We start from the raw sequence: 114983 nt of genomic DNA on the forward strand, positions 1-114983 counted from the left end.
GACAGACATGACGTCATCCAGCGCTTTCGACGAAGACAGGCACAACCCGTCAGAAAGCGAAGCTCACAAGCTCAAGACCTCAGAAAATATTAACTTCGCGCCTATGGGGCAACGCCCTTGGAAATCTTCGGCGCGGGAAATGCTCCCGCGCCGGTCGTGTTCAGGCGCGGTGCGTCGCCAGGAAACGCACCGCGACCGTCTGGATGCCGAGGTCGCGTACTGCGCCCTCGAAGACCTTGTAATGCGGGGTCGTCAGGTGGGTGTCGAAGGCCGCGCGGTCGGTATAGACCTCGTGCAGGATGACGGTATGCGGCTCGCCGTCGGGCAGCAGGACGTCGAAGGCGTGGCATCCGGCTTCGTCCGCCACCGAGCGTTCGGCGTCATAAGCGCAGAATTCCAGAAATTTCGTGCGATTCTCGTCGGTTGTCGTGAATTCCGCGATGATGGTCAGTGGTGTGGCGTCCATGGGTGCGCGCCTCCTTGTCACATTCTGTCCAGCCGCCGAGGGTAGGGCGCGGAATGCTGTCGATCCAGCCCCGATGGCGGTGTGGGGATGATTGACTTGATTGCGGAACATATGCGAAGCATCGGGTGCTGACGCGGGAGAGACTGGCGAGAGCCAGCGCCGAAGGAGCAACCGCCCCGGAAACTCTCAGGCCAAAGGACCGCCCGGCTTCGACTTCTGGAGAGAGGCGCCTCGCGCGTCCGCCGACGGGATAGCGATCTCAGGCAAACCGACAGAAGGGGCATTCGAATCCGGTTGTGGATTCAGGAGGCTCTGTTCATGTCACGTTGGCCGTTTCCCCTTGTTTTCTCTTCTTCCGCCCTCATGCATGGCGCCGTCGGCGTCCGGAGGGCGGCATGAGCGATTCGCTGCAGCGCACGCCGCTCTATGACCTGCATCTGTCGCTGGGCGGGCGCATGGTCCCGTTCGCGGGCTATGAGATGCCGGTGCAGTACCGCGCCGGCGTGATGGCCGAGCACCAGCATACGCGCAATGCCGCCGGCCTGTTCGACGTCTCCCATATGGGGCAGGCGCATCTGCGTGCGCGCTCGGGGCGGGTCGAGGATGCGGCCCTGGCGCTGGAGCGGCTGGTGCCGGCCGATATCCTGTCGCTGAAGACGGGGCGCCAGCGTTATACGCAGCTGACCGACGGCAAGGGCGGCATCCTGGACGATCTGATGGTCTCGCGGCTGGGTGACACGCTGATCCTGGTGGTCAATGCGGCCTGCAAGGACGCGGATCTGGCGCATATCGCCGCCGCCCTGGGCGAGGATTGTATTGTCGAGCCGCTGCCGGACCGTGCGCTGATCGCGGTGCAGGGGCCGCAGGCCGGGGCCGTGCTGGCCCGTCTGGCGCCCGCATCGGCGGACATGCGCTTTATGGATGTGGCGGAGTTCGAGGTGGCGGGCGTGCCCTGCGTGGCCTCGCGTTCCGGCTATACCGGCGAGGATGGGTTTGAACTCGGCATGGCGGCCGATGGCGCGGTGCGGGTGGCCGAGGCGCTGCTGGCCGAGCCCGAGGTGGCGCCGGCGGGCTTGGGCGCGCGCGACAGCCTGCGTCTGGAAGCCGGGCTGTGCCTGTATGGATCGGATATCGACCGCGAGACGACGCCGATTGAAGGTGCGCTGGAGTGGTCGATCCAGAAAAGCCGCCGCACCGGTGGGGCGCGGGCAGGGGGCTTTCCCGGCGCCGACATTATCCTGGGACAGATCGAGGGTGGCGTGAGCCGCCGCCGTGTCGGCATTGCGGTCGAGGGCCGCGCGCCGGTGCGTGGCGGAGCGCGTCTGTTCGCCGATGATGCGGGCACGAAGCAGGTCGGGCATGTGACCTCCGGCGCGTTCGGCCCGACCTTCGGTGGGCCGGTGGCCATGGGCTATGTCGAGACCGCATTCGCGGCGACGGGCACGCCTTTGTTCGCCGAACTGCGGGGGCGCTACCTGCCGGCCACCGTGGCGGCGCTGCCGTTCGTGGCGCCCGGTTTCAAACGCTGAGCTTCAAACGTTGAATTTCACACGCTGACCTGTTGGGTGGAGAGCGGAACATGACTGTTTATTACACGAAGGAACATGAGTGGCTGCGCGTCGAGGGTGATGTCGCGGTTGTCGGTATCACCGCCCATGCCGCCGAGGAGCTGGGCGAGCTGGTCTTCGTCGAGGCGAAGGACGAGGGCACCGAGGTTGCGCAGGGTGACAGCGCCGCCGTGGTGGAATCGGTCAAGGCTGCGTCGGACATCTATGCGCCTGTGTCGGGCACCGTCGTCGGCTTCAATGCCGCGCTGTCGGACGACCCGTCGCTGGTCAACCGCGATCCGGAAGCCGAGGGCTGGATCCTGAAGCTGCGCATTGCCGATGTCGGGCAGCTTGCCGCACTGCTGGATGCCGACGCCTACGCTGCCCTGATCGCCTGAAAAATCGGTCTGCCGGCGCGTTGACGCGTTTCTTCCGCGCGGCGCGCGCGCTCGGCGGACCGGTTCCCAAAACAAACTCTCAACGCCGTTCCTGTTCCTGTCGCGGAGAATATTGATCGTGACCTCCACTCTTCTCTGGCAGGGCACGCAGCCCGCCGCCGATGCCTTCTGTGCCCGCCATGTGGGGCCGGGGGCACGGGATGTTGCCGCCATGCTGGAGGTGGTGGGCGCGGGCTCGCTGGACGAGCTGATGGAACAGACGGTGCCGGCCTCCATCCGCCTGCGCGGCGAGATGGGGCTGGGGGCGGGCCTGTCCGAGCCCGAGGCTCTGGCGCGCCTGCGCACGGTTGCCAGCCGCAACAAGGTGATGATCTCGCTGATCGGGCAGGGCTATTACGGCACGGTGCTGCCCGGCGTCATTCAGCGCAACGTGCTGGAAAACCCGGCCTGGTACACGGCTTACACCCCCTATCAGCCCGAGATCAGCCAGGGCCGGCTGGAGGCGCTGCTGAATTTCCAGACCATGGTCCGCGACCTGACCGGGCTGGATGTCGCCAATGCCTCGCTGCTGGATGAGGCGACGGCGGCGGCCGAGGCGATGGCCCTGGCGCGCCGGGTGGCGAAGTCGAAGGCCGACGGGTTCTTCGTCGATGCGGACTGCCATCCGCAGACGCTGGCGGTGCTGCGCACGCGCGCCGAGCCGATGGGCTGGCGGATCGTGGTCGGCGACCCCGAGCGTGACCTGGACCCGAATGCGGTCTTCGGCGCCCTGTTCCAGTATCCCGGTTCGTCGGGCCGCGTGCGCGATCCGCGCGCGTGGATCGAGACGCTGCATGGCGCGCATGCCGTGGTGGCGATGGCGGCCGACCCGCTGGCGCTGACGGTGCTGGAATCGCCGGGTGCGCTGGGGGCCGACATCGCGGTGGGTTCGATGCAGCGCTACGGCATGCCGATGGGCGCCGGCGGCCCGCATGCGGCCTACATGGCCGTGCGTGATGCCTACAAGCGCAACATGCCCGGCCGCCTGGTCGGGGTTTCGGTCGACAGCCGGGGCGAGCCTGCCTATCGCCTGGCGTTGCAGACGCGCGAGCAGCATATCAGGCGGGAAAAGGCGACCTCGAACATCTGCACCGCGCAGGTGCTGCCGGCGGTCATTTCCGCGATGTATGCGGTCTATCATGGTCCTGACGGGCTGACGGCGATCGCGCGCCGGGTGCATCGCCTGACGGCGATCCTGGCCGAGGGGCTGCGCGCGCTGTCGGTGCGGGTGGAGACGGATGCGTTCTTCGACACCGTCACCGTTGCGACCGGCGGCATGTCCGTCCTGATCCGCGCCCGTGCCGAGGATGCCGGCATGAACCTGCGCGCGATCGATGAGGATCGTGTCGGGATCAGCCTGGACGAGACCACGACGCCTGAGATCGTGCGTGCCGTGTGGCGCTGCTTCTGCCCCGACGCGCAGCGTCTGGCGGCGATGGAGCAGGCTCTGTCGGTGCCGGACAGCCTGCTGCCGCAGGGCCTGGTGCGGCAGGGCGGTTTCATGACCCATCCGGTCTTCCACGCCCATCGGTCCGAGACCGACATGCTGCGTTATCTGCGCCGCCTGTCGGACCGCGACCTGGCGCTGGATCGCACGATGATCCCGCTGGGATCGTGCACCATGAAGCTGAATGCGACGGTCGAGATGATGCCGGTCACCTGGCCGGAATTCTGCGACATCCATCCGTTTGCGCCGGAAGTGCAGCAGCAGGGCTATGCCGAGCTGTTCCGTGACCTGGAGCGGATGCTGAAGGCCGTCAGCGGCTATGACGCGGTATCGTTGCAGCCCAATTCCGGGGCGCAGGGGGAATATGCCGGGCTGCTGGCCATCCGCGCCTATCACCGGTCGCGCGGCGATGAGGGGCGGGATGTGTGTCTGATCCCGGCCTCGGCCCACGGCACGAACCCGGCTTCGGCCCAGATGGCGGGCATGCGGGTGGTGGTCGTGGCCTGCGACGATCAGGGCAATGTGGATATCGAGGACCTGAAGGCGAAGATCGCACAGAATGCCGGTCGTCTGGCGGCGATCATGATCACTTATCCCTCGACCCATGGCGTGTTCGAGGAATCGGTGGTCGAGATCTGCGATCTGGTGCATGCGGCGGGTGGCCAGGTCTATCTGGACGGCGCGAACATGAACGCGCAGGTCGGGCTGTCGCGCCCGGGTGCGTACGGTGCCGATGTCAGCCATTTCAACCTGCACAAGACCTTCTGCATTCCGCATGGCGGCGGTGGGCCGGGCATGGGGCCGATCGGGGTGGGCGCGCATCTGGCGCCGTTCCTGCCCGGCGTGCCGCAGGAAGGCGGGGTGAACGCGGTTTCGGCCGCGCCGTTCGGCTCGGCGGCGGTACTGCCGATTTCCTGGACCTACATGATGCTGATGGGCGATGCGGGCCTGCGCCGGGCCACCGAGGTCGCGATCCTGAATTCCAACTATATCGCGGCCCGTCTGTCCGGCCATTATCCGGTACTGTATCGCGGGACCAACGGCCGGGTGGCGCATGAATGCATCGTCGACCTGCGCCCGATCCGCGACACGGTGGGGGTGACGGTGGACGATATCGCCAAGCGCCTGATCGACCATGGATTCCACGCGCCGACGGTCAGCTTCCCCGTGGCCGGGACCTTCATGATCGAACCCACCGAGTCCGAGGGGCGGGTGGAGCTGGATCGGTTCTGCGATGCGATGATCGCGATCCGCGACGAGATCCGCGAGATCGAGCAGGGCCGTATCACGGCCGAGCAGAGCCCGCTGCGCCATGCGCCGCATACCGTGCGGGACCTGACCGACCCTGACTGGGATCGGGCCTATGACCGGCGCCTGGGCTGCCTGCCGGGCGATGTGGTGCCGGAATCCAAATACTGGTCGCCGGTCAACCGGCTGGACAATGCTTATGGCGACCGAAACCTGGTCTGCTCCTGCCCCGATATCTCGGTCTATGCCGAGGAGGGCGCGGCCTGACCTGACACGGCGTATCGTCCGCCAGGCGTGTCATGCGTGTGGCGCCGGGCTCGACCCGGTCGCAATGCGGCAGGCGCTGGGGACGACATATCCTGTTTCAAGAGATTGCGACTGACCGCGAATCGTCCTTGGGGCCGGGCCCGGCAGGGCGCATGGTGATGGTGCAACCGGACGAACCCGTCGCGACGCGCGACAAAGAAGAAGGGATGGTCCGGGGGAGGCGCACATGTTCCATCCCGGTGTGGCGGGGCCGAAACGGTCCCTTGCGAGCGGTTCCTGGTACACGATTTCCCTGCTCCACGACGATCCGTCGTGGATCGATGCGCGTGACCGGCTGATGGTCGGGCTGATCTGCTGCGGTCTGCTCGGCGCATTCCTCGTCGATATGGGGGTCCTGTATTTCTCGATGCTCAGACCCTGAGTGTCTGCCCGGACATGCCGGACGGGCGGGCCCGGGCTGTCATCAGCCCGGGGGCAGGTCCTTCAGGCGGCGGGCGGCCTGTTCGATCGAGCGGATGATCTGTTCGGCCAGCTCGCGCACCTTCGGGTCCGCATGCAGGCTCAGACGGTCGGCGGACAGCAGGGCCGGCGACAGCAGGCCGCGTATGTCATGCAGAACCTTGGATCGCGACCCGGAAGCGGGGAGCGAATCGGAGGGGGCGCCCGCAGGCGCGCCGGTGGGGGATGAATCGGGACGATCGTCGTCCGAAATCGGGTCGGGCCCTTGCATGGAGGCTCTTCTCTTGCACGTTGACGCGCGGGGAAACGGGAAGTATAAGGCGCGCCTCAGGTCAGGCGGCCTTCGGGCTGCTCCGGCGCGTCGTGGGATTTAGCCGCGTCGCGTTTATTAATGTCAATCGGGGAGTCGCGTCGTGAAGCGCACGTATCAACCGTCCAAGCTGGTCCGCAAGCGCCGTCACGGCTTCCGCGCCCGTATGGAAACTGTCGGCGGTCGCCGGGTGATCGCCAACCGTCGTTCCAAGGGCCGCAAGCGCCTTTCGGCCTGATCTATCAGGTCTTGTCGCGTTCCGGGCCCCGATCATCGGGATCCGGGTCCGGATATCGCGCATAGGGGGCTGCGAAGAGTGGCCGACCGTTCCGTCCGTCTCAAGAAGCGTGCCGAATTCCTCCGGGTTGCATCCAAGGGGCGCAAGGTGCCGTCTCCTGGGCTGGTGCTTCAGGCATTGGGCCGTGACGATGCCGACCCGGCAAGGGTCGGGTTTACCGTAACGAAGAAAGTCGGCAACGCCGTCATTCGCAATCGCACACGCCGCCGTCTGCGCGAGGCCGTGCGGGTGGTGACGCGTGAGCAGGCGCTGGCGGGGGTCGATCTGGTCGTGATCGGCCGGGACGGGACGCGGGGCCGCGATTTCACGGCCCTGGTCGAGGATCTGCGCCGGGCCCTGCGCAAGGCCGGCGTCCGGGGGGCGGAATGATCCGTCTGGTCCGGACCGCGACGGTCTGGGCTCTGGTCGGGGCGATTCGCGTCTATCAGCGGTTCGTCAGTCCGCTCCTGGGTTCCAATTGTCGTTTCGTGCCCACCTGCAGCGATTATGCGCAGGAAGCGATTCGCCGCCACGGGCCGTTGCATGGCGCAATTCTGGCCGGTTGGCGGATCTTGCGTTGCAATCCGTGGAATATCGGCGGATACGATCCCGTACCCACCCGGGAGCGCGTGCGGGCCTCCTGCTGTTCCTCCCATAGATAACGAGAGTCTGGCCGGTCGCCGATGGATACCAAGCGCTTTATCGTGGCGGTGTTACTCTCCGCCATGGTCCTGGTTGGCTTTGAATATTTCATGCCGAAGCAGACCCATCAGGAGGTCGCGCAGCAGGTTGCGCAGACCAGCCGGCAGACGCCGCCGTCTGATGCGGCACGCCCTGCGGCGCCCGTCGCGGGCGTCAGTTCCCAGCCCGTCTCGGTGCCGTCTCCGCAGGCGGAAACGCGGCTGGAGATCGATGCGCCCGCGGTGCGCGGGTCGATCGACCTGCTGGGCGCGCGGCTGGATGACATGGTGCTGCGCGACTATCACGAGACGGTGGCTGCCGGCAGCCCGCTGGTCCGTATCCTGGAAGCCGCGCACGATCCGCAGCCCAATTACGTCGAGATCGGTTGGATGAACCTGGCCGGCGGCCAGGTGCGCGTGCCCGATGCCAATACGGTATGGAGTGCGGATGCGCCGAAGCTGGCGGCCGACCATCCGGTGACGCTGTCCTGGGACAATGGCGAGGGCGTGACCTTCCAGATCGTCGTGGGCATCGATGCGCATTACATGTTCGCGATCGAGCAGCGGATCGTGAACCATTCGGCGCAGCCGGTGTCGCTCTATCCCTTCGCCCGTGTCAGCCGGGCCTATACGCCCGAGGAAACCGGCGGCTACCTGGTGCATGAGGGGCCGATTTCGGTCATCGACGGGCGGCTGGACGAGAGCAGCTATAAGAGCCTGCGCACCGGGGCCACGCCGCCGGGCAATACGTCCTGGACCAAGGCCGGGCAGGGCGGATGGGCCGGCATTACCGATAAATACTGGCTGACCGCCGTGGTGCCCCAGCAGGGCGCGCCGGTGACGGGCAGCTATGGCTACCAGGCGAATGGCGGGGCGGGGGTCTATCAGGTCGGCTTCATCGCGCAGGTGCCGACCGTGGTGGGTGCGGGGGCGACCGCGTCGACCACGAGCCATGTCTTTGCCGGCGCCAAGGAAGTCAGCCTGCTGGAGCAGTACCAGTCCAGCCTGCATATTCCGGATTTCTGGAAGGCGGTGGATTTCGGCTGGTTCGCCTTCATGACGCGGCCGATCTTCTATGTGCTCGACTGGCTGAACACGCTGCTGGGCAATTTCGGCCTGGCGCTGATGGCCTTTACGCTGCTGGTCAAGGCGCTGTTCTTCCCGTTGGCGACGCGCCAGTTCCGCTCCATGGCGAAGATGCGCAAGCTTCAGCCCAAGGTGCAGGATCTGCGCGAGCGGTACAAGGGCGACCAGATGGCGCTGAACCAGCAGATGATGGCGCTGTACAAGACCGAAGGGGTGAACCCGGCCAGCGGCTGCCTGCCCATGCTGGTGCAGATTCCGGTGTTCTGGAGCCTGTACAAGGATCTGTACATCACCATCGAGATGCGGCATGCGCCGTTCTTCGGCTGGATTCATGATCTGTCCGCTCCGGACCTGACCAATCTGTTCACGCTGTTCGGCCTGATTCCGTGGGACCCGGCCGGGCTGTCGCCCTACCTGCAACTGGGTGTGTGGCCGATCCTGTTCGGGGTGACGATGTTCCTGCAGCAGAAGCTGAACCCGGCGCCGATGGACCCCGCGCAGCAGCGCGTGTTCCAGGTGATGCCGGTGCTGTTCACCTTCTTCATGGCGCGTCAGCCGGCGGGGCTGGTGATCTATTATTGCTGGAACAACCTGCTGACGATGGCGCAGCAGATGGTGATCCAGCGTCGCACGCAGGGCGCGACCAGCCAGGCCGTTCCCGCGCCGGCGGCGGCCAAGCGGAAATAAGGTTGGTCTGATGTCGGAGTTCGTTACCTCGCAGCCTTCGCCCGAGGAAGAGGAGCGCCTGCGCGAAGCGGGCCGGTTGCTGTTCGCCGGACCGTGCGACTTCTTCTTCGGGGCGCAGAAGCTGGAGCAGCTTCCGCCGCCCGGCGCGCCGGAGATTGCCTTTGCCGGCCGGTCGAATGTCGGCAAGTCCAGCCTGATCAATGCGCTGACCGGACGCAAGGCGCTGGCCCGGGCCTCGTCCGAGCCCGGCCGCACCAAGCAGCTCAATTTCTTCGACCTGGGCGGCCGGCTGACGCTGGTGGACATGCCGGGCTATGGCTTTGCCAAGGCCGCGAAGGACGTGAAGGAAGACTGGCAGGGCATGATGTTCGCGTATCTGCGCGGGCGGCCGACCCTGCGGCGCGTCATCCTGCTGCTGGATGCGCGGATCGAGATCAAGGCGTCGGATCGCGAGATCATGAGCCTGCTGGACCGCGCCGCGGTGACGTTCGAGATCGTCCTGACCAAGTGCGATGCGCTTAAGCCTGGCCCGCTGGAGGCCAAGCGGGCCCAGGTGGCCGATCTGGCGCGCCAGCACCCCGCCGCCTATCCGCAGATCCTGCTGACCAGCAGCGAGAATGGGCTTGGCATGCCCGAACTGCGTGCCGGACTGACCAGCCTGGCCCTGCCGCCGGCGGACGAAACGGTTTTATCCTGATCACGAACGAGAGACAGGGCACGACCCGATGAGCCAACCGACAAGCGAGACAACGGGCGATATCGTCCAGACCATGAAGGATGCCCAGGAGCGCGCCGCGGTGCTGGCCCAGGCGCTGCCGTTCCTGCGTCGCTATGCCGGCGATACGATCGTGGTCAAATATGGCGGCCACGCCATGGTCGACGATTCGCTGTCCAACGCGTTCGGGCACGATATCGCGCTATTGAAGCTGGTGGGGGTCAACCCCGTGGTCGTCCATGGCGGCGGGCCGCAGATCAGCGCGATGCTGAACCGGCTGCAGATTCCCTCGACCTTCGTCGACGGGCTGCGGGTCACGGATGCGGCGATGGTCGACGTGATCGAGATGGTGCTGGCGGGCAAGGTCAACAAGCAGGTGGCCGGGCTGATCAATCAGGCCGGGGCGCTGGCCGTGGGCATTTCGGGCAAGGATGGCGGGCTGATTGCCGCGCGCCGCCTGCGCCGGACGGTGCGCGATGCCGACAGCCAGATCGAGCAGGTGCTGGATCTGGGCTTTGTCGGTGAGCCGGTGCGCATCGACCCGCGCGTGCTCTATGCCCTGTCGGGCTCGGGGCTGATCCCGGTCGTGGCCCCCGTCGGCATCGGCGAGAAGGGCGAGACCTACAATATCAATGCCGACACGGCGGCGGGCGCGATTGCCGGTGCCGTGCATGCGACGCGGCTGCTGATGCTGACCGACGTGCCCGGCGTGCTGGACGAAAACGGGGAACTGATCCCGGAACTGACGGCCGAGGAGGCGCGGCGCGGCATCGCCAGCGGCATGATCAGCGGCGGGATGATTCCGAAGGTCGAAACCTGCCTGGAAGCGGTTCGTGCCGGGGCAAAGGCGGCGGTGATCCTGGACGGGCGGGTGCCCCATGCCTGCCTGCTGGAACTGTTTACCGAAGCCGGTCCGGGCACGCTGATTCGCGGCGAATAAGGCGCGTCGGGGGCCCATGGCGATGCATCGCAAGATGCGTTGACAGACGGGGGCTTCCTTCGCATGGTCCCGCCACATGGCGACAACGGGCGCCGGCCGGGCCGGTGCTGACAGAGGATTGCAGGACATGAACGACGAACACGCCCTTCGGACCCATATCGAGGCGGTGTGGGAACGGCGCGATACCCTTTCCTCCGCTACGACCGGTGCCGACCGCGAGGCGGTCGAGCAGGCGCTGGCCGGGCTGGATGCCGGCACGCTGCGCGTTGCCGCACCGTCCGATTCCGGCTGGGTGGTCAATGAATGGCTGAAGAAGGCGGTGCTGCTGTCGTTCCGGCTGAATGACAGCCAGGTCGTGCAGGCGGCCCCGGCGCCGTTCTTCGACAAGGTGCCGCTGAAATTCGCCGACTGGGACCAGGCGCGCTTCGCACAGGCCGGGTTCCGCGCCGTGCCGGGTGCCATCGTCCGGCGTTCGGCCTATGTCGCGCCCGGCGTCGTGCTGATGCCGAGCTTCGTCAATGCCGGCGCGCGCGTCGAGAGCGGCACCATGGTCGATACCTGGGTGACGATCGGAAGCTGCGCGCAGATCGGGCGCAACTGCCATATCAGCGGCGGCGTGGGCATTGGCGGCGTGCTGGAGCCGTTGCAGGCGTCCCCGGTCATTATCGAGGATGATTGCTTCATCGGCGCGCGGTCGGAGGTGGCCGAGGGCGTGATCGTGGAGCGTGGGAGCGTTCTGTCGATGGGCGTGTTCCTGAGTGCGTCGACCAAGATCGTGGACCGTGCGACCGGCGAGGTGTTCGTCGGGCGTGTTCCGGCCTATTCGGTCGTGGTGCCGGGCACGCTGCCGCCGCGCCAGCCGACGGGTGCTGATGGTGCGCCGCTGCCGTCGCTGGCCTGTGCCGTGATCGTCAAGCGTGTCGATGAGCGTACGCGTGCCAAGACCTCGATCAACGAATTGCTGCGCGATTGATCGGCGCGGCGATGGAGCCGGAACTGATCGATGCGCTGTCGCTGGCGCAGGAGCTGATACGCGCGCCGTCCGTCACGCCCGACAGCGGCGGGGCGATCGGCGTTCTGGGCGATGCGCTGCGCCGCCTGGGTTTCGATGTCATCGACCTGCCGTTCGGCGACGGTGCGGAGCGGACGCCCAACCTGTTTGCCCGGCTGGGCATGTCGGGCCCGCATCTGTGCTTCGCCGGCCATACCGACGTAGTGCCGCCGGGCAGCGAGGGATGGACCAGCGGCCCGTTCGACGCCGCCGTGCGGAGCGACGTGCTGTATGGGCGCGGCGCCTGCGACATGAAGGGCGGCATCGCGGCCTTTGTCAGCGCGGTGGCGCGGCATCTGGGGGGCGGCCGCCCGCTGAACGGGTCGATCAGCCTGCTGATTACCGGTGACGAGGAAGGCCCGGCGACCTACGGCACCGTGAAGGTGCTGGAGTGGATGGCGGCGAACGGCCAGATTCCCGATTTCTGCGTCGTCGGTGAGCCGACGAATCCCGACCATATGGGCGATGTCATCAAGGTCGGTCGGCGCGGCAGCCTGAATGCGCGCATCGTCGTCCATGGTGTCCAGGGGCATGTGGCCTATCCCCAGCGGGCCGATAACCCGATCCACCGCCTGATGGCGATCCTGTCGGATCTGACCGCGCACCCGCTGGACAAGGGATCGGAATGGTTCGAGCCGTCGAGCGTGCAGGTGACCAGCGTCGATGTGGGCAATGACGCCACCAACGTCATTCCGGGCCGGGCATCGGCCCGCCTGAACATCCGTTTCAACGACCGGCATACGGGCAAGGATCTGGCACACTGGATCACCGAGACCGTCCGGGCCCGTGCGCCGGGGGCGGAGATCGATATCCGTGTCAGCGGCGAAGCGTTCCTGACTCCGCCGACCTCGCAACTGGGCATGCTGGTCGAGGCCGTGGAGGAGGTGACGGGGCGCCAGCCCCGGCTGGACACGGGCGGCGGCACGTCGGACGCGCGGTTTATCAGCCGCTATTGCCCGGTCGCCGAATTCGGCCTGGTCGGTGCCAGCATGCACAAGGTGAATGAGCATGTCTCGGTCGCCGACCTGCGGGCGCTGACCGATATCTACGCGGCGTTTATCGAAAGGCTGATGGGATGACGCAGGGACGCGGCGCGCCGCCCCGACCGATGCCAGGCTCTCCCGCCGGCATCTTCCGGGGCATGATGCTGCTGGGTCGGGGCCGGCGTGAGGGCATGAGCTGTTTCGGTGTCACGTCTGACGCCGTGCTGACGGCGCTGGCGCCGCGTGTGGCCCTGTGGATGGTCGGCGGGGTGCTGACGGTGGCCCAGGCGCCGACGGCGCTGAGCGGCGCCAAGATCCTGTTCTCGCTCTGTCTGGTGCTGACGCCGGTGGTCCTGACCCATCTGCTGGCGCGCCTGTGGGGGCGTGAGGCCCTGTGGCCGCGCTATATGGCGGCTGCCCTGTGGTGCGACTGGCTGGTGCTGTTCGTGATGCTGGCGGCGGTTGCGGTGGTGGCGACGGTGACGCCGGCCGGGATGAGTCTGCTGCATTCGGCGTTGATCCTGAACGGGATCATATTCGCCTATAATCTCTGGCTGACCTGGTTCGTGGCCCGGGTGGGGCTGGCGCTGGGGGCCGGGCGCGCCTTGCTGCTGCTGCTGGCGATCGCGGCCGCCATCATGGCGCTAAGCGGGATGTCGGCGGTGCTGCCGCCGCATTATTCGCCGTGGCAGGATTTTCTGGCACTGCCCACGGCGCATGGGGACCGATAAGAGGCTTTTGAAACAGCCTCCAGGCCCGTCGGCACGGTTCGACACCATGGTCGAGACGGCGTGGGCGTGATCCGCATTCAGTGAGGCGGGGCGTTCAGGCTGCGGGGCTGAACGGGTTGGGATCGTAGCCGACGCCGGTCAGGTATAGCCCGTCGGGCGGCGCGGTGGGGCCGGCGGCGCGGCGATCGCAGGCGCGCAGGGCCTCGCCGACGCGTTCGGGGGGCCATGTGCCTTCGCCCACCAGTTTCAGCGTGCCGACCATGTTGCGAACCTGATGGTGGAGGAACGAGCGGGCCTCGGCCTCGATCATGATGTCCTCGCCCAGGCGGGTGACGGTCAGCCGGTCCAGTGTGCGCAGGGGGCTTTTCGCCTGGCAGGCGCTGGCGCGGAACGAGGTGAAATCGTGCCGGCCCAGCAGGTGCCGGGCGGCGAGCGCCATGGCATCGGCGTCCAGGGTGCGCTTGACCAGCCAGACGCGGCCTTCGTCCAGGGCCAGGCGGCCACGCCGGTTCACGATCCGGTAGCGATAGGACCGGCGGTTGGCGGAAAAGCGGGCGTTCCATTCCGTATCGACCGGCACGGCCTGCAGGATGGCGACCGGGTGCGGCTTCATGTGGAAGTTCAGGGCGTCGCGGACCGAGGAGGTCGTCAGTCTGGTCTCTGCGGGGAAATCCAGATGGGCCACCTGGCCGGTGGCGTGCACGCCGGCATCGGTGCGGCCGGCGGTGATGCTGGTGACGATGCGGCCCGCGGCCAGCCGGCTGGCGGCCTCTTCGAGCACCTGTTGCACGGACAGGCCGGTGATCTGACGCTGCCAGCCGACGAAGGGCCGGCCGTCATATTCGACGCGGACCGCCCAGCGCGTGATGGTGGGATCGGGCGGGGTCTGGGTGTCGGTGGTCACGAGCCCAGCACCGTCCCGCGCCGCACCGGCTGGCCGCGCAGGAAGGAATCGGCGTCCATCATGCCCCGGCCGGGCCGTTGCAGGCGCGTGATGCGCAATGCGCCCTCGCCGCAGGCCACGGTCAGCGCGTCGTCCAGGATCGTCCCCGGTGCGGCGGTGTGGGGGGGCGGAGCAGGGATGGCACCGCCGATTTTCAGGACCTGGCCGTCCAGGGTGGTGAAGGTGCCGGGCCAGGGGGTGAGGGCACGGATCTGCCGGTCGAGTGCTGCGGCATCGCGGGACCAGTCGATGCGCCCGTCCTCGCGCGTCAGGCGAGCGGCGTAGGTCACGCCCTGTTCGGGCTGTGCCTGGCCGGGGCCGATGGGTTGGCCCAGGGTCGTGACGATCAGGCGGGCCCCCATGGTGGCGAGGGCATCATGCAGCGTGGTGGCGGTGGTGGTTTGTGTCAGCGCGATCTGGTCGGACAGCAGCATGGCGCCGGTATCCAGCCCTTCGTCCATCCGCATGATCGTCACCCCGCTCTCGCTGTCGCCGGCCAGGATCGCGGCCTGGATGGGGGCGGCGCCCCGCCAGCGGGGCAGCAGGCTGGCATGGATGTTGAGGCAGCCCAGGCGAGGGGCATCGAGCATGGCGGCCGGGAGGATCAGCCCGTAGGCGGCGACGACCGCGGCATCCAGATTCAGGGCGCGGAAGAAGGCGTGTTCTTCTTCATTGGTGCGCAGGCGCGCGGGCGTGCGTACCGGCAGGCCGAGGGTTTCGGCGGCCTGGTGGACGGGCGACAGGCGGACCGACTGGCCGCGCCCGGCCGGCCGGGGGGGCTGGCTGTAGACGGCGACGATCTCGTGCCCCGCCGCATGGAGGGCGAGCAGGGCGGGCACCGCGAAATCCGGAGTGCCCATGAAGGCCAGGCGCATGAGGGTCTCCAGCCGGAAGGAAGTCTCGGAGAGGGCTTTGGGTGAGGGCGGCCTGAAACGGCTTTACCGTTTCTGGCGCTGTTCCTTGGCGAGACGCCGCATGATCATGTTGCGTTTCAGGGTGGAGAGGTGGTCGACGAAGAGGATGCCCTCCAGATGGTCGATCTCGTGCTGGATGCAGGTGGCCAGCAGGTCGTCGGCCTCCATTTCCTGCTCGGTGCCGTCCAGCGTGCGGTAGCGGATGCGTACCTGCTGGGGGCGGATCACCTCGGCATACTGGTTGGGCAGCGACAGGCAGCCTTCCTCGCGGGAGACCAGGGTCTCCGATTCCGCGATCACTTCCGGGTTGATCAGGACCAGCGGGTCGCGCTGCCGTTCCTCGCCCAGGTCCACGATGGCGAAGCGCAGGCCCATGCCGACCTGCGGAGCGGCCAGGCCGATGCCCGGCGCCTCGTACATCGCGGCGAACATGCGGGGGAGCGCGTCGCGCAATGTGGGCTCGTCCTCGGGCCGGACCAGGCGGGTCTTCTGGCGCAGGATGGCCTGGGGGGCCACCAGGATCGGCATGGGTGTGGCGGCGGCGATTTCGTCGTGACTGATCATAGGGGCGATGTAGCGATCCTGGCGCGCGCGCGCCAGTGGTTACGCGCGCGTCAAGGGGGAGAGCTGCGCGGGAGTCGGGACGCGGCCTTGCGGAACCGGCCGGGCGTCCCATATCATGACCACGCGGGCGCCGATGACGGGTCCGCGTGATCGTCTCGCTCGGTTGAGGAGGCCTTGATGTCGGGTAGGCTTTTTGGATCCCCCATGTTTCTGGGGTTTGACCATCTGGAACAGATGTTGGAACGCGCGTCGAAGGGGGCTGCCGATGGCTATCCCCCCTATAATATCGAGCAACTGAACGCCACGTCGCTCCGGATTACGCTCGCGGTTGCGGGATTCGTGATGGACGACCTGCAGATCACGCAGGAAGACAATCAGCTTGTCATTCGTGGACGTCAGACCGACGACACGCAGGGGCGGGTTTTCCTGCATCGCGGCATTGCCGCGCGCCAGTTCCAGAAGGCGTTCGTGCTGGCCGAGGGAATCGAGGTCAGCGGGGCATGGCTGGATAATGGGCTGCTGCATATCGACCTGGTGCGGCCGCAGCCGGAAGTGCGCGTGAAGCTGATCGAGATCACGCAGGGGCGTTCCGGCGGAGCAGCGACCGAGATCGACCTTCCCAAGGTTCGTCCCCAGCGCGTCGTGCGGGCGCTCGAGGACGATTGAGTCGGCCTCGGCTTTTACCGTCTATCCTTATCGACATGGCCGTCAGCCCGGACAGGACAGGCGGGCTGGCCAACGGGACGATCGCCGCATGATGGGGGATTGTCCGTATGGAGGATCGGATCATGAGAATTACCACACAGAAAGGCCAGGTCGTCCTTCAGGCCGACCACACGCCGATCGCCGATGTCCGTCATCTGACGGATATCCAGATGCGGGCGCTGGGCGTGTCGCGGGTTGCGTATATCAAGCCCGTGATCATCGAAGGGGAAGATGCGTTCGCCATTCATGCGGCTGACGGCACCCCGATGGCGCTGACCGAGGATCAGGAAACGGCCATCGAGGCGATCCTGCAGCACGAGATGGTGCCTGCCCTGCTGCACTGAACGCAGCCAATATCTACCGCCTGGGTGCGCCGGGACGACAGGGATCGTCCCGGCGGTAAGCGGCCCGGCATTAGCCGGGAGTCGGGTCCAGCCAGCCGATATTGCCGTCCTGCCGGCGGTAGATGACGTTGATCTGCTCGCTGATGCTGTTGCGGAACATCAGCAGGGTGGAGGCCGCGAGATCGAGGCGCATCACGGCCTCGCTGACGCTGAGCGTGGCGATTTCGGCCGTGCGTTCGGCGACGATGGTGGCGTAGGCGTGGGTGATGGCCTCTCGTGCCGCGCCGTTCGGTGCCCGTTCGGTGTCGTCGGCCGGGCGGAGGATGTAGCTGCGCCCCATTTCCGGCGATTTGCGGCGGGGGAGGGTGCGGATATGGTCGTTGACCCGCTCGCGATAGCGGCGGAGGCGCCGGGCCATATGTTCGGCGGCGTCGTCGAACGCGCCATGGGCATCGGTGCCTTCGCCCTCGCCCCGCAAGGTGAGGCCCCGCGCGGCGTGAAGATTGATATCACAGGTAAAGAAGGACCGCGCGCGGCTGAACGTGACCTGAGCTTCCAGGGCGCGATCGAAATATTTGTCGGCAAGGCGATCGAGATGCCCTGTAACCCGGTGTTTCAGGGCGTCGGAGAGGTCGATCTGTTTGCCAGCGACACTGATCTGCATGTGACATCACCCCTTGCATAGAGGAGCGTCCGAAACCGGACGGAACCAAGCCGGCGGTCCATAATGCTCATTCCGCCGGGCGTGGCGTCAGGCCTCGAAAGCCTTTTCCCGTTTTCTCTGCGCCGAATTGGGTATCCTTAGCGCATCCCGGTATTTGGCCACGGTTCGGCGGGAGATGTCTATTCCTTCCTTTATTAATTCGTTCACGATTGCATCGTCGGACAGGATCTGCTGCCTGGATTCATGAGAAATCAGTAGTTTGATGCGGTGACGGACGGCTTCGGCGCTGTGATTGGTGCTGCCGGTGCAGCCGGGAATGGCCGTGGTGAAGAAATATTTCAGCTCGAACAATCCGCGGGGCGTGGCGATATATTTGTTCGCCGTCACCCGGCTGACGGTGCTTTCGTGCAGGCCGACCGCCTCGGCGATGTCGCGCAGCACCAGCGGCCGCAGATGCCCGACGCCGTGGGCCAGGAAACCGCTCTGGCGGCGCATGATGGCAGTGGCGACGCGGATGATCGTCTCGGCCCGCTGCTGGAGCGCGCGGGCCAGCCAGTTGGCGCTGGCCAGGCGCTCGGTCATGAAGGGGCGGTCGGCATCGCGCAGGCGGAGCGTGGTCCCTGTGGTCAGCGCCGAATTCACGATCACCCGTGGCATCGTGTCGGGATTGAGCTCGATGATCCAGTCATGATCCGGGGTGGGCAGCATCAGGACGTCCGGCACGATGATGCAGGGCTCGCCCGCCATCGCATCCAGGGCCGGGCGGGGCGACAGGGCCCGGATTTCGGTGATCATGGCGGCCAGATCGTCCTGGTCGACGCCGCACAGGGTCTGCAGCCGGCGCAGGTCGCGCCGGGCCAGCAGGTCCAGGTGCCGCAGCAGCATGGCCATGGCCGGGTCCAGCCGGTTGCGTTCGCGCAGCTGGGCGGCCAGGCATTCGCCCAGATCGTGGGCGAACAGGCCGGTGGGTTCGAACTGCATCATCGCGAGGCGCACCCGCTCCACCCGGGCGGTGTCGGTGCCCAGCGTGCGGGCGATATCCGGGGACGGCGTAGTCATGCGGCCGTCGGAATCCAGCAGGGTGATCAGGTGGGCGGCGATCCGCCGTTCGCCCGCATCGAAGGGCGACAGCCTGACCTGCTCGGCCAGTCGTTCGTGCAGGGAGGGTGGGGGGCCGGCCATGCCGTCCGGGGGCTCGTGCCGCGTGCCGTCGTGCCGGGTCGGGGCCGGGGAGGGAGCGGGGTGGCGTGGCGCGCCGGATGGTTCGGCGGGCTCCAGCAGGGGATTGCGCTCCATCTCTTGCTCGATCACCGACCAGGCGTCGAGATTGGAGAGTTGCAGTAGCAGGATCGCCTGGCGCAGTTGCGGCGTCATGACCAGGGATTGGGCCTGCCGGAGGGCAAGCTTGGGTCCGATCGTCATGACGGGCGGTCAGAGGGAGAAATTTTCTCCAAGATAGACGCGCCGCACGTCTTCGTTGGCGACGATCTCTTCGGGGCGGCCCTCCATCAGCACCTGGCCGCTATGCATGATATAGGCGCGGTCGATGACTTCCAGCGTCTCGCGGACGTTATGGTCGGTGATCAGCACGCCGATCCCGCGATCCTTGAGGTGGGAGACCAGGTCGCGGATCTCGCCCACCGCGATCGGGTCGATGCCCGCCAGGGGTTCGTCCAGCAGGATGTAATGGGGCTGGCTGGCCAGGGCGCGGGCGATTTCCAGCCGTCGCCGCTCGCCGCCCGACAGGGCCAGGGACGGCGAGCGGCGCAGGTGGGAAATCCCGAATTCGCCCAGCAGGCCGGTCAGCATCTCCTCCCGCCGGTCGGGGTCGGATTCCACGACTTCCAGCGCCGCCATGATGTTCTGTTCGACGTTCAGGCCGCGGAAGATGCTGGCTTCCTGCGGCAGGTAGCCGATGCCCAGCCGGGCGCGCCTGTACATCGGCAGGCGGGTGATGTCGGTGCCGTCCAGGGTGATCGACCCGCTGTCGGGCTGGACCAGCCCCACGATCATGTAGAAGCTGGTGGTCTTGCCCGCGCCGTTGGGGCCCAGAAGGCCGACTGCCTCGCCGCGATTGACCTGGAGCGACACGTTCCGGACTACCGGCCGCTTCTTGTAGGACTTGCCGATCCCGCTGGCGATCAGTCCGCTGAGGGCGCCGCCGGACGCGTGCAGGGCGGCATTCTTCGCCTCGTCGGACAGGGCGTAGGGGATGTCGTTCATGGGTGGGTTCCGGCAGGGGGGGGATTGGCCTCGTTGGGGACGATCAGGCCGCTGACCCGTCCGCCCGGACGTTCGGTCATCGTGGCGATTCCGGTATGCATGTTCACGATTGCCGCGGCTCCGCTGATCTGGTTCTGGCCCCGCGTGATATGCACGTTGCCGACGATCCGCGCGATCCCGGTGTCGGGAACATACACGCCGCGGTCGCCGGTCACGGTTTCGGTCTGCGTGCGGACGAAAACATGGCCGAACGCGTTCACTTTTTCCAGCTTCCCCGAACTGGTCAATGGGTCTCCGCCCTGTCCGGCCGGTTGCGGGGCGGGTTGAGCGGTGGATTTTGCGGCGGGCTGGGTCGGTGCGCTGTATCCGACCAGCACGTCGGCGCGGATCTGCCGCCCGTCATTGGTGGTGACGGTGGCGTCGCCCCTGCCGACCGACATGCGGGTCTGGGAATAATATTCCATTGAATCCCGGGCCGTCAGCACGTCCTGCGGCGTGGTCAGCTTCAGCCCGTTGCCGGTGAGGATCATGACCGCCTGGTCGATGTCGTAGACGGCCTTGTCGCCCCAGGCCTGGTCGGTGTCGGTGAAGATGTGGACGTGGCCCAGCGCGTTCAGGCGATAGACCTCGTTCGCGCCTGATCCCGCCTCCGCACTCTGGGAGCCGTCGGCGGGTGGCGAGGGGGGCGTGGCCGGTGCCGGCGACCCGGCGAGGGCCTTCTTGCGATAGAAGGCGATCAGGCGGTCGCCGGTCACGGTGACGTTGCCCCGGGTGGCCTGCGCCTTGTCATAGGCGGTGACGGTCTGGGTCTTCTGGTCCCAGTCGAACCCGCCGGCCGCCGTGACGCTGATCTGGCCGCCATGCGACAGGTCGATGGGCTGGCCGCGCGCGCCGCCCGGAAGGGACAGGCAGGCCGCGGCGCCGAGGAGCAGGAACGCGGAGGCGGCCTTTGCGGGGGCGGTCATCGACTGGGCTCCGTCTGGGAAGCGTGGGGGGTGGAAGGGTGGCCGGCCGGGCCGGCATGGGCGTCATCGTTCAGGATCAGCCGCCCCGGGCCGCGGAACTGGGCGATCCCCTCATGCTGGGACAGCAGGACACCCTGGGCGTCCAGCACGCCGAACGGACCTTCGGCATGCACCCATTGATCGGAGGCGATGATCCCCTGCCTGAGGTCCATGTCTGCCGTGACCCCGGTGAGGATGACGCCGTCTTCGCGGTAGAGTGCCACGTCCTGCGTCAGGTCCAGCAATTGTTCATGTTGCAGATACACGCCCTGGGCCGCGCTGACCATCATCCAGTCTCCGCCCTGCATCAGCGTGTCGGCGGCCGGCCGGGTGAGATTGATGCGATCCTGGCTGATCTGCTGGGCCTGGTCGGCGGTGATCATGAACGGGCGGTCGTGCTCGTCCAGTCCCCGATAGACGGCGCCGAGCATGTTGCCGCTGGTGACGTGCAGGTTTTCCATCTCGCGCAGGGCCCCGCGCTGCATGTTGATCAGCCGGTCGAGGGCCGGCCACAAAGCGATCGAGCCCAGCAGCAGCAGGGCGGCCGCCGGCAGCGCCCATTTTGCCCAGCGGACCAGGCGCTGGCGGCGGGCGATATCGCCCGGCCGGAGCACCCGGCGGAGGCGGGACGTATCCTGATGCAGCAGCGACCGCTGCCGTGCGACCTGATCGGCGGAGCGGGCGAAATCCTCGCGCCGGGGGGGCTTGTCGCCGCTGGGAGGCTGGCCGCTGCTCATGCCACGCCCGCGCGCAGCAGGTCATGGACATGGAGGATGCCGACGGGAACCCCCTCGCCATCCAGCACGAACAGGCTGGTGATCGGGCGGGCGCGTGCGTTCATCAGCCGCAGCGCCTCCGCCGCCAGCACGTCGGGCCCGGTCGTCAGCGGGGAGGTGTTCATGATGTCGGCCGCGCGGGTGCGGTCCAGGTCGCGGTCCAGGACGCGGCGCAGGTCGCCGTCGGTGATCAGCCCGCACAGCCTTCCGTCGGTGCCGATCACGCCCATGCAGCCGAATGCCTTGCGCGTCATCTCCATGATGACCTGTCGCAGGGAACTGTCCGGCGTGCCCAGCGGCATGACGCCGCCGCGATGCATCAGGTCCGCGACGCGGCGCAGCCGGGTGCCCAGCCGCCCGCCGGGATGGAAGATGCCGAATTCGGTCGCCGAGAATCCGCGCCGTTCCAGCAGGACCACCGCCAGCGCGTCGCCCAGCGCCAGTTGCATCATGGAGGAGGTGGTCGGCGCGAGGCCCATCGGACAGGCCTCGGGCGCATCGGGGATGATCAGGGGGATGTCGGCCGCGCGCGCCAGAGTGGATTCGGCGCGGGTGGTGATGGCCACCAGCAGCAGCCCGTACCGCCGCGCATGGGCCACGATATCGGCCAGTTCCGCCGTTTCGCCTGAATTGGAGAGCGCCAGCACCGCATCGCCCTGCTGGAGCATCCCCAGATCGCCATGAGAGGCCTCAGAGGGATGAACGAAGACCGAGGGCGTGCCCGTCGAGGCCAGGGTGGACTGGATCTTGCGGCCGATCTGCCCGGACTTGCCGATGCCGGTGACGACGACGCGCCCCGTGAGCGCCGAGAAGGCCGCGATCGTGCGCGTGAAGGCTTCGCCGAGGGGTGGGGTGCCGTCACCCGCGCGCGCCGGTGCGCGCAGGGCGGCGGCCATCTGAATCAGCCCGTCGGTCTCGCGCGCCAGCACCCGGCATGCCGCTGCGATATCGGCATCGGTCGGGGGGAAGTCGGAACTGTCACCTGCGGGATGGACGGATTGGGTCATGCCAGCCGTGTATCGCCATGGCGGTGGTCCAGGTCAAACGGAACGATGGACCGCGCGGGGGAGAAGAACATCATGCCCGGTGGGCGAAGAGGTCCGGTTCTTCGTATCCCAGCAGGTCCAGCCGCGCGCGGGCGGGCAGAAAATCGTAGCAGGCCTGGGCCAGTTCGCGCCGTCCCTCACGGTGCAGAAGGGCTTCCAGCTTGGCCCAGAGCGCGTGCAGGTGCAGCACGTCCGACGCGGCATAGGCCTGCTGTTCCGCCGTCAGGTCCGGGGCGCCCCAGTCGGATGTCTGCTGCTGCTTGCTGAGGTCGACCCCCAGCAGTTCGCGGCAGAGCTGGGCCAGTCCATGGCGGTCGGTGAAGGTGCGCACCAGCTTGGAGGCGATCTTGGTGCAGATGACCGGCGCCACGGTGATCCCCAGCGTGTGCTGGAGGATCGCCACGTCGAAGCGCGCGAAATGCATCAGCTTGGTAATGGCGGGATCGGCCATCAGCCGGGCGAGGTTGGGGCTGGGCGTGCCGGGCAGGATCTGCACCAGATGCGCCGAGCCGTCGCCGGCGGAGATCTGCACCAGGCACAGACGGTCACGATGCGGCTTGAGCCCCATGGCCTCGGTATCGACCGCTATGGGGCCGTGGAAGGTGATGTCGGCCGGCAGATCGCCGCGATGCAGGAGGATCGAAGGCGTGGTGGCGATCATGCGTAAGTCCCCGCATTGCAGGCGTGACGACGGAAAATGAAAGAACGGCCCATGATTCCCCACCCGCAACACGCGTGACCGCGCCAACATGCCGTCATGACCGGATGTCGGGGGCGGTGACGGACATATAATATCGGAAGCGCCAATGCGCGAGGGGTGCCGACCAGTCGCCTGAGGCCGCCCATGCGGGCGATGTCTGATACGGCTGAAAAAATGGTGCCCAGAAGAAGACTCGAACTTCCACGACCTTGCGGCCACAGGTACCTGAAACCTGCGCGTCTACCAATTCCGCCATCTGGGCTCAGAAGGCCCCCGTTTCCGGGGTGGTGAGGGGGATTTACTCGGAAACAACAGGGTGGTCAACGGCACCCTTCACATATTCCGCATGGGAAATGACAGGATGTGCAATGCGTAGGAGGCGCCATGCCGAAAAGGCGCTCCGACACTGTCGGGCGCCTACCAGCGAACTGATTTTTCAGCATTTGGGAGAGATGGTGCCCAGAAGAAGACTCGAACTTCCACGACCTTGCGGCCACAGGTACCTGAAACCTGCGCGTCTACCAATTCCGCCATCTGGGCTTAGAAGGCCCCCGTTTCCGGGGTGGTGAGGGGCGTTTACTCTGCCCTTGGGGGGCGGTCAACACGGGCTGGACGATTCGTGTCGTTTTTATTGCATGCGCGGGGCGACGAGGTGTGTCCGGCCGGGCGGGATGGGCGTTGTGCTACACGTGTGAAAAAACAGGATGAGGGGCGGGATTCCGCGCGTGGGCAGGCTCCCTGCGCATGGCGGCCGACCCCATATTCGGGGAATGGACATGACGACGCGAAAAGTGGCGGCGGTAATCGGCGGTTCGGGATTCCTGGGGCGGCATGTGGTCCGGCGCCTGGCGGAGGACGGGTATGTGGTGCGCGTGGCCGCGCGCCGCGCCGATCGGGCGGCGTCGCTGCGCCCGCTGGGCGATGTGGGGCAGATCGTGCCGTTGGGGGCCTCGATTCTGAATCCCGAATCGCTCGTGCCGGTGGTCGAAGGGGCTCGGGTCGTGGTGAACCTGGTCGGCATCCTGGCCGAGCGTGGGCGGGCGACGTTTCAGGCGGTGCATGTTGATGGCGCGGCGGCCGTCGCGCGTCTGGCGGCTTCGGCGGGGGTGGCGCAACTGGTGCATGTCTCGGCCATCGGGGCGTCGCCGGACAGCCGGTCCGCCTATGGCCGCAGCAAGGCGGCCGGGGAGGACGCGGTGCTGCGCGCGATGCCCGAAGCCATGATCGTGCGGCCGTCCATCCTCTTCGGGGCGGAGGATCATTTTACCAACCTGTTCGCCACGCTGGCGCGGTTCAGCCCCATCGTCCCGGTCTATGGCGCGCGGACGCGCCTGCAGCCGGTTTATGTTGCCGATGTGGCCGAGGGAATCCGGCGGCTTCTGGCCGGCGGCGGATATGCGGGGGCGATCTTCGAATTCGGTGGGCCGGCGATTCGGACCATGGAGGAGATCGCGCGCCTGGTCGTGGCAGCGGTGGGGCGCCGCCGGCTGGTGGTTGCGGTACCGCCCGCCCTGGCCTGGTGGCAGGCCATGTGGCTGGAGCGCCTGCCCGGAAAGATGCTGACGCGGGACCAGCTGGCGATGCTGTCGAGCGACAATGTGGCGGCGGATGGGGCGCCGGGCTTGCAGCAGCTGGGTATTCAGCCGGCGTCGTTGGAAATGATTGTTCCATCCTATCTGGGTAGATATAAAATTACATAAACAAGCCAGCTCAACGCATTATATGGTCAATTGGTCCGAAGCGGACCAATGTGACCCAGTGACCCGTTTGCTCTGATGGTTCTCGATTGGCCTTTTTGTCATAAATGGCAGTGATGCTGTCTTTTATGGTAGATATGTCTGTCGTAGGTGTTCCGCCAACAACACGCACCGCAGGTGACGGTCGGGCGTTATCCAGGGGGGACCGATGGTCGAGCACATGCTGAAATTCGTCTCCGTGCCGCAGAGCCAGCCCGACAAGCGGCCGGCCGCGGAGCGGAATGGCGATTTCGACGAGATCTATCGCGCATTCGCAGTGGAAAAGGCGGAACAGCAGGCCAGCCGCTGCTCGCAATGCGGGGTGCCGTTCTGCTCGGTCCATTGCCCGCTGGGCAACAATATCCCCGACTGGCTGAAGATGACGGCCGAGGGGCGGCTGGAGGAAGCGTATGCGCTGTCTTCCGCCACCAACAATTTCCCCGAGATCTGCGGCCGCATCTGTCCCCAGGACCGGTTGTGCGAAGGCAATTGCGTGATCGAGAAGGGGTTCGAGAGCGTCACCATCGGCGCGGTCGAACGCTTCATTACCGATACTGCCTTCGCCAAAGGTTGGGTGGAGCCGATCCGGCCGCCGGTCGAGCGCGAGACCTCGATCGGCATCGTCGGCGCCGGCCCCGGTGGCCTGGCCGCCGCGATGCAGTTCCGCCAGCAGGGTTATCAGGTGCATGTCTATGACCGGTACGACCGGATCGGCGGCCTGATGATCTATGGCATTCCCGGCTTCAAGCTGGAGAAGGACATCGTTGCCCGCCGTCACCTTTATCTGGAGGAATCGGGGGTTCGGTTCCATCTGGGGGTGGACATCACGGATGGCGACGGGGACGGCACGCTCTCTTTCGCGACCCTGCGCGCCCGCCATGATGCGGTGCTGATCGCGACGGGCGTTTACAAGTCGCGCGATATCGGTGGGCCGGGTGCGGGCCTGGGGGGGATCGTCAAGGCGCTGGATTACCTGACGATGTCCAACCGGCTGTCGCTGGGCGACGCGTTTGCCCCGGACGAGAGCGCGGCGCTGAATGCCGCCGGCAAGTCGGTGGTGGTGATCGGCGGTGGCGACACGGCGATGGATTGCGTGCGCACCGCCATTCGCCAGGGTGCGAAATCGGTCAAATGCCTCTATCGCCGCGACCGCGCGAACATGCCCGGCTCGATCCGCGAGGTGAAGAACGCCGAGGAGGAAGGTGTGTCCTTCGTCTGGCTGGCGGCGCCGGAGGCGTTCCTTGGAGATGGCAGCGTCAGCGGCGTGCGCGCCGTGCGCATGAAGCTGGGCATGTCCGATGCCAGCGGCCGCCAGTCGGTCGAGCCGGTCGAGGACAGCGCCTTCGTGCTGGAAGCCGACCTGGTGATCAAGGCGCTGGGCTTCGACCCCGAGCCGCTGCCGACCCTGTGGGGGCAGCCGGACCTGGCTGTGTCGCGCTGGGGCACGCTGCGGGTCGACCATGAGAGCTTCATGACCAGCCTGCCGGGCGTGTTTGCGGCGGGTGATATCGTGCGCGGGGCCAGCCTGGTGGTGTGGGCCATTCGCGATGGACGGGATGCGGCGGCGCAGATGCATCGCTGGCTGGAAAACCGGGCGGCCCAGTGCGCCCAGGCGGCGGAGTGACGGACATGGACCAGTTGACCCAGGATCACGGATCGCGGGATGCCGGCCAGGAGTTCGTGGCCGAGTGGCATGAGAATGCGCAGGCGATTGCCGGGCTGTACGACGCCACGCAGGAGCGCGACGCCTGCGGCGTGGGCCTGATCGCGTCGCTGGACGGACGCAAGCGGCGCGAGGTGGTCAATGCCGGTATCGCCGCCCTGAAGGCCCTGTGGCATCGCGGCGCGGTCGATGCCGACGGCAAGACCGGGGACGGCGCGGGGATTCATCTGGAAATTCCGCAGGATTTCTTTGCCGAGGCGATCCATAGCGGTGGCGAAGGCTGCGTGGACACGCAGATTGCCGTCGGCATGGTTTTCCTGCCCAAGACGGACCTGGCGGCGCAGGAACGCTGCCGCCAGATCATCGAGACGGAGATCCTGGCCTTCGGGTACGGCATCTATGGCTGGCGTCAGGTGCCGATCGACACGTCGTGCATCGGTGAGAAGGCCAATGCCACCCGGCCCGAGATCGAGCAGATCATGATCCGCAACCTGCCGGGGCGGAACGAGGAAGAATTCGAGCGCGACCTGTATGTGATCCGCCGCCGGATCGAGAAGAGTGCCCAGGCCAACTCGCTGGACCTGTATATCTGCTCGATGTCGTGCCGGTCGGTGATCTACAAGGGCATGTTCCTGGCCGAGAACCTGACGGATTTCTATCCCGACCTGCTGGACCCGCGCTTCATCAGCCGCTTTGCGATCTATCACCAGCGCTATTCGACCAACACCTTCCCGACCTGGAAGCTGGCGCAGCCTTTCCGCCGGCTGGCGCATAACGGCGAGATCAACACGATCTCGGGCAACGTCAACTGGATGAAGAGCCACGAGACGCGCCTGGCCGATCCGGGACTGGACCCGGTGATGGAGGATCTGAAGCCGGTGGTGCAGGCCGCGGGGTCCGACACCGCGATGCTGGACAATGTGTTCGAGCTGCTGACCTTTGCCGGGCGCGATGCGCCGATGGTCAAGGCGCTGATGGTACCGGCCAGTGTCGGCGGCAATTCGGGCATGCCGCAGAAGCACCAGGATCTGTACGCCTATTGCAATGCGGTGATGGAGCCGTGGGACGGGCCGGCGGCGCTGTGCGCCACCGATGGGCGCTGGGTGGTGGCCGGGCTGGACCGCAGCGGGTTGCGCCCCCTGCGTTATACCGTGACGGCGGACGGGCTGCTGATCGTGGGCTCGGAAACCGGCATGGTGAAGGTGCCGGAGACCGACATCGTGCGGCGCGGGCGGCTCGGGCCGGGGCAGATGATCGGCCTCGACCTTCAGGAAGCGAAGCTCTACGGCCATGAGGCGCTGCTGGACCTGCTGGCCGGGCGCCGGGATTTCGGCGCCTGGGTGAAGAACATCCAGAAGATCGGCTCGGTGGTGCGGGCCGACGTGCAGGAGCCGGTGCTGTACGGCCGGGATGAGCTGCGCCGCCGGCAGCTGGCGGTCGGTACGACCCTGGAGGAGCTGGAGACCATCCTGCATCCGATGGTCGAGACCGCAGCCGAGGCCATCGGCTCGATGGGTGACGATGCGCCGCTGGCGGTGCTGTCCTCGCGCTATCGGGGGCTGGCGCATTATTTCCGGCAGGCGTTCAGCCAGGTGACCAACCCGCCGATCGACAGTCTGCGCGAGACGCGGGTGATGAGCCTGCTGACCCGCTTGGGCAATCTGGGCAACATCCTGGAGGAAACCGAGGTCCAGTGCGACCTGCTGCAACTGCCCAGCCCGGTGCTGACGACCGGCGAGTTCGAGGCGTTGCGCAGTTTCTGCGGCGACAGCGGCTTCGTGATCGACTGCACCTTCCCGGCGGCGGAAGGCGAGGCGGGGCTGCGCGAGGCGATCGCGCGCATTCGCCGTGAGGCCGAGGACCGGGTGCGCGAGGGCTGCACCCATCTGTTCCTGACCGATCAGGGGCAGTCGGCCGACCGGGCCTATATCCCGATGATCCTGGCCACGGCGGCGGTGCATACGCATCTGGTCCGCCAGTCGCTGCGGACCTTTACCTCGCTGAACGTGCGGTCGGCCGAGGCGCTGGACGTGCATGCCATTGCGGTGACGATCGGGGTCGGGGCGACCAGCATCAACCCGTATCTGGCGCAGGAAAGCATTGCCGACCGGCTGCGGCGCGGCCTGTTCGGCGATATCTCGCTGCGCGAGGCGGTGGAGCGCTATCGCAAGGCGGTGGACAAGGGGCTGCTGAAGGTGATGTCCAAGATGGGCATCTCGATCGTGTCGGCCTATCGCGGCGGGTATAATTTCGAGGCGATCGGGCTGTCGCGGGCGCTGACGGCGGAATTCTTCCCCGGCATGCCCTCGCGCATCTCGGGCATCGGCCTGTCGGGCATCGCGACCAACGTGATGAGCTTCCATCGGACCGCGTGGGACCAGGCGGTGATCGCGCTGCCGGTGGGTGGGCAGTACAAGATGCGTCGTCATGGCGAGGTCCATGCCTTCGACGGCAACCTGATCCATATGCTGCAGACGGCGGTGGCGACCGACAGTTTCACGATCTATCGCCGCTATGCCGATGCGGTGCGGCGCCAGCCGCCGGTGGCGCTGCGCGACCTGCTGGATTTCCGGGGTGGGCGGACGCCGATCCCCGTCGAAGCGGTCGAAAGCATCACGCAGTTGCGCAAGCGGCTGATCGCGCCGGGGATCTCGCTGGGGGCGCTGAGCCCCGAGGCGCATGAGACCCTGTCGATCGCCATGAACCGGATCGGCGCGAAGTCGGATTCGGGCGAGGGGGGCGAGGACCCGTCGCGTGCCAAGCCGCGCCCGAATGGGGACAATGCGTCTTCGGCCATCAAGCAGATCGCCTCGGGCCGTTTTGGCGTGACGGCGCAATATCTGAATGATTGCCGCGAGATCGAGATCAAGATGGCGCAGGGCGCCAAGCCCGGCGAGGGTGGGCAGTTGCCGGGCTTCAAGGTGACGGGGCTGATCGCGAAGCTGCGTCATGCGACGCCGGGCGTGACGCTGATTTCGCCGCCGCCGCATCATGACATCTATTCGATCGAGGACCTGGCGCAGCTTATCTACGACCTGAAGCAGATCAATCCGGAAGCCACGGTGACGGTGAAGCTGGTTGCGCGGTCGGGCATCGGTACCATCGCCGCCGGCGTGGCTAAGGCCAAGGCCGATGCGATCCTGATTTCCGGCCATAGTGGCGGCACCGGCGCCAGCCCGCAGAGTTCGGTCAAATATGCCGGCCTGCCGTGGGAGCTGGGGCTGGCGGAAGCGCATCAGGTGCTGATGCTGAACCGGCTGCGCCACCGGGTGAAGCTGCGCACCGATGGCGGGCTGAAGACCGGGCGCGACGTGGTGATCGCGGCGATGCTGGGGGCCGAGGAATTCGGCATCGGTACCGCCAGCCTGGTCGCCATGGGCTGCATCATGGTGCGGCAGTGCCATTCCAACACCTGCCCGGTCGGGGTCTGCACCCAGGACGAGGCCCTGCGCGCCAAGTTCGAGGGTTCGCCGGAGAAGGTGATCAATCTGTTCTCGTTCATCGCCGAGGATGTGCGCAACATTCTGGCGTCACTCGGATTCTCGTCGCTGAACGAGATTATCGGGCGGACCGACCTGCTGAAGCAGGTGTCGCGCGGTGCCGATTATCTGGACGATCTGGACCTCAATTCGCTTCTGGCACAGGCCGATCCGGGGCCGCATGCCCGCTACTGCACCCGGGAAGGGCGCAATGAGGTGCCCGAGACGCTGGATGCGCAGATGATCGCCGATGCGCGGCCGCTGTTCGACCATGGCGAGAAGATGCAACTGCACTATAACGTGCAGAACACGCATCGGGCGATCGGCACGCGCATTTCCTCGCTGATCGTGCGGCAGTTCGGCATGACCAAGCTGGCGCCGGGGCATCTGACGGTGCGCCTGCGCGGCTCGGCCGGCCAGTCGCTGGGGGCGTTTGCGGTCCAGGGGCTGAAGCTGGAAGTGCTGGGCGACGCCAACGATTATGTCGGCAAGGGCCTGTCGGGGGCGACCATCGTGGTGCGGCAGTCGCCGTCGTCGAACCTGGTGTCGAACGAGAACGCGATCATCGGCAACACCGTGCTGTATGGCGCGACGGCGGGGGCGCTCTATGCCGCCGGCCAGGCGGGCGAGCGCTTTGCGGTGCGCAATTCCGGCGCCACGGCGGTGGTCGAGGGCTGCGGGTCGAACGGTTGCGAATACATGACCGGTGGCACCGTGGTGATCCTGGGTGAGGCGGGCGACAATTTCGGCGCCGGTTTTACCGGGGGCATGGCCTTTGTCTATGACGAGAACGGCACGTTCGAGCAGCGGATCAACCCCGATACATTGCTGTGGAACCGGGTGATCGACCCGAAATGGGAGGGTGTGCTGCGCGGGCTGGTGGAGACCCATGCGCGGGAGACGCACAGCCGCTTTGCCGCGCTTCTGCTGCACAAATGGGAGAATATCCTGCCGCGCTTCTGGCAGTTGGTGCCGCGCGAATATGCAAAGGTGATCGGCTACACCGCCGCGACCGAGGCCGCGCGCAGCGCCTGAAGACGCGTCTTCCATCCTGCCTGCGCCGCCGCGATGGCCCTGTGGGGTCGCGCGGCGGCGCGTTCCGCATTAGATATCAGGGCAGGATCGGCCCTCCGTACGATTGTGCCGGGGGCGTTGAAGGAGTGGCGCGCCGATGCCGAAGCTGAATCTTGCCTCTGGCCCGATGGATCACAGCCCCTTGCGGGCCGCCGATGGGGGCGCGCCGGTGGGCGCGGTCGGGGAGCTGCCGCGCTGGGACCTGCGGGACCTGTATGAAAGCCCCGAATCGGATGCGCTGCGCACCGATCTGGAGCAGGCCGAATCCGACGCCGCCGCCTTTGCCGCCGCCTGGAAGGGGCGGTTGGCCGGGGCTGCGCCCGGCGAGCTGGCCGAGGCGATCGGGGAATATCAGCGGATCGACGAGGTGCTGGGCCGGGCGGCGTCCTACGCGCAATTGCTGTTTGCCGGCGATTCGTCGGATGCCGGGATCGGGCGGTTCTCGCAGTCGATCAACGAGCGGCTGACGGATATTTCCAGCCATCTGCTGTTCTTTACCCTGGAGCTGAACCGGATCGGGGAGGAGGAGCTTTCCGCCCGTCTGGCTGACCCGGCGCTGGCGGTGTGGATGCCGTTCCTGCGTGACCTGCGGGTCTTCCGGCCGCATCAGTTGAGTGACGAGATCGAGCAGGTCCTGCACGAGAAATCGGTGACCGGGGCCTCGGCCTGGAGCCGTCTGTTCGACGAGACGATGGCCGGGCTGCGCATTCCGCTGGATGGGCGGGACCTGACGGTGGGGGAGGCGCTGAACCGCCTGTCGGACCAGGACCGTGCGGTGCGCGAGCGGGCGGCGAAGGCGATCGGCAGCGTGTTTGGCGGCAATATCAAGCTGTTCTCGCTGATCACCAACACGCTGGCCAAGGACAAGGCGATTACCGACTCGCTGCGGCATTATCCGCGCCCGGGGTCCTACCGCAATCGCAGCAACATGGTGGAGGACGAGGTCGTCGACGCGCTGGTGCAGGCGGTGACGGAGGATTATCCGCGCCTGTCGCATCGCTATTACGCGATGAAGGCGCGCTGGCTGGGGCTGGAGAAGCTGGAACATTGGGACCGCAATGCCCCGCTGCCGGCGGCGGACGAGCGGGTCATTCCGTGGGACGAGGCGACGCGGCAGGTGCTGGCGGCCTATGAAGGGTTCGACCCGCGCATGGGCGCGGTGGCGCGGCGGTTCTTCGACAATCCGTGGATCGATGCGCCCCCGGTGCCGGGCAAGGCGTCAGGCGCGTTCGCGCACCCCACCGTACCGTCGGTCCACCCGTATCTGCTGCTGAATTATCATGGTCGCACCCGTGATGTGATGACGCTGGCGCATGAGCTGGGCCACGGGGTGCACCAGGTGCTGGCGGCGCCGCATGGTTATCTGATGTCGGGCACGCCGCTGACTCTGGCCGAGACGGCCAGCGTGTTCGGCGAGATGCTGACCTTCCGCGCGCTGCTGGATGCCGAGACCGATCCGGCGCGGCGGCGGCTGATGCTGGCCGCCAAGGTCGAGGACATGCTGAACACGGTCGTGCGCCAGATCGCGTTCTACCGGTTCGAGACGCTGGTGCATGACGAGCGGAAATCGGGCGAATTGCTGCCCGAGCGGATCGGCGCCATCTGGCGGCAGGTGCAGACGGAAAGCCTGGGGCCGGCCTTCAACTTTACGCCGGATTATGACGTGTACTGGACCTATGTCCCGCATTTCATCCATTCTCCGTTCTATGTCTATGCGTATGCATTCGGGGATTGCCTGGTGAATGCGCTGTATGGCGTGTTCACCTCTGGCCATGCGGGGTTCCAGGACAAATATCTGGACATGCTGCGGGCGGGCGGCACGATGCGGCACCGCGAATTGCTGGCGCCGTTTGGGCTGGACGCGGCCGATCCGGGTTTCTGGCGCAAGGGGCTGGACGTGATCGCCGGATTTATTGACGAACTGGAGCGTGCCTGACGTGGCGGACGAACGGGATCTCGACAATACCGGCATGTTCGGCGAACTGCGCCGGATGGTGCGGACGTCGGGCGCGGTCGGCGGCATCGCCGCGCGCATTGCAGGCCACAAGATGGGGCTGCGTACTGATCACGCCACCCATGCCGGTGACCTGAAATCGGTGCTGGGCGGCCTGAAGGGGCCGCTGATGAAGGGCGCGCAGCTTCTCTCCACCATTCCCGGCGCGCTGCCGGACGAATATGCGGCGGAACTGGCGCAGCTTCAGGCCAATGCGCCGCCGATGGGGTGGAGCTTCGTGCGCCGACGCATGAGCACCGAACTGGGGCGCGACTGGGAGCGGCGCTTCCGCTCGTTCGAGCATGAGGCCGCTGCGGCCGCCAGCCTGGGGCAGGTGCATCGGGCGGTGCTGCCGGACGGGCGCCGGGTGGCGTGCAAGCTGCAATATCCGGACATGCAGGCGACGGTGGATTCCGACCTGCGGCAGTTCCGCATGGCGGTGGGGCTCTATTACCGCATCGACAGCACGATCAAGCAGGATGACGTGCTGGTGGAGCTGACGGCCCGCCTGCAGGAGGAGTTGGACTATCTGCGCGAGGCGGCGAACCTGCGACTGTACAACCTGATGCTGGCTGAGTGCCCGGATGTCAGCGTGCCGATGCCGGTCGAGGATCTGACGACGCGGCGGCTGCTGGTGATGGACTGGCTGGATGGCAGGGGTGTGCAGTCGGTGCTGGATACCGACCCGGCGCAGGAGCAACGCGATTCCATGGCGCGCGCGCTGTTCCATGCCTGGTACGTGCCGCTCTATCGCAACGGCGTGATCCATGGCGACCCGCATATGGGCAATTTCACGGTGCGGTCGGATTATGGGCTGAACCTGCTGGATCTTGGCGCGATCCGCATCTTCCCGGCCCGTTTCGTGCAGGGGATCATCGACCTGTATCGCGCGTTGGAGACCAATGACGAGGATCTGGCCTATCATGCCTATCAGGCCTGGGGCTTTGTGAATATGTCGCGCGAGACCATGCGCGTGCTGAACGAGTGGGCGCGCTTTGTCTACGAACCGCTGATGCAGGACCGCGTGCGCGCGATCCAGGAGAATGACGACCCGCAATATGGCCGGGCGGTGGCCGAGCGGGTGTATGCCGGCCTGAAACAGACTGGGGGTGTGCGGCCGCCGCGTGAGTTCGTGCTGGTGGATCGCTCCGCGATCGGTCTGGGCAGCGTGTTCCTGCGGCTGGGGGCGAAGCTGAACTGGTATCGGCTGTTCCAGGAGCTGATTGCCGATTTCGATGCGGCGAAACTGGCGGCGCGGCAGGAAGAGGTCCTGCGGCAGGCGCGGGTTCCTCCCACGGCCTGAGACGCTTTTTCAACATATCTTAACCCTGCTCGATCGAACATGGCCAAGCCTTCCCTAGGGAGGGCGTGGCCGGCTGTGCCTGGTTTCGCGTCATGCGCGATCGCGGACAATCGGGCAGAGACCTGTTTCCCGAAGCGGTTTGTTTCTCAAAACCATGCGATATCGTGCTATCGTGAAAGCCTCGACGGTCCCGAAAGGGGAGCGGAAAGCGGGATAGGGCGAACCGATCGGGAAGATGCCATGTCCGCCTGCCTCGTTCCGATGGTCGTGGCAGCGAAGCGTGTCCGGCCGGGTGCAATCGGTCCTCTTGATCCTTCTGTTCGAGGTTTGAATGCGACTCGTAGTCATTGTCGATGACCGTTCGACCAATCGGACCATCTTCGCCCGGCTGGCGGTGACCCTCGGGACCGACATTCGGGTTGAAAGCTTCGCGACGCCGCAGGAGGCGCTGGACTGGTTCGGGACATCGCCGGTGCCCGATCTGATCATTACGGACTACAAGATGCCCAGGATGGACGGCGCGGCCTTTACCGCCCGTATCCGCGCGCTTGACTGGGGATATGACGTGCCGATCGTGGTCGTCACGGCCTATGAGGACCGCAATTACCGGATCAGTGCCCTTGATGCCGGCGCGACCGATTTTCTGCTCAGTCCGGTCGATCATACCGAATTCCTGACGCGTGCCCGTAACCTGTTGCAGTTGAGCTGGTACCAGAAGCGGGTGCGTTCGCGCGCCGTGCAACTGGAAGAAGAGCTGATCAGCAGTCGTCAGGCGCATGACGATCTGCTGCGCGGCAGCCGCGACCGGCTGCTGCAGGTGATCGATACTGTTCCCGCCATGATCAGCGCGACGGATATCGACGGAAACTATATCTTTGTTAACAAGTTTCACGAGAGCGTCCTCGGGGGGCAGTCGCGCACGGTCGATGCGGCGTCATTGACGCTGGACCGGCAGGTCCTGGAGGGCGGGGTGCCCACGGCCCGTTACGAGGAAACCATTGTCGATCGGCATGGCGTGACATGGAGCCTCCTGACATCGAAGATTCCGTTTTATGACGATGCGAACGGCAAACATTATGTACTGACCACGTCTCTTGATATAACGGACCGCAAGAAATCCGAAAAGGAGCTGCATAGTCTTGCATATTACGATCAGCTGACGGGCCTTCCCAATCGATCCAATCTTGAAAAACATACGCAGACGCTTTTGCTGCGGGGCGATGATCGGCCGTTTGCTTTTTTTCTTCTGGATCTCGATCGTTTTAAAAGTGTCAACGATACGCAGGGTCATACGGTCGGGGACCAGTTGCTGCGCCAGGTTGCGGTGCGGCTGACATCGATTTTGCCCCGTGCCTGCTTTATCGCCCGTCTGGGTGGTGACGAGTTCGCGATTGTCCACGATATCAGGCGTATGGACGATGCCGGCGAGCTGGCCGAGCAGATTATTGCGATCTTTGCGTGCCCGTTCACGCTGGGCGATCTGGCGGTGAATGTCGGCGTCAGTGTCGGGATCGCATTAAATTCCGACCCGGCCCTCACGTTCGAGACGATGCTGAAACGCGCCGATCTTGCGATGTACCGCGCGAAGAACGAGGGGCGGCATCGATATGCCTTCTTCGAAACGGCGATGGAGCAGGCCGTCTCTGTCGCGGCCGATCTGGAGCAGGCGCTGCGCCAGGCGATCGAGAGTGGTGCGTTCACGCTGCACTATCAGCCCGAGATCGACCTGGCATCCGGTCTGGTGACAGGGGTCGAAGCGTTGATCCGGTGGGTGCGGCCGCAGGGGGAGCTTGTCTATCCTGGCCATTTCCTGCCGCTGGCGGAGGAAACCGGCCTGATCGTGCCGATGACGGTCTGGTCGTTGCGCGAGGCCTGTCGTCAGGGAGCGGCATGGGTGCGGGAGGGCATCCATATCCGTATGGCGGTCAACCTGTCCGGCATGTTGTTCCGTTATCATGATGTCCAGCAGATGGTGCTGGATGCCATCACCGAAAGCGGCCTGGACCCGGGTTTCCTGGAGCTGGAACTGACAGAGACGGCATTGATCGAAAATCCGGAAAAGGCGGGGCGACAACTGGCGGCGTTGCAGCAGATGGGCGTGTCTGTCGCGATCGACGATTTCGGGACCGGCTATGCCTCTCTCGTCTATCTGACCACATTGCCGATCCACAGGCTGAAGATCGACGCGGTCTTCGTCAGGGAAATCGATTCCTCGTCCAGCAGCCAGGCGATCATCAAGGCGATCATTGCCCTGGGCAACAATTTGAATATCCCGGTGATTGCGGAGGGCATTGAACGGGAAGATCAGTTGTACTGGTTGAAGGCGCAGGGATGCCACCAGGCCCAGGGTTTCCTGTTCAGCCGCCCTGTTCCGCCTGACCAGTTCCGTCACTTGCTGCGAAGTGGTGCCTTGAGCGTGTCGGATGGTCTGACCCCATCGGTCGAACGGCCTTCCGGGAATTGAGATATGGTGAATCATATGCTCATTCCCTGGTTGAGGGGTGTCCGGGCCGTCCGGGTTCCGGATACTGAAGGCAGGGTGGGTCGACGTGCGTAACCTGCTGGCGCGCATGCGGCGGGGTGGCGACGGCGAGCATCAGATTGTCCTGAACCGGCTGGTGATCGCCGTCATCATTCTGGTCTATGTCGTCGGACTCTTTCTGGGTGGCGGTTTCGAGGACAGGGATCAGTTTGTCTGGTCGGTTGTATGTGCCGTTCTTTATCTGGCGGGCGGTGTGGCAATTGCCGCCGCCCTGGTTGCGTGGCCGCGTCCCTCTCCGGCGCGGCGGATCGTCCAGATGATATGGGACATCGGTTTTCTGTCGTTTGGCATGTATCTCGACGGGGTTGCGGTTATCCCGTTCTATCCGCTCTATCTGTGGGCCATCCTCGGATACGGGTTTCGTTTCGGCCTGCCTTATATTACGGGCGCCGCCTTTCTGGCCGCCGGCGGGTTCACGCTGGCGGTGCATGCGTTGCCCGTATGGCGGGATGCCGGTCACCTGTTGGCCGGTCTGACGCTTGGTCTGCTGGTTGTCCCGCTTTATTCGGCGTCACTGATCCGATTCCTGTCCAATCTCAGACGACGTGCGGAGGAAGCCAATCAGGCAAAGACGATGTTCCTGGCCAGCGTCAGTCACGAACTGCGCACACCGCTGAATGCCGTGATCGGCATGACGCACCTGCTGAACGACACGGCGCTGGATGCCGAACAGCGCGAGATGCTGCAGACGGTGCGCGTCGCGGGGACCTCGCTTCTGGGGATGGTCGAGGGGTTGCTGGATTTCGCCCGGATCGAGAACGGACGCATGCCGGTACAGGCACAGCCGGTTGACCTGATGGCCCTGCTGAATGCGGTCCGGCGCATTGCGGGGGTGGCGGCGGGGGAAAAGGGCCTGCTTCTGGCCTGTCATGTCACCGCCCGTACGCCGCTATGGCTGATCGGGGATGAAAAGCACCTGCGGGACGTCTTGCTGAACCTGGTCGGTAATGCGGTCAAATTTACCGACAAAGGACATGTGACCATCCGGGTCGATGCCCTGCCCGCCGGAAGCGGTGGGCCGGCCCGTCTGGTAATCGAGGTTGTGGATACCGGTATCGGCATCTCGCAGGCTGCGTTGGAACGGATTTTCGACCCGTTCACCCAGGCGGATGCAACTGTGATCGACCGGTTCGGCGGGTCTGGACTGGGGCTGGCAATCTGCCGCCAGCTGGTCACGCTGATGGGGGGCGAGATCGGAGTCCGTAGCCGGGAGGGGCATGGCAGTACGTTCCGTGTGACCTTGCCGCTGAGGATCGGGACGGCACCGGGCGGGGAAACCGGGACGGGGCTGCCACCTGTGCTGCTGTGGGCGCGCCAGCCTGATCGTTATCAGGCGCTGACGGCCCGTTTGACGGCCTTGGGGGCGCGGCTCGCCACTGTTTCACCCAATGAGGGCGTATCCGACGTTCTGGGGCGGCTGGAGCATCCGCATGTCGTGTTGACCGATATGCCGGACGAGATGCTGCCTTTGCCGGCCGACCTGCCGGTGGTGCTTCTGCAGCCGTCAGGCGTGGAGGGATCGCTGGCCGAAACGGTGCGGCGCGATAGCGTATCGATGCTTCCCGCCGATGCGGGCGATGGGTGGATTGGGACGGCGCTGACCGTCGCCGCGGCCTTTTTGCTCCGGGAAGACCCGTCCGATTCGGACTCGGGGGGGCCCGATATGTCTGCCGGCCGTTCGCTCTCGATCCTGGTGGTCGAGGACAATATCGTGAACCGGAAGATCCTGTGCAGGCTGCTTTCCCGGATCGGGCATCGCTGGCAGGCGGTGGCGAATGGCGAGGAAGCCCTGGATATCCTGCAGGAGATGCCATTCGATCTGGTCCTGATGGACCTGAACATGCCGGTCATGAACGGGATCGAGGCGACGAAGCTTCATCGGTTTTCCGAAGTCGGGGGCGGGAGAGGGATTCCGATCGTCGCGTTGACGGCTGACGGGACGCCCGAGACCCAGAAGCGGTGTCGGGAGGCGGGGATGGATGCTTTCCTGCTCAAGCCGGTGGCGCTGGAGGCCCTGGTGCAGGCGATCGAGGCGCTGGTGCCTGCTGAGGCGGGTATCCGACATGCGTGCGATCGTCCGTCCGGCGGCGATGAGTGCCCCAGGCGCGGGGAAGCGACCGTGGTGGTGCCCTTTCCCGTCCCCACCATCAATCGCCGGATGGTGCAGGATCTGCTCGACCTGGGTGGCGAGCGCTTCCGGGCCGAAGTCATTGGCGATTTTCTGCGGGATGCCGTGGAGATCGTCACGCGGATGGATCACGCGGTGAAAGATGGGGATCGGTCGCGCCTGCTGGACGAAGCGCATGCGTTGCGCAGTGCCGCCGCCAATGTCGGAGCGGAGCGTCTGGCGGCCTTATGTCATGAATGGCGGGGCATCCCCCATATGAACGGGCAGGAAAGGGCGCGGGCCCATCAGGAGGCGATCTGGCTGGAGATGAACGCGGTGGAGGACGCATTGCGGCCGTATACGGTCGTGCCGTTGGCGGACAGCCCGTCCTAGAGGCTGCCCGGAGCGTTTTCAAAAGGCGGGTGCCTGATGAGAACGCTCCGGTATCCTGTTCGGTTAGCTGGCGACGCTTTCCGGTCGCGGTGTGCCGATGCGCCGGTTCTGGGCGCTGACCAGCCGCATCATCTTGCGCAGGTCGGCTTCGGTGAGCTTCAGCGCGGCGTCCACCCAGATATCGGTAATGTCGCGCAGTTCCTGATGGCTGATCGGATTGACCAGGCGCTTGATGCGCTGGATCGCGTCATGCGCGTTATGACGCCTGTCGATCCGGGCCAGATGTTCGCAGACGGCAGATTCGCCTTCCCCCGTTTCGGCGACAGCGTCGACGATCCCCATCTCGTGCAATTCCGTCGCCGTGTAGGTCTGGCCACTGAGGATGATTTTTTCGGCTATGCGGGGATTGAGGCGCCGCGACAGGAGTGTGTATGCGCCCATGCCGGGGAACAGGTTGAACAGGATTTCCGGCAGGCCGAACTTGGCGTGTTTTTCGGCAATGATGACGTCGCACGACAAGGCGGCTTCGAACCCGCCGCCGAGTGCGTCGCCTTGCACCAGCGCGACGGTGGTCAGGCAATGGCCGTAGCCGTCAGCGTTGGCGAAGACCACGTCGACGCAATGATAGGCATAGCGGCGCAGGCCGTTTCGGTCGCCCTGCATGATTTTCTCGGCGAACAAGGAAAGATCACCGCCGAGATTGAAGATGCCGGGAACCCGTGACCCCACGACGATATGCCGGAACGGCAGGGCGCCATCCGTTTGCTGTGCCAGGTGGTGGATGTTCTGTTGCACGGTGTGCAGATCGCGCAGCAGGGGAGGAGAGAAGCTGGGGCGGCCGCCGGGCCGCATGAAGGTCCATAATGTCTGCGCGGCCTGATCGAGCCGGATGTCCACGGTGGGCAGGCTGTCCAGCGAGGGGGATGATGTCTGGCCGAAGACCGCGTGCTGCGGGTCGCGCGCGTTGTCTGGCGCCAGATGGGACGGGTTGAAGGGCGAGGCGGGCGCGACGGCTCGAAGGCTGGATTTCAGTGACATGACACTCTCCTTTTCTGAACCGGGCAGACGCCTTCATGCCTGTCGGATGCGGGCGTTTCGGTTCGGGCTGGAGCGTAGCTGCCGGTCGCGTGTCATGGCGATCATCAATTCAAGATCTCCCGTTTCTTGCAGAAGCAGGAAGGGGGGCGGTTCAGGCATGATGAATATTGCCGACGGATTATTCTGTGCTGGCGTCGTTTATTGGTTGTTTCGGGCCTGGATGGCTGGGGGACTTTGATCGTCTTCAGCCTGGGGGGAAAGGCAGGGACAGTTGCCGCATGAGGGCAGGGATGCCGTCCGGCATGGCGCGTCGGGCGCGTTCGAAGCGCAGGGTAAAGGCCAGGTCGGGACCGGGCTGGTGGGGGCTCGCCAGCAACCGCTCCAGATCGTCGGTGGCCAGGCCCCGGATGCGTCGCCCGCGCAGGGGGCCGTGGGGCACCTTCACCAGCAGTGCCGGCTGGCGCGACCATTGCAGCAAGTCCTCGACCGAGGCCAGCGCCAGCATGTCGCGCAGATGGTGGGCCGTCACATAGGCGTCGGGGCCGGCGCGATGGGCGGGGTTGCCCAGATGCTTCTCCAGCCCGGCCGGGCGGCGGGAATAGCGCAGCCCCTGGTTGGAGTGGCCGGGCTCGTCCGGCCACAGGCGTAGCGCGCATTTATAGGTGCAGATCCATCCGGTGCCGGCCATCAGCGTGGGCGGCAGGTGGGCGCGTAGCCAGCCTTGTTCGAAGCTGGCGCGGTGCGCGGCGAAGGCAAGCGGGCGGGCCGGTGGGCGCAGGATGTCGGGCGCGATGGTCGTGATGGGCGGCGCGTCGCGCACGTCCTGGTCGGTAATGTGGTGGATGGAAGTGGTCCAGGGCGCGATCGGGCCGCCGGGGTGGGTCAGCTGTGCGCGGGGGCCGTCCGCCAGTTGCCAGCCGTCCGGGGCGTGTGCCACGTCCTGCCAGCCGATTTCGACGATTCCGCCACGCGTGGCGTCGCGGTCGCTGGTTTCCAGGTCGATGACGCGGACATAGGGTGTGGATTGGGGGGACAGGGTGCCGTCCATCCAGCCAGTCTAGGGACAGGCCGTGCGAATCCCAAACCGATTCGGCACGCCCGGCGTGCAGGCTGGTGCGCGTATGACGGCTCTTGCGCTGGCGCCGCGTGATCCCCACAGTCCAGAACCATGTCCGCGCCCGCCCGCAAGAAGACCCGTCGTCCCGATCCCTCGGAAGAGATCGTGACCTTTCAGCCCGAACGCCAGCCGGCGAAGGAGAAGACGCGGCGGCTGGTCATCCAGTCGCCCTATGAACCGGCGGGCGACCAGCCGCGTGCCATTGCCGAACTGGTGGCCGGGGTGGGGGAGGGCGAACGCGACCAGGTGCTGCTGGGCGTTACCGGGTCGGGCAAGACCTTCACGATGGCCAAGATCATCGAGGCCACCCAGCGGCCGACCCTGATCCTGGCGCCGAACAAGACGCTGGCGGCCCAGCTCTATGGCGAGATGAAGCAGTTCTTCCCCGACAATGCGGTGGAATATTTCGTCAGCTACTACGATTACTACCAGCCGGAAGCGTATGTGCCGCGCTCGGACACGTATATCGAGAAAGACAGCCAGATCAACGAGCAGATCGACCGGATGCGCCATGCGGCCACCCAGGCGCTGCTGGAACGCAATGACGTCATCATCGTGGCCTCGGTATCGTGCATCTATGGTATCGGGTCGGTCGAGACCTATTCGCGCATGGTGGTACGGCTGGAGGCCGGGGGCGAGATCGACCGCGACAAGCTGGTCAAGGCGCTGGTCGAACTGCAATATCGGCGCAATGACGCGGCATTCCAGCGCGGGACCTTTCGCGTGCGGGGCGAAACGGTCGATATCTTTCCGGTGCAGAACGAGGACCGGGCCTGGCGGATCTCGCTGTTCGGCGACGAGATCGACGCGATTACCGAGTTCGATCCGCTGACGGGCGACAAGACCGGCGATCTGCAGGAGGTCAGCGTCTACGCCAACAGCCATTACGTGACGCCGCGTCCGACGCTGACGCAGGCGGTGACCAGCATCAAGCACGAGCTGCGCCAGCGGCTGGCGGATTTTACGGCGGAGGGCAAGCTGCTGGAGGCCGAGCGGTTGCAGCAGCGCACCACGTTCGACCTGGAGATGATCGAGACCACGGGCGTGTGCAAGGGAATCGAGAATTATTCCCGCTATCTGTCCGGCCGCAAGGCGGGCGATCCGCCGCCGACCTTGTTCGAATACCTGCCCGAGGATGCGCTGCTGATCGTGGATGAAAGCCACGTGACCGTGCCGCAGATCGGCGGGATGGAGCGGGGGGATTTTGCGCGCAAGTCGATCCTGTCGGAATTCGGGTTCCGCCTGCCGTCCTGCCTGGACAACCGGCCGCTGAAATTCGCGGAATGGGACAAATTCCGCCCGATGACGATCTTCGTCAGCGCCACGCCGGGGCCGTGGGAGATGGGGCGCGTGGGCGGCGTGTTTGCCGAACAGGTGATCCGCCCCACCGGGCTGATCGACCCGGTGACCGAGATCCGCCCCGTGGAGCGGCAGGTGGACGATCTGCTGGCGGAATGCCGCACCACGATTGCGGCCGGGGGCAGGGTGCTGGTCACGACCCTGACCAAGCGCATGGCCGAGGATCTGACCGATTACATGAACGAGGCGGGCATTCGCGTCCGTTACCTGCATTCCGATGTCGATACGCTGGAGCGGATCGAGATTATCCGCGACCTGCGCCTGGGGGCGTTCGACGTGCTGATCGGGATCAACCTGCTGCGCGAGGGGCTGGATATTCCGGAATGCTCGCTGGTGGCGATCCTGGATGCGGACAAGGAGGGTTTCCTGCGCTCGCGCACCTCGCTGATCCAGACCATCGGGCGGGCGGCGCGCAATATCGACGGGCGGGTGCTGCTGTACGCCGACACCATGACCGACAGTCTGCGCTATGCGATCGAGGAGACCGCGCGGCGGCGGGCGAAGCAGTCCGAATGGAATACCGAGCACGGTATTACCCCGCAATCGGTCCGCAAGCATATCGGCGAGGCGCTGTCCTCGGTCTTCGAGCAGGATTACGTCACCGTCACGCCGACGAAGGCGGGGGAAGTGGCGGAGTTCGTCGGCAAGGATCTGGGCAGCACCATCGCGGAGCTGGAAAAGCGGATGCGTGCGGCGGCGGCGGACCTGGAATTCGAAACCGCGGCGCGGCTGCGGGACGAAATCAAGCGGCTGGAGGCGCTGGATCTGGGGCTGGACCCGGTGCCGGTGCCGGTCTCGACCGCAGGTGTTGCCGGCAGCACCGGCCGGCCGTCGCGGCGCAAGGGGCAGGTGCCCGAGCCGCTGGGGCCGGGTGGGGGTGGCTACGACCCCGCCAAGGGGCGCGGCGGCCGTCGGCGGGGACGCTAGAGCTAACAGGGACGGGAAGAGAGACGGATGATCGAACTGAAGGCGGGGGCGGCCCGGCTGGGCCTGATTCCCGAACTGGGTGGCGCGGTCGCCTTCTGGAAAAGCGGGAAGGTCTGCGTGTTCGACGCCGTCAGCGATCCGAACCTGCTGGCACAGAAGGGGCATAGGGTTGCGGCCTATCCGCTGGTGCCGTTCTCCAACCGCGTCGCGGACGGGCATTTTCGCTTCGATGGCGCGGAATATCGGATGAAGCCGAATTTTGCCGGCGAGCCCCATGTGATCCACGGCAATGGCTGGGAACATCCGTGGGAACTGGAATTGCTGTCGGACGACAGTGCCACGCTGCAACTGGAATGGCATCCGCCCTATGACCGACCCATGGATGAATGGCCGTTTGCCTATCGGGCGCAGGTCCGGTTCGATCTGCGCGAAGAGAGTCTGGCGGTGGGGATGGTGATCGAGAATATCGACCAGCGGCCTCAGCCGGTCGGGTTGGGGTTTCATCCTTATTTCCCTCGGCGCAGCGGCGTGAAGCTGGGGTTTTCGGCCGATACGGTGTGGACGAATGACGAGCAGCATCTGCCGGCGCTGCGCGTGCCCGCCACGGGGGAATGGTCGTTCGAGCGGATGCGCGCGGTCGAGGGCGAGGCGATCGACAATTGCTATGCCGGTTGGGACGGTGCGGCCTTCCTGCGCTGGCCCGATGATGGGCTGGCGCTGACCATTTCGGCCAGTCCCACCTTTCGCCACCTTGTGCTGTTCACGCCGCCGGACAGGGATTTCATTGCGGTCGAGCCGGTGAGCAACATGAACGACGCGCTGAACCATACCGGCGTGACCGACCGGGGGATCACCATCCTGGCGCCGGGGGCGCGGCTGGAAGGGTACATCCATTTTGCGCTGACCGCGTGCTGAGGCACAATGCGGCCCATGACGCATGATGACGACGACGATGACGAGGCGCGGCCCCGGGCCATAGATGGGGTGTCGCGCTACATTACCCCCACCGGCATGGATGCGACGCGACGGGAACTGAGCGCCCTGCTGTATGAAGAACGACCGCGCATCGTCGAGATCGTGTCGTGGGCTGCCGGCAATGGCGACCGCTCGGAAAATGGCGATTACCTCTACGGCAAGAAGAGGCTGCGTGAGATCGACCGCCGGGTCCGCTTTCTGACCCGCCGCATCGAAAAGGCGATCGTGGTCGATCCGGCCGCGCAGACGCAGCGGAATCGGGTCTTCTTCGGGGCCACCGTGACTTATGTGACGGAGGAGGATCTGGAGCGGACGGTCGTGATCGTGGGGGTGGACGAGGCGGATCTGGCGGCGGGACAGGTCAGCCTGGCATCGCCCATCGCCCGGGCCCTGCTGGGCGGCCATGTGGGCGATGAAGTGCGGGTCCTGACGCCGGCTGGGGCCGAATTGATCGAGATTCTGGCGATTTCCTATCCCGAACCTGTCGGGGTGGATGCGCTATGAGGTTTTTCGCGGTCGAGAACTCGACTAAGAAGCAAGGGCCGGTGACAGATCGTGTCACCCCGGTATCGGATTGTACCCGGAGGTCGCGTTGATGTCCCGCTCGCTGAAAATTGCCGTGCAGATGGATCCCCTGTCGGGGATCGACATCAATGGCGATTCGACTTTTGCCCTGATGCTGGAGGCACAGGCGCGGGGGTACGATCTGTTTGTCTACCAGGTGCAGGGGCTGAGCCTGCGCGAGGGGCGCGTGGCCGGCGGCGCGCGGGCCGAGCGGCTGACGGCGCGTGCGCGGCCGGCGCGGGTCCGGCGGGTTGCGGGCGACCATGCCGAACTGGGCGAGGAGCAGGTGCTCGACCTGTCCGAGATGGATGTGATCCTGATGCGGCAGGACCCGCCTTTCGACATGGCCTATATCAGCGCCACCCATATGCTGGAGCATGTGCATGGCATCGGGCCGGGCAAGGCACTGGTGGTCAACGATCCGGAATCGGTGCGCAACGCGCCCGAGAAACTGCTGGTCACGCATTTTCCGGACCTGATGCCGCCGACGCTGGTGACGTGGGATGTGCTGGCGATCCGCGAGTTCCGCGCCGAATGGCGCGACATCATCGTCAAGCCGCTGTTCGGCAATGGCGGGGCGGGCGTGTTCCGCATCCGCGAGGATGACGAGAACCTGAATTCGCTGCTGGAGATGCATTTCGCGCGTTCGCGCGAGCCGCTGATGATCCAGCGCTATGAGCCGGCGGTGCGCCGGGGGGACAAGCGCATCATCCTGGCCGACGGGGCGCCGATCGGTGCGATCAACCGCGTTCCGGCGCAGGGCGAGGCCCGGTCGAACATGCATGTGGGTGGCCGCGCCGTGAAGGTGGAACTGAGCCCCCGGGATCGCGAGATCTGCGAGGCGATCGGGCCGATGCTGCGCGAGAAGGGGCTGATCTTCGTGGGTATCGACGTGATCGGCGACTGGCTGACGGAGATCAATGTCACCTCGCCGACGGGCCTGCAGGAAATCGACCGTTTTGACGGCATCAATTCCGCCGGGCTGATCTGGGACTGCATCCTGCGGCGGCTCGACGGTGGCGTGTAACCGGCGCCAGGATGGCGGACGAGAGAGAGGAGTGGGTGATTTGCGCTGTGCCGCGGGGCTTTGGTCCACTATCCCCTTGAAGACAATCGCCCGGCAGGGCACAGAGGGTTCCCGATGAGCAACGTTCTTCAAGACGCGCCGGCCGAGGCGGATGCCGCCAGCCTGGCCTGTGCCCCGGCGCCGCGTTCGGCCCTCGATGCCGAGGCCGTCAAGGCCGCCTATCGCCGCTGGGCCGGTGTCTATGACACGGTGTTCGGCGGGGTTTCGGCCTTCGGGCGCAAGCGGGCGGTCGCCGCCGTGAACAGCCTGCCGGGCACGGCGGTGCTGGAGGTGGGCGTGGGCACCGGCCTGGCCCTGCCGCATTATCGCGCCGACAAGCGCATTACGGGCATCGACCTGTCGGGCGACATGCTGGACCGCGCGCGCCAGCGGGTGGCGCGGATGAACCTGCGCAATATCGACGCGCTGCTGGAAATGGATGCCGAGGATACGCGGTTCGCGGATGCGTCGTTCGACATCGCGGTGGCGATGTTCGTGGCCTCCGTCGTGCCCAACCCCCGCCGGCTGTTGGCGGAGCTGAAGCGCGTGGTGCGGCCGGGCGGACATATCCTGTTCGTCAATCATTTCCTGGCCACCGGCGGCGTGCGGCTGGTGGTCGAGCGCGGAATGGCGCGGGCGTCGCATTCGCTGGGCTGGCACCCGGATTTCGCGATGGAAGCGCTGCTTCCGCCCGACGATCTGGCCCGCGCGACCATTCAGCCGGTGCCGCCGGCGGGGCTGTTCACGCTGGTGACTTTGCCGCGCCTGGCCACGGCGGCCCGGGTGGAGAAGCCCGCCGCCTGACGCTGCCCCGCCATGCCGGGGGCGGGGCCTGGTGGCCCTCGTCTTGGCGGCCAGGGTTCGGTAACATGATCACGATTTCGAGCACGGCCGCCCTCCGGCGGCCCATCGGCGCAGGAGAAGTGGCGTATGCCGGCAGAGAGGCAGGTCCGGATGAATGTCGCAACCGGCGGCTTCCTGACGCGGAGCGGTGGCGTGAGCGGCCATAAGGCGGTTGGAACGCTCTATCTGGTCATGGCGGTTCTGGCTGGTCTGGTCGGTGGCAGTCTGGCGCTGCCGTTGCGGGCGGGGCAGGCTGTCGGCGGCGCGTGGATGGCGATCGACCATGGTGCGCTGATGGTTCTGTTCTGCGCCCTGCCGGCGCTGGTCGGCGGGTTTGGCTCGTGGTTCGTGCCGCTGCTGCTGGGCGCGCCCGACATGGCTTTCCGCCGCCTGAACCTGGCCTGCTGGGCCGGTATTGCCGCCAGTTTCGGGCTGGTCGTCGCCGGCGTGTCGACGGCGGGCGCGATGATGCTGTGGTGTGTGGCGATGCTGGGGCTGGCGATCAATATCGTCGCCACTGCATTGAACATGCGGGGCCGTGGCGTCGGGCTGGGCGCCATGCCGCTGTTCGTCTGGGCGCAGGTCCTGACGGCGATGATGATGGTGATCGTGCTGCCGGTGCTGGCGGCGGCGCTGACGCGGGGCCTGCTGGCCGGTGCGGGCGCGGATGTCGCGGCGCGGGCCCTGCGCGTGTTTTCGGGCCCGGAAGTCGGGCTGCTGCTGCTGCCGGCGGCTGGTGTGATCTGCCAGTTGGTCGAAACCTTCTCGGGTGTGGCGCTGCGCCTGCGCGGAGCTGCGCTGGGGGCGATGGTCGTGCTGTCGGTCGGCGGGGCGTCTGTCTGGGTGCATGATCTGTTCGCGACCGGGTTGGCGGCGCAGCCTGCCGCGCGGCCGTTGGTCGAGCAGGCCGTCATGGCGCTGCCGATGCTGGTGCTGCTGGTGGCCTGGGGCCGGACGATCCTGGCCGGTCGGCCGGTTTTCCGCGTGCCGATGCTGTGGGCCGTTGCCTTCATGGCGATGCTGGCTGCAGCACCCTTGCAGGCGCTGGCGGGCGGTGGGCCCGACGCGCATGCGCTGGTGCTGCCGGCGGCGCTGTTCGCCGCGTTCGGCGGTTTCTATTACTGGATCGGCAAGATGGCCGGCGGCGCCTATCCGGAAGGGGCGGGGCGCCTGCATGTGGCCCTGGCGGTTGGCGGGAGCATCGCGGGCCTGGTGCCCGGCGGTGTGATGGCTGGGGTGGCGATGCAGGGCCTGTCGATGGTCGTCTTCGTGGCCGTGCTGGCTGTGGCGCTGCTGGGGCGTCGCCGTGTTGCCGGGAATTATTGGGGAGCGGGTGCCCGCACCCTGGAATGGACGCTGCCGTCGCCCGCGCCGCGTGATTCCTTCGCCGGCTTCATGGTGGGGGGAGCCGGGGCATGAGCGCCAGCGCCACCGCGTCGGAGGCGCCGCGTTTCGAGGCGGCGCTGGTCGGGACCGAGGCCCGCGACTGGTTCGCGCTGCTGAAGCCGCGCGTGATCTCGCTGGTGGTGTTTACCGGTGCCGCCGGTATGGCGATGGCGCCGGGGCACCTGAACCCGGTGATCGCGTGTGTGGCCATCCTGTGCATCTGCATGGCGTCGGGTGCGGCGGGTGCGATCAATATGTGGTACGATCGCGATATCGATGCGATCATGACCCGTACCGCGCGCCGCCCGATTCCCGATGGGCGTATTCGGCAGGATCAGGCGCTGGGGTTTGGGATTGGCCTGTCGGCGGCGTCCGTGCTGCTGATGTGGCTGGCGACGAATGCGCTGGCCGCGTTCATCCTGGCCTTTTCCATCTTCTTCTATGCCGTGATCTATACGATGTGGCTGAAGCGCTCGACGCCGCAGAACATCGTGATCGGCGGGGCGGCCGGTGCCTTTCCGCCCATGATCGGCTGGGCGGCGGCCACCGGGTCGCTGGATGTGATGCCGGTCGTGATGTTCGCGATCGTTTTTCTGTGGACGCCGCCGCATTTCTGGTCGTTGTCGCTCTATGCCTGCAAGGATTATGGCCGGGCCGGTATTCCGATGCTGCCGGTTGTGCGTGGGGCCCGGCATACGCGCTGGCAGATCCTGATCTATACGCTGATCCTCTCGGCCGTATCGCTGGTGCCGTCGGTGCTGCATCAGGCGGGGTGGCTGTATTCCGCCACCGCGCTGTTGCTGGATGCCGGATTCGTGGGCTGCGCGGTGCGGGTGCTGCGGGACCGGCAGGATGCGACCGGTGTCAGCCTGACGGGCGATGGCGCGGCGCGACGGGCGTTCCGCTTCTCGCTGCTCTATCTGTTCCTGCTGTTCTGTGGCCTGCTGGCCGATCATTTCCTGATCATGGGCTGAGGAGGCCGGTGATGGATCAACCGCTTGCCCTGACGCAAGACGAGGCCCGCGAATGCGTGCGCCGCCATCGCGGCCGGGTCCTTGGTGTGGCCTTTACCCTGCTGGGACTGGCGGCCGTGTTTTACGGTCTGGCGCTGGTCCGCATGTGACGGGCCGCCTGTGCGTGAAGGCGGGCAGGGATGGTCAGGGACTGGTTTGTTCGGCCGTATCTGCTTTCAGATAGAGGAATGCCAGCGCCGCTTCGTCGTTGGGGAAATAGCCCCGCGCCTGGACAGCCCGGCCGAGCATCGCATTCAATGCCTTGATGGCGTGTGTGGTGGCCAGGAGCATCCGGCCCCAGGGGCTCTCTGCCGCGAAGGCGGTTTTCCCGGCCAGGGCGGCGCGGTCCTTCAACGCCATGAAATCCGGTAGATGGTGCAGCAGATGGTCGATCGAGGGGTGGACCCGCGCCTGCGGAAAGGCCGTGCGGACGGCATCCGGAAAGCCGTCGGGCTCGTCGACCACGGCCATCAGGATATCTTCCACGCCCCGGCGCTTCAGTGAGTCCATGATATGGCGGCCCAGTGCGGCGCCCTCATGCCGTTCGATCCATAGGCCGAGAAGATCCGTGGTGCCGTCGAGGCGCATGCCCAGCACGATATGCACCGGCTTGTCGCAGATGATGCTGTCGTCGCGGATTTTTACCCGCAGCGTGTCGAAGAAGATCGCGGGATAGAGTGCGTTCAGCCGGCGGCGCTGCCAGGCGGTGAGCGCATCGCGAAGCGGGCCTGTCATCCGGGCAGTCTGTTCCGGTGTGGGCGCGTTCTCGTCGATCTCGGGCGTATGGTCATGGATGTCGCGGCTGCCGGGGGGCGGCGCATACATTGCGGCAATCCGCTCATCGACGCCGGGAAATGGCTGCGCGTTGGGGGCCGTGGATGTGGGGTCAAGGACGTTCGTGAGATCGGGTAGCGTGTCCGCCGCTGTCTGGTCGGCGGTGGTCTGGGGCCTGTTGCCGGTGTGGTCGGTCGACTGGCCGTTCAGGATGGGCGTGCCCGGACCTTCTTTCAGGCCGGTATTGAGCAGACGGTCGATCAACGCCTTGTCCATATCGCTCGCCAAGGCCCAACTGTGGGTCATGTCCGGGGTCATGCGGTCGGTTTGCCCCTGCGTGTCGGTTCCTGGCATGCCGGCTGCCGGGTTGGTTCGATCGGGTGCTGACATCAGGGTGCGTTCATAGGCGCGTCCCCAGATTGCCGGATGGATGGTTTCCCCGCCGGCGCTCGCGACGAGAGAGGCCGCGTTCATGGCGGCCTGTGCGGCGGCGTCGGTGGCCGTAGGGAACTGGTCTGCCGGAATGGGCAGGGCAGCGGAGTCCGTGGCGTTCTCGAGGTTGGGCGCGGGCATGTCCGACAATGTGGCGGAAAGCAGAGCATCGGAGAGCGCCAGTGGATCGCCTGCTGTTTCGGCTGAGAGGATGGCCAGGGCTGTGATGGCTTCCGCCGACAGGGTGACGGTATCGCCGCCACCCGATGCCGACGCAGGATCGGAGCCGCTGTCGCCAGGGGGCTATGCGCCGGCGGTCTTTGACGTGTCGCTCTCGGCGCCCGGAAAGGAGAGGGGGGCCGAGTCAGGCTGTATGGCGTCGATCCTGATCATCGGGCTGTTCCCTCGATGGATGGGGGTGGGATCAGGCTCCGTTTCAAGGATTAGAGAATCGTTAAATCATGCTGAAACCCCGCCCGGGGACCGGATCGGCCGCTTATGTTGCGTTGGTGGTTGGGGCTCCGTCGCGGGTGACGTGCCGTGTCCGGTAGCGCCGGTAGAGGATGGTCCACAGGGCCAGGCCGCCCATTGTGGCGTAGCCGAGGATGGGGCCGACCATGAGATAGGTGCTGATCGGCAGGCTGTAGATGAGTGCGACCGAGATGGCGACGTTCGCCAGCAGGCCGCAGCCCCATACCAGCGTCATGACCATGATCGTGTGCCGTACGGGCGGGTCGTCGCGGCGTGCGTCGAAATCGGCAAGGGCCTGGGCGGATGTGCGGGTCATCGTGGCCCGGGCCAGCGGGTAGATCAGCGGCTTGCCGATCGCGGCCGAGAACAGGAAGGCCAGGCCGATCAGGAATGTCGCCATCTGTTCGCGCAGTTCCAGCAGCCGTGCCGAGCCGCCGCCGACGAATGCGAGCAGGGAGAGGGCAATGCCAGCCAGGGCGATGAGGGACAGCGCATCGATCCGGCGCCTGTAGACGAAGCCGCCGACACTCCACAGTAGCGGGGGCAGGGACGAGGCCAGCAGCGCATCGACATCGCCCCAGCCTGCGTGCATCCGGTCGTAGATCAGCACCGGGGCGGCGAAATTCACCGCCAGATCGAGCGCGAGGAGCGCGAGGCGGGGGGTGCTGCGGGGCAGGCTGTTCATTGCGCTTTGCCCCTGGCGATCCAGTTGCCGTGGAAGCCGGGCGGAACGCGGTGGGGCAGGCGGATGCTGGCAACCGGTGGCTCCTGAAACCGTCGGGCATCCAGGATGACGAGGTCGGTCGTCTCGGTCGCCATGTCGATGACGAAGCCGATCAGCCAGCCATGGCCTTCGGGACTGTCCGCGGTCTCTGGCACGAAGACGAATTCGCCGGGATGGTGGTTGGCGCCGAAATCATGGATTTGCCGTTCGCCGGTTGCGAGATCGTGCGCGTAGAGCGCCGTTGCGCCGAGAAAGCGGTTGGCGGGATCGGCCGGCAGGGCGAGGCTCCAGGCATGGCGGTAGGGTTGGCCGAAGAATCGTTCGTCCGGGCGGGGGAATTCCTGGGGGGCGGCGTCGAGCGTGCGGATGGCGACGGTGCGGCTGGCGGGGTCGATGGTCCAGCGTTCCAGCCCGCGCGACCGTGCATCCGGCCCCTGCGCGCCGTCGCCGAACATCGTGTCGTAGACACAGAGATCGAGGATCACCAGCCCGTCATCAATGTCATGGGCGTTGGCGACGTGGAAGGCGTATCCCGGTGCGACCGGGCACCAGATGATGTCCTCCTGCCGGCCTTGGCGCGGCATCAGCCCCACCCGTGCCTGATGGGCCGGGTTCCAGCGATAGGGGAAACCGTGGCCGGCGACCAGCGTCTTCATGGAAAAGGTGACGGGCAGGTCGAGGATGATCACGAAACGGTCGCTGATTGCGCAATCATGGATCATCGGGCCGTGTTTTACCGCAATCGGTTCCTCGCGGGTCACGCGGCCGGTTGCATCGACCACGACGTGGCGGATGGTGCCGGGATCGCGGCCCTCGTAACAGATAGCGTGCTGTTCGCCGGTTTTCGGATCGCGGTGGGGATGGGCGCTGAAGGAGCCTTGCAGCGAGCCGTCGAATGGATTGTAGCGCTGATCGTCGAGTGTTTCGCCGAGTTCGACCGGATAGCTGCCGGCCTCGACCAGTGCGAAGGTGCGGCCGCCGATATCGACGACATTGGTGTTCACCGTATCGAATGCGTGGCGCGGCCCCGGCGCGGGGGCGACGCCGCGCGCCTTGGCGACGGCGTTCGAGCGGATCCAGCGGTTGCGGTACCACAATGCGCGGCCATCCGCGATTGCGAGCCCATGGACCATGCCGTCGCCGATGAACCAGTGATAGGAGGCCGGGTCGGGTGCCACCGGGTTGGGGCCGATGCGCAGATAGCGCCCGTCGAGCCCGGCGGGGATCGTGCCGGTGACCGTCAGTTCGGTCAGAGTCCGTTCCTCGGTCATCGGTGTGTGCATGCCGGTCAGGAACGGGTTGCCATTCGCGGGCGGTGGCATGTGTTTGCGGTTGAATGCGGCCAGGGTCTCGATGCCCTTGGTCACTGTTCCGCGGATCAGCGTTTCGATCGGGCTTCCCATGTCGGCCTCCGATGTTTACGCTGTTAATATGAGTGAGAATGATAACAGCGTCAACTTAAAGAAGCGGTCCTATCATCATGGCGATCTGCGTGCGGCGCTGATTGCCGAGGGGCTGCGGTTGCTGGGAAAGCGGGATGTGGACGCGCTGTCGCTACGCGAGGTCGCGCGGGGCGTCGGGGTGAGCGCGACCTCGGTCTATCGCCATTTTCCGGACAAGGATGCGTTGCTGACCGCGTTGGCGCTGGAGGGACTGGCGCAACTCGGCGCGGCGCAGCGCGCGGCGGCCGAGGCGGCGGGTGGCGGTTCGGCCGGTTTCGCGGCGACGGGGCGCGCTTATGTGCGGTTCGCGCTGGCCAATCCGGCGCTGTTTCGCCTGATTTTCACCTCGCCCGTGCTGGAGCCCGCGAAGGCCGCCGGCACGCTGGATTCGGAAGCCTGGACGCTGTTGCAGGCCAATGCCGCGATGGTGGCGGCCCGGCAGGGGGGGGAGGCCGCCACCCGCGCCATCGAGGCCTGGGCCCTGGTCCATGGTCTGGCCATGCTGATGCTCGATGGCCAGATCCCGGCAGACGAGACGATTATCGAGAAGGTCATCGGGTAGGACCGATCGCCACGATGAGCCTTGGCGGGAAGGCCTGCGGGCGGCCGGTCAGGGGTTGCCTCCGCGCTTGCGGACGACGCGGATCGCTATCAGGGCCGCCAGGCCTGCGAGGATGATGGCGAAGACCAGCTTGATGGGGAGGCCGGACCCGCCCTGTGCCTGCGCCTGGGGCGTCTGCGGTGCGGTGGGGGCCTGGGGCGGCACGTTGGCCGTGGCCGCCATCGGTGGTGGTGGAGCCGATATTGCCGGGGTGGTTGCGGCCTGCGGCGGTGGAATCAGCATGGCCGCGTCATCGTCGGACAGGAAGCCGTCGGTCCTCGGGCGGTTGGCTGCCTGCTGCCAGGCGGTGATTGCGGCCCGCGTGGCCTCACCATAGACGCCGTCCACCACCGTATCGGCCGGCAGGAGGCCGAGTTCGGCCAGTTTTTTCTGGAGCGCGATGTGGCGATCCAGCGGGCGTTGGCTTTCCATGAGGGCGGCGCCGGAGAGCCGGACGCGATATTGGGCTGCCAGACGGTCCATGGCGTCGGCGTAACAGGCGGCGCCGTTGGGTGGGATAGCCTGCGCTTCGTCGCCGGGGGCGGGCAGGCCGCAGGATTGGTTGGCCGTGGTTTCGTCGAGGACGACCTGCTGCCTGAGGTCCTTCCATCCGTCCTGACCGACCTGATGGCGCAATGCGTAATAGACCTGGTCGAACATCAGTTCGTGCCGTGCGGCCTCGCTGTCCTGGCACAGCATGGTGGCCACGCCGTTGCCGGCCGGCGGAGGGGCGCAGGGGAAATCGGGATGGTACGGCCCGGACGGCGCGGAGCCGGCGCCCGTGGCGGGGCGGTCGGACAGGAGTGCGCGGGCCTGTGCGGCCGAGATATAATCATTGCGGGTCAGGAAGGCCGCCAGCCCCTGCGGGAAGGGAAGCGGGGTGCGATCGGCCTTGGAGCAATAGCGGCCGTTCGCGGTTTCCTCGGTGGATTTCAGGCTGCATGGCGATACGCCGAACCCGCTTTTCGTCGAATTCTGCGCACGCGGCAGCATATGGGCCCAGGCGACGGAAAGCTGGCCGAGGCGGGCGCGGGTGGCGACGTAATAGGCCAGATAGCCATTGGGCTCCGACCGGCCGGACGCCTCCCATTGCCGGGTCTGCTTTGCCAGATCCTCGACCAGATAGGAACGGTAGGCCGGATCGTCGCTGACATTGGTGAGTTCGCCGTCGTGATAGCGATAGAGGATCACGGGCGTGAAGGACCCGGCATGCGAGGCGAAGGTGTACAGAAAGGCCTGATCGTAGGTCACGATGACGGGATCATGCGCGCCCGGTACCGCGACGATGGCGGGCGGGCCGCCGCCATCCTGCATGCCAAGGTCGGCATGCACCCATTGCCCGTCCGGACCCCGGCCGAAGATGGAGGTGACCTCGCAGCAATGGGCGCCGCCCGTATAGGCCGAAACCATGATCTGGGGCACGGCCGAGGTGGCATCCAGCCTCTGGATGCTTACCCTCAGGTCCATGAAGCCCGCATCCTGCCCGTAGGGTGCCAGCGGAAAGGATGCCGGGCGTGCCTGCCCCTTGGCCCTGATGGACAATGTGGCGATGCGGCAGGTGGATGATGGATTGGGATCGGCCGGCTGCCATGCCATGGCGGCGCCGCATTGTGTTGAGGGTTTCAGCGTGATGGAGGCTGTCAGCCCGCCGGCGGCGAGATCGAGCCGGGCGCGGTCGCCGAGGCTTGCCTCTGCCAAAGCCGGCACGATGGTCGAAGCCGCGTGCGCCGGCCGGCCGCCGAGGGACAGTATGACAAGGGCGAGCAGGCCGGAGACGGCAAGTCGGTGTCCGGTTGCGGCATCGTGAAGAAATGGCTGGGACATCAAGCTGCTCTTTCCGATTGAGGGTTCCGGCGACGTTCTGCCTGGAAACGTCATTTCGGCTTTCGGCGGGCGCCTTTTCGCGCGGGTTTGCTGCCGGGTGGCCGGCGGGTCGGTTGCGGGGGCGGTGCCATGAGGTTCATGAGAAGGGCCATGATGTCTTCGTCGGCTCCGTCCGGCATGTCTTCGTCTATTGTGAACGAGGCGGCAAGCCGTGCCTCCAGTGTCTGGTCGATGATCGCCGCCATCACCGGTATGCGCCGGAGCGGGTCGCCCTGGCTGATTGCGCGTGCGGTCATCGCGAAGGAGGGGGCCTCAGGATCGCCCTGGTCCTTCAGGAGCAGCGCCGTCCGGGCGATGATGGAAGCCCAGAAATCCCGACGTGTTTCAAGCCAGGTCCATAATGCATGCGCGCGGGCCGTGCTGGTGGTCTCGGTTCCGTCGAATATGTCGTCATTATCCTCGATCCAGTTGGCGATCATGGGATAGGAAGGGGGCCAGTCCTCGCTCGCGGCAACGAGTGTCTCACGCTCCTCCGGATCGAGGGAGGCAAGGGCGTTTTCCGGATCGTACGCGCTCAACATTGCCTGGACGGAGGCGTCCTGCGTCGGGCGAAGAGATGTCAGGGCGCAGATCTCCGCGACATCGGCCAGGCCGGGCGCCGGATAGACGGCATTCTTACGCCCCTCCGCCAGGGCGAAGCTCAGGGCGGCCTGGATATAGTCCAGCGAGACGTCGCCCTCGCCGCCCAGGGCTGAAATCTGCTGCAGGAGGCCACGCTGCTCCGCCGCGTTGGCGCAGGGGACGACATAGGCGTCCTTTACGCCAAATCCCTGCTTGAGCAGGACCATGGCGATTGCCCGGGCCCGGCCTTTCTGAAGCGCGATCGCGAGGCTTTGCGCGCCCGCGCCGTCGATAGGGCTGGAAACGCATCCTACGATCCGGTGCGATGGCGGGGTGTCCCTGTCCTGGGAAATACCGGACCGGATGGCGTTCCTGATCAGGGCGTCCACGCGCTGCCGAACGGGGTCGTCGACGATCCAGCTTCTCAGAACCGCCAGGCGGCCGAGGGCCTGCGGACTGAGTCTGCCGGCGGCCAGACGATCGGTCAGGCCTTCGAGGGCGCCGCTCCGGACCTGTTCGGACGTATCGAGAAGCCAGGCGCAGGCCAGTTGTTCGAAGCGCGTGTCGGGATTCGCGGCGGCGACCTTGCACAACAGGAATCTGGCGTCAGGGGGGATGCCGGGCAGGATTTCGGCAAATGCCTGATGCAGGATCGAGGGATCGTCGCCGACATCGTTCAGGAGGCTTTCGGATATCTTTGCGAACGCGGCTTCGGGATTGGTTTCGTCCCCTGGGGGAAGTGAGGCCGTTTCCTGAAGGATGGCCTGCTCGTCGGGCGCCAGACCTGCCGGGACGGGAAGGCCGGCCCTGACATAGCATCGGGTTATCGCGATGTTGCCGCCCACCGTGACCGCCCCTTTCCGGGACAGGTCGACCAGATGGTGCGATACGGCATCGAGACACCGTTTGCCGAAACGCTGGCCGCCTTCCCGCGCCATGCGGGCCTGGTCGAGCGTCATCGTCAGGAGCGCACACAGTGCCTCGTCCGGATCGTCGCCGGCCGGTGTGGAGGCGATCTCCTGCGCAAGGGCCTGGACATTCCGTGGGTCGGTGGCAAGCGCGCGGGCTGATTCCGTCTGCATTTCGTGAAACAGGTGGTCCACACCCGGTGGTGGAGAGGAGGTGCGCGGCGGACCGGGTTTCCTGGTGGCCATACTGTTCCTTCAGGATCGCGAAGGGCAGGACGCCCCCGGATGGATCTGTTTTTCCGATATTGAACGAAAAACACTATGAATTGGTTCTGGGGCGGGTCAACTGTAACCGCCTGGTCCGGCGGTGGCGGGGGCGCGATTCATGTCGGGTTTCGATCGTATCGATCTGGCTTTTCCGCTGATCCAGGCGCCGATGGCTGGGGTTTCCACGCCGGTGCTGGCAGCTTCGGTCTCCGATGCCGGCGGTCTTGGGTCCATCGGTGTCGGCGGGGCCGATGCGGCTGGGGCACGTCGGATGATCGCGGAAATCCGGGAGCGGACCGATCGTCCGTTCAATGTGAACCTGTTCGTCCATCCGGCACCGCGCCGCGATCCGGCGCGGGAGGAGGCGTGGTGTGCGTGGCTTGCGCCCGTGTTCGCCACGTTCGATATGCCGGCGCCGGCATTATTGCGTGCGCCTTACAGGAGCTTTGCCGACGATCCGGAGATGCTGGACATGCTGCGGGTGGTTCGGCCGCCGGTGATCAGCTTCCATTTCGGGTTGCCCCCGGCGGATATCGTCGCGGTGCTGCGGGCGGCCGGGGCGGTGCTGCTGGCCACCGCGACCAGTGTGGAGGAAGCGCGCGCGGCCGAGGAGGCCGGCATGGACGCGATTATCGCGCAGGGGATCGAGGCCGGCGGTCATCGCGGGATGTTCGACCCTGCCGCGCCTGACGATGCGCTGGGCACCTTCGTGCTGACCCGCCTGCTGGCCCGGCAGTGTCGATGCCCGGTGATTGCCGCCGGCGGGATCATGGATGGGGCGGGCATTGCGGCCGCGCTCGATCTGGGCGCCGTTGCCGCCCAGATGGGGACGGCTTTTATCCTGTGTCCGGAATCCGCTGCCGATGCGGCCTATCGCGCGGCGCTGATGGGGCCGGCGGCCTTTCATACGCGGCTGACCAGCCTGATTTCCGGCCGCCCGGCGCGGGCGCTGGTGAACCGTTTCACCGCCCTGGGCGACGGGGGCAACGTGCCGGTTCCGCCGGATTATCCCGTGGCCTACGATGCGGGCAAGGCGCTTAATGCCGCCGCCAAAGCGTGTGGAGAAGCCGGGTTCGGTGCCCAATGGGCCGGGCAGGGGGCGCCCATGGCGCGATCCATGCCAGCGGCGCAACTGGTCGCCTGTCTGCGGGACGAACTTGCGGCTGCCCGTGCGGAGGCAAAGGCTTTGCCGGATCGGCGGTAGCGGTTCACCCGACGGGCGTCGCGCATTCTATGTGACGAGCAGGTGGGGCACGATGGGTGAGACATGGCGGATGACGGTGTCGGCACTTTCGCGCACCGTCAGCCCGGCGAAATGGCTGCCGACGATCCAGGCCCCGATGGAGGCGGTGACGCCGTCTATGCGGTGATCGGCATAATGCTGATAGATGCGGGGATAATCGCCATAGGTGCCGGGTTCCAGCGCCAGCGTTTCCGTGCCGGAGACGATGCGGACATTTTCGCCGCCGCGTGCGTGGATGGGCTTTTCGACGTAGCGCTCCATGCCGTCCGGCGTCCAGGCGGCAGGCAGAAGGAGCGGATGGCCGGGATGGCGCTGCCATAGCGCGGGCAGGAGCGCCTTGTTGGAGAGAAGGGCCGCCCAGGGCGGATTGAGAAACCGGCAGCCGCATTGGCGCAGATGGCGGGCGCCCGCATCGCGGAACATCAACTCCCACGGATACATGCGGATCATGGAGCGGATGATGCGGCCGCGATGCAGCAATTGTCCGTCGGTGCTGATTTCGAGATCGCGCAATTCGCAATGCACCGCCTCGAGCCCGGCCTGCCGCGCCCAGTCGGCATAGTAGCGGGCATGGACCGCGTCCTCTCGATTGTCGGGGTAGGGAACGACATGGACGATATCGTCCACGCGGCCCTGGGCGCGGAGGGCCATCAGGTGGTTGACCAGTGCGGCTTCGCTGAGGGCGCGGTCGGCTTCGGCGGGATGGGTCGCGCGCCGCCATGCGGCCTGCATGCGCGTGCTTTCCGGCAGGGTGGCGGGCGTATCGGCGTTATATTCGATCAGTTTCGGCTGCCCGTCCTGCCATGCGAAATCGAAGCGGCCGATCAGGAAGGCATCGCGGCGTTCCCAGGAGTCGCGCACCACCGGCTGCATGGCCTCGGGAATGCGGAATGCGTCCAGGCCGCGCCGTGTGCGGACGGCCTCGTCCACCAGGTCGAGGCACATTCGGTGCAGACTCTCGGCCGCGCGGCGCAGGGTTTCGGCGGCGACCGGCGTGATGGCGTAACAGACGTCTTCACGCCAGGCGAAGCTGCCGTCATCGTTGCGGTAATAAGTGTAGCCGATGGCGTCGGCCTGGCCGGGCCAATCGGCGCGGGGGGTGGACGCAATGCGCGTGATGCCGGAGGCCATGGGGAAAAGACGGTTATTCGCCGCCGCCCCCATGGCCGGCGGCGCTGGCGCCGAAACCGGCATGGCCTGCTGATTCCGCCTCGCCGCTGCTGCCGCCCGCGCGCGGGGCGTCGTCGTTATCGCTGCCGCGGCTGCTGGTGGGGATGAAGAAGGCTCCCCCGCCGGAAGCATGGTATGAGTGGTGCTGCTGGTGATCGCAATCCTGCGGCTTGCGGCCCTGCGGATCGTCCGGCCGGGTGCCGGCTGCTGCCGTGGGCTGGCCTTGCGCGGCGGGAGCATCCTGACGGCAGGCCTGGTCGTCCGCCAGGTGACGTGCGTCGATCAGGAACGCTGTCGCGCCGGCCGCCCCCATCGCTCCTGCGGCTGCCACAAGAATGATTGTCCTGGGTTTGGTCATTGAAAAGGTCCTGACAACAGGTGCCGCTCCGTCACGGGTGCACTCATTCCGGCGCCACGGTGCGGGTGGCGAGCGTGCGCATGCCGTCGGAGATCCGGTCGCGCAACTGGCGCAGCTGCGCTTCCTGCTTGCGGGTGCGCTCGACGGCCAGGCGGTCGTTCTCCGCCATTTCGGCCAGGGCCTGCGTCACCTTGTCGGCCGCCTGGGACAGGGCTTCGATCTGGCGCGGATCGACCCCGCGCTGGGCGGCCGTGGTGCGGGCGGCTTCCAGCGCGCCGTCGGCCACCAGGCCCAGCACCTGGCGATCGGCCTCGTTGAGCTTGTCGCGGGCGGCGGCGGCATGGCGATTGTCGACCTGCCCGACGGCGACGGCGCAGGCGGCCTTGAGGTTGGGAATGGTCTTGGTCAGGGCCGAATGCAGGGCCACGATCCGGGCCTCGGCGGCCTCGCGCGTGCTCTTGAGCATCGGCACGGTCAGGGCCGCGCGCATCAGGCCCTCGCGCTGTTCGGCGAGGTGCCCCGCGAAATTGGCCAGCCGGCCGCGCAGTTCCATGACCTCGGCCGCATCCACCGGGTCGTTGGTGGCCAGCGCGTGCCGTCGCAGGCTCTCGGCCTCCTGCTGTCCACGTTCCAGGGCCAGTTGGCCGGCGGCGATGTCGATGTTCAGTTCGCGCACCGCGTGCCGCAGGGCCTGGTACATCGATTCGAAATTCTCGATATTGCGCTTCAGGTCCGCGATGGTGGTGCGGGCCTTCGCTTCCTGCTGGTCCATCAGGGTGGTGAAACGCTTGCGGTTTTCGGCGAAGCCGGACAGCGCGTCCTTCGCTCCGCCGACCAGGCCGCCGATGCGGGCCAGCAGGCCGCCGGGCCGCGCGCCCTCGCCGCTGGCGATCTTGCGCAGGTCGCCGATGCGCAGGATCTTCACCCCGTCCAGGACCGAGGCCGCGATGTCGCCCACGGCGTCGGACTGGCCCAGGGTGCGGCCGGCCAGCATGCGGTCGGCGATGTCCGCAAGCTGGGTCAGCGCGCCGGTACCATGTTCGAGCAGGGTGTTGAGATCGTGGAAATTCACCATGTCCGCGCGCCGATGGGCCTCGGCGACCATATCGGGGGGCAGCCTGTCCAGTTCCACCAGCCGGGCGAACGTTGCCATCGGCTGGTGCAGCGGGCCTTCCGAAGCCGCTGCGGGCGGGGGTGCCGATGGTTCGGCGGGCAGGGCGGGCGGTGTGGGTTCGTCCTCGGCATACAGGGCGCTGAGGTCGAGGGGCTTGTCCTTGTCGGCGTCGTGTTCCGGCGGCATTTCAGATATCCAGCGACAGGGTCAGGGTGGGAGCGAGGTCGAAATCGGGGTCGGGCTGGCCGGTGTCGAGCATGGCGGTTCCGACCGCCAGGAATTCGACGATATGGTCGCCCCAGACATGGGATTCTTCCTGCAGGCGGGTGCCGATGATCTCGTTGGCGCCGCTGGCGGCGGCGTGGGCGGTCATGCGCTCCATCGCGGCCTCGCGGGCCGTGTAATAGGCCTGGGTGAACAGGTCCAGTTCCACGCACTGGCCGGTCTGGCGCAGCGTGGTCAGCAGGCTGCGCCGGGGAATATGCTGGACGCAGCAGCCGATGACCAGATCCAGCGGCCGGCGGCCGGCCTTGAGCGCCAGGGCGAAATCCTGGCCGGACAGGTCGGACGTGAAGGGGCGCCCGTCGGGGCGGCGGTAGCCGGGATGCCCGTCCTGATGGACGATGGCGCTGCCGAAGGCGCGGAATTCCAGCATGCCGGAATCGGCAAGCTGCGCGATTTCCAGGCGCGTGCCGACGATTCCGTCCGCGCCCAGCGCCTCGGCCTCGGCCCGCATGATCTCGACCGCCTTTTCGCGTGCGCCATACATGGCGCCGGTGATATCCGTCAGTTCGTAGGCGCTGTTGTTGAGCTGGAAATTCGCCTGGACCTTCCAGATGCTGTTGCCCATGCACAGGCCGAGCGCGCGGAAGCCCGCATGTTCGACCACCAGCAGTTCACGGACGCTGAAATCGGAGGTGACGACCCCGCTCTGCCGGGCATGGCCTGCCATGAAGCCGGTGGGCGCGGTCGCGGAGGGGCCGTCGCCGGAGGGCGCGGCACTTGGAGTGGCGGGTGTCTGGTTCCAGCCGGGCGGGCTGGCGGCGGGGTGGCCGGGACCGTCGGCCGGGGGAAAGCCCGGCATACCATCGAAAATGCCCATGCGCTGTCGTCTTTCTTCCCTAGCTGAACAGGTCGCCGAAATTGCCGAGCAGGTCGCCGACGGCGCCGGTTGCCTCGGCGGCCCCGGTTTCGATGGCCGCGCCGATGATCGCAGATGCGCCGGCCAGACGTTCTTCGCCCGCCAGGTCCACGGCCGTGTCGAGCAATTCGGTCTTCTCGGCGAGGTCGGCGTCCTCTTCCGCGACTTCCACCCCGTTTTCGATCCCGGCGAAGAGCGGGCGGTGCCCTGCGATCCGCGCCGCGTGGTCGTCGAGCGCGGCCAGAAAGGTGGGGGCGAGCGGGAATGTGCCGGGCAGCCGTCGGTAGCCTAATTGGGTGATTGCGGCGCGCAGGCGGCAGGACGTGATGACTCCGTTGTTTGTTTCCACCGAAATAGAGACGATTTCGTCATGGGCCAGCGCGCCCGTCCAGAAGGCGCGCAACGGATCGTCGGTCAGGCGGGCCAGCGCCGCGTCGCGCGCCTGGCGTTTCCATTGACCCAGGAGCGGGGTCTCGCCGCCGCCCCAGGGAGCCAGTGCCGCGTCATAGTGGAACGGGACATCCACCGTTTCGATTGCGCCGACCGAACAGCCGATCGGCACGACGCCCGCGCGCATGGCCAGGGCGAAAATGGTGGCGTTCCACGGTACGCAGGGCAGCGCCGGACCGGCGTCGAGGCCCGGAACCGTCACCGCGTCGCCATGCAGCAGGAAGCCCAGCGTGTCGCCACCGCCCGCCAGCCGATAACGCAGGTTCAGCACGGCGTTGGCCCCGCGTGACAAGGCGGCGGCGCGCAGGCGGAACATGGCCATGCGCCAGCCCTGCTCATGCACCGTCGCCCAATGCGACTGGCCGAGGGAAAAGCCGGTCTTCCACCATGCCTCGGCATGGACGCTGCCCAGCGCGCGCGTTGCGCCTCCGGCGAGGCCTTGGCGGACCGAACCCAGCCGCACGATCGGCGGTGGCCGGCCATCAAGTTGAGCGAAGGCATTGCCGGCTGGCTGCGCGCCGGAGGGGGGAGGGGTGAAGGGGACGGCGTTCGCCGGAGCCGGCCCGGCGGTGCGCGCGGATGTGCCGGCGCCCAGGAAGCCGAGGAGGCGCCGCAATGTCATCCGGACCAGCGTGTGGCGTGGGCCAGGGCGTCGCCTTCGCCGGAGACGGCGCCACCCAGCGCGCGGATCTGCGCCATGAGGGTGGTGATCCATTCACGCAGGGGCACGGTTCGGCGGCTGAGGGCTACGCCGCGGACCTCGTGGACGATAGTGGCCTCGATATCCCCGCCGGCGCGGGTCAGGCGGAACAGATATGTGGCCAGGCGGATGTCCAGCCCGTCGATGGTTTCGGTTTTGCGGAAAAGCCCGCGTTTACTGCGCGACACGGCCGTCTGGCGGGGCAGGGCCTGTTCGCAGAGATGGGCAAAACGATCGAGGAAACGATCTCGTTCGGCTTCCGCTTCACGGATCAGGGCTGCCACGTCGTCGAAGGAGTCGGTCATCGTCCGCGCCCACCTCCTCGTGCTTTATGCAACGGGCTGTGTAACGTTTCGTCAAAAAAACGGGCGCGTCAAGAACGTATCGTGAGCTCCGGCAACGCGACGGAGAGGGCCGAAAGGGGCTGGCGCGAGATCATGGAGGCCGGTTCTGATCCTGTTCTGCCTGACATTTCGACGATGTTTCGAGAAATCTGCGGATCGTGAACAGGTCGCGCATCTGGCACGAGAGGGTCGTTTCGTGCGTATCATCGCGGATTTGTAGAAAGCGTTCGTCCCAGTCGCGGAGTCTGTTCTTCGGCCTGCGCAGGAGAATGGAGGAGTCTGCCGTTGGCATGGAGATGAAATCGCGCGTCCTGAAAGACCGAATGATGGTCTGCCGTGTCAATATATCCAGATTATATCCGCATCTTATGCTGACGGGGATGTTCATCGCGACGGAGGGCAGGCCGCCGAGGAAGGACATGACGTAGCTATTGGCATGGAAGGCGCCGCCGGCAAGAAGCGACAGAACGACAAAGACCGATGTAATGGCGGATATGTAAAAGAGGCCGTTCCAGGAGAAGAAAAAATTGGCGAGGTAGGCCACGCGTATTTCATATTTCGGGCGGGGAGCCATCATGCGCGGGACGTTCCTTCCGAAACCAGGCGGGGCTGCCCCCGCCTGGGAAAGCCTGTCAGCGCGTCTGCTGGATTGCGGAGAGCAGCCAGGCGCCCCCGCGTGACGGGCGCATGAAGGTCCAGAGTTCGGTAATGGTGACCCGTTCGGTCGAGCTGCCGTCGATGACGCGGCCGGTCATGTCGGTGGTGATGTCCACCATCGAATAGCGCATGGCGACCGTCGCGTAGTCGAACCCGTTTTCGCTCCATGCCTCGGACAGGTCGCCATGTTCGAAGCGCACGTCCGACACGACGTTGCGCGCGCCACGGCTGGCCAGGTCGGAAAGCTGGGCGTTGAAATAGCCCACCATTTCCGGCGTTGCCATGTGCTGGAGGGCCGGCAGGTTCTGCTGGCTCCATGCCGCCTGGATATCGAGCAGCAGGCGCTGGAAGGCACGGTAATCGTCCGGGGTGATCGTCACCTGGGCTGCCGCTGCCGAGGGGCCGCCCTGGCCGTAGACGGGGGAAGCCGCGATGGGGGTGCCCTGCCGGGCCCCGCCGCTGAACCGGCGCACCAGCCAGCCGATCAGCAGGCCCAGCAGCAGGAGCTGGATCAGCAGGCCGAAGAAGCTGCCGCCACCGGTCAGCCCGCCGGCGATGCCGTGGCCGAACAGCACCCCGAACAGGCCGGCGCCCAGCATGCCGCCCAGGAAGCCGCTGGCGAACGGATGCGGCCGCGCGGCATAGGGCGCGCTGTACGGTGCGCCGTAGGGTGAACGCGGATAGGAAGACGGGCCGTTGACGGAACCGCCGGATGAGGGCTGCGTGATCGAGCGCTGCATCGGCGATGCGCCGTACGGGGCGGTCTGGGTGGGAGCAGGTGCGCTGTAGGTGCGCGACCCCCGGCTGCCCATCGAATAGCCGCTGCCGGGGCGGGCGTCGGCGCCGGGCGGCAGCAGGGGCGATACGGCGAGGGCGGTGCCCAGCAGCAGGATGGTGAAACGGCGGGTCTTTTGGACGGGCTGGTGTCGGTTGGTCATTGCTCTGTCCATATCCTGTCGTGCGGGGCGATGTTCAAGACCCGGCGATCATCATGTCGTCGATGCGGATGGTCGGGGCGTTGATGCCGTGGCGGAATACCAGGTCGTCCGCCAGGACCATGCGGGCGAACATGTCGTTCAGGTTCCCGGCGATGGTCAGTTCCGCGACCGGTTCCGCCAGTGTGCCGCCCCGGATCATGAAGCCGGCGGCCCCCCGGCTGTAATCGCCGGTCAGGCCGTTGATGGCCGAGCCCATCAGTTCGGTGACGTAGATCCCGTCCTGGATGTCGGCCATCAGCGCCGCCGGGGTCGGGGCGCCGGGGCGGGCATACAGGCTGCCCAGCGACGGGCTGCCGCCACGGCTGGCCCGGCCGTTGCCGGGCAGGCCCAATTGCCGGGCGCTGCGGGAATCCAGCGCCCAGTTGATCAGCATGCCGTCCTGCACGATGGCCAGTTCGCTGCAACGCACGCCCTCGCCGTCGAACGGGCGGGCCGACAGGCCGCGTACCCGCGTCGGGTCGTCCAGGATATCGACGCCTTCGGGCAGGATTCGCTGACCCATCTTCTCCTTGAGGAACGAGGTGCCGCGTGCGATGGCGCTGCCGTTGACGGCCCCGGCCAGGTGGCCCAGCAGGCTGGACGACACGCGCGGATCGAAGACCACATGCATGCTGCCCGTGCGCGGGCGGGTGGGATTCAGGCGGGCTACCGCCTTTTCGCCGGCGCTGCGTCCGATCGTGCCGGCATCGGCCAGGTCGGAGAGATGCACGGTGGCATCGTAATCGTAATCCCGCTGCATGCCGGTGCCGTGGCCGGCCAGCACGCTGACGGAGACGGAATGGCTGCTGCGGGCGTAGCGGCCGGAAAAGCCGGCCGAGGTCATCAGCACGATATCCGCCAGGCCGAAACTGGCCGAGCCGCCGCTGCTGTTGGTCACGCCCGCTACCGCCAGTGCCGCATCCTCGGCCGCGCGGGCGCGGTCCATCAGCGCCGCCGTGTCGGGCTGTGCCGTGTCCAGCAGGTCCAGGCCGGCGGCATCGACGAAGCCCTGTTCGGCCTGGGGCGACAGGCCGGCATAGGGGTCCTCGGGCAGGACGCGCGCCATGGCCAGGGCCTGTTCGACCAGTGCGTCGAAGCGGGCAGGATCGAGGTTGGTGGCTGAGACGGACGCCGATTGCCGGCCGAGGAAGACGCGAAGGCTGAGGTCGCAGGTCTCCGACCGTTCCAGATCCTCGGTCTTGCCGTTGCGGATCTGCACGCCATGCGCCGTGCGCGCCGAATAGGCCGCATCCACCGCGTCGGCGCCGGCGGCGCGGGCCTTGCCGATCAGGGTGCCGATCAGGTCGAGCGGGTCGGTGCTCATGCCGCCAGTGCCTCGGCGATCGAGCCCAGGGTGGGGATGTTGTGCACCGGCCCCAGCGATGCCAGCGTGGGCGTGCCGCGGAACAGGCGGGCGGCGACGCGCTTGACGTCGTCGATCGTCACCTTGTTGACCAGGCTCACGGTCTCGGCCGTGGGCACCAGGCGGCCGAAGACCTGGAGCTGGCGGGCCAGCTGCTCGCACCGGCTGCCGGTGCTTTCCAGCGACATCAGGAGCGAGGATTTGAGCTGTGCCCGGGCGCGGTCCAGTTCGTCCTGCTCGACCTGGAGCTGCACCTTGCGCAGTTCCTCCAGCGTGACGGGCACCAGTTCGCTGGCCTGGTCGGCGCCGGTGCCGGCATAGATGCCGAACAGGCCGCCGTCGCGGAACGGGGCGTTGAAGGAATAGACCGAATAGACCAGCCCGCGCTTCTCGCGGATTTCCTGGAACAGGCGCGACGACATACCGCCGCCCAGCAGGGTGGAGAGCAGCAGGACCGGATAATAATCCGGATCGCCATAGCCGACCGAGGGGAAGCCCAGCACGACATGGGCCTGGTCGAGATCCTTCTCGCGCCGGAATTCGCCGCCCACGTAGCGGGAGTCGAAGCTGGCGGGGCTGCCCAGTGTCGGCAGGTCGCGGAAATGGCGTTCGGCCAGGGCCACCACATCTTCATGACGCAGGTTGCCGGCCGCCGCGACCACGGTATTCGCCGTCGTGTAATGGCCGCGCATGTAGCGCATCAGGGTCTCGCGGCTCATGTCGCGGATCAGCGCCTCGGTGCCCAGCGTGGGGCGGCCCATCGGCTGCTCGGGGAAGGCGGTTTCCTGGAAATGATCGAAGATGATGTCGTCCGGCGTGTCGTTGGCCTGCCCGATTTCCTGCAGGATCACGCCGCGCTCGCGTTCGACTTCATCGGGGGCGAAGCTGCTGTGGGTGAGGATGTCGCCGATGATGTCGGCGCCCAGGGCCAGGTCTTCCTTCAGCAGCTTGACGTAATAGGCGGTGTGCTCGCGCGCGGTGTAGGCGTTGATATGGCCGCCCACATTCTCGATTTCCTCGGCGATGCCGGCGGCGCTGCGGCGTTCGGTGCCCTTGAAGGCCATATGTTCGAGGAAATGCGAGACGCCGTTTTCCTCGGCGTGCTCGTGGCAGGTGCCGGCGGCGACATAGGCGCCGAACGAGACGGTTTCGACCCGGTCCATGCGCTCGGTGACCACGGTCAGGCCGGAGGGGAGGCGGGTAACGTTGATCTGGTCGGTCATCAGGGTCCTGCGTGACGGTCCGGCCGGCGGGGCCGGGCGTCCGAAGAAAGGGAAGGTATAGGCGTCAGCTGTTCTTCAGCACCGCCGCGCGGACACGGTCTTCCACCGCGTCCAGTTGGTTGGGCACAACGTCGTAACGCTCCGGCCGGTCGAACAGATCCGCAAGATGTGGCGGAAGGGCGGGCCGGATGCCGACCGCCTGCGCCATCGCGTCGGGGAATTTGGCCGGATGGGCGGTTGCCATCGCCACCATCGGGATGCCGGGCTCGCGGAACATCCGCCCGGCCGCGATGCCGATCGCGCTGTGCGGGTCCGCCAGATACTGGCTGGCCTGGTAGAGAGAGCGGATTTCGGTCTTCGTGTCCTCGTCTTCAAGGGCCAGGGCGTGGAACAGGCCCGATGCCTGGCGCCAGACCGGATCGGGGACGCTCATGCGGCCCGTGCGGCGGAAGTCGGTGACGATCCGCGCGCAGGCTTCGGCGTCGCGGTTCAGCAGTTCGAACAGCAGGCGCTCGAAATTCGACGAGACCTGGATGTCCATCGACGGCGACAGGCTGGGCACCACTTCACGCGCGCTCATGTCGTTGTCGCGCAGGAAGCGGGTCAGGATGTCGTTGCGATTCGAGCCCACGCAGAGCGCGCGGACCGGCAGGCCCATGCGGCGCGCGGCCCAGGCGGCGAGGATATTGCCGAAATTGCCGGTCGGCACGGCGAACGACACTTCGCGGTCGGGCGCGCCGAGGGAAAGGGCGGCGTAGACGTAATAGGGGATCTGGGCCGCGATGCGCGCCCAGTTGATCGAATTGACCGCCGAGAGTCCCATTTCCTGCCGGAAGGGGGCATCGGCGAACATGGCCTTCACCAGATCCTGGCAGTCGTCGAACGTGCCCTGGACCGCCAGGTTGGTCACGTTGGGTTCCAGCACCGTCGTCATCTGCCGGCGCTGGACGTCCGATGTCCGTCCCTCGGGGTGGAGGATGACGATCCGCACGCGTTCGCGCCCACGGACGGCCTCGATCGCGGCCGATCCGGTATCGCCCGAGGTGGCGCCCACGATGGTGACGTGTGCGTCGCGTTCGGTCAGCACATGGTCGAACAGGCGGCCCAGGAGCTGCATCGCCATGTCCTTGAAGGCGAGCGTCGGGCCGTGGAACAGTTCCTGGACGAATAGCCCGTCCTCGACCTGGACCAGCGGCACGATGGCGGCGTGGTCGAACCCGGCATAGGATTCACGGCACAGGCGCAGCAGCACGTCGGGCGCGATGCAGCCGGCGGTGAAGGGCGCGATGATCCGTGCCGCCAAGTCGGGATAGGGCAGGCCGCGCAGGGCCCGCCACTCATCGGCGGTCAGGACCGGCCAGCTTTCCGGCAGATAGAGGCCGCCATCCTCGGCGAGACCGGCCATGAGAACCGAGGAGAAATCGCGGACGGGGGCCTGTCCCCGGGTCGAAACGTAGCGCATGCCCCTTCATACCGCCAAGCGGGCGCCACGCGAAGGGGGTGCGTCAGCGTACGGGTGCCGGAAGGGCGGCGGTGTCGATGCGGTAGATCGTCAGCGGCCATTGCACCGCCATCTGCCCGTGATTGAAGCGCGGCGTGCGGTCGAGTTGCGCGGTGGGGATATAAAGCTGCCCGGTTGCGGTGATGGTGGGTGTGGCCGGCCAGCGGAGGCGCGGGTCGACGACGATGCGCTGATAGATGCGCCCGGCGGTGAAGCGGAAGATGCTGCCGGTCGACACATCGTCGAAATACAGTGTGCCGTCGCGGGCGACCGTCATGCCGCCCAGCGGTGGTGTCTTGTACCAGAGCGTCGGGCTGTCATCGAGTTCGAAGCTGGTGATGGTGGTGTCGGTCAGCAGGTCGGTGCCGAGCCGGTAGAGCGGGCCGCAGGGGGGCTGATAGTACAGCCATTGGCCGTCGGGGCTGATTTCGATCTCGGTCGCATGGACGATCGCGGTATGGCCGGTCGTATCCTGCATCACGCGCCCGTCCACCGTGATCGGGTGCTGGGCGGTCAGTGACGGGTGATGGTCCAGCAGACGCCGCTGGGTGCCGTGCTCCAGATCGATCACGATCAGGCCGGGCACGCCGGAATCGAGGATGAAGGCGTGGCCCTTGCCGACCCGGACGCCCGCGACGTGGCTGCCGGGGCGCAGGACTGTCGGGTCGATCGTCAAGGTCCGGGTTACGGTGCCGGTCTGGGTGTCGATCCGCACGAGCTTTGGGGTGGTGACGGCGTGGTCCGCATTGTCGAAGCCGCTATCCAGCACCCACAGCGTGCCGTCATCGGTCAGTTGCAGGCTTTCGGCCGAAACCAGGCGCTTTTCGGGCGCGGTGGCGGAGTCGTTCCATTCCGCGTCGGGATAGGGGTGCGTCGTGCCGTCGGCGTCGCGCAGGGCGAGGGTCGGGCCGGGTGTGCCGGTCCAGGCCGGTATGTCCAGGATCATGCGGCCGTCGGGCAGCACCACCAATGCGGTCCAGACCTGTGTCGTCGATTCGGCGACCGAGACCAGCGGCGCGGACGGGTCGAGCGGCGGCGCGGGCTTCGCGGCCAGGGCCGGCATGGCGGCGGACAGGATCGACACGGCCAGCGCGGCCGGCATCACGCGGAATGGGAGGGAGAGGGTGCGGAACATCGGCGCCATGTCGCCACGATCGGCCGCCGAAGGCAACCGGCCGGGCGGTATGGCGGCCATCCCCCGTTCGGTTGGCGTTACGGTGCGCCGCAATAGCGTTCGCGCAGATGGGCGCGATAGGCGGTGGTCGAAGGCGGTGCGCCGGTGGCAGCCGCTACGATGCCGGCGGTGGACAGGCGGCTGGCCTGTCCGTGCACATGGAGGCGCAGCCAGGCGACCAGCGGGGTGAAATCGCCGCGTGCGATGCCCTGCGCGATGGCGGGGTCGGCGTCGAACGCCGCCTGGCGCAGTTGGGCGGCCAGGATCGCGCCCAGCGTGTAGGTGGGGAAATAGCCCCAGGCGCCCGAGGGCCAGTGGATATCCTGCAGGCAGCCCAGCCGGTCGTTCGGCACCTCCAGCCCCAGCAGGTCGCGGATGCCGGCATTGAAGGCCTCCGGCAGGTCGCGCAGCGCCAGTGAGCCGTCGATCAGCGCGGTTTCCAGTTCGTAGCGGACCAGCACATGGGCGGGGTAGGTGATTTCGTCGGCGTCGACGCGGATGAAGCCGGGTTTGACCTGCGTGACCGTGCGATACAGCGCGTCGGCCGACCAGCCGGCATCGGTCTCGGCCGCTCCGAACGTCTCGCGCAGCAGGGGGGCGATCCAGTCGATGAAGGGGCGGGAGCGCGCGATCTGCATTTCCATCAGCAGCGACTGGCTTTCATGCAGGCTCATGCCCCGGGACTGGCCGACGGGGAGGGTGTGCCATTCCGCCGGCAGGCCCTGTTCGTAGAGTGCGTGCCCGGTCTCGTGCACCACGCCCATCAGGGCGGAGAGGAAATCGGCGTCGTCATAGCGGGTGGTGATGCGCACATCGTCCTCGGCCCCGCCGCAGAAGGGATGGATGCTGACATCCAGCCGGCCGCGAGACATGTCGAAGCCCAGCGCGGTCATGATCCGCCGGCCCAGGGCCTCCTGTTGCGCGACGGGGAAGGGGCCGGCAGGCGTCACGACTGGCGGCAGGGTGGCCTGGTGGGCCTGGGCCTCGGCGATCAGGCCGGGGAGGTCGCTGCGCAATTCTGCAAAGACGGGGTCGATATCGGTGCGGCGGGTGCCGGGATCGTACTGGTCCAGCAAGGCGTCATAGGGCGAGAGGCCCAGCGCCGCGCCCTTGACGATGGCCAGTTCGCGCGTGCGCTCCAGCACGTCGGACAGCAGCGGCAGCAGGGCGGCGAAATCGCCGTCGCGCCGGGCCGTGCGCCATGCGACCTCGCACCGCGATGCGGCGCGGGAGGAGGCTTCGACCAGTTCGGCGGGCACCGAGGCGGCATGCAGCCAGGCGCGCCGCATTTCATGCAGGTTCGCGGCCTCCCATGTGCCGGCGGGGGCTTCCGCCCGCTCCAGCAGTTCGCCGACGCGCGGGTCGGTCAGCATGTCGTGGCACAGGACGCTGAGGGTGGCGATGCTGTCAGCGCGGCTGTCGGCGGCGCCGGAGGGCATCATGACATCCTTGTCCCACCCCAGGATGCCCAGCGCGTTGCGGATGCGCCCGATGCGGGCGAAATGGCTGGTCAGATCCTGGTAAGCGCTTTGTGGCATGGTCTCTCTTCTTGCGAATGGGACGGGCTGCCGCACTGTGGGCGATGGCGGGTGACGGATGCAACCGGGACGAATGGAATGGATGGACGACGGGACAGGGTGGCCGGAGCGATGAGGCTGCTGGCGGATGGTGACCGTGATGGCGCCACGTCGGTGCTGCGCGCGGCGTTGGCCGAGGCGCCGGACGACCCCGATATCCTGCATGGCATGGCCTGCGTTGCCCGTGCGTCCGGCCGGCCGGACCTGGCGATCGGGCTGGCGGGGCGGGCGATCGCGATCCTGCCTGCCGCGCATTTTCATATCACGCTGGGCTGCGCGCTGCACGAGCAGGGACATCTGGAGCCGGCGCGCGCGGCCCTGCATGTCGCGACCCTGCGCGAGCCGCGTGATGCGCGTGCCCATGCGGCGTTGGCGGCCGTGCTGGGGGAGATGGGGCGGTGGGGGGAGGCCGAAGCGAGCCTGCGTGCCGCGCTGGGGCTGCGGCCTGCCGACACCGCGCTGCTGCTGGACTGGGCGCGTGCCGCCATCATGGGGGATGGCGTGGGGATTGGGCCCCGGCTGGAGGCGTCGGCGAGGCGGTTTGTCGCGCAGGATGCCGGGCGGCTGCATGGCCTGGCCGTGCTGCTGTCGGAGCGGGGCCGGCATGCGGAGGCGGAGATCCTGTACCGGCTGGTGCGGGATCGGTGCCCGGACCAGGGGGCGGCCTGGGCCAATCATGGGGCCGTTCTGTTTGCGCTGAACCGGCATGAAGAGGCGCTGGCGGCGCTGGAGCAGGCCGACAGGCTGGCGCCGGATGTGCCGGAGACGCTGAACAATCTGGGGCTGGTGCTGATGGCGCTGGGCCATCTGCCCAGGGCGGGTGTGGCGCTGGCAGCGGCGCGGCGATGTGCGCCTGATGATGCGCGGATCGTCGTCAATGACGCGACCATCCTGACCGACATGGGCGAGGATGCGGCCGCCGAGCGTCTGCTGCGCGGTGTGCTGGCCGACCCGGTGGCGGCACGGGGCGCGGAGGGCGCGCGGGCGGAATTCAATCTGGGCACGCTGCTGCTGGCGCGGGGCGCGATGGCGGAGGGGTGGCGCCATCTGGAAGCCAGGGAGCGCCTGTTGCCCGAGATGCGCTGGCCGGCGCTCGCGCCGTGGGATGGGTCGGCGCTGCCTCATGGGCGCCTGCTGCTGCATGCCGAACAGGGGCTGGGCGATGCGATCCAGTTCCTGCGCTATCTCCCCTATTGTCTGCGGCGGGTGGGGGTGGTGCTGGATCTGCCGCCGGCGCTGCATCGGTTGGCGCGGACGATGCCCGACCCGGAGGGGCTGATTGCGTCGCGCTGTATGGTGCTGTCGGATGAGGCACCTGTGCCGGACGATGTGGTCGCGCGCTGCGGGTTGCTCAGCCTGCCGCATCTGCTGGGGATGGCGGAGGTGCCGCCCTTTGTGCCCTATCTGCTGCCGCCCGTGCCCGAAGGTGCTCGGGTGGGGGCGCCACGGGTCGGGCTGTGCTGGGCAGGCAATCCGGCGTTTCGGTTCGATCGCAGGCGGTCGATCCCGCCGCAGATGCTCGCGTCGCTGGGCGATGTCGGGGGGGTGTGCTTCATCAGTCTGCAGCATGGGGCGGCGGCGGGTGATCCGCCCTTCGCTATGGAACCCGCTGCCACGGGCGACTGGCTGGACACCGCGCGGGTCGTTGCCGGGCTGGATCTGGTAATCACGGTCGATACCGCGATGGCCCATCTGGCCGGGGCGATGGGGCGGCCAGTCTGGCTGCTGAACCGTTTCGGCGGCGACTGGCGCTGGTCCGCCGTGTTCGACCGGGCGGAGGCGCCGCGCTGGGGGAACGGGACCAGCCGCTGGTATCCGTCGCTGGAGCAGTTCAGGCAGGATGGTCCTGAGGTGCCCGCGTGTGCGTGGCAGGCTCCAATTGCCGCGCTGCGGGCCGCGCTGGAATGCTGGCGATGCGTTGATCGATGAGGATTGCGATATCGTAGGGATTTTTATGAGGGGGCTCGGCTTTCCCGGATGCCGATCGCAGGCGGATTGAAGGCTGTCTTCTGAAATTGCAGGGCGCGTAGGCGAAGATAGCTGAAAAGCCCCAGAATGGCCGTTGCCGCCATCATCCAGCCGGGGATCAGCGGATTGCCGGTAATGGCGATCAGACAGGTGACGACGGGCTGCGTCAGGCCGCCGAATACGGACACGGCAGTCGCGTAGATGACGCCGAACAGAAAGGAGCGGCTGTGCGGCGGGAGGGAATCCAGCAGGACCTTCCACATGCTGGTCATCACGAATCCTGAAAGCGCGAACATGGAAATGTTCAGCGCCAACTGGCTGCCGAGGCCGGGATCGTGGATGGCATAATAATAGACGATTGGTGACAGAGCGCCCATCAGAAGGGTGACGCCGATCACCGTGCCGGCCGGGTTCGGATGGCGGGCGACGAAAAACATGCTGGCAAGAACGCTCAGCGCGCCGAAGGTCAGGCCGGCCGTCATGGCGGCCATTCCCGTTGCCGGCGAAAGATGCAGTACCGACACCGCGTAGCTGAGGCCAAAAGTGCGGAGATAGGTGGAGACGGTTCCGCTGACGAGGGCGAGGAATACGAACAGAATGACCTTGCGGACCGCGAGTCGTTCATCGGGCGAGGGCGCCATTGCGGGGTGGGGTGCAATGGTGTGGCCGGCGGCAAGGCGGCGGAGGAACAGGCCCGCTGGAACGATGACGAGGCCGAAGAGGAAGGGCACCCGCCAGCCCCAGGAAAAGAGGGCATCGTGCGACATGCTGAGGGATAGGATGAGGCCCAGCAGGACGGCGAGCAGGCTGCCGAGCAACTGTGTCATGTACTGGAGCGTGCCGAAGACGCCGCCGAGGCCGCCGGGTGCGGCAGAATAGAGCAGTTCGGTCGCCGGCCCGACCTCGCCACCATCGGAAAAACCCTGGAGCATCCGGGCGAAAACGATGATGACAGGCGCCGCGATGCCGATGGATGCCGCCGGCGGTGTGGCGGCGACCAGGAACGAGCCGAATCCCATCATGCCGAATGTCAGCATCAGGGCCGCATGCTGCCCGTGGGTGCTGGCAAAGCGCCCGATCACGACGGCGCCCAGTGGCCGCATGATGAACCCGACGGCGAATGTCATCAGCGCGTAGAGCAGGTTCATCAGATTGTTGCTGCCACTGGGAAAGAATGCATGGCCGATCATGGGCGCGAAGAACGCGTAGGCCATGAAATTGTAGAATTCGAGGAAATTGCCGGCACAGGCGGCCCCGATCAGGACGCTTCTCCTGGTGCGGCTGGCATTCCGGTCCATCGATACGTCTCTCCGTTCTGTTCCGTTTGGCCGGGGCTGGCGAGCCGCGCGCTATATCGTGATGGCTTGGGCGCCACGACATATTACCGGTTTCGGAATGTTCTGGGAACGGTTCGATGCCGCGAAGGCGTGATGAGGGACCGGAGCGGCGTAGCGTCGCCTCAGGCGGGAGGATGCATGACCGCGCCGGTCAGGGCCGAAAGCAGCACGACGAGAAGTGGCGGTGCGCGCCAGACCAGGAGGAGGACGAAGGCCGTGACGACAACCGCGCAATCTGCCGCCCCATGCACGGCGCTGGTCCAGACCGGGTTGTAGAGCGCCGCACCCAGCAGCCCGACGACGGCGGCGTTGGTGCCGCGCATGGCGGCCTGAGCCCCCGGCCTGCCGCGCAGATCGTGCCAGAAGGGCAGGGCGCCCAGCAGGCAGAGAATGCCGGGCAGGAAGATGGCGCCTGTTGCGATGGCCGCGCCGGCCAAGCCGCCCGGCGCTATGCCCGCGATCGTGCCGAGATAGGCCGCGAAGGTGAAGAGGGGGCCGGGGACGGCCTGTGCGGCGCCGTACCCTGCCAGGAATGCGTTGTCCGACACCCATCCGGGCGTGACGACCGCATCGCGCAGCAGCGGCAGCACGACGTGGCCGCCGCCGAACACCAGGGCGCCCGATCGGTAGAAGGCATCGAACAGGGCGACGGGGCCGGGAAGCATGGGGATGAATGCGAAGGCCAGAAGCCCCAGGAAAACCGCCATGCAGCCCATGCCCGCGCGCCGTGACAGTGGCAGGAGCAGCGTGTCGGCCGGCAGTGTATCGGGCCCCCGGCACAGGAACCAGCCGGCCATGCCGCCGGCGATGATGGTGCCGATCTGGAAGAGGGAGCCTGGCGCGAGCAGCATCGTCACCAATGTAGCCGTGGCGATCGTGGCGCGCGGGCGGTCCGGGCACAGGCTTCGGGCCATGCCCAGAACGGCCTGCGCGACGATTGCCACTGCCACGAGCTTGAGGCCATGGAGCATGCCGGCCCCCGCACCCGTCGCCGCGATGCCGCCCGCGCCGTATGCGAAGGCGACCAGCAGGGCCGCCGAGGGCAGGGTGAAGCCGATCCACGCCGCGATGCCGCCGGCCAGGCCGCCCCGTATGAGGCCGATCCCGAAGCCCGTCTGGCTCGATGCCGGTCCCGGCAGGAATTGCGACAGGGCGACCAGGTCGGCATAGGCCTGTTCCGTCAGCCATTTTCGGCGCTCGACGAATTCCGTCCGGAAATAGCCGAGATGCGCGACCGGGCCGCCAAAGGCGGTGCAGCCCAGACGCAGGAAGACGCGCAGGATCTCGAATGGCGAGCCGGTCGGCGGGCGATCGGACGGCATGCTAGTCCGCATGATGGAAGATGGTGTTGCGCGGGGACGCGCTACACACCGAAGAGCTGCCCGATACCGCCGGTGACGATCATCGCGATCAGCCCCCAGAACGTGACCCGAAGCGTGGGGCGCAGCGGCCGGGCCCCGCCTGCCACCGCTCCGACGGCCCCGAGACCGGCGAGTGCCAGGACGGAAATGGCGGATACGGCCCAGGACACATAGGGTTCCGGCGTCAGGACCGCCGTCAGGACCGGTAGGAGGGCGCCGGAGGAAAAGGCCGAGGCCGAGGCGAGTGCCGCCTGGAAGGGCCGGGCTGCCGTGGCATCGGAGAGCCCGAGTTCGTCACGGGCATGTGCGGCGAGCGCGTCATGCTTCATGAGTTCGACCGCCACCTGGCGGGCCAGGGCCTCGTCCAGCCCCCGTTTGCGGTAGATTCCGGTCAGTTCGTTGACCTCGCCACCCCAGTCGGTGGCCAGTTCGCGCTTTTCGCGGGCGAGGTCCGCGTGCTCCGAATCCGCCTGGGAACTGACCGAGACATATTCGCCGGCGGCCATGGACAGGGCCCCGGCCACAAGCGCCGACAGGCCCGCGACCAGGATGCTGCCGCGTGACGCATGAGAACTGGCGACGCCCACGATCAGGCTGCCGGTCGATAATGTGCCGTCATTGGCGCCCAGGACGGCGGCCCGCAGCCACCCCAGTTTCTCGACGGCATGGTGTTCGGCATGCATGCGAAGTCGCGACATGGGACGGGCTGCCCTGATCAATGGAACCGGTAGTTATCTATGATGTAAAATCTCTTTTTCTCGAAATGCATTTTTCAGGATGCATCGATGTCCGGTTTCATTTTGTTTTTATGTTCGCATTGCCGGTCTGTTCAGGTTGCTGTCAGGAATTCATGCCATGATTTCCAGTCGCGCAACGAGTGTCGCGAACGCGTGTGGAAGCCGGTGTTGCCTAGTCAGGGCCAGCGGGGGATGGGACCGGTCTTGCCGATGCGCCGTCGCCCCGTGAAATGGCATGCCGTCAGATGGACAGTGTTTCGACGGGCGGAGCGTCGGTGTCGCTGGTTGCAGCTTCCTCGGCCTGGCGCAGGCCGTGGATCAGGGCCTCGCGGATTTCGGTCAGGCGGTGTTCGTCGGTGATCTTCAGCCCGAACAGGTCCTTGACGTAGAAGACGTCGACCGCGCGCACGCCGTAGGTGGTGATGTGGGCCGAGGCGATCTGCAATTTATGGCCGCTGATCGCCTGGGTCACGTCATGAAGCAGGCCGGGCCGGTCGCGGCCGTTGATCTCGATGACCGTGTAGCTGTTCGAGGCGCGGTTATCGATCACCACCCGGGGCGGCACGTGGATCGCGCGCATGCGGCGTCCATAGCGCATACGGCCGATGCCGCCGATTTCGCGGGCGATGTCCACCCGCCCGGAAAGGCTCTGCTCGACCAGTGCGGACAGGCGGGCGAGCTGGTGCGGCTCCTCGAACGCTTCGCCGCTGGCGTCCTGAATCCAGAACGTGTCCAGCGCCATGCCGTTGATCAGCGTGTGGATGCGGGCGTCCACGATCGAGGCGCCCGCGATCGCCAGCGCGCCGGCGATGCGCGAGAACAGGCCGGGATGGTCGGCGGTATAGATCGTGACCTCGGTGACGCCGCGTGTCGGCAGGGGCTGGGTTTCCACCGTCAGCGGAGAGTCCCGGCGTTCGGATTCCCGGATCAGCAGGGCGTGGCGGGCGTGCGTGTCCTGGTCGAAGGACAGCCAGTAGCTGCCATAACCGAGGCCGAGGAAATGCTCGGTCTCCTCGGGGGCGGAGCCATCTTCTTCCAGGATTTCGGCCACCGCTTCCTTGGCGCGGGCCACGCGCACGTCGCGCTCGGTCGTGGCCAGTCCGCCTTCCAGCACCTCGGCCACGCGCATGTACAGTTCGTGCAGCAGGGTTGCCTTCCAGGCGTTCCAGACGCGCGGGCTGACGGCGCGCATGTCGACGATCGTGAGCAGCAGCAGCAGGCGCAGCCGTTCGGGCGACTGGATGGTGTCGGCCAGGTCGAGGATGGTCTTGGGGTCGTCGATATCGCGCTGGAAGGCGGTCTGGCTGAGCAGCAGGTGATGCAGCACCAGCCATGAGACGGTTTCGGTTTCCTCGCCGGTCAGGCCCATTTCGGGGCAGACTTCCAGCGCGATCTCGGAGCCCAGTTCGGAATGGTCGCCGCCGCGCCCCTTGGCGATGTCGTGCAGCAGGATGGCCATGTAGAGCGCGCGGCGGGACTGGAGATTGCGCGCCAGGTCGTAGGCCAGCGGGATCTCGTCGGCCATGGCGCCGTGTTCGATCCGGCCGAAGATGCGGATGGCCTCGATCGTGTGCTCGTCGACCGTGAAGACGTGATAGGTGTCGAACTGCATCTGGCCGACGATGCGTGACCAGTCGGGCATCAGGCGCCCCATGATCCCGGTTTCGTTCAGGATATGCAGCCAGTAGGCATTGCCCTGTCGCCGGTCTTCCGCTGTGGCGTGGAAGCTGGGTGCTTCCTCGCGCGGTGCGCCCGTGGCTTCGGTTGCGGGGGCAGGGCGGAGGGCGCGCTCGGGCGGCGCGCCGCACAGCAGGTCGAGGAAGATCCGTGCCGCCTCAGGATTGCCGCGCAGGCTGGCGGCGCGGCGTTCCCAGCGGATCAGCTTGTGCATGGCCAGCGGGTGGATCGGCAGCTTGCGCGTTCGCGCCCATTCCAGCAGCCGCATCATCTGGATCGGCTCGGCATCGAAGGAGGTGCCGCGTTCGGGTAGGATCTGGCCGTCCAGTACCGTGAAGCCTGCGTCGCGCATCGCGGCATCGGCCTGCGGCGCGTTTGCGGTCGGGCCCAGCGCCTGGCGCATCACCGCCGGTTCCAGCACATGGGTCAGGCGCATGACCTCGCGCACTGTCAGGAAATAATGGCGCATGAAGCGCTCCACCCCGACCTGGCGGCCGTGGCGGGTATAGCCCATGCGCGCGCCGACCACGGGCTGGACGTCGAAGGTCAGCCGTTCCTCGGCGCGGCCCGAGATGTAATGCAGGTGCAGCCGCACGCTCCACAGGAAGTTCCACGAGCGGCGGGCCCGCTTGGCTTCCTGCTCGGTGAGCAGGCCCAGGCTGCTGAAGCCGGGGGCCAGCAGGTCGGAGACGTGGCGTGTGCCGAACGTGTAGCGGCACATCCAGTAGAGCGTCTGCAGGTCGCGCAGGCCGCCGCGCCCTTCCTTGACGTTGGGTTCCACCAGATAGGGGCTGTCGCCGAACCGGTGGTGGCGGGCCGTGCGTTCCTTGCGCTTGTCGGTAATGAAGCGCGCGGCCCCGGCCTCGACGCAGGCGACGATGTAACGGGCCTCGAACATCGCGAACAGCGCGTCGTCACCCGCCAGCAGCCGTGCATCCAGCAGTGTGGTGCGGACCGTGGTATCGGCCTCGGCCTCGGCGATGCATTGGGGGATGGAGCGGGTGGCGTGCCCGACCTTCAGCCCCAGATCCCACAGGAAATACAGGATATATTCAACCACGCGGCTGACATCGGCCGAGGGTTCGTCCGGCGTCAGGAACAGCAGGTCGATATCGCTGAAGGGGGCCAGCATGCCGCGCCCGTAGCCGCCGGTCGCGGCCACAGCCAGGGTCGGCCGCCCGGATTCGGGCGCGAATTCCAGCGCGTGCTCGACCGTGAAATCGACCAGCGTGCGGATCATGCCGTCAGTATACTGCGCCAGCTGCTTGGCCGCGGAGGCGCCATGCAGGCGATGGGCTTCGAATTCCTCGCGCACCGACGCCTGGAACCGGGCGAGATGCCGGCGGAACAGGCCGATGGCCTCGTCGCGCGGGACGGGCCCCCCCGTTTCCGATGACAGGAGAGAGGCCGCGAGGCTTCGGGTCAGGTCCCTGACGGACAGGGAAGGAGAAGACAAGGTCGGCATCGCGGCGTGATCGGTTTCCTGAAAATGTTGACGGCCGGACGCCCGCCCGGCCTCAGAGGCTGCTTCAAAAGCCACGGTTGCGGCGGCCTGATGGCGGTTTTCTGCGCTTCGCGGCGGGCAGCGATCTAGGCCGCTCCGCTCCGATGCTCGAAAACCACCGCCTGACGCGCGGCAAGCCGCGCTTCCGCTCACCATCGACGCTTTTGAAGCAGCCTCTTCCAGTTCTATCCGTGGTCCAGATGCCGCGATTCTTCAAGCATCAGTTTCTTGAGGGCGTAGACCGTGTCCAGCGCGCCGCGCGGCGTCAAGGCATCCGGATCGAGCTGTTCGAGCATCTGGCGCACCGCTTCCGGCACGCCGGGCTCGGCCGTATCGACCGGTTCCGGCGTTGCCGGCGCATCGGTGGAGGCGAAGAGCGGCAGCGGTCGGGCGCCGACCGCGCGTTCCTTTTCCAGACCGGTCAGAAGCCTAGCCGCACGGCGGACAACCGGCTCCGGCACGCCTGCCAGCCGGGCCACGTGCACGCCCCAGCTTCGGCGTGCCGAACCCGGAACGACCTCGTGCTGGAACACCACCTGACCCTTCCATTCGCGCACGCTCATGGTGTGGGGGGAGAGGCGGGGAAGGCTTTCGGCGAGCTCGGCCAGTTCGTGGAAGTGCGTTGCGAAAATCGAGCGGCACCGCAACGTGGAATGCATGGCTTCCAGCACCGCCCAGGCGATCGCCAGGCCGTCCAGCGTCGCGGTGCCACGGCCGATTTCGTCTACCACCACCAGCGAGCGTGGCCCGGCCTGATTCAGGATCGCCGCCGTCTCGGTCATTTCGACCATGAAGGTCGAGCGGCCGCGTGCCAGGTCGTCCGACGCGCCGACGCGCGAGAACAGCCGGTCGACGATGCCGATCCGCGCGGCCTTGGCCGGCACCGGCAACCCGGCCTGGGCCAGGATCACGGCCAGCGCGCCCTGGCGCAGGAAGGTCGATTTGCCCGCCATGTTCGGCCCCGTAAGCAGCATGACGCGCTGGGCGGGTTCCAGCACGCAGTCGTTCGGGGTGAAGCGCTCGCTGCGCGGCAGCGCGGCCTCGACCACCGGATGGCGGCAGCCGGTCAGGGTGAAGGCGGCATCGTCGGTGACCTCGGGCCGGCACCACAGGCCGCCGGCCGCGAGATCGGCGCAGGATTGCAGCACGTCCAGCACCGCCAGCGCGTGGGCGATGGCCGGCACCGCAGGCTCGGCCAGGATGTCGCGCACCAGGGCGGCGAAGATGCCGCGTTCTCGCGCGCTCGCGCGTTCCCCGGCCTCGGCGATGCGGCGGTCCAGGCTGATCAGTTCGTCGGTCGAGAAACGTGCGGCGCTGGCCGTGCCCTGGCGCAGGATCAGGTCCGTGCGGTCGCGCACGCGCGTGGCGGCGGCGGTCGGGATTTCGATGACGTAGCCAAGCTGGGCGTGGTGGCGGATCTTGAGGCTGGCGACCCCGAATTGCTGCGCGTAGTCGTTCTGCAAGCTGGCGATGATCCGCCGGCTGTCGTCGCGCAGGCCCCGTTCGGCGTCCAGTTCCGGGTCGAAGCCGGGGGCGATCACGCCGCCATCCTCGACGCGGGCGGGCAGGGATTCCGCCAGTGCCTGTTTCAGCCGGTCCTCCAGCATCGTGCCGCCGCCCAGATGGCCCATGGCATCGGCGATCGGGGCGGGGGGCGCCGCGCGGCCATCGGCCAGGGATGCGGCAATGCGCCGGGCGATGGACAGCCCGTCGCGCACCGCTGCCGCGTCGCGCGGCAGGCCCCGGCCCAACGACAGGCGGGCCAGCGCGCGGGCGATGTCGGGGGTGCCCCGCAGCCCCTGGCGCAGGGCGGCGCGGATGCCGCCTTCCTCGATCAGCCACGACCATCCGTCCTGGCGGGCGGCGATCGGTGCGCTACGGGTGAGGGGGGCGGCAATCCATTCCGCCAGCAGGCGGCTGCCGGGTGCGGTGACGGTGCGGCTGACGCTGGCCAGCAGCGTATGCTCGGTGGTGCCGTCGCGGGTGCGCAGCAGGTCCAGGCTGGCGCGGGTGGCCGGGTCCAGGCCCAGGATGCCGCCATTTTCATGGGCGTGGGGGTGGGCGAGGCGTGGCATCTGCCCGGCCTGGCTGCGCCGGACATAATCCAGCGCCATCGCGGCGGCGACGGCTTCTTCGTCCGAGAAGGTGCCGAAGGCGTCCAGACTGGCGACTGCAAAGGTCTCGGCCACCCGGCGGCGTGCCGTTGCAGCGGCCGGCGTGGTGGCTTCCGGCGCGCGCCGGGCATCGAAATCGCCCAGGTCGATGCCGCCGGCGGCCAGGATCTCGGCCGGGTCCAGGCGGCCCAGCAGGTCCATCAGCCCGTCGGGCGGGACGGACGCGGTCTCGAACGCGCCGGTCGAGATGTCGATCCAGGAGACGCCCCAGTTCCGGCTGGCCGGGGCACGGCCCGCGCCGGCCGCGACCGCCACCAGCAGGTTCTGCCGGCCGGCTTCCAGGAGCTCGTCCTCGGTCAGGGTGCCGGGGGTGACCAGGCGTACCACCGCGCGGGCCAGCGGCCCCTTGGGCACGCCCTTGCCGGGTTTGCGCGCCGGTTCGGTCTGCTCGGCCACCGCGACGCGGAAGCCCCGGCGGATCAGCCGCGCCAGATAGGCCGAGGCTGCCGCCACCGGCACGCCGCACATCGGGATCGGCATGTCGCCGTGCGTGCCGCGCGTTGTCAGCGAAATGTCCAGCGCACCGGCCGCCGCTTCGGCGTCGGAGAAGAACATTTCGTAGAAATCGCCCATGCGGAAGAACAGCAGGGCTTCGGGATGTTCGGCTTTCAGGGAAAACCATTGCGCCATGGCCGGGGTGGCGCCGTCCGGAGAAGGGAGCGTCATGCGGGCCTGTGTACAGGCCCGCATGCCGATGTGCCAGCCGGGAAATGCCGTGCCATGGCCGGTCAGGCCGCGCTGCCGCGTCGCCGGGCCAGCCGGGCGCGCAGCATCGTCCCGGCCGCGCGGAGTTCCATCACGCCGAGCAGTTGCAGCCCGAGGCCGTAGGCCAGCATGCCGGCGGTGACCAGGAGCATCAGCGCCACGATCCGCAAGGGGCCGTGGCGGACGGCCAGGGGCCCGAGGACCGTCAGGTTCAGCATCAGCAGCACCGCTGCCATGCCCAGTGCCGCGAGCATCATCCGGGCGACCCGCGACAGCGTGGCGGGGGCGATGTGCAGCAGGCCCCGGCGGCGCAGCACGAAGCCGAGCGTTGCCACATTGACGATCGCCGCCAGGCTGCTGGCCAGGGGCGGCCCGGCATGGAGCAGCGGATGCATCAGCAGCAGGTTCAGGACGAAATTCAGGGTGAGCGTGAACAGGCCGATCCGCACCGGTGTCGCCGTGTCGCCCCTGGCGAAAAAGCCCGGGGCCAGGACCTTGATCAGCACGAAGGCGGGCAGGCCGATGGCGAAGGCGCGCAGCGACTGCGCCGACAGCATGGCGTCGCGCGGGGTGAAGGCGCCATGCTGGAACAGTGTGGCGATGATCGGGTGGGCCAGCACGATCATGCCCAGCGCGGCCGGCAGGGTCAGGACCATGGCATAGTCGATCGCCCGGTTCTGCGCGCCGTGGGCGCCGTCATGGTCCTCGGCCGCCACGTGGCGGCTGAGGACCGGCAGCAGGGTGGTGCCGGCAGCCGCCCCCAGCACGCCCAGCGGCAACTGGTTGATGCGGTCGGCGAAATAGATGAACGACACGCTGCCGGCCGGCAGGTACGAGGCGATGATGGTATCGACCAGCAGGTTGATCTGGCTGATGCCGCTGCCCAGGCAGCCGATCGCCATGCGCCGGATCAGGGTATGGATGCGCGCCGTCAGGCGTGGCGGCATCAGCATCAGGCGGAAGCCGGTACGCCGGACCGCCAGCAGCAGCAGCCCCAATTGGGCGACGCCCGATGCGGTGACGCCCCAGGCCGCCGCCTTTCCGACATCGCCGGTCAGCGGCGGGAGCAGGAGGATCGCCGCGATGCCGACGACATTGAAGGATACATAGGCCGCCGCCGCCACGCCGAACCTATGCAGGCCGTTCAGCACGCCCGACACCAGTGCCGCCGCGCAGATCAGTACCAGATAGGGAAAGGTGATGCGGCTGAGCGTGACCGCCATATGGTAGCGGTCGCCATCCATGGGGAAGCCGGCGGCGATCACGCTGACGACCTGCGGCATGAAGATCTCGCCCAGCACCGCGATCAGCGTCAGCCAGGTCAGCAGGACGCTGAAGGTCTCGCTGGCGAAGCGGCGGGCCTTTTCGGTGCCGTCGGTCGTGAGCATGGCGGAAAAGAGCGGGACGAAGGCCGTGTTCAGCGCGCCTTCGCCGAAGAGCTGGCGGAACATGTTCGGCAGGCGGAAGGCCACCTGATAGGCATCCTGGATCGGCCCGGCCCCCAGGAAGGCCGCCAGCAGCTGATCGCGCACCAGACCCAGCACGCGGCTGAGCATCGTCCAGCCGCCAACCGTAAGAAAACCTCTGAGCAAACGGGACCTCCTGCCTTGCCGCGCGCATACTGCACGACCCCACTCATCCGGCCCAGCTTGATTCGTGCGGTGGAAGGAGGGGTCAGTGATCCAGGATCGTGCGTTCGATGGCCAGGCGCATGCGCCGGGATTCGGGCGAGGTGAGGCTGACGAACCAGTCGGCCAGCGTGCCGTCCCGGCCGATCAGGTATTTGTAGAAATTCCAGCGCGGACGGGCGAGCAGGCCGCCCTGCTGCCCCAGCCAGCGGAAGAGCGGAATCGCCTCGGGGCCGCGAACGTGGCTGCGCGTGGCCATGGGAAAGGTGACGCTGTAATTGCGGGCGCAGAAGGTGGCGATCTGGTCGGCGGTGCCGGGTTCCTGGTTGCCGAAATCGTTCGACGGCACGCCGATCACCGTCAGGCCGCTGCCGCGATAGAACGACCAGAGCGCCTGCAGGCCCTCGAACTGGGGGGTGAAGCCGCATTTCGACGCGGTGTTCACGATCAGCACCGGTTTGCCCCGCAAGGCGCCGAGGTCGATCGTGCCGCCTTCCAGGGCCGGGAGGGTAAAGTCGTACGCGGTCGTCATGGGAGCCGATTCGGTCTGTTGCGATCTATAACGGGTTGGAGCCTAGAGCAGTTTCCCTCGCCGCACGAGTGGGGACGCCCGGCGCTGTCCGCCACTCTGGACAGCACATCGCGCAGGGCACAGTGTCGTTACGGTTTTGTGCCGTTACGATGTGGATTGGTGGGGTGGAATGGCGGTCCTGCATGGCATTCTCGGGTTGGCCTGCCTGATTGCACTGGCGGTGGCGTTTTCGGCGGACCGGCGGGGTATCCGCCCCCGCATCATACTGGCGGCGGTGGCGATGCAGGTGGCGCTGGGTGGGCTGATCCTGTTCGTGCCGCCGGGGCGGGTGGCGCTGCACGCGATTTCCGGCGCCGTCGATACCGTGCTGGGGTATGGCGCGCAGGGGAGTGCCTTCCTGTTCGGGCCTCTGGTCGGCCCGCGCATGGATGTGCTGTTTCCCGATGGCGGCTTCATCTTCGCGCTGCGGATTCTGCCGCAGATTGCCTATATCTCGGCCCTGATCGCGATCCTGTATTATTACCGGATCATGCAGCGGCTGGCGCGGCTGCTGGGCGGGATGCTGCGGCGGGTGCTGGGCACCTCGATGATCGAATCCTTCTCGGCCGTCACGACGATTTTTCTCGGCCAGAGCGAGATGCCGGTGGCGCTGCGCCCGTATGTGCCGCTTCTGACGCGGGAGGAACTGTTCGCCGTCATGTCCAGCGGCACGGCTTCGGTCGCAGGCTCGGTGCTGGTGGGGTATGCCGGGCTGGGCGTGCCGATGGATTATCTGCTGGCGGCGTCGGTGATGGCGATTCCGGGCGGGCTGCTGTTCGCCAAGATCCTGATGCCGTCGCGCGAACGGACGCGAATCTCGGGCCTCGACCTGGAATTCGGCCATGAGCATCCGGTCAATGTCTTCGAGGCTATCGCCATCGGCACCGCCAGCGGTGTCGGCGTTGCGGTGGCGGTCGGTGGGATGTTGATCGCCTTTATCGGGCTGATCGCGCTGGCTAATGGGCTGATCCATGGGCTGGGTGGCTGGCTGGGGGTGGGCAACCTGTCGCTGGAGACGATCTTCGGCGTGATCTTCGCCCCGTTGGCATGGCTGATCGGGGTGCCGTGGCATGAAAGCGGCGTGGTTGGCGCGATCATGGGACAGAAGCTCGTCTTCAACGAATTCGTGGCTTATGTTGCTCTGGCGCCGCATTTTCATGATGCGACGCTTGATCCGCGTGCGTTGGCCATAGCCTCGTTCGCGCTGTGCGGGTTCGCCAATCTGTCGTCGGTCGGCATCCTGATTGCCGGGTTCGGCAGCATTGCCCCCGAGCGACGGGGAGAGGTCGCGAGCATGGGGCTGCGTGCGGTGTTTGCCGGATCGCTGTCGAATTTCGCCAGTGCCACCATCGCGGGCATGTTCATCGGTTAGCCGTGTGGGCTGTCATTGGGGAAAGTGCCAGTTGCCTGACGGTATTTCTGTTCTGATGCGAACGTTCACCCGTTATGGGTCTTGCTGGTGCCGGCGTCGTGACGGGCAAGGCGACACAACTGCAAACAGCGCGAGAACACTGGAAATATCGATAATTTGATATGATTCCGGTCCAAAAAAGGGCTCGTATGCCGATTGTTGTGCCGGGGTGGCTGCAAGCCATTGTCACGTGTGGCTTTTCACCCGAGGCGATCATGCTATAAAAATCGTTACTTTGTGATAATTTTCGGGATCGATTCCATTGTCTCTCCGCAACATGTTCCTGCCTGAAAATGGCGATTGCCTCATCTCGCCGAAAATCGACGCGGCGTCGCCTTCTTGCGTTTTCAGACCTGGAAGAAAACATGCGTTCCTCGGGTCGGCATTGGGCGTTGCTCTGGCATTCGGCGTAGCGGGCCAGGCCTGGTCTGCCTCTGCTGGAGACCGCCAGGCGGTGGCGGCGTCTCTGGCATTGGCGGAGAAGGCGATCGCGCTGCGCTCGGTCGCGGGGCCCGGCAACCAGACGCCGCAGGTGGCGCAACTGTTTCGGGATGCGCTGGTCGCGGGCGGCTTTGCCGCGTCGGATATTGTGATCACCCCCGCGGAGGGGACTGCCTATCTGATCGCGCGTTGGCCGGGAAGCGATCCATCGCTCAAGCCCCTGGTGATTTCCGGGCATATGGACGTCGTGGAAGCGAAGGCCGAGGATTGGACGCACGATCCCTTCAAGGCGAAAATCGAGAAAGGCTTTCTGCTGGGGCGCGGCGCGACCGACATGAAGCTGGATGATGCCATCGCGATCGAGGCGCTGATTCAGTTGAAGCGCGCGGGATACAAGCCGCGGCGTGCGATCATCATCGAATTTTCCGGCGATGAGGAAACGACGATGGCGACGGGTGCCATCATCGCGGACAAGCTGTCGGGTGCCGAAATGGTCCTGAACGTGGATGGGGCGAACGGCGTCATCGATGAAAAGACCGGCAAGCCCGATTATTTCGCCTGGGAGGGCGGCGAGAAGACCTATGCCGACTATCAGCTTGTCGTCACCAATCCCGGCGGCCATTCCTCCGAGCCGCGTCCGCTGAATGCGATCGACGAGATGGCGGAGGATCTGCTGCGCATCCAGCATTATCGCTTCCGGCCCGAACTCAACGAACTGAGCCGGGGGTATTTCCTTGGGGCGGCGCAGTGGGAGTCGGCGCCGATCGGGGCCGCGATGCGTGCCTTTGCCGCCGAGCCGACGAATGAGGATGCCATCGAGACCCTGTCCGCCGATCCGTCGTTCGTCGGACGGATCGGCACCACCTGCGTCGTGACCGAGATCAATGGTGGCCATGCCCTCAATGCGTTGCCGCAACGGGTCACGGCCAACGTCAATTGCCGTATCTTTCCCGGCCATCCGCGGGCGGACATCCTGAACGAGCTTCGGCAGGCGGCGGCCGATCCCGGCATGACGGTCACGGATGTCACGGCCGGGTCGGTCGAGACGCCGGCCTCGCCCATGCGCGCGGATGTCGTCAGGGCCATCGAACATGCGGTGCATGGCGTCTATCCGAACGTGGCCGTTTTCCCGGCATTGGGATCGGGTGCCAGCGACAGCATGTGGTTTCGGTCTCACGGCGTGCCGAGCTATGCCGTCAGCCCGCTGTTCATCAGGAATTCGGATTCGTTCATGCACGGGCTGAACGAGCGGACCCCGGTCGCGAGCGTGGGGCCGGCCATCGATATTGTCGCGACGCTGGTGACGGATCTTTCGCGTTAGGGGCGGTCGGTTCGATATGGGGAAGCATGTTCGTGATGGATTGCGTCACGTTGCAGCCGATTGCGATGGGCAGCCAGCGTGGGTGGGAAAAGAGGATCTGATGACCATCGAACGGTCCCTCCGTTTCGGGGTCGCTGTCTTCCTGTCCATGTTGTTGGCGCATATGTTCAATTATTTCCTGCATGAATATGCACATTCCTTCATGGCATGGGTGTTGCAGCGGAAGGAGAACCCATTCGCCCTGCATTACGGATCGGCCTCGATCGACAATATCCTGCTTCAGCAGCAGATCGATGAGGATGTCGATTATGAACCGATCTTTGCCAGTGGCAGGGGCTGGCAGGCTGCGCTGATCGCTGCGGCCGGCCCCCTGCTGGCCAACGGGGGGACGGCACTCGTCTGTCATCGCATGATCATGCGCTGCGTCCATCCCCGTGCCTTGTGGTGGCTGGTGTGGATCGATGCGTTCTCGACCTTCAATGTCTGGAGCTATGCCCCGCTGAGGGTGCTGACGAGCCATGGTGACATGGCGCTTCTGGCCAGGGGGCTGGGGGTGTCCGTCTGGGTCCTGTTCCCGTTCGTCACGTCATTCGCGGGCTGGTTGGTCTGGCGCTTCGCCTGCCATGCGTTGCCGCTGGCGCAGAAGCGGCTCTATCCTGGGGATGCCCGGACCATGTTCAGCATGGTGGTTCTGGCAGTCAGCGTTGGATTCTTCTCCATTTCCGGTCTTCTTGGCAGCTATGGATCGTTATGTGCCGTCCTGGGGATTGTGAGCTTTTTTCTGGTGATGCCGGCGTTGATGGCCGCGCAACAAGCCGGCGCCAGCCGCCGGCCGGTCGCGCCAGAAACGCTATGACCCCGGGATAGGGTTTACTCGGTCCCGACGGGGCGGCTGAGCAGGCGGTCGCGGGCCTCGTCCAGGCCGATATCGCCGGCCAGCAGCAGCGACATCGTCTCGATCACCGGCACGGCGATGCCATGGGCGCGGGCCAGGGCAAGGATTGCGGGGGCGGTGGCGACGCCCTCGGCGACGGTGGTGCGGCTGCCCAGGATCGTGTCCAGCGATTCGCCCCTTCCCAGTGCCAGGCCGAGGCTGAAATTGCGTGATGACGCGCCGGTGCAGGTGAGGATCAGGTCACCGACGCCTGCCAGGCCCGAGAGGGTGGAGGCGCGGCCACCCAGCCCCAGCGCCAGCCGGCCCAGTTCGGCGAGGCCGCGCGTGATCAGCGAGGCCCGGGCGTTTTCGCCCAGGCCCGCGCCGATGGTGGCGCCGGCGGCGATGGCGATGACGTTCTTTGCCGCCCCGCCGACCTGCACGCCGATCGCGTCGTCACTGGCATAGAGGCGGAAGGTCGGCGTGGTCAGGTGATCGGCCAGGGTGCGGGCCAGCGTCAGGTTGGTACAGGCCAGGACGGCGGCGGTGGGCAGGCCCTGTGCGACTTCATGCGCGAAATTGGGGCCGGAGAGCACCGCGCGCGGTAGGTCGGGATAGCGGTCCGCAATCACCTGCAATGGCAATGCCAGCGTGTCGCGTTCCACGCCCTTGCAGCAGGCGATCATGGGGCCGGCGGGGGGGATGTGTGCCAGTACGGCGCGCAGATGCTGCATGGGCACCGCCAGCAGCACCGCATCGGCCCGGGTCGGCATGGCGTCGGTCACGGTGATGGTCTCGGGCAGCGTGACGTGCGGCAGGCGGGGCAGGGTGCGGGCGTCGCTCAGGGTTTCGGGGTGGCGGGCCCATAGGTGGACCAGCGCCCCGGCACGGGCGGCCTGGGTGGCCAGCGCGATTCCCCAGGCGCCGGCCCCGATGACGGCAATGCGTGCGGTGGCCATGATCCTATTCCTCCACGATGCGCGTGACGGTCGCCTCTCCCGTTCCGTCAGGGGAGAGATGGGTCAGGGCGCGCAGGGCCGGAAGAGCGGCCTCGGTGAAGCCGAAGGGGGGATTGATCACCACCAATCCGCATCCGTTGAGGCGTGTGGGGTCGAGTGGCGGACGCAGGGTGAGTTCCAGCGCCACGATGTCGCGAATCCCCGAATCGCGCAGCGAATCGAGGAAGGCGCGCACCGGCGCGCGGTGCTTGATCGGATACCAGCCGGCCAGGATGCCGGTGGCGAATCGCCGGTGCGCCGTTATCAGTCCTTGGGCCAGACGGCCGAATTCGTCGGGCCGCTCGAAAGGCGGATCGATCAGTACCAGGCCGCGCTTCGCATCGCGCGGCGGCAGCAGCGCGCCGAGGGCGGCATAGCCGTCGCGGGCATGGACCGAGACCTGGCTGTTGCCGGCGAACAGGTGACGCAGCACGAGACTGTCTTCGGGATGCAGCTCGCAGCATACCAGCCGGTCCTGTGGCCGCAGCATCATCGCCGCGATCAGGGGGGACCCGGGATAGATTTCCGGCGCGCCGGCCTGGCGGACCAGATCCAGATAGGCAGGGGGCAGGTCGGAGGGTGGATCGGCCAGCAGGCGGCCGATTCCGCCCTGCCATTCCATGGTGCGGGTGGCCTGTGCGCCGCCCAGATCGTAGCGCCCGATGCCGGCATGGGTGTCCAGAACCGAAAACGCCGCCGGCTTGCGCGCCAGCGCCTGGAGCAGCAGCACCAGCAGCGCGTGTTTCATGCAGTCGGCGAAATTGCCGGCGTGGAAGGCGTGGCGGTAATTCATGCGGCGGTCGCGTCGAATCGGGATGCCATCTGGTCCAGCGGCCAGCGCGGGCGGGGCAGAAGGTCCAGATCGTCCACCGGCGGCAGGCCGAGGGCGAGCCGGGCGCGCATGGTTTCGATGGCCGCCCAGCCCACCATCACGGCATTGTCGGTACACAGGCGCAGCGGTGGTGCCGCGAAGGGCAGGCCGCGTGCCTGGGCCAGCGCATCCAGCCTTGCGCGCAGGGCGCTGTTGGCCGCGACGCCGCCGGCCGCGACCAGCAGGGTGGCGTCGGGCATCATGTCCAGCGCGTGGACCACGCGATCGCCCACGATATCCGCCACCGCGTCCTGGAAGCTGGCGGCGATGCCGGCGGCAACCGCGCGAGGCAGGGCGCCATTGTCGTAGGGGGCCAGTTTCTGCGCCACGGCGGTCTTGAGGCCGGAGAAGGAGAAATCGCAGCCGGGGCGCCCGTGCAATGGACGGGGGAGCGGCCAGGGGGCCGGATCGCCCTCGCGCGCCAGGGCCTCCACCGCCGGGCCGCCCGGCCAGCCGAGGCCGAGCATTTTCGCCACCTTGTCGAATGCCTCGCCGGCCGCGTCGTCGATCGTGCCGCCGAGCTTGCGATAATGGCCCACGCCCTCGACTGCGATGCACTGGCAATGGCCGCCGGAGACCAGCAGCAGCAGGTATGGGAACGGGGCGCCGCCGGGCACCAGACCGGGCAGGCGCGCGGTCAGGGCATGGGCCTCGATATGGTTCACGGCGATGAACGGCCGGCCCAGCGCCACGGCCAGCCCCTTGCCGACGCCCGCACCCACGATCAGTCCGCCGATCAGGCCCGGCCCGGTGCTGGCGGCGACGGCGCCCAGTGCCCCGGCCGGCAGGCCGGCCGCGTCCAGCGTTTGGCACACCAGGCCGGGCAATGCCGCCAGATGGGCCCGGGCCGCGATCTCAGGCACCACGCCGCCGAAGGGGATGTGCCCGGACTGCGACAGCACGGTTTCGGCCAGGATGGTGCCGTCAGGCGCCAGAATGGCGCAGGCGGTGTCATCGCAGGACGATTCTATGGCCAGAACGGGAGCCAGAATAGGCGCCTGGGCTGGGGATTCGGCCGGCGCCGGGGCGCCGAGGGGGAGAGAAGACATGATCATTGCGCAAAAGACAGTTCCGCCGGGCGTTATGTCATCTTTTCTTCGGGCCGTCGCGGTAATAGAGACAGCACATGGTTTTCGCTCCGTCCTCCGTCTCCGACGGGTCCGCCGCCCAGGCTTCGGCTCAAGCTTCGGCCCAAGCTTCGGCATTGCAAAAGATCGCGGCCGAGGCTGCCGCGCGCCAGAAGCAGGGCGTGGTGCGCCCCGCCTTGCCGCATCGGCGCCAGTTGCCGTTGCGCGTCGGCACGCGGGCGTCGCCGCTGGCGCTGGTGCAGACGCGTGCCTTCCTGACCATGCTGACGCGTTTCTGCCCCGTGTTGCGCGACATGGGGGCCTTCCAGGAACACCAGATCAACACCACGGGCGATCAGGTGCAGAACCGCCGCCTGGCGGAGATTGGCGGCAAGGGCCTGTTTGCCAAGGAAATCCATGACGCGCTGTCGGATGGGCGGATCGATTTTGCGGTCCATAGCCTGAAAGACCTGGAGACGACGCTGCCGCCCGGGCTGGTGCTGGCCTGCACCCTGCGGCGCGAGGATGCGCGGGACGTGCTGATCCTGCGGCCCGGCGAAGGGCGGCCGGAGGTCGATCCGGCGGCGCCGTTCGACGCTCTGCCGCGCGGGGCACTGGTCGGCTGCGCGTCGGTGCGGCGGCAGGCCCAGATGCTGCACGAGCGGCCCGATCTGCGCTTCGGCCTGCTGCGGGGCAATGTGCAGACGCGGCTGGACAAGCTGGCGGCGGGGCAGTGCGATGCCACCCTGCTGGCGCTGGCCGGCCTGCGCCGGCTGGGCATGGGGGATCGGGCCGACATTATTCTGGACCCCGAGATCATGGTGCCGGCGGCCGGGCAGGGGATTGTGGGCGTGACGGTGCGCGAAAGCGACATCGAACTGCGCGAGTTGCTGGCGGCGATCGAGGATTACGAGGCCCGGGCCGTCTCGACGGCCGAGCGTGCCCTGCTGGCGGAGCTGGACGGATCGTGCCGCACGCCGATCGGCGGCTATGCCCGTCTGATCGACGATGCGCAGGGGGGCGGGCCGGTGCTGCGCCTGACCGGGCTGGTGGCGCGGGAGGATGGATCTTTCCTGCTGCGCCGCGTGGTGACCGGCGCGCCGGCGGATGCGGAGCGGATGGGGCGCGAACTGGGCCGCAGCCTGCGGGCCGACAGTCCCGCGGATATTTTTGCGCCCTGACCTGCCGATCGACCTGCCATCCGGCGGGTCGCGACCGGCGGTGCTGGTCACCCGGCCGGAGCCGGGCCTGAGCGAAACCATGGCGGCCGTGACAGCACTGGGCTGGCGTGCCGTGGGCCTGCCGGCGCTGTGTGCCGAGCCGATCCTGCGCGCGCCGCTGCCGGTGCGCGGTGTGCAGGCGATTCTGGTCACGAGTGGCCAGGCGGTCACCGCGCTTGCCGGCTGGGTGCCGGTGGACATGCCTGTTCTGGCGGTCGGTGCCGCGACGGCGCGCCGGGCGCGTGCGGCCGGTTTTGCGCATGTGACGCCGGCCGAAGGGACGGCCGATGCGCTGGCCGATCTGGTAAGGGCGGAGTGGCGCCCGGCCGGGGGTGCGCTGCTGCTGGCGACCGCGCCGGGATATGGGCGTGATCTGGCCGAAGCCTTGCGCCGCAGCGGCTTCAGGGTTCTTCGACGTTGTGTCTATCGAATCCGACCGGGGATGCCGCCTGCCGACATCTTGCGCGAAATGATCGGGCGGGAGGCGGTGGCGGCGGCCCTGTTCTTCTCGGCCGAAACGGCGCGTCAGTTCCTGCGGCATCTGCCCCGCGACGTGCGGGACAGGCTGCGCGGGGCACGGGCCATCGCGATTTCCGACAAGGCTGCCGAGATTCTTGCCACGATGGAGTGGCGTGAAATCGTCCGGGCCGCCAGGCCCGATCAGGCCGCGATGCTCGACCTTCTGGGCGTGGCTGGACAGGCGGAACGGTCCGTCGTCCGGTAGTGTGCCCAGCCGCCTGTTGTGCGGCCGGGCGCTCTTTGCGTCAGTGGAAGGCGGCGGCGCCTTCATGCAGGTCCTCGCCTCGGGCACGGGCCTGCCGCATATAGGCGCGCGCGTGTTCCGGGATCGAGAGAGACAGCGTCAGCACACCGGCGAAGACATAAAGGCCGGAGAAGATCCAGATGATCCCCTCGATGCCATGCCAGGACTGGAACCAGGTGACGATGGCCGGGCCGACCCAGGTACTGGCCCCTGCGCCAAGGCCGAGCGCGGACAGCGCGGCGGCCTTCTCTTTCGGGCAGATTTGCGGGACCAGGCCCGACAGGGGGACGAACGCCGCAATGGTCGCGCCGTAGAAGATGCCGACCAGCGCCGCGATGAGGAAATTGCCGTGATAGGCCAGCGGCACATAATAGAAGGCGGGAACCGAGATCGCCGCTCCCAGGCAGCCGGCGACCGAAACCACCGTCCGATGGCCCAGCCTGTCGGCCAGCATGCCCGACATCAGGTTGAACAGGATGTTGCTCATGAACACGATGGAGAGCAGCACCAGCCACTGCGACAGGGTAAAGCCGACCACCTTGGTGAAGAAGGCCGGCATGATCACCAGGAACGCATATTCGGACGAGGTGTTGATGGTGCGGACGATCATCGCCATGAACGTCCTGGGCTCGCGCCACAGGATGGAGATCGATCCGAAGAAGATGCCGCCCACCGAGACGTCGCGCGGTGCCAGGCGGGAGGCGCCACGCGGTTCACGCGTCATCAGCAGCGCGACGCAGCCGCCTGCGACGACCAGCACCAGGGACAGCCAGAAGGTCGTGATCTCGCCGACCAGGGGGATCGTGACGCTGGCGAAGAGGGAGCCCAGGGTCGGCAGGCCGCCGGAGAAGGCGAACCAGAACCATCCCGCGGCCGAGCCGAGTTGGCGGGGCGGTGTTGCGGCTGCGATCCAGACCAGGAACCCGTAGGCGAAGAGTGGGTAGCCCAGGCCGCGCAGCGTGTAGGCGGCCAGCATGACCGTGTAATTGCCGGTCATGATGCCGGCCATCAGGAAGACGACTTCGAAAGCGGCCCAGATCGCCAGGCCGATCCACATGACGCGCTTTGGCCCCCACAGATCCGATAGCGGACCCGACAGCCAGGACGAAATGGACACGGCGACGCCGTAGATGGTGAACAGGAGGGCCACGTCCCGCGAAGAGACGCCGTGATTTTCAAGATAGGGGGCCAGGTAGCCGGCCTCGACCCCATCGCCGACCATGAACAGAAGCAACCCGACAAAGCCCCAGAGCAGGGGGCGGGGGATGCCGATCCGCTCGACGAGGGAAGGGCGGGGCAGCAGAATATCTGTCTGCGTCAAGGGGAGAGTCTCCTCTTTAACAGGCAGCCAACATAACGGTGAGGGGCTTCGCCTCATTACGAAGCATCGATGCAAGCTGCGTTCGAAATCGCGGTGCGGTGCGCACGATCGATTTCGAAATCATCATGTAGGGATGCGCGTCCAGGACGCGGAAATCGTCATTTTCGTGACGAAATCTCGGTGTGCGATAATATATCGCGTGGGGTGGTTTTTATTGTAGAAATATTCTGAATAGTTCAGAATAAAGAAAAACCGGAATTGATCTCATGTTTGCGCGTGTGGTGTGCAAACGTTACTTGTTTCTCTCCTGCCATCAATGTCGTGTGCATACGTTATAAGAAATATACGAAGATTTGAAGGGAAAATATCATAAAAATGGATAAATTTTGGCAAATATACGCCGATGTTCTGGCGTATTATTTATCAAATAAACAACATCAATGAGAAATTATTTTGTAAATTCGTGAGTGATCTATATAAATAGCCGTCGAAATTTTATTATATTATTGTAAATCTGTGCAAATAAAAAAATATATGTTCTTGGCCCGCTCGGGCGGTGCCAGAAAACAGAAAGGCCCGCACGAGGCGGGCCTTTCCAGTCAGAAATGATCGTTCAGCGCGGGATCAGGCGTTGCCGGCCGTCTGGGGGAAGCTGCTGCGCTTGGCCTGCCACAGGGCGACGAAGTCGATCGGCTGCAGCACGACCGGGGGGAAGCCGCCGTCACGCGTGACTTCGCTGATGATGTTGCGCACGTACGGGAAGATCAGGCGCGGCACTTCGACCAGGAGGATCGGCTCGATCAGGTCTTCGGGCGCATTGCCCAGCGTCACCACCGCAGCATAGGCCAGTTCGGCGACGAAGACCACGCGGCCGGGGGCGGCGCCTTCCTTCTCCGGGGCTTCCACGGCTTCGGTCTTGATCGACAGCACGACCTCGAAGACCGGCTGCTCGGGCGGCAGGCGGTTGGCCTGCACGTCGATGTTCACCGAGATCTGGGGGTTCGCGCGCAGTGTGGCGAAAATTTCGGCGCCCGAGGGAACTTCGAACGACAGATCCTTGATATACTGCACATTAATGGCCAGCGGCAGCGCCGGCGGGGCATTCTGGCTTCCGTCGGCGGGGAGCTGAGTCGTATCGGACATGAACGAAGATTTCCTTGCGGGCAATAAGGCGGATACCGATATCGCCGGTAGCACGCCCCGCGACGTTCGCCAACCTTGACGGGATGGAGGAGCGGAAATTCCTCCCGTGCTGGATCGGCCTGCCGCATTGTGTCGGCGGAGTGCGTTCCCTATGTGTTAGGGCATCATAAAGGGATCGCGCTGCCGGCAGGGCCGGCGCGCCTTTCGGTTAGGCTTGGTGATGGATCTTTCGTTCAGTCATTTTCCGTTCGACCTGGTGCTCTTCGGTCTGATCGCGGCGTTTCTCGCGCTGCGGCTGCGCGGCATCCTGGGGACACGGGTGGGGGTCGAGCCCGCATCGCCCGCCGCCCCGGTACCCCGGCCGGGCCTGGTGATCGAAGGCCGGGCCGAGCCGCCGGCCGCGCTGACCGACTATGACGTGCCGGCGCCCGAGACCAGGGTGGGCCAGGTGCTGGGTGCCATCGCCGGGCAGGAACGTGAGTTCGTGCCGGCGCAGTTCCTGCGTGGGGTCGAGGTGTCGTTCCGCCAGGTGGTCCAGGCTTTCGCCGCCGGCGATCGCGCCATGCTGCGCGAACGCCTGACCGCCGAGGCATTCAGCGCGTTCGACGCTGCGATCCAGTCGCGCGAGCAGGCGGGTGAGACCCAGAAGAGCGAGGTTCGTGCCATCGGCAGCCTGGCGATCGTCGATGCGGCCATCGACCAGATGGCAGGAGCGCCGCGCGCGCGGATCGACGTCCGCATCGTCTCGGACCAGATCAGCCTGACGCTGGACAAGGATGGGCATCCGGTTGCCGGAACCGACGCAGTGACCGAATTCTCGGATCTGTGGACGTTCGAGCGTCTGCTCGGCGTGTCGATCGGCGGCGCGGCCTGGCGTCTGGCGGCCAGCCGCAGCGCCTGAACGATCTCCTCCGCGACCGTCGCGGTTCCCCATCCGAATACAAGAGCAAGTCTGGCTGTTTCCTTGAGCTATTTCCGCCTGTCCAACGTCATGCGGGGCGTCTGTGCCGCCGCAATCCTTCTGCTGTCCGCCTGCGCCGAAACGGGGCAAGGCGAGCGTCAGCCCGTCGCTTTTTCCACCCTGTCGGGCTGGGGCCCGGACGAGGCGGGGCGGGCCCTGCCGGTATTCCTGACGGAATGCCGCCATCTTGGCCGCCTGCCCGCCGAGACGACGCTGGGGACCGAAAGCGGCCCTGGGGCGCGCGTGGGCGACTGGCTGCCCGCCTGCCGGGCGGCGGCGGTGCTGCCCGTCGACGACAATGCGGCGGCGCAGCGTTTCTATGAAACATGGTTCCAGCCGGTCCTGATGTCGCCGTCGGCGCTCTTCACCGGCTATTACGAACCGGAGATTCGGGGCGCTTTGTCGCGTGGCGGTGTCTACCAGACGCCGGTCTATCGCGTGCCTGACGATCTGACGCGGGCGCGGGCCACCGATGGGCGCATGGTGTCTGGCCATTGGCAGGGCGGGCAGTTCGTGCCGTACTGGTCGCGCGCGCAGATCGATGCCGGGGCATTGGCGGGGCGGAACCTGGAAATGCTCTGGGTCGCCGATCCGGCGGACCTGTTCTTCCTGCAGATCCAGGGGTCGGGCCGGGTGCGCCTGCCGAGCGGGCAGATCGTGCGGTTGTGCTTCGGCGGCAAGAACGGGCAGCCCTATGTGCCGCTGGGCCGTGTCCTGGTACAGAAGGGCGAGATGAGCGAGGATGACGTCAGCATGCAGTCGATCCGTGCCTGGCTGGCGGCCCACCCCGAGCAGGCGCGCGCGGTGATGGAGGAGAATCCGAATTACGTGTTCTTCAATGCCCTGGATGATGTGCCGGTCAGTCAGGGGGCGCCCGGCGCGATGGGCGTGCCACTGGAACCGGGCCGGTCGGCGGCGGTGGATCGGGGGGTGATTCCCCTGGGCACGCCCGTCTGGGTGGAGACGAGCTTGCCGGCGCCGTCGAACCAGACCTGGCGGCGGCTGGTCTATGCGCAGGATATCGGCACCGACATCAAGGGCGCCGCGCGGGCCGACCTTTTCCTGGGCTGGGGCGACGAGGCCGAGCAGACCGCCGGCGCCATGCGCCAGTCCGGCCGGCTGGTTGCCCTGCTGCCGCGTCCTGTCGTTACCCGACCCTGATGGCACCGCGAAGCGGGTCTGCTACCGGCACCCGTCCCCCCCGCGCCGTGCGCCAGGCGATCGGGCCGCATCTGCTGGTGCGGAACGACTGCCTGCGCGAGTTGCGCCGGATGGAGGCGGATTCGGTCGATGTTGTCGTGACCTCGCCGCCCTACAATATCGGCCTGGGCTATCGGACCTATCGCGACCGCATGTCTGAACCCCAGTATCTGGACTGGATGATGGCGGTCGCGCGCGAACTGCATCGGGTGATGCGGCCGGATGGCTCGTTCTTTTTGAATATCGCGGGATCGTCGGCGCAGCCGTGGCTGCCGTTCGAACTCGCGGTTCGGCTGCGCGAGATTTTCCATCTGCAGAACCATATCAGCTGGATCAAGTCGATCTCGGTTCATGACGACACGTATGGGCATTTCAAGCCGGTCAACAGCACGCGTTACATGCACCGTAACCACGAGCATCTGTTCCATCTGACGCGTTCCGGCACGGTGGAACTCAGCCGTCTGGATGTCGGGGTGCCGTACAAGGACAAATCGAACATCGCGCGGCGCGGGCATGAACAGGACAAGCGCTGTCGTGGCGACACCTGGTTCATTCCCTATGAAACGGTGCGCGACAAGGCGCAGAAATTCAATCATCCCGGGACGTTCCCGGTGCAGTTGCCGCGCATGTGCATCCGCCTGCATGGCCGGCCGGACCCGCTGGTCCTCGACCCGTTCATGGGCACGGGCACAACCCTGGTTGCCGCGCAGGCGGAAGGCGCGCGCGGCATCGGAATCGAACTGGACGCGGCCTATGTAAAAGTGGCGCGGGACCGGTTGAAACTGGCGATGGACGGGCATGATCTGTCCGATTGATCGAACCGATCAATCGTTTTTATGAAAAATATGATTTTGACATATGTTTTATAGATCCGGCACACCCTTCCAGAAATGGTAGGAGAAATCGACGTGTCGGTGCGCAAGGCAATAGTTTCGGTCGCGGTTCTGGGGATTGTCGCCTATGGCGGTGTGGTGGGTTATCTGACCCATTTCGACCATGAAACGGCACCGACGCTGGATACCCATTCGCCGACCCTGGCGGACCCGGTGGCTTCGGCGGCATTTGCTGCCATTCGTGAGGCACGATGCGATTATTGCCATGCGCGCAATGTCGATTTGCCCTTCTATTTCCATGTGCCGGTGGCCAATCAGCTGATGCAGCGCGATCTGGATCAGGGATTGCGACACTTCCGGATCGAACCGGTGATCGAGGCCTTCCAGACCGGTGCCGTTCCGTCCGAGGAACAGCTGGCGCGGATCGAGGAAGTGGTTCGCCAGAACCGCATGCCGCCGACGCTTTACCTGCTGATGCATTGGCATGCCCATCTGTCGCAGGCGCAGCGCGATGCGCTGCTGAACTGGGTCGCCGCCGAGCGGCGCGCGCATTACGCGACGCCGGGCGTCGCCGCGCGCTTCGCCGGGGAGCCGGTCCAGCCCGTGCCCGAAAGCGTGCCCGTCGACGTGGCCAAGGTGGCCCTGGGCCAACGCCTGTTCTTCGACAAGCAATTGTCGGGCGATGGCACGCTGAACTGCGCCAGTTGCCATGCGCTGGATCATGGCGGCGTGGATGGGCGCGTCACGGCGCTGGGGATCAATGGCCAGCATGGCCCGATCAATGTGCCGACCGTCTATGACGCGGTGTTCAACAAGAGTCAGTTCTGGAACGGGCGGGCCGCCACGCTGGCCGACCAGGCGGCCGGTCCGGTCATGAACCCGCTGGAAATGGGCTCGCATGACTGGACGCTGGTTGCCGACAAGGTGAAGCAGGACCCGAGCTATGTCTCGGCCTTCCATGATGCGTTCGGTTCCGACGATATCGACAAGGACCGGATGACCACGGCCATCGCGGAATATGAAAAGACGCTGATCACGCCCGACAGCCGCTTCGACCGCTACCTGAAGGGCGATGAGCAGGCCCTGAATGCGCAGGAGAAGAACGGTTACGCGCTGTTCAAGAGCGTGGGCTGCTCGGGCTGCCATACCGGCGTCTCGCTGGGTGGCCAGGCGTTCGAGGTGATGGGGCTGGAAGGCGATTATTTCGCGGCGCGCGGCGGAACCGTGACCGATGCCGACAAGGGGCGCTATGCCGTTACCGGGTCGCGGGACGACATGGAGCGTTTCAAGGTGCCGAACCTGCGCAATATCGCGCTGACGGCACCCTATTTCCACGATGGCAGCGTGAAGACGCTGGAAGACGCGGTGCGGCTGATGGCGCGTTATCAGACGCCCGATCACACCCTGTCCGATCATGACGTCGCCGATATCGTGGCCTTCCTGCGGACCTTGACCGGCACCTATCAGGGACAGCCCCTGGCCGGTACCGAGGCGCCCTGAGGCACCATCTGTCGGGCAGCGCGCGTCCGGGCTTCGATTGGGGCGCGAACTGCTTTAAGATCAGGTGCATCGGGGCGATGGGCGGCGTGGGGTCGCCCGCCGGCAGGCGGGGAGAAGGATGGTGCGCCGTCGGCGGGTTCTCGGGAAGGACGAACAGGCGCTGTGGACGGCCTTCGTGCGCGATATCCGGCCGCTGGCCCGCAAGGCGGCGCGGCCGACGCCGGTGGATGCGGCGCCGCCCGTGCCGGCGGCCTCCGCCCCATCGGCTGATGATCGTGTTGCCCGTTCTGCGCCTCCGGCGCCGCCGTCCGACCTGCCTCGCGTGGGTCGGCCGGCCTATACGCTGGTCCGGTCGCGGGCCGACATCGCGATCGGCCAGCGGGGGCCGGGTCTGGACGATACAAGCTGGCGGACGTTGGTCAGCGGCAAGCTGCGTCCGTCGCGGACGCTCGACCTGCATGGCCAGAACGCGCAGGCCGCCTTTCAGCGCCTGCATGCCTTTCTGGTTCAGGCGCGTTCCGACAATCTGCGATGCGTGGAAGTCATTACCGGGCTGGGCTCGGGCCGCGAAGGCGGGGTCCTGCGGCGCGAACTCCCGTTCTGGCTGGGGCGGCAGGATCTTCGGCCGCTGATCCTGGCGGTCGTGCATCCTCATGCCGCCAATCAGGGTTCGGTTCGTATCCTGCTGCGCCGGGCGCGCGGCTGAGCTTGAAACCGGCGCTACAGGCTGCCTTTTATCCTAATCGCCATTCCGGTGTGTGAACGGCCAGCCAGCGGCGCAGCATCAGGACGGCCGAGATCTCGCCGGTCATGTCATGCAGGTAGCGGCCGCAATCCGGTCCGCTGACCAGGGCGCGGCCGGAATCATTCTTCAGCGGGTCGAGCGCGCCCTGGGTGACGGCGACGCCGACCGCGTGGCGCCAGGCGGCGACCTGTGCCGGTGGTGTCAGCATCGGCAGCACGAGCCCGATATCGAGCGATGCGGCAGCCGCGACGACCTTCCATGCCTCGTACAGCAGGCCCGTCGGGGCGCGGCCGCGTTCCTGGCTGAAACGTTCGGCGAAGGTCTGCACGGGCTGGCCATGCACGGTCGCGCGTACCGCGTCGTTCAGCGTGAAGAGCGGCACGGCGCCGCTCTGTTCCAGCGGTGCCAGCAGGGTGTTCAGAGCCTCGGGTGCCATCGGGTCGGAAATCTGCGCCACGTCCACCTTGCCGTCGCGCAGCGCGGCCAGGGCCTCCTGCGGGGTGGCGAAGCCCATGACCGGGATCGGCCGGAAGCCGAACATCGCCATTGCCATCACGGTGGCCAGTTCGATGCCGTGGTCGCTGGAAACCGCCACGCGTATCGGCCGGTCGCGGACGAGGTCGCGCAAGGTGCGATGCAGGTCGGCCCGACCCACCACGATGGGCGAGACCAGGCTGAACATCAGCGGGACCCAGCGCCCGAAATCGTAATGGGCGCGCGGGTCGCCGGCCAGCGAGGCCACCAGCGCCGCGCCGGGCACCAGCAGGGCCGTGGTGCCGTCCGGCACCGTCCTTGTATCGAACTGGTTGGCGCCGGTTACGCCGTCCAGCCCGCTGGTCAGGTGCGTGGGCAGCGGCGAGGGAGATTCCAGCCCCTGGGCCAGTGCGGGGGCCAGCACCGTACTCCACCGGCCGGCGGCACTTTCAGCGCTGCCGGCGACCAGCAGGGTGGGGTCGACGATGGCGCCGCCGGCCGGGGCAATGGCGGCGATGTGCGTCAGGGAGCCGGCATGGGCGGCAGGAATGCCGACGAGTGCGGAGAGACCCGCCATGGCAAGAAACTGGCGGCGGCGCATGCGCATCTAGGCCCGACCGGGCTGGTGGTCAGAACAAGGGTGGGGTCGGGTAGCGGGCAAAGGCGGCATCTCCACGGCAGGGGACATTCCAGCGCCTGTGTTGCGCTGGAATGCGGCGAGTCTATGGCAGGTGCCGGGGCGGCCCACGGCGGCGAAGGCGCGACTTTACGGCCAGTGGACCTCGGGGGGAAGACTCATCAGGATCGCTTCGGTATTCCCGCCGGTTTTCAGGCCGAAGAGCGTGCCGCGATCGTGGATCAGGTTGAATTCCACGTAGCGGCCGCGCCGGACCAACTGGGCGCGGCGCTCCTCGTCCGTCCAGCGTTCGGCCATCCGGTGCCGGACGATGGCGGGATAGGTCTCTAGGAAGGCCAGGCCGACATCGCGGGTGAAGGCGAAATCGGCCGCGACGTCGCCGGTGTTCAGCCGGTCGTAGAAGATGCCGCCCAGGCCCCGGGGTTCGTTGCGGTGGGGCAGGAAGAAATAGCGGTCGCACCATTCCTTGAAGCGCGGATAATAGGCCGGGTCGTGCCGGTCGCAGGCGGTGCGGAAGCCGGTGTGGAACCGGACAGCGTCCTCCTGTGCCTCGGCACTGTCGGGGAACATCGGTGTCAGGTCGCCGCCGCCGCCGAACCACCCTTCGGTGGTGATGATCATCCGCGTGTTGAAATGGGCGGCGGGGACGCGGGGGTTGCACATATGGGCCACCAGGCTGATGCCAGTGGCGAAGAAGCGCGGGTCCTCGGCGGCGCCGGGGATGCTGGCGCGGAATTCCGGGCTGAACGTGCCCGACACCGTCGAGACGTTGACGCCCACCTTCTCGAACACCCGGCCGCGCATCAGGCTGATGACCCCGCCGCCGCCGGGCGTGCCGTCCTCGTTCACGCGGTTCCACGGCGTGCGGACGAAGGTGCCCGGGGCCTCGCGGCCGGGCAGGGTCTGTACGTCGTCGGCATCCTGCTCGATCTGTTCGAAGGCGCTGCAGATCCGGTCGCGCAGGGTCTCGAACCAGGCGCGGGCCTCTTCCTTCAGAGGGTCGTGGGGGATGGGCGCGCGGGTCTCTGTCATGCTCGGATCATCTTCTGGGTCGAACTGTCGTCTGGGTGGGAGGTTTGAAACGGTCTCCATAGAGTCTGATCAGGGGGGTAATTGCAAGAAGGGGCGGGGGGCCGTTATGGAAGGCGGGCGCCGCAGGGGCGGAGGATGTGAGGACCGATGACGGACGCTGGTTCCCGCGACATGCCGGATGAACAGGAGAAGACGGGCGTTGTGGCCTGGCTGGACGCACGCCTGCCGGTCGTCTCGGCCTTTCGCCGGGAGTATGTCGACTACCGGACGCCGCGCAACCTGAACGGGCTGTGGAATTTCGGTGCGATCCTGACGGTCGTGCTGCTGGTGATGCTGGCCACGGGCATCTTCCTGGCGATCAACTATACGCCCACTGCCGCCGGGGCCTTCGCTTCGGTCGAGGCGATCGAACGCCAGGTGCCCAGCGGGTGGCTGCTGCGGTCGATCCATGTCACGGGCGCCAGCATGTTTCTGGCGGCATTGTACATTCACCTGTTTCGCGGCCTGTATTACGGGTCCTACAAGGCGCCGCGCGAGATGCTGTGGCTGACCGGGCTGGTGCTGCTGGCCATGGTGATGTTCACCGCTTTTGCCGGTTACGTGCTGCCCTGGGGGCAGATGTCGTATTGGGGGGCCGATGTCGCGGGCAAGGCCGTCGATGCGATCCCGGGCGTGGGGCCGTGGCTGGAACATTTCCTCCAGGGCGCCGATGCGCCGGGGGACGTGTCGCTGCACCGCTTCTTTATCCTGCACATGGTGCTGGCCTTCGCGGTGCTGGGTGTGGTGGGCGTCCATGTCGCGGCGCTGCATGTGACCGGCTCGAACAATCCTCTCGGGATCGAGCCGGCGGGGCCGCGCGATACGGTGCCTTTCCATCCTTATTATACGAGCAAGGACGCGCTGGGGTTGGTCCTGTTTGCGCTGCTGTTCGCGGCGGTGGTGTTCTTCCTGCCGAATGTGGTGTTCGAGGCCGAGAATTTCCGCCCCGCCAATCCGCTGCATACGCCGGCCGATATCGAGCCTGAATGGTATTTCCTGCCGTTCTACGGGATATTGCAGTCGGTTCCGTCGAAATTCGGTGGACTTCTGGCTTCGGTGGGCGCGATCCTGGTGCTGTTCCTGGTGCCGTGGCTCGACCGTTCGCCGATCCGCTCCGCGCGGTTCCGGCCGTTCTATCGGGTCTGCATGGGGTTGCTGGTCGTCTGCTTCATCCTGCTGGGCTTTGTCGGCCGTCATCATGCGCAGGGAGGGTGGATGATCGCCGGACGGGTGGCGGTGGTCTATTATTTCGCGCATTTCCTGGTCCTGCTGCCGCTGTCGGCCCGCACCGAGCGCGGGATCGTTCTGCCGGATGGCATTGCCGATGCCGGGAGGCGTGGGGCATGAGGGGTGGGATGCGGTTGCGGCTCGGCTTCCTGCTGGGCCTTCTGGCGTCGCTTGCCGATATCTCTCACGCGATGGCGCAGGCGGGGCCGCATGATCGGCCGCCGCACCAGGTCTGGAGCTTCGAGGGGCCGCTGGGCCGTTTCGATCTCTCTGCCGTCCAGCGGGGCTACGCCGTTTATGCCCAGGTCTGTTCGGCCTGCCATGGCATGAAATCCATGACCTATGGCGACCTGGCGGCGATGGGGCTGACCATGGAGCAGGTCAGCCGGATCGCGGCCACGCAGCAGGTGCCGGGTGGGGTGGATGCGCAGGGCGACCCGGTCACGCGGGCTGCGACGCCGGCCGATCATTTCCGTGATCCGTTCGCCAACCCGGAGGCCGCTGCGGCAGCCAATAACGGTGTGGCGCCGCCGGACCAGTCACGGCTGGCGCTGGTCTATCCGGGCGGGCCGGACCGGATCTATGCGGTGCTGACCGGCTACCGGGAGCCTCCTGCGGCCTATCGCCCCAGCCATGCCGGTGCGGTGTACAATCCCTATGCAAGCGGTCGGGAAATCGCGATGCCGCCGCCATTGCGCGACGGGCAGGTTGTCTATACCGACGGCACGCCCGCCACCACGGCGCAGGAGGCGCGCGATGTCACCACCTTCCTGGCGTGGGTGGCGCAGCCCCATCTGGAGGCGCGCCATCGCCTGGGTATGCAGGTGGTGTTGTATCTTCTGTTCCTTGCCGTCCTGGTGTTCCTTCTGAAACGGAGAGTCTGGTCCGATGTCCACTGAAACCGCCCCCCTTTCGTCTGCGCAGGACGCCGTCGAACCCGTGATCGGCCTGATCGGCGGATCGGGCCTGTATGATATCGACGGGTTGGAAGAGAAGGAGTGGCGCACGGTCGAGACTCCGTGGGGTCTGCCGTCCGACCAGTTGCTGTTCGGCCGGCTGGACGGCGTGCGCTGCGTGTTCCTGCCGCGTCATGGACGGGGGCACCCGATCCCGCCGTCGCGCCTGAACTACCGCGCCAACATCGCGGCGCTGAAGATGTCGGGCGTGACCGACATCGTGTCGCTGTCGGCCGTGGGCTCGCTGAAGGAGGAATTGCCGCCGGGGCATTTCGTCATTATCGACCAGTTCATCGACCGTTCCTTCGCGCGGGAGAAGAGCTTCTTCGACACCGGGTGCGTGGCCCACGTGTCGGTGGCCGATCCGCTGTGCCCGCGTATCGGTGACGTGCTGGAAGAGGCGGCGCGGGAGCTGAAGCTGGATGTGACGCGCGGCGGCACCTATCTGGTGATGGAAGGCCCGCAATTCTCGACCAAGGCCGAGAGCAATCTCTATCGCTCCTGGGGGTGCTCGGTGGTCGGCATGACCAATATGCCGGAGGCCAAGCTGGCTCGTGAGGCGGAGATCTGTTACGCGACCGTCGCGATGGTGACGGATTATGATTGCTGGCATCCGGACCATGACAGCGTGACGGTCGATGCCGTGGTCAAGGTCATGATGTCGAATGCCGACCGGGCCCGGGCGCTGGTCAAGTCGGTGATCCCGACCCTGGGCCGTCCGCGCGGCCTGTGCCCGGCCGGGTGCGACCGGGCGCTGGAGCATGCGCTGATTACCGCCCCTGAGAAGCGCGACCCGGTCCTGCTGGCGAAGCTGGAGACCGTTGCGGGCCGGGTGCTGTCGCGCGGCTGATGTCCCGGCGGGGTGCGCCGGGATGTGCCCGGCGCACCTGTCTGGCGGCCCCGGTCCTGTGGTGAAGGTGGACAACCTTCCGGGCCGGCTTTCTGGCCGATTTTGTTGAAAAGAATTATAAAATATGGGACGTAGTATCTTCCTTGGCGGGGGGCGCTACGTCCCATGGTCTTTCCGTTTATCGACGTGCTGCGCGGCTTCGCGGCGATAAGCGTCGTCGTCTATCATGTGATCATGCATTTCAACTGGGTTGGATTTCCGACCTCGGGTCCCCTGGTGTGGTTTCGCACGGGGTGGATGGGGGTCGATCTTTTCTTTGTCATTTCGGGTTTTGTAATAAGCCTCTCGGCTTTTTCCACCCTTGATAAGACTGCGGATAGAAGAAAATTCCTGGCGCATTTTGCACGGCACAGGATATTACGCATTGTGCCGCTGCATTATGCGACGTGTGTCGTGTTTGTAGTCTATATATATCCTTTCATGTTCTTCAGTCTGGATGGATGGAAGCAATTCGCGACGCATGCGTTATTTATTCACAATTTATTCTTGATGCACCAGGGTGGAATAAACGGTGTCAATTGGTCTTTGGGTGATGAGGCGCAGTTCTATGTTCTGATGATGTTCGTGGCCGTCTGGCTGCGCCAATGTCCGCCCTGGATCATCGGGGTTGGCGCCGTTGCGATTGCCTGGACGTGGCGGTTATTCATCTATCATGTAACGGATATCTCGGGACCGCTCGGGGTGTTTCCCCGCTTTGTCTATGCGACTCAATTGCCGGGAATGCTGGATGAATTTGCCTGTGGGATTCTGCTGGCACGGTTTGTTCGCACAAGGGAAGGGCGGCGGTTTATAACGACCAATTCTGCGCGGCTATGGGTATTTCCTGCGGCGACCGTACTCATGGGAGGCATATCGTTTCTCGTATATTGGCATAATGCAATATATTGGGATTCGGAATGGATGGTGGTGAGTTACAAGACGCTGTTTTGTGTCTCTTGTGGTCTTCTTGTGTTGTCGGCATGTTCCGTTAATCAGAAATCCCTGCTGCTGATTTCAGCACCATTCAGATATCTGGGCACGATATCCTACGGGATATATTTATGGCATCTGTCCATTATCGAGGCGTTCAAGAGATTGGGTTGGCTTTCCGGCCCGCAGGCCTTGCCGACGATCCTTATCCTGACCATCCTGTTTGCGTCTGCGTCATGGTATTTTTTTGAAAAACCCATAATGCAGCGATTTGGACGCCGGCTCTCTCCTGACGCCGGCGCGTAGTCGGGTCTTTCGAGGGTAAGAAATTTCCTCGTGTGCGTTCGTCAGGGCATGGATGGCATGCGCCGTTTCCTTCTGTCGCCGCAATATCAGCGTACTTCCCGTTCCTTCATGAAATTTTCGAATGAGTTTGCGCCGCTGGAGAACGGGTGGGGGAATTGCCGCCGGAGAGCGCCATCCTGTCGATAAGCCAGCCTGTGCTGGGGAGGGATCGGGTTGCCGCTCTCGTAACGGGCGAAGGCCCACCAGCGTTCCGGCAGGCCCTTTGGTGCCTTTTGCGCCAACTGGTCCCGGTACCAATACATCAGTTCGAAGACTTCGATACGGTTGCCGCAATAGCGTTCCAGCATGACTTCGCCGGCCCATGTGACCTTGGTGAAGTGAAAGAAGCGCAGTACGCTGTCGGCGGCGCGAATGACGCCGTTGGAATCAATTGCAATCGGACGCTGGCTGAGATTCCAGCTGGCAACATTATAGCCCGGATCACGCAGGATCAGCACGTCGTCAAAGAATGCGGGAACGTGATCGCACCATTTTTGATCGGTAAACAACCCGTTGGGAACGTCGTCAAAGCAGAAGGAAAGGAGCCGGTCACGCCACCATTCGGCGAAACGCCGACCTTCGGGGCGCCCGGATACGGCCACGAAGCCAAGATTGTAGATTCCGAATTTCAGGGAGCCGATTTCGTTGTCCCGAATGGCGATCTCGCTGGTGTCCGGCCGCAGCTGATGAGGCGTCAGGATGACGTTATGGGTATCCAATGCACGTTCGATATCCGTCAGATCCGCGAAAATCGCGATGTCAGGATCAATATAGACGATTTTTTCAGCACCCTGCTCCAGCAGGCGGCAGAGCATCTTTCCCTTTACGGCCGTGCAGAGTTCGACGATGTCATGTTCGAACATCCATGAATCGAGATTGGGTATTCCGAGCTCCCCGATGCGGACGAGGGCATCGATTGGCTCTTCATCCAGGTTGAAGACGAACCCTTCGGGTTCGATATCTGACAGGCAGAACGTGAACGCCCAGTCCGGATGATGGCGATGCAGGGTCTCGCCCAGAACGCGGACGCGATCGAGATAGGAAAACGAAGCACTTGTGAAGCATTGTACTTTAGTCATCCTGCACCTCAGACAAGAGCTCTGAACGGCTGGTCATTTCTTGTTCGCGCTGATCGCGGAGCCAGGCGATGCTACCCTCCTCGGCCAGGAGATAGCCGCGTTGGCGGCTGGAAAGTTTCAGAATGTTCGATAATTTGCCGGTGGCGAGAAGCGCCACCAGTTCGTCTTCGCTTTCCAGAAGAAGACCCTGTCCGGGGGCAGAGCGGCGCAGGAGGACGGGAACGTTGCCTTCTCCGTCGGGTGCCAGCAGGAAGGCGCCGCCGGCCAGAGCCTCGTAGGCTGCGTAGCAGAAGGTCTCGGGCCAAAGCGACCAGTTGACGACCACGTCGATGTTTCGGGCGACGACGGCCCTGATCATGGCATCTGGCCCGTCAGGGGCAATATTGACTTGTGTATAGATAATGTGCCCCGCCGCAGGAACGGAATGCGCCAGTCCGATATGATGGAATTCATAGCGAGGATCGTTCTGGAAATGCTGGGCCAGATTCTGGAAGACCGGCCATCCTTTCGGGTAGGCTCGCTGACCGAGGAAGGCGATCCTGATCGGACGCCCGGTGATGCCCGTTTCGAACGGAATGTGCGAGTCACTGAGCAGCAATCGGCCAAGTGGACGAGCCAGGGCAATGGCATGAGAAAAGGAAGCATGCTTCAGCCAGAGGGCCAGCGCGGCTTCGGATGGCGCCATGACGCATGGCGTGAAGCGCGTGAAAAAGGCCTCGATGCGGGCCAGGAAAGCGGGCCGATCCTCGCCATGGCTACAGATTCCGCAGGCCATCGAGTGGGAGGGCGGCGCATGGCAATAGACGGTATCGTTGCGCAGCAGTTGGACACTGCTGCAGAGGGTGAAGAAATCGTGGGTCCAGACAATGATGCGATCGTGACATACGGCCTGAATGATGTCGCCGATATCCTCGGGAGCATGGCCCATGAGATGGTGGATGACGGCGTGAACCGGATGGCCTTTCGGCCGGGCGTGGACAAGTGCCTGGATCAGGCTGGCCGGCGTGGCGTTGCCCAGTCTCGTGCCATTCAGGCAAACGGACAAGGCGACCGGCAGCCCTGGGACCTGACCGGCCAAGCCCAGTCGGGGGCAGGCAGGAGACAGATGCAGATAATTCCATGAATGCTCCGAGCAGGTCGCCTGCTCGACCGAAATCAGCTTCTGCACGCCACCGACATTCTTGCGGTAGTCGTCATGACTGACCGACAGGATGGTCGGTCCATCGAGGAATCCGGCTTGCAACAGGCTGGACAGGCGCCCTGCCGACAGGACGCCCTCGTCTGGTATCGTGGGGGCCGGGTTTATATCCAACTTTGCCCGGAAGCTATTCTGGACGCGTGCGCGCATGTCCCGCAAAGGGGGAATGGCTTTTCGTCCTTCATGTCGGCCAGCGAAGACATAGTGATGCAGGGGGTTTATCCCGGCTTTGGCGACGTCGGGATTTCGCTGCAGGTAGAAGCCCGTATCGAAGGAGATGCTGGGGTTGCGGCCCTCTCGCCAGCCAGTCGCGCAATAATGTTCCAGCGGGTCGATGCGCAGTTCCGCCACATCGGGATAGGAACGAAGGTAAAATGTTCTGTCGAAGAAATGTTCGAGAGCCGCAATATGGTCGTTCATGGCCCGATCCCAGGTTGGCGCTTCGTTCAGTTCTTGAAATATTTATTGCGAATGCTGGCCGCGACGCGGCGTCCTGCGCGGGCTAGCTTCTGGATCGTCGGATGCTTCTCGGCAATCTGCCGCATCGGCGATGTTACCCGCCAGATCGTACTGATTTCGATGTCCCTGATTCGATTTTGTAGCTGTTGATGTACATCTTGTAGAACAATGGTCTGCCCGGAGTGGTAATCGACCAGAGATTGCATTTGGTCGAGTTGTAATTCCTTGTCTCTGAGATCATCGCGGATCGTGCTTTCCAGATACTTTCCGGCTTCGGCGATCGGATCGAGCATATGGGCCGTCGTGGCGGCAAGTTCTCTCTCAAGGCGCTGGATTTGCGCCTCGGCTGCCGTCAGTGCGCGGGCACGATGCGCGAGTGCGTCGACCAGCTTCTGATTGTGCGCCTGTGCTGCCGTGAGTGCGCCGGCTCGATGCGCGAGTGCGTCAACCAGTTCCTGATTGTGCGCCTGGGCCGCGGCATGGGCTGTCTGCTCGTGCACGAAGCTGTCTGTCAGATCCTGGTAGCGTGCTGAAAAATCGTTCAGTGCCTGCTGTTGGATCGTGTTCTGTTCATGAGCTTCGCGCAGGGCGTCGCGCGCAGAACGCTCCAGTGCTGTAATTCTGTCTCCGATCAATTCGCCATTATGCCAGCCGGGCGCCAGGAAGGTCTCGAAATCTTCGCCGCGCATGTAATGTCCGGCCCGAGCCGCGACGGCCGGGACGTCCTTGCCCTCCCATTCCGGCATGCCCCAGCGGGGGGTCTCCCATAATGCTTCCCGCAGGTCCGCCACGCTGCTGATCGTGCGCAGGATGCAGTTATGGGCGCGCAGTTTTTCGTCCAGGACCGGCTGGAAGCGGGGGGCAGCCAGCAGGCCGGCTTCAAAGGCGAAGGGAAAGATCGGGGTGGCCGCGTGACGGAAATTTTCCGGATTGTGGCTGGGGAAGGCGAAGTAGAAGACCTCAAGACCCCAGGATAATAATCGTTCGCAGAGCGCGAGGGACTGGGCATCCTCATTGCATTCCAGCCAGAGGGTTACCTGGCCTTGGGAGAGGAGGCGGGCATGGCTGTCGAGGATGCTGAGTTCCATTCCCTCCGCATCGATCTTGATCAAGTCGAACGGTCCCTCCTCCTGCCAGAGATCGGACAGCTCCTTGATTGCCGGCACTGTGGGTTGCGAGGTCTGGACCGACGCGTCGGGGGTAAAGGATGTGGCCCCAATGTTGCCTGGATCGCCATGAGCAGCGGCCACCTTCATACCCGCCCTCCCGATCAAATTCTCCTTGATGGTATGGGGGATGCGTGCGTTGCTGGCGACGTTATGGGTCAGGAAGGGAATGACTGCCGGATTGGCGTCTACGAAACAGACATGGGAAATCTTGCGCAGCAACGAGATGCCAAGGCCGAAGGTACCGAAGCACGCGCCGATATCCAGAATCCGTGCGTTCTCCGGCACTATGGAGGCGACGAAGGAGACTTCATCCCATGCCCATTCGCCATAATGGGCAAGAAAACGGCCGATAAGGTCATCTTCTGCCGTGGGGATTCTGAACGCCCCGTAGCGCGTGTCGATGTCTTGCAAATGTCGTGCTTCCTTGTGTCCCAGATACATCACGCTGTCGGAACAGTGTGTGGTAAGGATCGCACGTAGCGCCGCCCCGTCGCAGATGTCGGCTTGCACCCGTCCAGCACCAGATTCGGCATGATCCGCCTATTGCCTCGGTTCGCTCATCAACAGTTCAAGGGCATCTTGCCCGTCAACGACGTGAACGCGAGACATGCCCGGCGGTTATGTGCGTCGATGCAAATATTTTGACTGATGATGTGATCCGCGCCGGGCGATCTTGTGATGAGAAGCAGAAGGTCATGTTCCCTATGTGGCTGACCAACACATATTCGTGATATTTCTGCAGGTATCATGCTGGCTGCAAGGCGGCTGCCGTTGGGAGGCTCAGAGCTGCCGGTCGAAGAAGGCCAGGCTGCGGGTCTGGGCCAGTTCCGCCGCCGGAGCATTGAAGCTGGCGCGTTCTGAACAGCCGAACCCATGCCCGGCATCGGGGTAGATGTAGATCAGCAGATCAGGATGGGCGGCACGGATGGCAGCGATATCGGAAAGCGGGATCGATCCGTCGGTCTCGCCGAAATGCAGTTCCACCGGGCAGCGGGGGAGCAGGTTCCGCTCGGCGGCGATGCCGGCGCCATACCATCCGACCGCCGCCCCGAAACTGTCGGTCCGGCAGGCAGCCTGCCAGGCGAGCGTGCCGCCCCAGCAATAGCCGATGATGCCGGTATGGGCCGGTTCCAGCCCCAGCGCCCGTGCGGCGGCGACGATATCGAGCAATGTGTCTTCGGGCGGGATTGCGGCGCGCAGTTTAAGGCCCTTCTGTACCCCCTCCTGATCGTAGGCCAGTTCCACACCGCGTTCCGCGCGGTCGAACAGGGCCGGGGCGATGACGCGGTATCCCTCGGCGGCGAAGGCGTCGGCAACCGTGCGGATATGGTGATTGACGCCGAAAATCTCCTGCACCACCACCAGCGCGC

97 protein-coding genes, 2 tRNA genes and 1 riboswitch (1 of these 100 running past the window's edge) are annotated in these 114983 nt (G+C 66.2%); of the genes, 47 read left to right on the forward strand and 52 right to left on the reverse strand.

The genetic code is table 11. From position 1 onward, the window contains the following. Positions 1 to 160 precede the first annotated feature (160 nt). Entirely contained in the window at positions 161 to 466 is a 306-nt protein-coding gene (locus HLH35_RS11260; protein WP_182965179.1) for a putative quinol monooxygenase, read from the reverse strand. Between the two features lie 124 nt (positions 467 to 590). Further along, positions 591 to 678, forward strand: a riboswitch (glycine riboswitch). A 183-nt stretch (positions 679 to 861) separates the two neighbouring features. Here HLH35_RS11260 and gcvT point away from each other — a divergent pair. The 4 genes from gcvT to HLH35_RS11280 all read left to right on the forward strand — a co-directional run bounded on the left by gcvT (position 862) and on the right by HLH35_RS11280 (position 5833). Then, a complete protein-coding gene (gene gcvT / locus HLH35_RS11265) occupies positions 862 to 1995 on the forward strand; it encodes a glycine cleavage system aminomethyltransferase GcvT (protein WP_182979235.1) in 1134 nt (377 codons plus the stop codon). Between the two features lie 50 nt (positions 1996 to 2045). Continuing rightward, positions 2046 to 2411 (forward strand): glycine cleavage system protein GcvH, encoded by a 366-nt coding sequence (gcvH, locus tag HLH35_RS11270; protein ID WP_182979236.1) that lies wholly within the window; start codon positions 2046 to 2048, stop codon positions 2409 to 2411. A gap of 118 nt (positions 2412 to 2529) precedes the next feature. After that, positions 2530 to 5412, forward strand: a complete 2883-nt coding sequence (gene gcvP, locus HLH35_RS11275; protein WP_182979237.1) for an aminomethyl-transferring glycine dehydrogenase — start codon at positions 2530 to 2532, stop codon at positions 5410 to 5412. A 226-nt stretch (positions 5413 to 5638) separates the two neighbouring features. Beyond that, the gene (locus HLH35_RS11280) at positions 5639 to 5833 is read left to right on the forward strand and encodes a hypothetical protein (RefSeq protein WP_182979238.1); all 195 of its coding nucleotides are present in this window, start codon (positions 5639 to 5641) and stop codon (positions 5831 to 5833) included. Between the two features lie 42 nt (positions 5834 to 5875). Here HLH35_RS11280 and HLH35_RS11285 read toward each other — a convergent pair whose 3' ends face one another. Next, the gene (locus tag HLH35_RS11285) at positions 5876 to 6142 is read right to left on the reverse strand and encodes a HAMP domain-containing histidine kinase (protein WP_182979360.1); all 267 of its coding nucleotides are present in this window, start codon (positions 6140 to 6142) and stop codon (positions 5876 to 5878) included. 142 nt (positions 6143 to 6284) lie between these two features. Here HLH35_RS11285 and rpmH point away from each other — a divergent pair, with 142 nt between their 5' ends. The 9 genes from rpmH to HLH35_RS11330 all read left to right on the forward strand — a co-directional run bounded on the left by rpmH (position 6285) and on the right by HLH35_RS11330 (position 13331). Then, complete coding sequence (gene rpmH, locus HLH35_RS11290; protein WP_114727814.1) at positions 6285 to 6419, forward strand: 50S ribosomal protein L34; 135 nt, start codon at positions 6285 to 6287, stop codon at positions 6417 to 6419. A 78-nt stretch (positions 6420 to 6497) separates the two neighbouring features. After that, positions 6498 to 6848 carry a ribonuclease P protein component gene (rnpA, locus tag HLH35_RS11295; protein WP_182979239.1) on the forward strand — a complete coding sequence of 117 codons (351 nt, stop codon included), beginning with the start codon at positions 6498 to 6500 and terminating at the stop codon, positions 6846 to 6848. Continuing rightward, complete coding sequence (gene yidD, locus HLH35_RS11300; protein ID WP_182979240.1) at positions 6845 to 7120, forward strand: membrane protein insertion efficiency factor YidD; 276 nt, start codon at positions 6845 to 6847, stop codon at positions 7118 to 7120. Before rnpA ends, yidD begins: the two co-directional genes overlap by 4 nt. A gap of 21 nt (positions 7121 to 7141) precedes the next feature. Next, positions 7142 to 8911: a membrane protein insertase YidC gene (gene yidC, locus HLH35_RS11305; protein WP_182979241.1), complete on the forward strand. Its 1770-nt coding sequence runs from the start codon at positions 7142 to 7144 to the stop codon at positions 8909 to 8911. A 10-nt stretch (positions 8912 to 8921) separates the two neighbouring features. Further along, positions 8922 to 9608: a ribosome biogenesis GTP-binding protein YihA/YsxC gene (gene yihA / locus HLH35_RS11310; RefSeq protein WP_182965188.1), complete on the forward strand. Its 687-nt coding sequence runs from the start codon at positions 8922 to 8924 to the stop codon at positions 9606 to 9608. 28 nt (positions 9609 to 9636) lie between these two features. Then, a complete protein-coding gene (gene argB, locus HLH35_RS11315) occupies positions 9637 to 10566 on the forward strand; it encodes an acetylglutamate kinase (protein ID WP_174787987.1) in 930 nt (309 codons plus the stop codon). 127 nt (positions 10567 to 10693) lie between these two features. Continuing rightward, positions 10694 to 11539, forward strand: coding sequence for a 2,3,4,5-tetrahydropyridine-2,6-dicarboxylate N-succinyltransferase (gene dapD, locus HLH35_RS11320; RefSeq protein WP_182979242.1), 846 nt, complete (start codon positions 10694 to 10696; stop codon positions 11537 to 11539). An 11-nt stretch (positions 11540 to 11550) separates the two neighbouring features. Further along, positions 11551 to 12696, forward strand: a complete 1146-nt coding sequence (dapE, locus tag HLH35_RS11325) for a succinyl-diaminopimelate desuccinylase (protein ID WP_182979243.1) — start codon at positions 11551 to 11553, stop codon at positions 12694 to 12696. Continuing rightward, positions 12693 to 13331, forward strand: coding sequence for a hypothetical protein (locus HLH35_RS11330; protein WP_182979244.1), 639 nt, complete (start codon positions 12693 to 12695; stop codon positions 13329 to 13331). The genes dapE and HLH35_RS11330 overlap by 4 nt, the downstream gene beginning before the upstream one ends. 94 nt (positions 13332 to 13425) lie before the next feature. Here the strand turns inward: HLH35_RS11330 and truA are convergent, their stop codons facing one another. The 3 genes from truA to def form a co-directional block, all read right to left on the reverse strand. Continuing rightward, on the reverse strand, positions 13426 to 14235 hold the full coding sequence (gene truA / locus HLH35_RS11335; RefSeq protein ID WP_182979245.1) for a tRNA pseudouridine(38-40) synthase TruA: 810 nt from the start codon (positions 14233 to 14235) through the stop codon (positions 13426 to 13428). Next, positions 14232 to 15149, reverse strand: a complete 918-nt coding sequence (gene fmt, locus HLH35_RS11340; protein ID WP_182979246.1) for a methionyl-tRNA formyltransferase — start codon at positions 15147 to 15149, stop codon at positions 14232 to 14234. Before fmt ends, truA begins: the two co-directional genes overlap by 4 nt. A 63-nt stretch (positions 15150 to 15212) precedes the next feature. After that, positions 15213 to 15752 carry a peptide deformylase gene (gene def, locus HLH35_RS11345; protein WP_182979247.1) on the reverse strand — a complete coding sequence of 180 codons (540 nt, stop codon included), beginning with the start codon at positions 15750 to 15752 and terminating at the stop codon, positions 15213 to 15215. Between the two features lie 177 nt (positions 15753 to 15929). Between def and HLH35_RS11350 the strand changes: the two genes are divergently transcribed. Both HLH35_RS11350 and HLH35_RS11355 read left to right on the forward strand, forming a co-directional pair. Further along, the gene (locus HLH35_RS11350; RefSeq protein ID WP_182965193.1) at positions 15930 to 16418 is read left to right on the forward strand and encodes an Hsp20 family protein; all 489 of its coding nucleotides are present in this window, start codon (positions 15930 to 15932) and stop codon (positions 16416 to 16418) included. A gap of 122 nt (positions 16419 to 16540) precedes the next feature. Beyond that, positions 16541 to 16801 carry a DUF1150 family protein gene (locus tag HLH35_RS11355; protein WP_182965194.1) on the forward strand — a complete coding sequence of 87 codons (261 nt, stop codon included), beginning with the start codon at positions 16541 to 16543 and terminating at the stop codon, positions 16799 to 16801. 70 nt (positions 16802 to 16871) lie between these two features. Here HLH35_RS11355 and hpf read toward each other — a convergent pair whose 3' ends face one another. The 9 genes from hpf to HLH35_RS11400 all read right to left on the reverse strand — a co-directional run bounded on the left by hpf (position 16872) and on the right by HLH35_RS11400 (position 23754). After that, positions 16872 to 17465 (reverse strand): ribosome hibernation-promoting factor, HPF/YfiA family, encoded by a 594-nt coding sequence (gene hpf / locus HLH35_RS11360; protein ID WP_182979248.1) that lies wholly within the window; start codon positions 17463 to 17465, stop codon positions 16872 to 16874. A gap of 87 nt (positions 17466 to 17552) precedes the next feature. Next, entirely contained in the window at positions 17553 to 18887 is a 1335-nt protein-coding gene (gene rpoN / locus HLH35_RS11365; RefSeq protein WP_182979249.1) for an RNA polymerase factor sigma-54, read from the reverse strand. A gap of 9 nt (positions 18888 to 18896) precedes the next feature. Next, the gene (gene lptB / locus HLH35_RS11370; protein WP_246385036.1) at positions 18897 to 19688 is read right to left on the reverse strand and encodes an LPS export ABC transporter ATP-binding protein; all 792 of its coding nucleotides are present in this window, start codon (positions 19686 to 19688) and stop codon (positions 18897 to 18899) included. After that, a complete protein-coding gene (locus HLH35_RS11375; RefSeq protein WP_182979250.1) occupies positions 19685 to 20653 on the reverse strand; it encodes an LptA/OstA family protein in 969 nt (322 codons plus the stop codon). Before HLH35_RS11375 ends, lptB begins: the two co-directional genes overlap by 4 nt. Beyond that, a complete protein-coding gene (gene lptC / locus HLH35_RS11380) occupies positions 20650 to 21429 on the reverse strand; it encodes an LPS export ABC transporter periplasmic protein LptC (protein WP_182979251.1) in 780 nt (259 codons plus the stop codon). The genes HLH35_RS11375 and lptC overlap by 4 nt, the downstream gene beginning before the upstream one ends. Then, positions 21426 to 22475, reverse strand: a complete 1050-nt coding sequence (locus HLH35_RS11385; protein ID WP_246385037.1) for a KpsF/GutQ family sugar-phosphate isomerase — start codon at positions 22473 to 22475, stop codon at positions 21426 to 21428. The genes lptC and HLH35_RS11385 overlap by 4 nt, the downstream gene beginning before the upstream one ends. A gap of 70 nt (positions 22476 to 22545) precedes the next feature. Continuing rightward, positions 22546 to 23175: a ribonuclease D gene (locus tag HLH35_RS11390; protein ID WP_182979252.1), complete on the reverse strand. Its 630-nt coding sequence runs from the start codon at positions 23173 to 23175 to the stop codon at positions 22546 to 22548. 214 nt (positions 23176 to 23389) lie between these two features. Next, positions 23390 to 23476: transfer RNA gene (locus HLH35_RS11395), tRNA-Leu, on the reverse strand. Between the two features lie 191 nt (positions 23477 to 23667). Continuing rightward, positions 23668 to 23754 (reverse strand) — tRNA-Leu (locus HLH35_RS11400). Positions 23755 to 23990: 236 nt separating this feature from the next. Here HLH35_RS11400 and HLH35_RS11405 point away from each other — a divergent pair. From HLH35_RS11405 to HLH35_RS11435, 7 genes are all read left to right on the forward strand, one after another. Further along, on the forward strand, positions 23991 to 24914 hold the full coding sequence (locus HLH35_RS11405; protein ID WP_182979253.1) for a complex I NDUFA9 subunit family protein: 924 nt from the start codon (positions 23991 to 23993) through the stop codon (positions 24912 to 24914). 205 nt (positions 24915 to 25119) lie between these two features. Then, on the forward strand, positions 25120 to 26574 hold the full coding sequence (locus tag HLH35_RS11410; protein WP_182979254.1) for an NAD(P)-dependent oxidoreductase: 1455 nt from the start codon (positions 25120 to 25122) through the stop codon (positions 26572 to 26574). Between the two features lie 5 nt (positions 26575 to 26579). Further along, entirely contained in the window at positions 26580 to 31127 is a 4548-nt protein-coding gene (gene gltB / locus HLH35_RS11415) for a glutamate synthase large subunit (protein WP_182979255.1), read from the forward strand. 166 nt (positions 31128 to 31293) lie between these two features. Next, positions 31294 to 33102 carry a M3 family oligoendopeptidase gene (locus HLH35_RS11420; RefSeq protein WP_246385043.1) on the forward strand — a complete coding sequence of 603 codons (1809 nt, stop codon included), beginning with the start codon at positions 31294 to 31296 and terminating at the stop codon, positions 33100 to 33102. Positions 33103 to 33136: 34 nt separating this feature from the next. Beyond that, entirely contained in the window at positions 33137 to 34462 is a 1326-nt protein-coding gene (locus tag HLH35_RS11425; protein ID WP_182965686.1) for an ABC1 kinase family protein, read from the forward strand. Between the two features lie 331 nt (positions 34463 to 34793). Next, positions 34794 to 36926 carry a putative bifunctional diguanylate cyclase/phosphodiesterase gene (locus tag HLH35_RS11430; protein ID WP_182979257.1) on the forward strand — a complete coding sequence of 711 codons (2133 nt, stop codon included), beginning with the start codon at positions 34794 to 34796 and terminating at the stop codon, positions 36924 to 36926. 85 nt (positions 36927 to 37011) lie between these two features. Continuing rightward, on the forward strand, positions 37012 to 39504 hold the full coding sequence (locus HLH35_RS11435; RefSeq protein ID WP_182979258.1) for an ATP-binding protein: 2493 nt from the start codon (positions 37012 to 37014) through the stop codon (positions 39502 to 39504). Between the two features lie 63 nt (positions 39505 to 39567). On the opposite strand, the gene HLH35_RS11440 is transcribed toward HLH35_RS11435, so the two are convergent. Both HLH35_RS11440 and HLH35_RS11445 read right to left on the reverse strand, forming a co-directional pair. After that, a complete protein-coding gene (locus HLH35_RS11440; RefSeq protein ID WP_182979259.1) occupies positions 39568 to 40542 on the reverse strand; it encodes a crotonase/enoyl-CoA hydratase family protein in 975 nt (324 codons plus the stop codon). A 244-nt stretch (positions 40543 to 40786) separates the two neighbouring features. After that, positions 40787 to 41590, reverse strand: coding sequence for a DNA polymerase III subunit epsilon (locus tag HLH35_RS11445; protein ID WP_182979260.1), 804 nt, complete (start codon positions 41588 to 41590; stop codon positions 40787 to 40789). 120 nt (positions 41591 to 41710) lie between these two features. On the opposite strand from HLH35_RS11445, the gene uvrB reads away from it, so the two are divergent. The 8 genes from uvrB (at position 41711) to HLH35_RS11485 (ending at position 49902) form a co-directional block, all read left to right on the forward strand. Continuing rightward, on the forward strand, positions 41711 to 43945 hold the full coding sequence (gene uvrB, locus HLH35_RS11450) for an excinuclease ABC subunit UvrB (protein WP_182979261.1): 2235 nt from the start codon (positions 41711 to 41713) through the stop codon (positions 43943 to 43945). A gap of 27 nt (positions 43946 to 43972) precedes the next feature. Beyond that, on the forward strand, positions 43973 to 44860 hold the full coding sequence (locus HLH35_RS11455) for an aldose 1-epimerase (protein ID WP_182979262.1): 888 nt from the start codon (positions 43973 to 43975) through the stop codon (positions 44858 to 44860). Between the two features lie 15 nt (positions 44861 to 44875). Further along, a complete protein-coding gene (greB, locus tag HLH35_RS11460) occupies positions 44876 to 45424 on the forward strand; it encodes a transcription elongation factor GreB (RefSeq protein ID WP_182965484.1) in 549 nt (182 codons plus the stop codon). A 91-nt stretch (positions 45425 to 45515) separates the two neighbouring features. Then, entirely contained in the window at positions 45516 to 46511 is a 996-nt protein-coding gene (gene gshB / locus HLH35_RS11465; protein WP_182979263.1) for a glutathione synthase, read from the forward strand. Positions 46512 to 46625: 114 nt separating this feature from the next. Beyond that, positions 46626 to 47354 carry a class I SAM-dependent methyltransferase gene (locus HLH35_RS11470; protein WP_182965488.1) on the forward strand — a complete coding sequence of 243 codons (729 nt, stop codon included), beginning with the start codon at positions 46626 to 46628 and terminating at the stop codon, positions 47352 to 47354. A 126-nt stretch (positions 47355 to 47480) separates the two neighbouring features. Continuing rightward, positions 47481 to 48812, forward strand: coding sequence for a cbb3-type cytochrome c oxidase subunit I (locus tag HLH35_RS11475; RefSeq protein WP_182979264.1), 1332 nt, complete (start codon positions 47481 to 47483; stop codon positions 48810 to 48812). Further along, positions 48809 to 49753 carry a heme o synthase gene (locus HLH35_RS11480; protein ID WP_182979265.1) on the forward strand — a complete coding sequence of 315 codons (945 nt, stop codon included), beginning with the start codon at positions 48809 to 48811 and terminating at the stop codon, positions 49751 to 49753. Before HLH35_RS11475 ends, HLH35_RS11480 begins: the two co-directional genes overlap by 4 nt. Before the next feature lie 11 nt (positions 49754 to 49764). After that, positions 49765 to 49902, forward strand: a complete 138-nt coding sequence (locus tag HLH35_RS11485) for a hypothetical protein (RefSeq protein ID WP_182979266.1) — start codon at positions 49765 to 49767, stop codon at positions 49900 to 49902. Positions 49903 to 49936: 34 nt separating this feature from the next. On the opposite strand, the gene HLH35_RS11490 is transcribed toward HLH35_RS11485, so the two are convergent. From HLH35_RS11490 to HLH35_RS11500, 3 genes are all read right to left on the reverse strand, one after another. Further along, positions 49937 to 51139, reverse strand: coding sequence for a transposase (locus tag HLH35_RS11490; protein WP_182979267.1), 1203 nt, complete (start codon positions 51137 to 51139; stop codon positions 49937 to 49939). Positions 51140 to 51494: 355 nt separating this feature from the next. Continuing rightward, positions 51495 to 52154 (reverse strand): VC0807 family protein, encoded by a 660-nt coding sequence (locus HLH35_RS11495; protein WP_182979268.1) that lies wholly within the window; start codon positions 52152 to 52154, stop codon positions 51495 to 51497. Beyond that, the gene (locus HLH35_RS11500) at positions 52151 to 53596 is read right to left on the reverse strand and encodes an 8'-apo-carotenoid 13,14-cleaving dioxygenase (protein WP_182979269.1); all 1446 of its coding nucleotides are present in this window, start codon (positions 53594 to 53596) and stop codon (positions 52151 to 52153) included. Before HLH35_RS11500 ends, HLH35_RS11495 begins: the two co-directional genes overlap by 4 nt. A gap of 28 nt (positions 53597 to 53624) precedes the next feature. Here HLH35_RS11500 and HLH35_RS11505 point away from each other — a divergent pair, with 28 nt between their 5' ends. Next, complete coding sequence (locus HLH35_RS11505) at positions 53625 to 54197, forward strand: TetR/AcrR family transcriptional regulator (protein WP_220790645.1); 573 nt, start codon at positions 53625 to 53627, stop codon at positions 54195 to 54197. A gap of 48 nt (positions 54198 to 54245) precedes the next feature. Here HLH35_RS11505 and HLH35_RS11510 read toward each other — a convergent pair whose 3' ends face one another. Further along, positions 54246 to 56060: a peptidoglycan-binding domain-containing protein gene (locus tag HLH35_RS11510; protein WP_182979271.1), complete on the reverse strand. Its 1815-nt coding sequence runs from the start codon at positions 56058 to 56060 to the stop codon at positions 54246 to 54248. Between the two features lie 50 nt (positions 56061 to 56110). Continuing rightward, entirely contained in the window at positions 56111 to 57835 is a 1725-nt protein-coding gene (locus tag HLH35_RS11515; protein WP_182979272.1) for a hypothetical protein, read from the reverse strand. A gap of 139 nt (positions 57836 to 57974) precedes the next feature. On the opposite strand from HLH35_RS11515, the gene HLH35_RS11520 reads away from it, so the two are divergent. Then, positions 57975 to 59060 (forward strand): NAD(P)H-dependent flavin oxidoreductase, encoded by a 1086-nt coding sequence (locus tag HLH35_RS11520; RefSeq protein WP_182979273.1) that lies wholly within the window; start codon positions 57975 to 57977, stop codon positions 59058 to 59060. Positions 59061 to 59087: 27 nt separating this feature from the next. Here HLH35_RS11520 and HLH35_RS11525 read toward each other — a convergent pair whose 3' ends face one another. The 13 genes from HLH35_RS11525 to HLH35_RS11585 all read right to left on the reverse strand — a co-directional run bounded on the left by HLH35_RS11525 (position 59088) and on the right by HLH35_RS11585 (position 72809). Further along, a complete protein-coding gene (locus HLH35_RS11525; RefSeq protein ID WP_246385038.1) occupies positions 59088 to 60293 on the reverse strand; it encodes a glutathionylspermidine synthase family protein in 1206 nt (401 codons plus the stop codon). Beyond that, entirely contained in the window at positions 60244 to 60627 is a 384-nt protein-coding gene (locus HLH35_RS11530; RefSeq protein WP_182979274.1) for a hypothetical protein, read from the reverse strand. Before HLH35_RS11530 ends, HLH35_RS11525 begins: the two co-directional genes overlap by 50 nt. Positions 60628 to 60670: 43 nt before the next feature. Beyond that, entirely contained in the window at positions 60671 to 61927 is a 1257-nt protein-coding gene (locus HLH35_RS11535) for a toxic anion resistance protein (protein ID WP_182979275.1), read from the reverse strand. Position 61928: 1 nt separating this feature from the next. Next, complete coding sequence (locus tag HLH35_RS11540) at positions 61929 to 62843, reverse strand: heavy metal-binding domain-containing protein (RefSeq protein WP_220790646.1); 915 nt, start codon at positions 62841 to 62843, stop codon at positions 61929 to 61931. A gap of 19 nt (positions 62844 to 62862) precedes the next feature. Then, positions 62863 to 63948 carry a hypothetical protein gene (locus tag HLH35_RS11545; RefSeq protein ID WP_182979276.1) on the reverse strand — a complete coding sequence of 362 codons (1086 nt, stop codon included), beginning with the start codon at positions 63946 to 63948 and terminating at the stop codon, positions 62863 to 62865. A 2-nt stretch (positions 63949 to 63950) separates the two neighbouring features. After that, positions 63951 to 64337 carry a hypothetical protein gene (locus tag HLH35_RS11550; RefSeq protein WP_182979277.1) on the reverse strand — a complete coding sequence of 129 codons (387 nt, stop codon included), beginning with the start codon at positions 64335 to 64337 and terminating at the stop codon, positions 63951 to 63953. A gap of 130 nt (positions 64338 to 64467) precedes the next feature. Next, positions 64468 to 64953: a hypothetical protein gene (locus tag HLH35_RS11555; protein WP_182979278.1), complete on the reverse strand. Its 486-nt coding sequence runs from the start codon at positions 64951 to 64953 to the stop codon at positions 64468 to 64470. 55 nt (positions 64954 to 65008) lie between these two features. Then, the gene (locus tag HLH35_RS11560; RefSeq protein ID WP_246385039.1) at positions 65009 to 65971 is read right to left on the reverse strand and encodes a Tim44 domain-containing protein; all 963 of its coding nucleotides are present in this window, start codon (positions 65969 to 65971) and stop codon (positions 65009 to 65011) included. Between the two features lie 34 nt (positions 65972 to 66005). After that, a complete protein-coding gene (locus HLH35_RS11565; RefSeq protein WP_182979280.1) occupies positions 66006 to 67334 on the reverse strand; it encodes a TldD/PmbA family protein in 1329 nt (442 codons plus the stop codon). Further along, positions 67331 to 68596 (reverse strand): M16 family metallopeptidase, encoded by a 1266-nt coding sequence (locus tag HLH35_RS11570; RefSeq protein ID WP_182979281.1) that lies wholly within the window; start codon positions 68594 to 68596, stop codon positions 67331 to 67333. The genes HLH35_RS11565 and HLH35_RS11570 overlap by 4 nt, the downstream gene beginning before the upstream one ends. 64 nt (positions 68597 to 68660) lie before the next feature. Continuing rightward, entirely contained in the window at positions 68661 to 70058 is a 1398-nt protein-coding gene (gene thrC / locus HLH35_RS11575) for a threonine synthase (protein WP_182979282.1), read from the reverse strand. A gap of 43 nt (positions 70059 to 70101) precedes the next feature. Next, on the reverse strand, positions 70102 to 71292 hold the full coding sequence (locus tag HLH35_RS11580; RefSeq protein WP_182979283.1) for an L-dopachrome tautomerase-related protein: 1191 nt from the start codon (positions 71290 to 71292) through the stop codon (positions 70102 to 70104). Between the two features lie 17 nt (positions 71293 to 71309). Further along, positions 71310 to 72809: a carboxypeptidase M32 gene (locus tag HLH35_RS11585; protein ID WP_182979284.1), complete on the reverse strand. Its 1500-nt coding sequence runs from the start codon at positions 72807 to 72809 to the stop codon at positions 71310 to 71312. A 78-nt stretch (positions 72810 to 72887) separates the two neighbouring features. Between HLH35_RS11585 and HLH35_RS11590 the strand changes: the two genes are divergently transcribed. Beyond that, the gene (locus HLH35_RS11590) at positions 72888 to 74777 is read left to right on the forward strand and encodes a tetratricopeptide repeat protein (protein WP_182979285.1); all 1890 of its coding nucleotides are present in this window, start codon (positions 72888 to 72890) and stop codon (positions 74775 to 74777) included. Between the two features lie 23 nt (positions 74778 to 74800). On the opposite strand, the gene HLH35_RS11595 is transcribed toward HLH35_RS11590, so the two are convergent. From HLH35_RS11595 to HLH35_RS11625, 7 genes are all read right to left on the reverse strand, one after another. Beyond that, complete coding sequence (locus tag HLH35_RS11595; RefSeq protein WP_182979286.1) at positions 74801 to 76114, reverse strand: MFS transporter; 1314 nt, start codon at positions 76112 to 76114, stop codon at positions 74801 to 74803. A 161-nt stretch (positions 76115 to 76275) separates the two neighbouring features. After that, on the reverse strand, positions 76276 to 77475 hold the full coding sequence (chrA, locus tag HLH35_RS11600) for a chromate efflux transporter (RefSeq protein ID WP_220790647.1): 1200 nt from the start codon (positions 77473 to 77475) through the stop codon (positions 76276 to 76278). Between the two features lie 41 nt (positions 77476 to 77516). Continuing rightward, positions 77517 to 78212, reverse strand: a complete 696-nt coding sequence (locus HLH35_RS11605; RefSeq protein WP_182979288.1) for a VIT1/CCC1 transporter family protein — start codon at positions 78210 to 78212, stop codon at positions 77517 to 77519. 280 nt (positions 78213 to 78492) lie between these two features. After that, on the reverse strand, positions 78493 to 81393 hold the full coding sequence (locus tag HLH35_RS11610) for a [protein-PII] uridylyltransferase (protein ID WP_182979289.1): 2901 nt from the start codon (positions 81391 to 81393) through the stop codon (positions 78493 to 78495). A gap of 224 nt (positions 81394 to 81617) precedes the next feature. Continuing rightward, on the reverse strand, positions 81618 to 84272 hold the full coding sequence (gene mutS, locus HLH35_RS11615) for a DNA mismatch repair protein MutS (RefSeq protein ID WP_182979355.1): 2655 nt from the start codon (positions 84270 to 84272) through the stop codon (positions 81618 to 81620). Between the two features lie 62 nt (positions 84273 to 84334). Then, on the reverse strand, positions 84335 to 85903 hold the full coding sequence (gene murJ, locus HLH35_RS11620) for a murein biosynthesis integral membrane protein MurJ (protein ID WP_182979290.1): 1569 nt from the start codon (positions 85901 to 85903) through the stop codon (positions 84335 to 84337). Between the two features lie 82 nt (positions 85904 to 85985). Next, positions 85986 to 86471: a glutathione peroxidase gene (locus HLH35_RS11625; RefSeq protein ID WP_182965549.1), complete on the reverse strand. Its 486-nt coding sequence runs from the start codon at positions 86469 to 86471 to the stop codon at positions 85986 to 85988. Positions 86472 to 86640: 169 nt separating this feature from the next. On the opposite strand from HLH35_RS11625, the gene HLH35_RS11630 reads away from it, so the two are divergent. The 3 genes from HLH35_RS11630 (at position 86641) to HLH35_RS11640 (ending at position 90539) form a co-directional block, all read left to right on the forward strand. Beyond that, positions 86641 to 87882, forward strand: coding sequence for a NupC/NupG family nucleoside CNT transporter (locus HLH35_RS11630; RefSeq protein WP_182979291.1), 1242 nt, complete (start codon positions 86641 to 86643; stop codon positions 87880 to 87882). A gap of 436 nt (positions 87883 to 88318) precedes the next feature. Next, positions 88319 to 89683 carry a M20/M25/M40 family metallo-hydrolase gene (locus tag HLH35_RS11635; RefSeq protein WP_246385045.1) on the forward strand — a complete coding sequence of 455 codons (1365 nt, stop codon included), beginning with the start codon at positions 88319 to 88321 and terminating at the stop codon, positions 89681 to 89683. Between the two features lie 100 nt (positions 89684 to 89783). Beyond that, positions 89784 to 90539, forward strand: a complete 756-nt coding sequence (locus HLH35_RS11640; protein ID WP_182979292.1) for a hypothetical protein — start codon at positions 89784 to 89786, stop codon at positions 90537 to 90539. Between the two features lie 14 nt (positions 90540 to 90553). Here HLH35_RS11640 and HLH35_RS11645 read toward each other — a convergent pair whose 3' ends face one another. Genes HLH35_RS11645 through tsaD form a run of 3 tightly spaced genes read right to left on the reverse strand, consistent with a single transcriptional unit; the run spans position 90554 to position 93481 of the window. Further along, positions 90554 to 91516, reverse strand: a complete 963-nt coding sequence (locus tag HLH35_RS11645; RefSeq protein ID WP_182979293.1) for an NAD(P)H-dependent glycerol-3-phosphate dehydrogenase — start codon at positions 91514 to 91516, stop codon at positions 90554 to 90556. 4 nt (positions 91517 to 91520) lie between these two features. Further along, entirely contained in the window at positions 91521 to 92348 is an 828-nt protein-coding gene (locus HLH35_RS11650; RefSeq protein ID WP_182979294.1) for a 23S rRNA (adenine(2030)-N(6))-methyltransferase RlmJ, read from the reverse strand. Next, a complete protein-coding gene (gene tsaD, locus HLH35_RS11655) occupies positions 92345 to 93481 on the reverse strand; it encodes a tRNA (adenosine(37)-N6)-threonylcarbamoyltransferase complex transferase subunit TsaD (RefSeq protein ID WP_408870119.1) in 1137 nt (378 codons plus the stop codon). Before tsaD ends, HLH35_RS11650 begins: the two co-directional genes overlap by 4 nt. Before the next feature lie 71 nt (positions 93482 to 93552). On the opposite strand from tsaD, the gene hemC reads away from it, so the two are divergent. Next, a complete protein-coding gene (hemC, locus tag HLH35_RS11660) occupies positions 93553 to 94674 on the forward strand; it encodes a hydroxymethylbilane synthase (RefSeq protein ID WP_182979296.1) in 1122 nt (373 codons plus the stop codon). Beyond that, a complete protein-coding gene (locus HLH35_RS11665) occupies positions 94664 to 95437 on the forward strand; it encodes a uroporphyrinogen-III synthase (protein ID WP_246385040.1) in 774 nt (257 codons plus the stop codon). The genes hemC and HLH35_RS11665 overlap by 11 nt, the downstream gene beginning before the upstream one ends. 40 nt (positions 95438 to 95477) lie before the next feature. Here HLH35_RS11665 and HLH35_RS11670 read toward each other — a convergent pair whose 3' ends face one another. Together HLH35_RS11670 and secB are read right to left on the reverse strand one after the other, a co-directional pair. Next, on the reverse strand, positions 95478 to 96797 hold the full coding sequence (locus HLH35_RS11670; protein WP_246385041.1) for an MFS transporter: 1320 nt from the start codon (positions 96795 to 96797) through the stop codon (positions 95478 to 95480). A gap of 624 nt (positions 96798 to 97421) precedes the next feature. After that, a complete protein-coding gene (gene secB / locus HLH35_RS11675) occupies positions 97422 to 97940 on the reverse strand; it encodes a protein-export chaperone SecB (RefSeq protein ID WP_182965563.1) in 519 nt (172 codons plus the stop codon). A gap of 220 nt (positions 97941 to 98160) precedes the next feature. Here secB and HLH35_RS11680 point away from each other — a divergent pair, with 220 nt between their 5' ends. The 5 genes from HLH35_RS11680 to HLH35_RS11700 all read left to right on the forward strand — a co-directional run bounded on the left by HLH35_RS11680 (position 98161) and on the right by HLH35_RS11700 (position 103140). Then, on the forward strand, positions 98161 to 98841 hold the full coding sequence (locus HLH35_RS11680; RefSeq protein WP_182979358.1) for a Tim44/TimA family putative adaptor protein: 681 nt from the start codon (positions 98161 to 98163) through the stop codon (positions 98839 to 98841). 63 nt (positions 98842 to 98904) lie between these two features. Next, a complete protein-coding gene (mltA, locus tag HLH35_RS11685; protein WP_182979298.1) occupies positions 98905 to 100062 on the forward strand; it encodes a murein transglycosylase A in 1158 nt (385 codons plus the stop codon). Next, positions 100062 to 100916, forward strand: coding sequence for a DNA-methyltransferase (locus tag HLH35_RS11690; RefSeq protein WP_182979299.1), 855 nt, complete (start codon positions 100062 to 100064; stop codon positions 100914 to 100916). Before mltA ends, HLH35_RS11690 begins: the two co-directional genes overlap by 1 nt. A gap of 93 nt (positions 100917 to 101009) precedes the next feature. Then, entirely contained in the window at positions 101010 to 102434 is a 1425-nt protein-coding gene (locus HLH35_RS11695) for a cytochrome-c peroxidase (protein ID WP_408870120.1), read from the forward strand. A 118-nt stretch (positions 102435 to 102552) separates the two neighbouring features. Beyond that, complete coding sequence (locus HLH35_RS11700) at positions 102553 to 103140, forward strand: Smr/MutS family protein (RefSeq protein WP_182979301.1); 588 nt, start codon at positions 102553 to 102555, stop codon at positions 103138 to 103140. 28 nt (positions 103141 to 103168) lie between these two features. Here the strand turns inward: HLH35_RS11700 and HLH35_RS11705 are convergent, their stop codons facing one another. Continuing rightward, positions 103169 to 104260, reverse strand: coding sequence for a type 2 periplasmic-binding domain-containing protein (locus tag HLH35_RS11705; RefSeq protein WP_182979302.1), 1092 nt, complete (start codon positions 104258 to 104260; stop codon positions 103169 to 103171). Positions 104261 to 104419: 159 nt separating this feature from the next. Then, complete coding sequence (gene hemF, locus HLH35_RS11710; protein WP_182979303.1) at positions 104420 to 105322, reverse strand: oxygen-dependent coproporphyrinogen oxidase; 903 nt, start codon at positions 105320 to 105322, stop codon at positions 104420 to 104422. A 147-nt stretch (positions 105323 to 105469) separates the two neighbouring features. On the opposite strand from hemF, the gene HLH35_RS11715 reads away from it, so the two are divergent. The 4 genes from HLH35_RS11715 to HLH35_RS11730 all read left to right on the forward strand — a co-directional run bounded on the left by HLH35_RS11715 (position 105470) and on the right by HLH35_RS11730 (position 109669). Further along, positions 105470 to 106708 carry a cytochrome b gene (locus HLH35_RS11715; protein ID WP_182979304.1) on the forward strand — a complete coding sequence of 413 codons (1239 nt, stop codon included), beginning with the start codon at positions 105470 to 105472 and terminating at the stop codon, positions 106706 to 106708. Then, positions 106705 to 107487: a cytochrome c1 gene (locus tag HLH35_RS11720; RefSeq protein ID WP_182979305.1), complete on the forward strand. Its 783-nt coding sequence runs from the start codon at positions 106705 to 106707 to the stop codon at positions 107485 to 107487. The genes HLH35_RS11715 and HLH35_RS11720 overlap by 4 nt, the downstream gene beginning before the upstream one ends. Continuing rightward, entirely contained in the window at positions 107477 to 108394 is a 918-nt protein-coding gene (locus tag HLH35_RS11725) for an S-methyl-5'-thioadenosine phosphorylase (protein WP_182979306.1), read from the forward strand. Before HLH35_RS11720 ends, HLH35_RS11725 begins: the two co-directional genes overlap by 11 nt. A gap of 165 nt (positions 108395 to 108559) precedes the next feature. Then, the gene (locus tag HLH35_RS11730) at positions 108560 to 109669 is read left to right on the forward strand and encodes an acyltransferase family protein (RefSeq protein WP_182979307.1); all 1110 of its coding nucleotides are present in this window, start codon (positions 108560 to 108562) and stop codon (positions 109667 to 109669) included. A gap of 86 nt (positions 109670 to 109755) precedes the next feature. Here the strand turns inward: HLH35_RS11730 and HLH35_RS11735 are convergent, their stop codons facing one another. The 4 genes from HLH35_RS11735 to HLH35_RS11750 form a co-directional block, all read right to left on the reverse strand. Then, the gene (locus tag HLH35_RS11735) at positions 109756 to 110787 is read right to left on the reverse strand and encodes a hypothetical protein (RefSeq protein ID WP_182979308.1); all 1032 of its coding nucleotides are present in this window, start codon (positions 110785 to 110787) and stop codon (positions 109756 to 109758) included. After that, entirely contained in the window at positions 110780 to 112405 is a 1626-nt protein-coding gene (locus HLH35_RS11740) for a glycosyltransferase family protein (protein ID WP_182979309.1), read from the reverse strand. Before HLH35_RS11740 ends, HLH35_RS11735 begins: the two co-directional genes overlap by 8 nt. A gap of 26 nt (positions 112406 to 112431) precedes the next feature. Next, on the reverse strand, positions 112432 to 114024 hold the full coding sequence (locus HLH35_RS11745; RefSeq protein ID WP_182979310.1) for an FkbM family methyltransferase: 1593 nt from the start codon (positions 114022 to 114024) through the stop codon (positions 112432 to 112434). Positions 114025 to 114393: 369 nt separating this feature from the next. After that, a protein-coding gene (locus tag HLH35_RS11750; protein ID WP_182979311.1) for a dienelactone hydrolase family protein crosses the window boundary here: on the reverse strand, positions 114394 to 114983 show its 3' portion. Its footprint extends 79 nt past the window's final position; the window shows 590 of its 669 coding nt (coding positions 80–669); its start codon lies beyond the right edge, outside the window; it ends in the stop codon at positions 114394 to 114396.

Origin of the sequence: Gluconacetobacter asukensis (genome assembly GCF_014174375.1) — a bacterium.
Classification (GTDB): Bacteria; Pseudomonadota; Alphaproteobacteria; order Acetobacterales; family Acetobacteraceae; genus Gluconacetobacter; species Gluconacetobacter asukensis.

Excerpts from the sequence above, each read along its gene's own strand:
- HLH35_RS11260 (WP_182965179.1), bottom strand. The coding sequence starts at position 466 with ATGGACGCCACACCACTGACCATCATCGCGGAATTCACGACAACCGAC.
- gcvT (WP_182979235.1), top strand. The coding sequence starts at position 862 with ATGAGCGATTCGCTGCAGCGCACGCCGCTCTATGACCTGCATCTGTCG.
- gcvH (WP_182979236.1), top strand. The coding sequence starts at position 2,046 with ATGACTGTTTATTACACGAAGGAACATGAGTGGCTGCGCGTCGAGGGT.
- HLH35_RS11280 (WP_182979238.1), top strand. The coding sequence starts at position 5,639 with ATGTTCCATCCCGGTGTGGCGGGGCCGAAACGGTCCCTTGCGAGCGGT.
- HLH35_RS11285 (WP_182979360.1), bottom strand. The coding sequence starts at position 6,142 with ATGCAAGGGCCCGACCCGATTTCGGACGACGATCGTCCCGATTCATCC.
- yidD (WP_182979240.1), top strand. The coding sequence starts at position 6,845 with ATGATCCGTCTGGTCCGGACCGCGACGGTCTGGGCTCTGGTCGGGGCG.
- yidC (WP_182979241.1), top strand. The coding sequence starts at position 7,142 with ATGGATACCAAGCGCTTTATCGTGGCGGTGTTACTCTCCGCCATGGTC.
- yihA (WP_182965188.1), top strand. The coding sequence starts at position 8,922 with ATGTCGGAGTTCGTTACCTCGCAGCCTTCGCCCGAGGAAGAGGAGCGC.
- argB (WP_174787987.1), top strand. The coding sequence starts at position 9,637 with ATGAGCCAACCGACAAGCGAGACAACGGGCGATATCGTCCAGACCATG.
- dapD (WP_182979242.1), top strand. The coding sequence starts at position 10,694 with ATGAACGACGAACACGCCCTTCGGACCCATATCGAGGCGGTGTGGGAA.
- dapE (WP_182979243.1), top strand. The coding sequence starts at position 11,551 with ATGGAGCCGGAACTGATCGATGCGCTGTCGCTGGCGCAGGAGCTGATA.
- HLH35_RS11330 (WP_182979244.1), top strand. The coding sequence starts at position 12,693 with ATGACGCAGGGACGCGGCGCGCCGCCCCGACCGATGCCAGGCTCTCCC.
- fmt (WP_182979246.1), bottom strand. The coding sequence starts at position 15,149 with ATGCGCCTGGCCTTCATGGGCACTCCGGATTTCGCGGTGCCCGCCCTG.
- def (WP_182979247.1), bottom strand. The coding sequence starts at position 15,752 with ATGATCAGTCACGACGAAATCGCCGCCGCCACACCCATGCCGATCCTG.
- HLH35_RS11350 (WP_182965193.1), top strand. The coding sequence starts at position 15,930 with ATGTCGGGTAGGCTTTTTGGATCCCCCATGTTTCTGGGGTTTGACCAT.
- HLH35_RS11355 (WP_182965194.1), top strand. The coding sequence starts at position 16,541 with ATGAGAATTACCACACAGAAAGGCCAGGTCGTCCTTCAGGCCGACCAC.
- hpf (WP_182979248.1), bottom strand. The coding sequence starts at position 17,465 with ATGCAGATCAGTGTCGCTGGCAAACAGATCGACCTCTCCGACGCCCTG.
- rpoN (WP_182979249.1), bottom strand. The coding sequence starts at position 18,887 with ATGACGATCGGACCCAAGCTTGCCCTCCGGCAGGCCCAATCCCTGGTC.
- lptB (WP_246385036.1), bottom strand. The coding sequence starts at position 19,688 with ATGAACGACATCCCCTACGCCCTGTCCGACGAGGCGAAGAATGCCGCC.
- HLH35_RS11375 (WP_182979250.1), bottom strand. The coding sequence starts at position 20,653 with ATGACCGCCCCCGCAAAGGCCGCCTCCGCGTTCCTGCTCCTCGGCGCC.
- lptC (WP_182979251.1), bottom strand. The coding sequence starts at position 21,429 with ATGAGCAGCGGCCAGCCTCCCAGCGGCGACAAGCCCCCCCGGCGCGAG.
- HLH35_RS11385 (WP_246385037.1), bottom strand. The coding sequence starts at position 22,475 with ATGACCCAATCCGTCCATCCCGCAGGTGACAGTTCCGACTTCCCCCCG.
- HLH35_RS11390 (WP_182979252.1), bottom strand. The coding sequence starts at position 23,175 with ATGATCGCCACCACGCCTTCGATCCTCCTGCATCGCGGCGATCTGCCG.
- HLH35_RS11405 (WP_182979253.1), top strand. The coding sequence starts at position 23,991 with ATGACGACGCGAAAAGTGGCGGCGGTAATCGGCGGTTCGGGATTCCTG.
- HLH35_RS11410 (WP_182979254.1), top strand. The coding sequence starts at position 25,120 with ATGGTCGAGCACATGCTGAAATTCGTCTCCGTGCCGCAGAGCCAGCCC.
- gltB (WP_182979255.1), top strand. The coding sequence starts at position 26,580 with ATGGACCAGTTGACCCAGGATCACGGATCGCGGGATGCCGGCCAGGAG.
- HLH35_RS11420 (WP_246385043.1), top strand. The coding sequence starts at position 31,294 with ATGGATCACAGCCCCTTGCGGGCCGCCGATGGGGGCGCGCCGGTGGGC.
- HLH35_RS11425 (WP_182965686.1), top strand. The coding sequence starts at position 33,137 with ATGTTCGGCGAACTGCGCCGGATGGTGCGGACGTCGGGCGCGGTCGGC.
- HLH35_RS11430 (WP_182979257.1), top strand. The coding sequence starts at position 34,794 with ATGCGACTCGTAGTCATTGTCGATGACCGTTCGACCAATCGGACCATC.
- HLH35_RS11440 (WP_182979259.1), bottom strand. The coding sequence starts at position 40,542 with ATGTCACTGAAATCCAGCCTTCGAGCCGTCGCGCCCGCCTCGCCCTTC.
- HLH35_RS11445 (WP_182979260.1), bottom strand. The coding sequence starts at position 41,590 with ATGGACGGCACCCTGTCCCCCCAATCCACACCCTATGTCCGCGTCATC.
- uvrB (WP_182979261.1), top strand. The coding sequence starts at position 41,711 with ATGTCCGCGCCCGCCCGCAAGAAGACCCGTCGTCCCGATCCCTCGGAA.
- HLH35_RS11455 (WP_182979262.1), top strand. The coding sequence starts at position 43,973 with ATGATCGAACTGAAGGCGGGGGCGGCCCGGCTGGGCCTGATTCCCGAA.
- greB (WP_182965484.1), top strand. The coding sequence starts at position 44,876 with ATGACGCATGATGACGACGACGATGACGAGGCGCGGCCCCGGGCCATA.
- gshB (WP_182979263.1), top strand. The coding sequence starts at position 45,516 with ATGTCCCGCTCGCTGAAAATTGCCGTGCAGATGGATCCCCTGTCGGGG.
- HLH35_RS11470 (WP_182965488.1), top strand. The coding sequence starts at position 46,626 with ATGAGCAACGTTCTTCAAGACGCGCCGGCCGAGGCGGATGCCGCCAGC.
- HLH35_RS11475 (WP_182979264.1), top strand. The coding sequence starts at position 47,481 with ATGCCGGCAGAGAGGCAGGTCCGGATGAATGTCGCAACCGGCGGCTTC.
- HLH35_RS11480 (WP_182979265.1), top strand. The coding sequence starts at position 48,809 with ATGAGCGCCAGCGCCACCGCGTCGGAGGCGCCGCGTTTCGAGGCGGCG.
- HLH35_RS11485 (WP_182979266.1), top strand. The coding sequence starts at position 49,765 with ATGGATCAACCGCTTGCCCTGACGCAAGACGAGGCCCGCGAATGCGTG.
- HLH35_RS11490 (WP_182979267.1), bottom strand. The coding sequence starts at position 51,139 with ATGCCCGCGCCCAACCTCGAGAACGCCACGGACTCCGCTGCCCTGCCC.
- HLH35_RS11495 (WP_182979268.1), bottom strand. The coding sequence starts at position 52,154 with ATGAACAGCCTGCCCCGCAGCACCCCCCGCCTCGCGCTCCTCGCGCTC.
- HLH35_RS11500 (WP_182979269.1), bottom strand. The coding sequence starts at position 53,596 with ATGGGAAGCCCGATCGAAACGCTGATCCGCGGAACAGTGACCAAGGGC.
- HLH35_RS11505 (WP_220790645.1), top strand. The coding sequence starts at position 53,625 with ATGAGTGAGAATGATAACAGCGTCAACTTAAAGAAGCGGTCCTATCAT.
- HLH35_RS11510 (WP_182979271.1), bottom strand. The coding sequence starts at position 56,060 with ATGTCCCAGCCATTTCTTCACGATGCCGCAACCGGACACCGACTTGCC.
- HLH35_RS11515 (WP_182979272.1), bottom strand. The coding sequence starts at position 57,835 with ATGGCCACCAGGAAACCCGGTCCGCCGCGCACCTCCTCTCCACCACCG.
- HLH35_RS11520 (WP_182979273.1), top strand. The coding sequence starts at position 57,975 with ATGTCGGGTTTCGATCGTATCGATCTGGCTTTTCCGCTGATCCAGGCG.
- HLH35_RS11525 (WP_246385038.1), bottom strand. The coding sequence starts at position 60,293 with ATGCCGGTTTCGGCGCCAGCGCCGCCGGCCATGGGGGCGGCGGCGAAT.
- HLH35_RS11530 (WP_182979274.1), bottom strand. The coding sequence starts at position 60,627 with ATGACCAAACCCAGGACAATCATTCTTGTGGCAGCCGCAGGAGCGATG.
- HLH35_RS11535 (WP_182979275.1), bottom strand. The coding sequence starts at position 61,927 with ATGCCGCCGGAACACGACGCCGACAAGGACAAGCCCCTCGACCTCAGC.
- HLH35_RS11540 (WP_220790646.1), bottom strand. The coding sequence starts at position 62,843 with ATGGGCATTTTCGATGGTATGCCGGGCTTTCCCCCGGCCGACGGTCCC.
- HLH35_RS11550 (WP_182979277.1), bottom strand. The coding sequence starts at position 64,337 with ATGACCGACTCCTTCGACGACGTGGCAGCCCTGATCCGTGAAGCGGAA.
- HLH35_RS11555 (WP_182979278.1), bottom strand. The coding sequence starts at position 64,953 with ATGATGGCTCCCCGCCCGAAATATGAAATACGCGTGGCCTACCTCGCC.
- HLH35_RS11560 (WP_246385039.1), bottom strand. The coding sequence starts at position 65,971 with ATGACCAACCGACACCAGCCCGTCCAAAAGACCCGCCGTTTCACCATC.
- HLH35_RS11565 (WP_182979280.1), bottom strand. The coding sequence starts at position 67,334 with ATGAGCACCGACCCGCTCGACCTGATCGGCACCCTGATCGGCAAGGCC.
- HLH35_RS11570 (WP_182979281.1), bottom strand. The coding sequence starts at position 68,596 with ATGACCGACCAGATCAACGTTACCCGCCTCCCCTCCGGCCTGACCGTG.
- thrC (WP_182979282.1), bottom strand. The coding sequence starts at position 70,058 with ATGCGCTACGTTTCGACCCGGGGACAGGCCCCCGTCCGCGATTTCTCC.
- HLH35_RS11580 (WP_182979283.1), bottom strand. The coding sequence starts at position 71,292 with ATGGCCGCCATACCGCCCGGCCGGTTGCCTTCGGCGGCCGATCGTGGC.
- HLH35_RS11585 (WP_182979284.1), bottom strand. The coding sequence starts at position 72,809 with ATGCCACAAAGCGCTTACCAGGATCTGACCAGCCATTTCGCCCGCATC.
- HLH35_RS11590 (WP_182979285.1), top strand. The coding sequence starts at position 72,888 with ATGGATGGACGACGGGACAGGGTGGCCGGAGCGATGAGGCTGCTGGCG.
- HLH35_RS11595 (WP_182979286.1), bottom strand. The coding sequence starts at position 76,114 with ATGGACCGGAATGCCAGCCGCACCAGGAGAAGCGTCCTGATCGGGGCC.
- chrA (WP_220790647.1), bottom strand. The coding sequence starts at position 77,475 with ATGCCGTCCGATCGCCCGCCGACCGGCTCGCCATTCGAGATCCTGCGC.
- HLH35_RS11605 (WP_182979288.1), bottom strand. The coding sequence starts at position 78,212 with ATGTCGCGACTTCGCATGCATGCCGAACACCATGCCGTCGAGAAACTG.
- HLH35_RS11610 (WP_182979289.1), bottom strand. The coding sequence starts at position 81,393 with ATGCCGACCTTGTCTTCTCCTTCCCTGTCCGTCAGGGACCTGACCCGA.
- mutS (WP_182979355.1), bottom strand. The coding sequence starts at position 84,272 with ATGACGCTCCCTTCTCCGGACGGCGCCACCCCGGCCATGGCGCAATGG.
- HLH35_RS11625 (WP_182965549.1), bottom strand. The coding sequence starts at position 86,471 with ATGACGACCGCGTACGACTTTACCCTCCCGGCCCTGGAAGGCGGCACG.
- HLH35_RS11630 (WP_182979291.1), top strand. The coding sequence starts at position 86,641 with ATGGCGGTCCTGCATGGCATTCTCGGGTTGGCCTGCCTGATTGCACTG.
- HLH35_RS11640 (WP_182979292.1), top strand. The coding sequence starts at position 89,784 with ATGACCATCGAACGGTCCCTCCGTTTCGGGGTCGCTGTCTTCCTGTCC.
- HLH35_RS11645 (WP_182979293.1), bottom strand. The coding sequence starts at position 91,516 with ATGGCCACCGCACGCATTGCCGTCATCGGGGCCGGCGCCTGGGGAATC.
- HLH35_RS11650 (WP_182979294.1), bottom strand. The coding sequence starts at position 92,348 with ATGAATTACCGCCACGCCTTCCACGCCGGCAATTTCGCCGACTGCATG.
- tsaD (WP_408870119.1), bottom strand. The coding sequence starts at position 93,481 with ATGATCATGTCTTCTCTCCCCCTCGGCGCCCCGGCGCCGGCCGAATCC.
- hemC (WP_182979296.1), top strand. The coding sequence starts at position 93,553 with ATGGTTTTCGCTCCGTCCTCCGTCTCCGACGGGTCCGCCGCCCAGGCT.
- secB (WP_182965563.1), bottom strand. The coding sequence starts at position 97,940 with ATGTCCGATACGACTCAGCTCCCCGCCGACGGAAGCCAGAATGCCCCG.
- HLH35_RS11680 (WP_182979358.1), top strand. The coding sequence starts at position 98,161 with ATGGATCTTTCGTTCAGTCATTTTCCGTTCGACCTGGTGCTCTTCGGT.
- HLH35_RS11690 (WP_182979299.1), top strand. The coding sequence starts at position 100,062 with ATGGCACCGCGAAGCGGGTCTGCTACCGGCACCCGTCCCCCCCGCGCC.
- HLH35_RS11700 (WP_182979301.1), top strand. The coding sequence starts at position 102,553 with ATGGTGCGCCGTCGGCGGGTTCTCGGGAAGGACGAACAGGCGCTGTGG.
- HLH35_RS11705 (WP_182979302.1), bottom strand. The coding sequence starts at position 104,260 with ATGCGCATGCGCCGCCGCCAGTTTCTTGCCATGGCGGGTCTCTCCGCA.
- hemF (WP_182979303.1), bottom strand. The coding sequence starts at position 105,322 with ATGACAGAGACCCGCGCGCCCATCCCCCACGACCCTCTGAAGGAAGAG.
- HLH35_RS11715 (WP_182979304.1), top strand. The coding sequence starts at position 105,470 with ATGACGGACGCTGGTTCCCGCGACATGCCGGATGAACAGGAGAAGACG.
- HLH35_RS11720 (WP_182979305.1), top strand. The coding sequence starts at position 106,705 with ATGAGGGGTGGGATGCGGTTGCGGCTCGGCTTCCTGCTGGGCCTTCTG.
- HLH35_RS11725 (WP_182979306.1), top strand. The coding sequence starts at position 107,477 with ATGTCCACTGAAACCGCCCCCCTTTCGTCTGCGCAGGACGCCGTCGAA.
- HLH35_RS11730 (WP_182979307.1), top strand. The coding sequence starts at position 108,560 with ATGGTCTTTCCGTTTATCGACGTGCTGCGCGGCTTCGCGGCGATAAGC.
- HLH35_RS11735 (WP_182979308.1), bottom strand. The coding sequence starts at position 110,787 with ATGACTAAAGTACAATGCTTCACAAGTGCTTCGTTTTCCTATCTCGAT.
- HLH35_RS11740 (WP_182979309.1), bottom strand. The coding sequence starts at position 112,405 with ATGAACGACCATATTGCGGCTCTCGAACATTTCTTCGACAGAACATTT.